This is a genomic window from Streptomyces sp. 63XJN7_1_ISO-PGPR-S23-121 (genome assembly GCF_056173025.1).
The window spans coordinates 1,353,950-1,468,452 of the sequence record NZ_CM149653.1; the positions used below are offsets into that span (position 1 = coordinate 1,353,950).

Consider the following 114,503-nt stretch of genomic DNA (forward strand, 5'->3'; position numbering starts at 1 on the left):
CCCGTCTGCTGGAGCGCTGCGCCAAGCTCTCCGACGCGGAGGGTGCCGGCTCGATGACCGGTCTGCCGATCGTCGAGACCAAGGCCAACGACGTCTCGGCGTTCATCCCGACCAACGTCATCTCCATCACCGACGGCCAGTGCTTCCTGGAGTCCGACCTGTTCAACGCCGGCCAGCGTCCGGCCCTGAACGTCGGTATCTCGGTCTCCCGCGTCGGTGGCTCCGCCCAGCACAAGGCCATGAAGCAGGTCTCCGGCCGACTGCGCGTGGACCTGGCCCAGTTCCGTGAGCTCGAGGCGTTCGCCGCCTTCGGCTCCGACCTGGACGCCGCGTCGAAGTCGCAGCTGGAGCGCGGTCAGCGCATGGTCGAGCTGCTGAAGCAGGACCAGTACCAGCCGATGTCCACCGAGGACCAGGTCGTCTCCGTCTGGGCCGGCACCACCGGCAAGATGGACGAGGTGCCCGTCGCCGACATCCGCCGCTTCGAGAAGGAGCTGCTGGAGTACCTGCACCGTCAGGAGCAGGGCCTCATGACCTCCATCCGCGAGGGCGGCAAGATGTCCGACGACACCCTGCAGGCCATCGCCGAGGCGATCGCGGCGTTCAAGAAGCAGTTCGAGACCTCGGACGGCAAGCTGCTCGGCGAGGACGCCCCGTCCACCGCCAAGTGACGTAAGGAAGGGACCTGACTCATGGGAGCCCAGCTCCGGGTCTACAAGCGTCGCATCCGATCCGTCACCGCGACCAAGAAGATCACCAAGGCGATGGAGATGATCGCCGCCTCGCGCGTCGTCAAGGCGCAGCGCAAGGTGGCGGCCTCCACGCCGTACGCGCAGGAACTGACCCGCGCGGTCACGGCGGTCGGTACCGGGTCGAACACGAAGCACCCGCTGACCACGGAGGCGGACAACCCGACCCGTGCCGCGGTCCTGCTCCTCACGAGCGACCGCGGTCTGGCCGGCGCCTTCAACTCCAACGCCATCAAGGCGGCGGAGCAGCTGACCGAGCGCCTCGAGCGCGACGGCAAGCAGGTCGACACGTACATCGTCGGCCGGCGCGGTCTCGCCCACTACAACTTCCGCGAGCGCAAGGTCGCGGAGTCGTTCACGGGCTTCACCGACGAGCCGACGTACGCGGACGCCAAGAAGGTCGCGGCGCCGCTGATCGAGGTTATCGAGACGGCGACGGCCGAGGGCGGCGTGGACGAGCTCCACATCGTCTACACCGAGTTCGTCTCGATGATGACGCAGACGGCGGTCGACTCCAGGCTGCTTCCGCTGCGCCTCGAAGAGGTCGCGCAGGAGTCGGCGGCGAAGGACGAGATCCTCCCGCTGTACGACTTCGAGCCGTCGGCGGAGGACGTCCTCGACGCCCTGCTGCCGCGCTACGTCGAGAGCCGCATCTACAACGCGCTGCTGCAGTCGGCCGCTTCCAAGCACGCCGCCACACGGCGCGCGATGAAGTCGGCCACCGACAACGCGGGCGAGCTGATCAACACGCTCTCCCGTCTTGCCAACGCGGCCCGCCAGGCCGAAATCACCCAGGAAATCAGCGAGATCGTCGGTGGCGCGAGCGCACTGGCCGACGCGACCGCGGGGAGTGACAACTAATGACCACCACTGTTGAGCCGACCGCTGCGTCGGGCGTGGCCACCGGCCGCGTCGCGCGGGTCATCGGCCCGGTCGTCGACGTGGAGTTCCCCGTCGACGCCATGCCGGAGATCTACAACGCGCTGCACGTCGAGGTCGCCGACCCGGCCAACGCCGGCGAGCTGAAGACGCTGACCCTGGAGGTCGCCCAGCACCTGGGTGACGGCCTGGTCCGCACCATCTCGATGCAGCCCACCGACGGTCTGGTCCGCCAGGCCCCGGTGACCGACACGGGCACGGCCATCTCCGTCCCCGTCGGCGACTTCACCAAGGGCAAGGTGTTCAACACCCTCGGCGAGGTGCTGAACGTCGACGAGACCTACACCGGTGAGCGGTGGCCGATCCACCGCAAGGCGCCCAACTTCGACGAGCTCGAGTCGAAGACCGAGATGTTCGAGACCGGCGTCAAGGTCATCGACCTGCTGACCCCGTACGTCAAGGGCGGCAAGATCGGTCTGTTCGGCGGCGCCGGCGTCGGCAAGACGGTGCTCATCCAGGAGATGATCTACCGCGTCGCCAACAACCACGACGGTGTCTCCGTGTTCGCCGGTGTCGGTGAGCGCACCCGTGAGGGCAACGACCTCATCGACGAGATGAGCGAGTCCGGCGTCATCGACAAGACCGCGCTGGTCTTCGGTCAGATGGACGAGCCGCCGGGCACCCGTCTGCGCGTCGCGCTGGCCGGCCTGACCATGGCCGAGTACTTCCGCGACGTCCAGAAGCAGGACGTGCTGTTCTTCATCGACAACATCTTCCGCTTCACCCAGGCGGGTTCCGAGGTGTCGACCCTGCTCGGCCGCATGCCCTCCGCGGTGGGCTACCAGCCGAACCTGGCCGACGAGATGGGTCTCCTCCAGGAGCGCATCACCTCGACCCGTGGTCACTCGATCACCTCGATGCAGGCGATCTACGTCCCCGCGGACGACCTGACCGACCCGGCCCCGGCCACCACCTTCGCCCACCTCGACGCGACGACGGTTCTCTCCCGTCCGATCTCCGAGAAGGGCATCTACCCGGCCGTGGACCCGCTGGACTCGACGTCCCGCATCCTCGACCCGCGGTACATCGCGGCGGACCACTACCAGGCCGCGATGCGCGTGAAGAACATCCTGCAGAAGTACAAGGACCTGCAGGACATCATCGCGATCCTCGGTATCGACGAGCTCGGCGAGGAGGACAAGCTCGTCGTCCACCGTGCCCGTCGCGTGGAGCGCTTCCTGTCCCAGAACACCCACGTCGCCAAGCAGTTCACCGGCGTCGACGGGTCGGACGTCCCGCTGGACGAGTCGATCGCGGCCTTCAACGCGATCTGCGACGGCGAGTACGACCACTTCCCGGAGCAGGCGTTCTTCATGTGCGGTGGCATCGAGGACCTGAAGAACAACGCCAAGGAGCTCGGCGTCTCCTGAGCCTCGCGCTCACCGTGAGCCGCAGGGCTCACACCGGAGGGAGCGGGCACGTCCCGCCCCCTCCGGCACGCCCCTTAGACTTGTAACCAACACCCGGCTCTCCGGCCGGGTGGTGACCCGAGGAGCCACCTTGGCTGCTGAGCTGCACGTCGCGCTGGTCGCGGCCGACCGAGAGGTCTGGTCCGGCGAGGCCACCCTGGTCGTCGCGCGCACCACGTCCGGCGACATCGGCGTCATGCCCGGTCACCAGCCGCTGCTCGGTGTGCTGGAGTCGGGCCCGGTGACCATCCGTACGAGTGATGGTGGGACGGTCGTCGCCGCGGTGCACGGCGGTTTCATCTCGTTCGCCGACAACAAGCTGTCGCTGCTGGCCGAGATCGCCGAGCTGTCGGACGAGATCGACGTCCAGCGCGCTGAGCGGGAACTCGGGCGCGCGAAGGCGGAGGGCGACGCCCACGCCGAGCGCCGCGCGGACGTCCGACTGCGCGCGGCGGCGGGGCGCTGACCCACGGCGCTGTGCTATGACGTGACTCAGCCGCGGCTGGGACCGGAGCGATCCGGACCCGGCCGCGGCTGAGGCAGATCAGGGTGATTTTTCCGTTCCGTTACCTAGGAGACGAGGAGGTCGGTGCCGATGGTCCTCGCTCTGACCGTGTGCGGAATGGTCGTCGCCCTGATGGTGGTGGGACTGTTCGTCTTCGGTCTGCGCCGCAGGCTGATCCAGCGTTCGGGCGGCACCTTCGACTGCTCCCTGCGCTGGGACGCGCCCGAGGAGGGCGACAGCGGCGGCAAGGGCTGGGCCTACGGTGTGGCCCGTTACAACGGCGACCGGGTCGAGTGGTACCGCGTCTTCTCGTACTCCCCCCGCCCGCGCCGGGTCCTGGAGCGTTCCGCGATCGAGGTGGCCGGCCGCCGTCTCCCGGACGGGGAGGAGGAGCTGGCGCTGCTCTCCGACGCCGTCGTCCTCGCCTGTCTGCACCGGGGCGCCCGGCTCGAACTCGCGATGAGCGAGGACGCCCTGACCGGATTCCTCGCGTGGCTCGAGGCGGCCCCACCGGGACAGCGGGTGAACGTGGCCTAGCCGCGTTCACCCGCTGTCGCACATGACGCTCCCCCCGGACCCGGTCCGGGGGGAGCGTCGTCGGTGTTCCGCGGTGGTTACTTCAGGCCGCTGTCGATGGCGCTGACCAGCTCGCCGTTGGCGGTGTCGCCGCTGAACTCCCAGAAGAAGGAGCCGCCCAGACCCTGGCTCTTGGCCCAGTCCATCTTGGACTTGACGGTCGCCGGGGTGTCGTAGGACCACCAGTTGGTGCCGCAGTGCGCGTACGCGGTGCCGGCGACGGTGCCGGTGGCGGGGCAGCTGTTCCGGAGGACCTTGTAGTCCTCGATGCCCACCTCGTACGTACCGGCCGCCGGGCCGGTCGCGGTGCCGCCGGGGGCCGCCTGCGTGACGCCGGTCCAGCCGCGGCCGTAGAAGCCGATGCCGAGCAGCAGCTTGGTGGCCGGCACGCCCGCCGCCTTGAACTTCGCGATCGCGTCGGCGGAGTTGAAGCCCTGCTGCGGGATGCCGGCGTACGAGGTCAGCGGCGAGTGGGGAGCGGTCGGACCGTTCTTCTCCCAGGCGCCGAAGAAGTCGTACGTCATCACGTTGTACCAGTTGATGTACTGCGCGGCCGGGCCGTAGTCGGCGGCCTCGATCTTGCCGCCGGACGAGGCGTCGGCGGTGACGGCCGCGGTGACCAGGTCGTTGCCGAACTCGGTGCGCATCGCCTTCATCATGGAGCTGAAGGCGTTCTTGGTGCTGGTCGTGTCGCAGCTGAGGCCGCAGGCGTTCGGGTACTCCCAGTCCAGGTCGATGCCGTCGAAGACGTCGGCCCAGCGCGGGTCCTCGACCAGGTCGTGGCAGGACTTCGCGAAGGCGGCCGGGTTCTTGACCGCGTCGGGGAAGCCGCCGGACCAGGTCCAGCCGCCGAAGGACCAGATGACCTTGATGTGCGGGTACTTGGCCTTCAGCTTGCGCAGCTGGTTGAAGTTGCCGCGCAGCGGCTGGTCCCAGGTGTCGGCGACGCCGTCGACGGACTGGTCGGCGGTGTACGCCTTGTCGTAGTCGGCGTAGGCGTCGCCGATGGTGCACTTGCCGCCCTGGACGTTGCCGAAGGCGTAGTTGATGTGCGTGATCTTCTCGGCGGAGCCGGAGGTAACCAGGTTCTTCACGTGGTAGTTGCGCCCGTAGACGCCCCAGTTGGTGAAGTAGCCGAGCTTGACCTTGTCGCCGCCGCCCGGGTTGCCGCCGTCGCCGCCGGTGGTGCGGACCTTGACGGCGCCGCTGGCCGGACCGGTCTGGTCGGCGGTGTCGCGGGCCTGGACGGTGTAGGAGTAGTCGGTGCCCTTGGTGAGGCCGGTGTCCGTGTACGTGGTGCCGGTCACGGTGGCGACCTTGGCGCCGTCCCGAAGGACGTCGTAGTTCTTGACGCCCTTGTCGTCGGTCGCCGCCGGCCAGGTCAGCTTCACCGAGGTGTCGGTGATGCCGGAGGCGGTCGGGGTGCCCGGCGCGGAGGGGGCCGCGTCACCGGGGACGGAGGTGCCGTCGCAGCTTCCGCCGTTGAGCTTGCAGCCGGACGGGGAGCCGGAGCCGGTGCCGTTGAAGCCGAACGAGACGGACGCCCCGGGGGCGAGGGTGCCGTTCCAGCCGACGTTCTTGGCGGTCCAGTGGTCGCCCGAGTTGGTGACGGTGGCGTCCCAGGCCGAGCCGACCTTGGTGCCCGAGGGGAAGTCCCACTCGACCGTCCAGGAGTTGATGGTGGTGGTGCCGGTGTTCTTCACCGTCCAGCTGCCGCCGAAGCCCGTGCCCCAGTCCGAGGTCTTGGCGAAGGTGGCCGTGGCACTCGTGGCCGCCTGGGCGGGGCTCGCGAGCCCGACCAGTCCGGCGAAGGGGAGGGCCAGGGTCGCGGCCAGGGCCGCGGCTCTGTGTCTGAAGCGCATGCTGCGCCTCCTTTGGTGGGGATGTTGTTGTGGGCATGACTGAGCCTCATGCCCGCAGTGCCGCGAGAATAGAAAGGTCTGGACCAGAGGTCAATAGGTCTGGACCACTGCTCGCGAAGCCGGCTAGATCCCCAACTCCTGAGCCAGCACGGCCGCTTGCACCCGGCTGCGCAGCTCCAGCTTCCCCAGCAGGCGGCTGACGTGCGTCTTCACCGTGGCCTCGGCCATGTCCAGGCGCCCGGCGATCGCGGCGTTGGACAGTCCCTCGCCGAGACACGACAGCACCTGGCGCTCCCGCCGGGTCAGGCTCTCGAGGACGGCCGGCTCGGCGGTGACCTCCCGGACCGGCCGCGCCGCGAACTCGGCGATCAGGCGCCGGGTGACGGCCGGCGCGACGATCCCCTCGCCGCCCGCCACCGTGCGCACGGCGGTGATCAGGTCCGTCGCCTCCGTGTTCTTCAGCAGGAACCCGGCGGCACCCGCCCTGAGCGCCCCGAACACGTACTCGTCGAGGTCGAACGTGGTCAGCACGAGCACGTCGGCCAGCTTCTCGCCGACCACCCGCCGGGTCGCCGACACCCCGTCCAGGCGCGGCATCTGCACGTCCATCAGGACCAGGTCGGGACGCAGCTCCCGGGCCAGCGCCACCGCCTGCTCGCCGTCCGCCGCCTCGCCGACCACCTCGATGTCCGGGGCACTGCCCAGGATCAGCACCAGCCCCGCGCGGACGGCGGACTGGTCCTCGGCGACGAGGACGCGGATCATGCGAGGTCTCCTTCGGTCAGGGGCAGGGTGGCGCGGACGGCCCAGACCGTCGCTCCGGGAGCCGGTTCGGGCCCGGCGTCGAACGTGCCGTGCAACAGGGCGGCCCGCTCCCGCATGCCGACCAGACCGGTGCCGGAGCCGGGGGCGCGGGGCGCGTCCCGGTCACCGTACGGGCTGGTGACCCGGACGTGCAGGCGGCCCCCGTCGCGCACGACGGCCACGGCGACCGGGCCCTCGGGGGCGTGCTTCAGCGCGTTCGTCAGCGACTCCTGCACGATGCGGTACGCGGCCAGCTCCACCGGCGCGGGGACTCCCTCGCCGGGCGCCGCCTCCAGGGTGACGTCGAGGCCGTTGGCGCGGGCGCCGTCGACCAGGGCGCCGAGGCCGTCGAGGGTGGGCGCGGCGGCCGGCCCGGTGTCCTGGCCGGTGTCCCGCAGGATGCCGATCAGCCGCCGCATCTCGGCCAGCCCCTCGACGCTGTTCTCCCGGATCACGCCCAGGGCCTTCCGGGTGGTCGCCGCGTCGTCCAGGGAGAGGGCGGCCGTGGAGTGGATGGCGATCGCGGAGAGGTGGTTGGCGACCATGTCGTGCAACTCGCGCGCCATGCGGGACCGTTCCGCGGTCACCGCCTGCACGCGGTCCATCTCGGCCAGCAGCGCGGTCTGCTCGGCGCGCAGCCGGGCCGCGTCGGCGGCCTCGCGGTGGTTGCGCACGATCAGGCCGGTGGACGCGGGCGCGAACGACACGATCCCGACGGCCACCCCGATCAGCAGCGCCTCGGGCACCCGCCACAGGGCGAACGGCACGACCGTGCCCGCCACCGTGAGCAGCCCGGTGATCCACGGAATGCGGCGGGCCGAGGCGGGCGGACCGTAGAGCACGGCGGCGTACATCAGGTCGGTGTACATGATCACCGTGACCAGGCTGCCCCGCGTCAGCGTGTCCGCGATCAGCGCGGCCGTGCCGATGAGCAGGCCGGTGCGCGGCGCGGCCCGGCGCAGCAGCTCGCAGCCCGCGGTGACGAAGAGCGGGACCAGCAGCGGCCAGCGGCCGTCGAACAGCACGATCGGCTCGTCGGCCGGCCGGACGCCCAGGCCGATGCCCCACAGCAGCAGGCCGCCGAGCAGACCGGACACCGCGGCGTACACGTCGAAGCGGCGCGGTCGGGGGAGTCGTACGGCCATCCCACCATCCAACACGGCCGGCGCCCCGCATGCCTGGTCCCCGGGAAGGGTCCGGTACTGCATCCTTCGATGTACCGCGGGTTCGTCACCGGCGACGACGAACGCGGCGGATTCCCACGGGAGCCTTGGAGGGTGAACGAAGGGAGTACGTCGTGGTCGTCGCGTTGATCATCGCCTGCGAGGTCGGCTTCTGGGTCCTGCTGGTCCTCGGACTGGCCGCCCGCTACCTGCTGAAGTGGCGTCGCACCGGTGTGGTCCTGCTGCTGTGCGAGCCGCTCCTGGAACTGGTGCTGTTCGCCGTGACGGCGATCGACCTGAGGAACGGCGCCGAACCGGGCTGGGAGCACGGCCTGGCGGCGCTGTACATCGGCTACACCGTCGCGTACGGCCACTACACGATCCGCTGGCTCGACGGTCACGCCGCCCACCGCCTGGGCGGGGGCCCGCCGCCGGTGAAGCCCCCGCGCCACGGCAGGGCCCGGGCCGTGCACGAGGGCCGGCTGTGGCTGCGCACCGTGCTGGGCGCGGCCGTGGCGTGGGCGCTCCTCCAGGGCGCGGTCTGGTACGTCGGCGACGAGGGCGACGTGTCGTCCCTGCGGGACTTCCAGTGGGTGGTGACCAGGATCGTCGGCATCCACGGCCTGATCGCGCTGACCTACGCGATCTGGCCGAAGAAGGCCCCGGCCGGGACGCCGGAGGGCGCGGCCGGGCGGCCGGGGGAGAGCGCGCGACGCTGACCCGTGCGCCGGGACCGGCGCCGGGCCGCGCCGGTCCCGCCTAGCGATCCCCGCCCGGCACCCACAGCACGTCGCCGACCTCCGTGTTGGCGGTGCGGGCCAGGATGAACAGCAGGTCCGACAGGCGGTTCAGGTAGGTGGCGGTGAGCGGGTTCATCGTCTCGCCGTGGACCTCCAGCGCCGCCCAGGTCGAGCGCTCGGCCCGCCGGACCACCGTGCACGCCTGGTGCAGCAGGGCCGCGCCGGGCGTGCCGCCGGGGAGGATGAAGGAGCGCAGCTTCTCCAGCTCGGCCAGGAACCGGTCGCAGTCCGCCTCCAGCTTGTCGACGTAGAACTGCTCGACCCGCAGCGGCGGGTACTCCGGGTTCTCCGTCACCGGCGTCGACAGGTCCGCGCCCACGTCGAACAGGTCGTTCTGGACGCGGACGAGGACCTTCACGACCTCCTCGGGCAGGCCGCCGAGGGCGATCGCCGTGCCGATCACCGCGTTCGCCTCGTTGCTGTCGGCGTACGCGGAGATCCGCAGGTCGGTCTTGGGGACCCGGCTCATGTCACCGAGGGCGGTGGTGCCCTGGTCGCCGGTCCGGGTGTAGATGCGCGTCAGGTTGACCATGGGGCCAGCGTAGTTAGGCTCCGGCGGTCCGGAAGACGCGTGTGCCCACCGTCACGGTCAGCGCGGTGAGGGCGACGGCGACGAGGACGCCGTACAGCATGTGCGCCGTCGTGTAGCTGCCGACGTAGGCGTCCCGTACCGCGTCCACCAGATAGCGGAACGGCATCAGGTGCGACAGCACGTCCAGCCACCCCGGCCCCAGCGTCATCGGCAGCATCAGGCCGGACAGCAGCATCGAGGGCATCGTCAGCGCGTTGACGGTGGGCCCGAACTCCTGCGGCGTACGCACCTTCATCGCCAGCGCGTACGACAGCGAGGCCAGCGAGACCGTGAGCAGGGCGACGAACGCGAAGCCGATCAGTATGCCGGGCAGGGGCGCGCGCAGGCCCATCGCCACCGCCGCCAGGACCAGCAGCACCGCCTGGAACGCGAACACCGTGGCGTCCCGCAGCACCCGGCCCAGCAGCAGCGCCAGGCGGCTGACGGGGGTGACGCGCATCCGCTCGACCACGCCCAGGCTGTTCTCGATGATGACCGAGAAGCCCGCGAAGGAGGCGCCGAACAGCCCGAGTTGCAGCAGCAGGCCGGGCACGAGCATCTGCCAGGAGCTGCCCCGCCCGCCGAGCGGCAGGCCGGTCAGCAGCGGGCCGAAGAAGAGCAGGTACAGCAGCGGCATCAGGACGCCGAAGAGCAGCGCGAAGCGGGAGCGCAGCGACTGGCGCAGATAGCGGCCGTAGACGAGGCCGGTGTCGTGGAGCAGCATTGGAGGAGGTCCTCGGGTCGTCGGAGGTCTAAACGGCAACGGGGGCGGCGTCCGCGGGTGAGGCGCCGCGGCCGGTGATGGCGAGGAAGGTGTCCTGGAGCGAGGCGTCGAGCGAGCCGCCGTGGCGCAGCTTCAGGGCCGCCGGGGTGCCCTCGGCGGCCACCACGCCCCGGTCGACGACGACCAGCCGGTCGGAGAGCGCGTCGGCCTCGTCGAGGTAGTGCGTGGTCAGGAAGACCGTGGTGCCGTGCTCGTCGCGCAGCCGGCGCACCAGGTCCCACAGGTCGGCGCGGCTGCCCGGATCCAGACCGGTGGTCGGCTCGTCGAGGAAGAGCACCCGGGGGCGGTGGGTGAGCGCCATCGCGATGTCCAGCCGGCGCCGCTGGCCCCCGGACAGCGCGCCGCACCTGCGGTCGAGCAGCCCGTCCAGGTCCAGGTCGCGGGCCAGCTCCTCGGCGCGCCCGGCCGCCCGTGCCCTCGGCAGGCGGTACAGGCGGCCCTGGGTGACCAGCTCCTCCCGCACGGTGATCTGCGGGTCCACGCCGCCCGACTGGGCGACGTACCCGCAGGCCCGGCGCACTCCGGCCGGGTCGGTCACCAGGTCGTGGCCCGCGACGGTGGCCGCGCCCCCGGTGGGGGCGAGCAGGGTCGTGAGCATCCGCAGCGTCGTGGTCTTGCCGGCGCCGTTGGGGCCCAGGAAGCCGAGGATCTCGCCCTCGCGGACGGTCAGGTCGATGCCGCGCACGGCCTCGACCGGGCCCTGTCTCGTCGCGAAGGTACGGGCCAGCCCGGCGGTACTGATGATTGCCATGCGCCCAGAAAAACAGAGCCGCTGCAATTTTGCAATGACCCCAAGTTTTGGGCGGCCCCAGCGAAGTTAGGATGCGGGCATGGCCGAGGGACTCAGGGAACGGAAGAAGCGGCAGACCCGGCAGTACATCTCGGATGTCGCCACGGGACTGTTCCTGGAACGCGGCTTCGAGGCCGTGACGGTGGCGGAGGTCGCGGCGGCCGCGGACGTCTCCGTCAACACCGTCTACAACTACTTCCCGGCCAAGGAGGACCTCTTCCTCGACCGCTCCAAGGGCGTGGTCGACCGGCTCTCCCGCTGGGTGCGCGGGCGGCACGACGGGGAGTCGGCGGCGCGGGCCGTGCTGCGGGAACTGCGCGAGGAGGTCGAGTCGGTCTCGCCGCGGGTCGGCCTCATGGACGGATACGCGCGCTTCATGGCGGTCATCGACGCCTCGCCCTCGCTGCGTTCCCGGCTCTGGGCGATCGCCCAGGAGGTGCAGGAGAACCTGGAGCGCACCCTGCGCGAGGAGACCGGCGCCCCGGACGACGACCCGGTCCCCGCGCTGATGTCGGGTCAGATCAGCTGGCTGCACGGCACCGTGATGACGACGATCGGCCGCCGGATGACGGCGGGCGGGAAACCGGCCGCGGTGTCCCGGGACGTCCTCGTGCTGCTGGACGAGATGGAGGAGCTGTTGAGCGACAGAGTGCTCAACTACGCCGTCCGGGGCGCGGAATGACACCCGAATGACAGCCCCCGGTGTGACGTCCGTCATTTGAGACGTGACGCGCGTTACTAACCGGTCACACAGCGGCCCCCGCCCGCTAATCTCCGGCCGAGAGGACACAAACGGCCTGTATCAGGGGAGTCGCACAGTGGCACGGAAGCTCGCCGTCATCGGAGCCGGACTCATGGGGTCCGGCATCGCCCAGGTCTCCGCGCAGGCGGGCTGGGACGTCGTCCTGCGCGACGTGACCGACGAGGCGCTCCGGCGGGGGACCGACGGCATCAAGGCCTCGTACGACAAGTTCGTCGCCAAGGGCAGGCTGGCCGCGGACGACGCCGCGGGCGCCCTCGCCCGCATCACCGCGACCACCGATCTGGACGCCGCCGCCGACGCGGACGTCGTCGTCGAGGCCGTCTTCGAGAAGCTGGAAGTCAAGCACGAGATCTTCCGCGCGCTCGACAAGCTGGTGAAGGAGGACGCGATCCTCGCGTCCAACACCTCCGCCATCCCGATCACCAAGATCGCGGCCGTGACGGAGCGGCCCGAACGGGTCGTCGGCACGCACTTCTTCTCGCCGGTCCCGATGATGCAGCTGTGCGAGCTGGTGCGCGGCTACAAGACCAGCGACGAAACGCTCGCCACCGCCCGGGAGTTCGCCGAGTCCACCGGCAAGACCTGCATCGTCGTCAACCGGGACGTCGCCGGCTTCGTCACCACCCGCCTCATCTCCGCCCTCGTCGTCGAGGCCGCGAAGCTGTACGAGTCGGGCGTCGCCACCGCCGAGGACATCGACCTCGCCTGCAAGCTGGGCTTCGGCCATGCCATGGGACCGCTGGCCACGGCCGACCTGACGGGCGTGGACATCCTGCTGCACGCCACGAGCAACATCTACACCGAGTCGCAGGACGAGAAGTTCGCCCCGCCGGAGCTGATGCGCCGGATGGTGGACGCCGGTGACATCGGGCGCAAGAGCGGGCAGGGCTTCTACAAGCACTGAGTCCGCACCGAGTCCGCCCCCGGCCCGGGCCACATCACACGCCGGGGTGAATTCGGTATCGGTTCGCTTACAGGTGGCAACCTCCGATCGTTTCGGCCAGTCAGAGGTTGCACGGCCTGACATCGCCGAGAGACCACCCCGCGGGCCGGGAGACCGCCCGCGGGCCACATCGCCGAGCACGAGACGCACGCCGGGGAGCGCATATGCACATCAGGGGCGACCACGTCGAGCTGGTCGTCGGGGGCCGCCTCGACGTCCGCAGCGCGGCGGACGCCCGTACGGTCCTGCACTCGGCCGTCGACGACGGAGTCGGCGACCTGGTCCTGGACCTGTCAGAGCTGGACTCCTGGGACGCCACCGGACTCGGGGTGATCATGGGGGCCCACCGGCGGGCCGGCCGCTGCGGCCGGCGCCTGGTGCTGCGCGGCGTACCGGCGCAGATGCAGCGCCTGCTGGTGGCCACCCGGCTGCACAGGATCCTGGCCATCGAGGGCGGCATCGGCGTGGAGTCCCTGCCCAGGGTGTGACACCCCGGCGGCCGCGGGAACCCGGGACACCCCCCGGCGAAACGCCCGACGCGCGCAATCCTCACGAGACCGTGACGTCTCGGACGGGGCGGTACCCCGGGCTGTCGGAGATACTGAGCGAAGGTTTAGGGTCTGGCTGCCCGCCGTATCGCAACCCACTGGCGGGCCCGGACCAGAAGCGACAGCGCGGTGTGCGGCAAGGCCGGGAGGGGTGGTCCCGACCGGGGACCGGCACACGACGCTTTTGGGGGGCTTGGACCTATGGAGCCGAACAACCGGGGACCCGAGGAGCACGGCCACGACGGCGAGACGCCGCGCCCGCGCCCGCCCAGGGACTCCCTCGCACCCGACTTCGGACAGCACACGCCCGCGCTCGCCCGCACCGTGCGGCTCGTCTCCGGCGACTTCCTGCTCACCGTCAACCCCGTCGACGGCAGCGAGATCGAGGTCTGCCCGCCTGGGGGCACCTCCCGCTCGAGTGGATTCGAGAGTGGGGGAGAGCGGCCCGCCCGGCCGGAACGGCTCACCGCGTCCGAACGCGCCGAGCTTGAGCGCGCCGCCCGGCCGCCCGTCCCCCCGGGACCGGCGCGGCCCGCACTCGGGCTGCTGGCCCGCCAGGACGAGCGGGAACGCCTGGCAAGGCTGCTCGCCCGCGGCCGGTCGGTGCGCCTGACCGGCCCCGCCGGCTCCGGCCGGACCAGCCTCCTCGACGTCGTCGCCGAGGACTGCGCGGACCTCGCGCCCGACGGCGTCGTCCGCCTCAACGGCTTCCGCCGCACCGCCGACGACCTGCTGTACGACCTCTTCCACGCCGTCCACCGCGCCCCCCTGCACCGGCCGGAACGGGACGAGCTGCTCGACCTGGTCCGCGACGTCGGCGCGGTCGTCGTCCTGGACGACGCGGAGTTCGGCGGCACCGCCCTCGACGAGTTGCTGGACGCCACCCCCGAGTGCGCCTTCCTCGTCGCCGCGACGCCGGACGTCCCCGCCCCCTCCGCCGGCTCCGCCGTCGAGGAGGTCTTCCTCACCGGCCTGGACCGCTCGGACGGCGTGGAGTTGCTGGAGCGCGCCACCGGACGGCCCCTCACCGACGAGGAGGCCAACTGGGCCGGCGACCTCTGGTTCGAGTCCGAGGGCCTGCCGCTGCGCTTCGTGCAGGCCGGTGCGCTGCTGCGCCGGCGCGACCGGCTGCGGGCCGGCGCCGACGCCGTCGACGAGTTCGGCGTCTTCGCCGACGCCCGCCCGGCCGACGAGACGCCCTACGGCGCCCCCGAGGACGAGGTGCCCCTGCCGTCCGTCGGCGAGGCCGCCGCGCCCGCGCCGCTGCTCGCCTCCCGGCTGAGCGCCTCCGCCCGCGCCACCCTGGAGCTCGCCGTCGCCCTCGGCGGCGAGGTGCCGCACCAGGCGCACCTGCCCGCGCTGGTCGGCGACACCCACGCGGACGCCGCCCTCGGCGAGCTGGCCGACTGCGGACTGGTCTCGCCGGTCGGCTCCCGCTACCGGCTCGCCGCCGGGGTGCTCGCCCAGCTCGAGAACGCCGGGTACGCCGACGACGCGGGGGAGCGGGCGCCGGCCGTCGCCCGGCACTACGCCTGGTGGGCCGGGCACCCCTCGGTGACCCCCGAGCGCGTCTGCGCCGAAGCCGACGCCGTCCTGGCCGCCCTCGCCGTGCTGGTGCCGACGACGACCCCGCCCGCGGACGACGAGGAGAGCCCCGCGGTCCGGCTGGCCCGCACCGCGGCCCCCGCGTTCGCCGCCGGGCTGCACTGGAGCGCCTGGGAACGGGCGCTGCGCTCCGGCGCCGAGGCCTCCCGGCTCGCCGGAGACGTCGCCGAACAGGCCTACTTCCACCACGAGCTCGGCGTCCTCGCGCTGTGCGAGGGGCAGCTCGACCGGGCCCGCGCCGAGCTGGAGGCGTCCATCGGGCTGCGCGGCGCACTCTCCGACAAGCGCGGCGCCGTCGCCGGACGCCGTGCCCTCGCCCTGGTGGCGGACCGTTCCGGGGACACCCCCGGCGCGGGCACCCGCCCGGGCGTGCCCGGTGCCGTCGGAGCCGGACTCGCCGCCGTCGGAGCCGGCCTCGGCCCGACCGTGGACGACGAGGGGCCCGGCACCCCCCACGAGGAGCAGGTGTCCTCGGCGGCCGGTGCGCCGGCACCCTTCCCGCCGCTCCAGCCGTCCCCGCAGGCCCCGACGCTCATCGCCCGCCGGGATCCCTCCCCGGGCCCGGCCCGCAAGGCCGGAGGCGGCATCAAGGGCCTCGCGCGGCGCAATCTGGTGGCCGCCGGAGCGGGCGCGCTGCTCGTCGCCGTGCTCGGCACGGTGGTGACGCTCGGCGCCACTTCCGAGAACGACGCGGGAACGCCGTCCGACCAGGTCGGCGTCAACCCGTCGGCCAGCCAGGGCGTCGACGACGGCAGCCTCGGCGCCGACCGGCCGGAGGACGACGGCGACGACTCCGCGGACACCGGCGAGGCGACCGCCCGGCCGTCCGACCCCGGCCCCGATGGCACCCCGGGCACCTCCGACGACCCGACACCGAGCGACACGGCCCGGCCGTCGGACAGCCCCAGCGGCAGCAGCGGGCCCGGAGACCCGACCGGCTCCGGCGAGCCGAGCGGCCCGACGAAGTCGCAGCCGCCGACGTCGCCGTCGACGAGGCCGTCGTCGCCGAAGCCGACGCAGAGCGAGCCGGACCCCGACCCGACGACTCCGACGGGGCAGCCCAGCACCCCCGAGCCGACGCCGACCGACCCCCAGCCGCCGACGACATCGCCGGAGACCTCCAACAGCGCGACCGGCCCCGTCACCCCGACCACCGCGAGCGCTCCCGGAAGCAGCCCCGCGACCGCGACCCGGAGCAGCGGCGCGACCGGCACGGAGTCCGCTCCGGCGACCACCGGGCAGATCATCTGAGACGCCGCGACGTGTGAGGGGCCGGGTCCGCACGGACCCGGCCCCTCACACGTCGCGGGCTCCGCGCCCGCACCGCTCAGAACAGCCGCAGCTTGTCGTCCTCGATGCCCCGCAGCGCGTTGTAGTCCAGCACCTGGCAGCCGATGCCGCGGTCGGTGGCCAGCACCCGGGCCTGCGGCTTGATCTCCTGGGCGGCGAAGACGCCGCGCACCGGGGCGAGATGCGGGTCGCGGTTCAGCAGCTCCAGGTAACGCGTGAGCTGCTCCACCCCGTCGATCTCGCCGCGCCGCTTGATCTCGACGGCGACGGTCCTCCCGTCGGCGTCCCGGCACAGGATGTCGACCGGCCCGATGGCGGTCGGGTACTCACGGCGGATCAGGGTGTAGCCGTCGCCGAGGGTCTCGATGCGGTCGGCGAGCAACTCCTGGAGGTGGGCCTCCACGCCGTCCTTGATCAGGCCGGGGTCCACGCCCAGTTCGTGCGAGGAGTCGTGGAGGATCTCCTCCATCGTGATGATGAGCTTCTCGCCCGCCTTGTTGACCACGGTCCACACGCCCGCCTCCTCACCGGAGCCCTCCTTGAGGGTGCAGGGCGGCGACATCCAGTTCAGGGGTTTGTAGGCCCGGTCGTCGGCATGGATCGAGACGCTGCCGTCCGCCTTGACCAGAATCAGCCGGGGGGCCGAGGGGAGGTGGGCGGTGAGCCGTCCGGCGTAGTCGACGGAGCAGCGGGCAATGACGAGACGCATGGTCGGCAACGCTACTCGACGCGCCCGTCCCGGCGCGATTCGCCTCCGCCCCCGGCGCCCGGCGGAACATCCCACTTCTCCCCTTGGGTCCCGTGTTGCGCACTGGCCGATTGTGGGCGTACCGGATGGTGCCCATCTAGGCATTCTCCTGGTGCGCTCACGATCGGTTGCTTACGGTATTGAACGGGAGGTCGCGAGGCGTGTACTCAGCGTGTCCGATATCGCGCCGTCCCTTTACTGTCCGGCAACCCCTGCTGGTCGGGGGTGCGAGAGGAGTACCCATGTCGCTCGACGTCTCACCGGCCCTACTCGAGAAGGCCGAGCGAGGCGAGGTCGACGAAGCAGAATTCGTCGACTGCGTCCGGACCTCCCTGCCCTACGCATGGGAGATGATCAGCTCCCTGGTGGCACAGCTGAAGGTAGACGGCGGAGCGTTCGCCGACAACCAGACGCCCCCGCCGGACGAGCAGGCGCGCGGTCAGCTGCTGCGTGCGCTCGCGAGTGACGCCATCCGCGGTGCGCTCCAGCGGCACTTCGGGGTGCGGCTGGCCTTCCAGAACTGCCACCGGGTGGCGGTGTTCCCGTTGGACTCCTCCGTCGACGAGACGCTGACCCGATTCACTTCGGTGCGCAGCCAGTTGCTGAACCAGTCGCCGGAATTCCGCGACTGCTGAGGCGATGGCCGTCCGCTTGCCGCTCCGTACGCGGGAGGTGCAGTTCGTACCGGAGCGGCAAGCCTTCCGCCCGGCCCCTCGCGGGCCCCGGGCGCCCGTCCCTGCCCGGCCCGCTCAACGGAGCTGGGGGAGCACCTCGGTCCCGAGCCGCCGTACGTTCTCCTCGGTCGCCGCGAGGTCGCCGGAGCCCTCGACGAGCAGGGCGAAACGGGAGATGCCGGTCCGCTCGCCGGTCGCCGCGAGCCGGTCCGCGCACAGTCGGGGCGGGCCCACCGGGTGCAGTCCGCAGAGCAGTTCGGTGTACGCCAGCGGGTCGCGCATCCGCCGGGCCCGGCCGTCCACCGTGACGTGGGCGCCCAGCCCCTGCCGCAGCCAGCCCGGCATCATCTTGAGCAGTGTCTCCGCCGCGTCGGCCCGCCGGTCCGCGATCTGGCAGACCCCGGCCGAGACGTGGGCCGCGTCGCGGACCTCCGGCTCCGGGCGCCCGACGGCGCGGGCCTGCCGCTGCCACAGGGCGACCATCTCGGCCTTCTCCTCGTCCCCGATGTGCATGCCGAGCAGCATCGGCAGCCCCCGCTCGGCCGCCGTGCGCACGCTCGCCGGGGAGGTGCAGGCCACCACGACCTCCGGCCCCGGGGCCTCGGACAGGACCTCCGAGGGGCGCGGGACGACGGGCACCTCGCGAAACCGGAAGCGGTCCCCTACGGCGCCGACGGCCGGCTCGCGCAGCCAGCGCACCAGCAGATCGAGTGACTCCGGGAACCCCTTCTCGTACGCCTCGAGTCCGGCGCCGAACACCTCGAGGTCGACCCAGGGGCCGCCGCGGCCCACGCCCAGCGAGAACCGGCCGCCGCTCGTGACGTGCAGCAGCGCGGCCTGCTCGCCGAGCGCCACGGGATGGACGGTGGGCAGCACACTGACCGCCGTGCCGACCCGGATGCGGCGGGTGCGGCCCAGCAGCAGCGCGGCCAGCGTCACGGCCGACGGGCACGTGCCGTACGGCACGAAGTGGTGCTCGGCCAGCCAGACCGTGTCGAGCCCCGCCTCCTCGGCGACCTCGGCCGAGCGGACCGCGCGGTGCAGCGCTTCCCCCTGGCCCTGGCCCGGGAACTGGGCGCCCACCACGAAACTTCCAACGCGCATTGCTCTTCCTGCTTCCTCGGCTCCGACACGGAGCTTCCCCGCAGGGCATAACCGCCGGACACGTGCCGAGGACACGGTCGGACCAAAGGATTTGCGGATTGTCTGCAGAATCGGGCCGTCACGGGAGGTCCGGGGGCGCTCCGCCCGTGCCGCGTAGGCTGGAGACGGTCCGTACTCCCTGTATAGCTCCGTGAGGTGTCCCGTGTCCCCGCGTCGCAACCGACCCAAGGAGACCGGCATGTCCGGCCGGAGCGCCGAGGACGACGGCTCCGGCCGCTACGGAGGCTGGCAGTCGTCGGAGAGCTGGCGGGGCGAGGACTGGAGCGTACGGCACGTCGCGGGCGCGAGCGCGCAGGGGAAGTCGTACCGCTGCCCGGGCTGCGACCAGCTCATCCCCGACGGCGTCCCGCACGTGGTGGCCTGGCAGGCGCACGCGGGCGTCGACGACCGCCGGCACTGGCACAGGTCGTGCTGGAACGCGAAGGACCGCCGCACCACGCGGGTGCAGCGGTCCCGTAACGCGCCGAGGTTCTGAACGCCGGTCAGACGTCCCGCCGGTGGAGCAGGGCGACGGCGCCGGCGAACACGACGGCCGTCACGACCAGCATGATCCACAGCGGGTCCCAGCCGGACGGGCCGGACTCGGTGAGCGAGTTGGTGTAGAAGATGCTCATCTGGTTCGGGATCGAGTACTCGAACAGCGCGGTGCGCACGTCCTCCAGGGACTCCGAGAACATGAACAGCGCGATCACCAGCGGCGCCAGCACGGCCCCGATCATGAGGGTGATGGCCCCCGCCGAGTGCCGGATGACGGAGCCGACGGCGAGCGAGAGCAGTCCGAGCAGCGCGACGTAGAGCGAGACGCCCACGGTGCCCTTCAGCCACTCCCCGCCGGTGGGCGACACCGCGCCGTGGTCCTCCAGCAGGGCCACGTGCAGCAGGGCGACGAGCGTCGCGGACACCAGCGTCACCACGAACGCGACCAGGAAGAAGACGATCGCCTTCGCGGCGAGCACCCGGCCGCGGCTGGGGCACGCGGTCATCGTCGTGCGGATCATGCCGGTGCCGTACTCCGAGGCGGTGGTCAGCACGCCGAGCGTGATGACGCACATGCTGCCGAGCAGCAGACCGAAGAAGCCGAGGCTGAGCGCGCTCTCGCCGGACGCGTCCGCGCCGGAGTTCGCCACCACCACGCCGGTCAGCAGGCCGATGCCGATGACCAGCAGGACGAGCACGCCCAGCGTCCACATCGTCGAGCGCACCGACCTGATCTTGGTCCACTCGGAGGCGACCGCGTGCCCGAGATGCGTGCGCACCACCGGGATCGGCGAGGTGTAGGTGGGGAACGGCGCACCGGTCGCCGCCTGCCACTGGGGCGCGGCCTGCGGCATCGGGGGCTGGGGCGTGCTCATCGGGCGTCCTCGGGCTTGGTCGGGTCGGTGACGGGCGCGGGGGCGGCGGCGGGAGCCGGGGCGGCGGGAGCGGGCGCGGGGGCGGCCTGGGGCGCCGCGGGGGCCGACGGGGACGGCTGTGCGTACGGGTTGCCCGAGGGCGCGCCCGCCGGCGGTGCGACAGGCACGGCCGGTGCGGCCGGGGCGCCGTAAGGGCCCGTGGGGGCCTGGCCCGGCGCGGGCTGTGCGCCCGGCTGGGGCGGCGGCGGGGCGTACCAGCCGGGCTGGCCCTGTCCGGGCAGCGGCATCGGAGGCTGCGCTCCGGGCGGCAGCGGCTGCTGGAGCCCGGCCTTCTGGTCGATCGTCGACCGGTAGTCGACGGCGCCCTGCGTCATCCGCATGTACGCCTCCTCCAGCGAGGCCTGGTGCGGCGACAGCTCCCACAGCCGTACGTCGGACTCGTGCGCGATGTCGCTGATGCGGGGCAGCGCCAGGCCGGTCACCCGCAGCGCCCCGTCCTGCTCGGGCATCACGTGGCCGCCCGCCTCGGTCAGCGCGGACGTCAGCTTCTCGCGCAGCTGCGGCTCGGTGTCCGGCGTGCGCACCCGCGCGAAGTCGGCGGAGTTCGCCGAGATGAACGCCGTCACGCTCATGTCGGCGAGCAGCTGGCCGCGCCCGATGACGATCAGGTGGTCGGCGGTCAGCGCCATCTCGCTCATCAGGTGCGAGGAGACGAAGACCGTACGGCCCTCGGCCGCGAGCGCCCTCATCAGGTTCCGCACCCAGAGGATGCCCTCGGGGTCCAGGCCGTTGACCGGCTCGTCGAAGAGCAGCACCTGCGGGTCGCCGAGCAGCGCGGCGGCGATGCCGAGCCGCTGGCCCATGCCGAGGGAGAAGCCCTTGGAACGCCGCTTGGCCACGTCCTGCAGGCCGACCACGCCGAGCACCTCGTCCACGCGCCGGGCGGGGATGCCCGACAGCTGGGCCAGGCTCAGTAGGTGATTGCGGGCCGACCGGCCGCCGTGCACCGCCTTGGCGTCCAGCAGGGCGCCGACCTGGCGCGGGGCGTTGGGCAGCCTGCGGTACGGGTGACCGCCGATCGTCACGTGTCCCGCGGTCGGGTTGTCCAGGCCGAGGATCATGCGCATCGTCGTCGACTTGCCGGAGCCGTTGGGGCCGAGGAAGCCGGTGACGGCACCGGGCCGCACCTGGAAGGACAGGTTGTACACAGCGGTCTTGTCGCCGTAGCGCTTGGTCAGGCCGACTGCCTCGATCATGCTCCGCACCCATCGAAAGGTTCAGGACAGCGGGGCACACGCCCCCGTAAGGGTTAGGAGGATATCGAGGCGCTGACGGTTCCCTTCAAGTCCGGGTAAAAAAACCGGGCGCCCCGCACCCCGTTGCTAGGCGTCCCGCCGCTTCAGCACGAGATATCCGCCGACGAGCGCCGCCACCACCCACAGCGCCATGATCCCGAGGCCGCCCCAGGGGCCGTAGGGGGTGTCGTCGTCGATGGGCGTCACCACCTGCATGATCTTGCTGCCGGCCTGGTCGGGCAGGAACTGGCCGACCTTCTTGGTCACGTCGACGTTGCCCAGGATGTTGGAGATCAGGAAGAAGAACGGCATCAGGATGCCGAGGGACAGCATCGGTGAGCGCAGCATCGCGGCGACCCCCATGGAGAACACCGCGATGAGGGTCATGTAGAGCCCGCCGCCGATGACCGCCCGCAGCACGCCCGGGTCGCCGATCGACGCCTTGAGGTCGCCGAGCATCGCCTGCCCGAGGAAGAAGGTGACGAAGCTGGTGATCATGGCGACGACCAGGGCGAGCCCGGTGGCCACCACGACCTTGCTGAACAGGAAGGTGGCGCGCTGCGGCACGGCCGCCAGTGAGGTGCGGATCATGCCGGTGCTGTACTCGTTCGCCACCACCAGCACCCCGAACACGATCATCGCCAGCTGACCGAGGCTCATCCCGGCGAAGCTGATGAAGGTCGGGTCGAAGGAGAGCCGGTCCCGCTCGCTCAAGTTGTCGAACTCGTTGTTCGACAGGGCCGAGATCAGCATGCCGAGGGCGACCGTGACGACCACGGCCAGGGACAGCGTCCACACCGTGGAGGACACCGACCGGATCTTGGTCCACTCGGACCGGACGACCTGTGTCGCGGCCGTGCTCATCGCTGCCTCCAGTCGCTGCCCCACTGCTGTGCCCGCTGCTGTCCGTCCTGACCCGCCCGCTGCGCGGGTGCCGCCGCGACCGGCTGCCCGTCGTGCGCGTGGTACTCCACCGACTCCGCCGTCAGCTGCATGAACGCCTCCTCCAGCGAGGCCCGCTGCGGGCTCAGCTCGTGCAGCACGATCCGCTCGCGCGCCGCCAGCTCGCCGATGGCCTCCGACTTGTCGCCGTCGACCTCCAGGACCTCGGCACCGCTCTCGGCGACCGTGATCCCGGCGTCGTGCAGTGCGTCGAGCAGCCGTTCGCGCTGCGGGGTGCGGATCCGGACGTAACTACGCGAGTTCTCCGCGATGAACTCGGCCATCGAGGTGTCCGCCAGGAGCCTGCCCTGGCCGATGACGACCAGGTGGTCGGCGGTCAGCGCCATCTCGCTCATCAGGTGGGAGGAGACGAAGACCGTACGGCCCTGGCCGGCCAGCGTCTTCATCAGATTGCGGATCCAGTGGATGCCCTCGGGGTCCAGGCCGTTGACCGGCTCGTCGAACATCAGGATCCGCGGGTCGCCGAGCAGCGCGCCCGCGATGCCGAGCCGCTGCCCCATGCCGAGGGAGAAGCCCTTGGCCTTCTTCTTCGCGACCGCCGTCAGGCCGACGGTGTCCAGCACCTCGTGCACCCGGCGGGCCGGGATCCCGTTGGCCTGCGCCAGGCACAGCAGGTGGTTGTAGGCACTGCGCCCGCCGTGCACCGCCTTGGCGTCCAGCAGGGCGCCGATGCGGGTGAGCGGGTCCTTGAGCCGGTCGTAGTGCAGGCCGTCGATGCGGACGTCTCCCGCCGTGGGCCGGTCCAGGCCCAGCACCATCCGCATGGTCGTCGACTTGCCCGCACCGTTCGGCCCGAGGAAGCCGGTGATGATGCCGGGTCTGACGGTGAACGTGAGGTTGTTGACCGCGACCTTCTCGCCGTACCGCTTCGTCAGCCCCTCGAGCTCGATCATGCGGCCCACGCTAGAACGGGACGAAGCCCTCTGCCACCCCAGTGACAGAAGGCTTCGCTCTTTGTCCGCCCTGCCCGGCCGGACCGTGTCCCGGCGTCAGCGGGACTGCTGGGCCGGCACCCCGCGGGAGGCCGACTCGTCCTCGGCCGGCGAGCCGGCCGCGGCCACCGCGGCGCCCGTGAGGGTCGCCAGCATCTCGCGCACGTTGGTCAGCTGCGCGTTGATGGAGTCGCGGCGGTTGGTCAGGGCGGCGAGCTCACGCTCCGACTCGGAACGGATGCGGTCGGCCTTGGCGTTGGCGTCGGCCACGATGTCCTCGGCCTGACGCTGCGCCGTCTCGACGGTCTGGCGGGCGCGGCGCTCGGCGTCCGTGCGCAGCTTCTCCGCCTCCAGGCGCAGCTGCTCGGCGCGGTGCTCGATCTCCGCGAGGCGCTTCTCGGCCTTGGCCTGACGGGAGGCCAGGTCGCGCTCCGACTGCTCCCGGCGCTTGGCGAGGTTCGTCTCGAAGTCGGCGGCGGCCTGCGCGGCCTTGGCGCGGGTCTCCTCGAAGAGGGCGTCGGCCTCCTCCCGCTTCGACTGCGCGTCCTTCTGCGCCTCCGAGCGCAGCTGCGAGGCGTCGCCCTTGGCCTTCTCGACGATCCGGACGCCCTCGTCCTCGGCCTTGGCCTTGCGCTCCGCGGCGTACGACTCGGCGTCGTTGCGCACCTGCTGGGCGGCCGATTCGGCCAGCTCGCGGTGCTGCTCGGCGGCGCGCCGGGCCTCGTCGCGCAGGTCCTTCGCCTCCTCCTCGGCGAGGCGCAGGATCTTCTCGACCCGAGCACCGAGGCCGGCGTACGACGGCTCGGCCTCATTCACCTGGGCCTGGGCGTTCTGGGTCTCGAGGTGGAGCTCCTCGATGCGCTTTTCCAGAGCGGTGATGCGGGAGAAAGCGCTGTCGCGATCAGAAATGATCTTGGAGATGTACTCGTCCACCTGAGCGCGGTCGTACCCACGCCGCACGTGCTCGAAGCCGTAGGGGGAAGTGTCGCTCATGGGGTTCCTGTCGAAAGAGACCGGGTGAGGTGATAGAGGGAATCCTAGGCGCCAATGCGGTGTGTCATCGAGCGGATGCGTGTTTGATCTGGAGAATGACACCTCTTTTGAGTGGCTAGCCCACGGACGGCTTGCCAAAGTTCAGATCAAAGGTCCAAGCGGAGGCTGAGTCAGAGCCCTCCAGGAGACACCGAAACCGCCTCGGATGCTAGCCGTCTGACGACTTGCCACCCGAACGGGGGGCGCCGACCGTGGCACCGGCCTTGACCCCGCCGTCCTTGCCGCCCGCCGGTGCCTCGAAGGACTCCAGCGCCTCCAGCACGTCCTGCACCCGGGAGATCTCGGTGTTGATGTCCTCGCGGCGCCGCACCAGGATCTCCAGCTCGCGCTTGCCCTCCTCGACCGTGCGCCGGGCCTCCCGGACCGCCTCGGCCTTGAGCTCCTCGGCCTCCCGGACCAGCGAGGCCTTCTTCTGCTCGGCCTCCTTCAGCAGGCCCTCGGCCTTCTTGACGGCGGCGATGCGCACCTTGCCGGCCTCGGAGTTGGCCTCCGACACCAGCTCCTTGGCCTTCGCCTCCGCCTTGGCGAGCTGCTCCTCGGCGGCCTTGATGAGCGCGTCGCAGCGGTCGCCGGCCGACTTCATCGTCTCGGCGGCCTCACGGCGGGCCCGCTCGTGCAGCTCCTCGATCTCGGACGTGAGGCGCTCGCGCAGCTCCTCCGCCCGCTCCCTTATGGCCGTCGCGTCCCGCCGGGCCCCGACGAGCAGCCCGTCCGCGTCCGTGCGGGCCTTCTCCACCCGGGTGTTGCCCTCGACCGTCGCCTCGGCGACGATCCGGTCGGCCTCCGTACGGGCCGCGCCGACCATCGTGTCGGCCTGCGACTCGGCGTCCGCGGTGGTCTTCTGGGCCTGCTGCCGGGCCTCGGTGAGCAGCTTGTCGGCCTCCGCCGTGGTCTCGGTGATCAGCGTGTCGACCTGCTCGGCCGCCTCGGAGCGCCGCTTGTTGGCGTCCTTGCGGGCCTCGTCAAGGGTGCGCTCGGCCTCCTCGCGGGCGGCCGTGGTCACCCGTTCGGCCTCCGCCGCCGCCTCCGCCTTGAGCCGCTCCGCCTCGGTGCGGATCCGCTCGGCGTGCTGCTGCGCGGAGCCGACCGCCTCGGCGGCCTCGGCCCGCAGCCGCTCCGCCTCCCCGCCGGCCTCCGACAGCAGCCGTTCCGCCTGGGCGCTCGCCTCGGACCGCACCCGGTCGGCCTCGGAGACCGACTCCGTGCGCAGCCGCTCGGCCTCCTCCAGGGCGGCCGTGGTGACCCGCTCGGCCTCCGCCGCCGCCTCGGTGCGGACCCGCTCCGCCTCGGCGACCGTCTCCGTACGGATCCGGTCGGTCTCCGCGGCCGTCTCCGTGGTCAGCCGCTCCGCCTCGGAACGCGCCTCGGTGATCAGCGTGTCCGCCTGCGTCGCCGCGTCGGACCGGATGCGGTTGGCGTCCTCGCGGGCGTCCGCCCGGGTGCGCGCCGCGCTCTGCTCCGCCTCGGCGATCGTGTCCGACGCCTCCGTGCGCACCCGCTGGGCGTGCTCGGACACGTCCGCGCGGATCCGGTCGGCCTCCGTGATCGCCTCGGACATCGTCCGCTCGGCGAGCGACTTGGCGGCCTCCGACTCCTCCCGCGCCTCGCGGCGCAGCCGGCCCGCGTCCTCGCCGGCCCGCTCCCGCTCCGCGTAGGCGTCGGCGCGGACCCGGTCCGCCTCCTCCTCGGCCTCGCGCCGGGTGCGCTCCGCCGCGTGCTCGGCGGCGCTGCGCAGCCCGGTGATCTCCTCCTGGGCCTGCTCGTGCAGCCCGGCGACCGACTCGCGCACCTGCTGCGCGTGCTGCTCGGCCGCCGACACCATCTCGGTCGCGCGCCGGTCGGCCTCCTCGACCAGCCGGGTCGCCTCGGCCTGCGCCTCCTCCACCCGGGTGCGCGCCGAGGCAAGCAGCTCCTCGCTCTGCTCGCGGGCCCGCTCGCGCTCCTGGTCCGCCTCCTGCCGGGCGGCGCCCAGCAGCTCCTCGGCCTCGCGGCGGCGCCGGGCGGCCTCCTCCTGCGCGGCGGCCAGCGTCTCGGACGCCTCGGCCGCGATGCGCTCGGCGGCGGCCTGCGCCTCCGCCCGGACCCGGTCCGCGCTCTCCTGCGCCTCCGACTTCAGCCGCTCCGCCTCGCCCGCGGCCTCCGACCGCAGCCGTACGGCGACGGCCTCGCCCTCCGCGCGGGACGCGGAGGCGTCGGCGGCGGCCTCGGTGCGCAGCCGCTCGGCCTCCGTCTCGGCCTGCTGCTGGAGCGCGCGGATCCGCTCCGCGGCCTCGGTGCGCAGCCGCTCGCTCTCCTCGGCGGCCTCGCGGCGGATCCGCGCGCCCTCCTCACGGGCCTCGGTCAGCGCCTGCTCCGCGGAGCTCCGGCGCTCCTCCGCCTCGGTGTGCAGCCGCGTCAGCTCCTCGGCGGCCTCCGCCTGCCGGGCCTCGACGGCGCGCTCGGTCTCCTCGCGCAGCTCACGGGCGGCGCGCTCGGCGTCGGCCTGGAGCTCCTCGGCGCGTTCGGCGGCCTCCGCGCGGTGCCGCTCGGCCTCGGCGCGGGTGCGTTCCAGCGTCTCCTCGGCCTGGCGGCGCAGGGTCGTCGCCCGCTCGATCGCCTCGGTGCGGACCTTCTCGCTGTCCGCGGTGGCCGTCCGCCGCAGCTCGTCGGCGTCCGCCTTGGCCTTGGCGAGCAGCTCCTCGGCGGTCTTCGCCGCCTCCTCGATCTGCGCCACGGCCTCCTTGCGGGCCCCGGCGCGGATCTTCTCGCCCTCGGCGGCCGCGTCGGCGCGCAGCTGCTCGGCCTCGCCGCGCAGCCGGCGCGCCTCCTCCTGGAGCTCGACCGTCTTGGCGCGGTACTCCTTGGTGTCGTCCTTCGCCGCGCCCTTGAGCCCCTCGGCGATGTCGTGCGCCTCGGCCCGCAGCCGGTCGGCCTCCGCCTCGGCCTCGGTGCGGATCCGCTCGGCCTCCTCGACGGCGGCCTTCGTGGTCCGGCTGGCCTCCTCGGACGCCTTGTTCAGCACGTCCTCGGCGGTCTTGGCGGCCTTGGACAGCTGGGTGGCCGACTCCTCGGCGGTGACCGTACGGGCCTTCTCGGCGGCCTCGGCGACGATCTTCTCGGCCTCGGCTCGGGCGTCCGCGACGAGCTGCTCGGCCTCGGCCCTGGTGGTCTCGGCGTCCTTGGTGGCCTCGCTGACCAGCCGGGCGACCTGCTCCTTGGCCGTGCGGGTGCGCTGCTCGTTGGCCGACTCGGCGCTCGAGAGGGTCTTGGCCGCGGACTCCTTGGCCTCGGCGACCAGCTTCTCGGCCTCGGTCTGCGCCTTGCGCAGCGCCTCCTCGGCCTCGCTCATGCGCTGCTCGGCGGTCCGGCTCAGCTCCTGGGCCCGCCGGCGCGCGGACTCCGACTCGCTCGCGGTGGAGCTGCGCAGCTGCTCGGCGTGGTCGGTGGCCTCCTGGGCCTGGGTGGAGGCGGCGTTCAGCAGCCGCTCGGCGTCCGCGCGGGCGCGGCGCAGGATCTGCTCGGCCTCGCCGCGCGCCGCCTCGGCGTCGTCGCGCAGCCGCTGCCGGGCCTCGGACGTCAGCCGTTCGGCCTCCGCGCGGGCCGTGGCCAGGGCCTGCTCGGCCTCGGTACGGGACTCGTCGAGCAGCCGGCGGGCCTGCTGCTCGGTGCGGGCGCGCAGCTGCTCCGCCCAGGCCACGTTCTCGTTGACGTGCGACTCGACGGTCTGCCGGCGCTCGGCCAGCTCCTGGTCGAGCTGCTGGCGCCGGGTCACGGCCTCCTGGTGCAGCTCGGCCTGGAGCCGGGCGGCCTGCTCGGCGTGCTCCTGCAGGATGCGCTGGGTCTGCGCGCGGGCCTGGCTCAGCTCCCGCTCGGCGTCCGCGCGCAGCTGGTCGGCCTGCACCTGCGCGTTGCGCAGCAACTGCTCGGCCTGGTACCCGATGTCGCCGCCGTCGAAGGCGGGCCGGGACATGATGGTGCGCCGCGCCTCGTGCAGCTTGGCGCGCAGCACCTCGACCTGGTAGCCGAGGTCCTCGGCGTGCTGGATCGCCTTTTCCCGCTCGGTCTTCAGCCGCTTCATCTCGGCCTCGAACCGAGAGAGGTGGTCGACGTCAGCCGCCGGCTCTCGCTCCTGGCTCTCGTAGCCCCGCACTGCGCGGTCCCATCCGTCCCCTGGTCGCAAATCCCTTAGAACGGGCTCCGTCCGTCCACCGAACGGTGCCCCCGGGGGAATGGTGTCAGATCAACGGCGGAGCATGGGCTGCTGCCCCGTCCCTCGCCCCCCGAAACACGGACCCCGGCGGTCCCGGCGCCGGCGACGACAGGACCGGGTCACCCTGGACTGAGCGGCGACCGCACCCAACCCTACCGGCCCTTATGTACGAGGGTCAGTGCTCAGGTGACTCAACGGCCGCCGAAGTGACGAGTTCTGTCAGGACGCCATGGCAGTCCTTGGGGTGCAGGAAGGTGATCCGGGACCCCATGGAACCGCGCCGGGGCTCGTCGTACAGCACGCGTACGCCCTTGCCGCGGATGTCCGCGGCGTCCGCGTCGACGTCCGCCGTCCCGAACGCGATGTGGTGGACGCCCTCGCCGTTCTTCGCCAGCCACTTCCCGACCGCGGAGTCCTCCCGGGTCGGCTCGAGCAGCTGGAGGTACGAGGCACCGCCGTCCGACGTATCGTTGATCTTGAGCATGGCCTCGCGCACGCCCTGTTCCTCGTTGACCTCGGTGTGGAACACCTCGAAGCCGTAGGTGGCACGGTAGAACTCGACGGTCGCGTCGAGGTCGTGGCAGGCGATTCCGATGTGGTCGATTCGCGTCAGCATGGAATCAGTGCAGCGCTCCGGAGGTGGTTGCGCAACGTGCGGGCGATCACACCGACAGCACGGTGACGGGCGGGATACCGCTCAGTACATTCGAGTAAACCCTCGTTCACTCCTCGGCCTGTGCGGGCCGGAAAAGGGGATCGCAGCTCATGTCTTCTGCAACGAACGGCACGACCTCCGTCATCGTCGCGGGTGCCCGCACCCCGATGGGGCGGCTGCTCGGCTCGTTGAAGTCCTTCTCCGGGGCCGACCTCGGAGGTTTCGCGATCAAGGCCGCCCTGGACCGCGCGGGGATCGCCGGCGACCAGGTCCAGTACGTGATCATGGGGCAGGTCCTCCAGGCCGGCGCCGGCCAGATCCCGGCCCGCCAGGCGGCCGTCAAGGCCGGCATCCCCATGAACGTCCCGGCGCTCACGATCAACAAGGTGTGCCTCTCCGGCCTCGACGCCATCGCGCTCGCCGACCAGCTGATTCGCGCGGGTGAATTCGACGTGGTCGTGGCCGGTGGCCAGGAGTCCATGACCAACGCCCCGCACCTGCTGCCCAAGTCCCGCGAGGGCTACAAGTACGGCGCGGTGCAGATGCTCGACGCCATGGCGCACGACGGCCTGACCGACGCCTTCGAGAACATCGCCATGGGCGAGTCGACGGAGAAGCACAACACCCGGCTCGGCATCGCCCGTCCGGAGCAGGACGAGATCGCCGCCCTGTCCCACCAGCGCGCCGCCGCCGCCCAGAAGAACGGCATCTTCGAGGCCGAGATCACCCCGGTCGAGATCCCGCAGCGCAAGGGCGACCCGGTGCTGTTCAGCAAGGACGAGGGCATCCGCGGCGACACCACCGCCGAGTCCCTCGGCAAGCTCCGCCCGGCCTTCTCGAAGGACGGCACGATCACCGCCGGCTCCTCCTCGCAGATCTCCGACGGCGCGGCGGCCGTGGTCGTCATGAGCAAGGCCAAGGCGCAGGAGCTCGGCCTGGAGTGGATCGCCGAGATCGGTGCCCACGGCAACGTGGCCGGCCCCGACAACTCTTTGCAGTCGCAGCCGTCCAACGCCATCCTGCACGCCCTGAAGAAGGAGGGCCTGGAGGTCGGCGACCTCGACCTGATCGAGATCAACGAGGCGTTCGCGGCCGTCGCCGTGCAGTCCATGAAGGACCTCGGCGTGTCCACCGAAAAGGTGAACGTCAACGGTGGCGCCATCGCCCTGGGTCACCCCATCGGCATGTCCGGCGCCCGGCTCGTCCTGCACCTGGCGCTGGAGCTGAAGCGGCGCGGCGGCGGCGTCGGCGCGGCGGCGCTGTGCGGCGGCGGCGGCCAGGGTGACGCCCTGATCGTCCGGGTATCCAGGGCCTGAGCCCCCTCTCCCTCACGTACGTGCACCTCGGAACGGAGCTGTGATGCAGGACGTCTCCTCGCTGGTCGCCCAGGCCCGGGAAGGCCGGCCGCGGGCCGTGGCCCGGCTGATCTCCCTGGTGGAGGGGGCGTCTCCGCAGCTCAGGGAGGTCATGGCGGCCCTCGCGCCGCTCACCGGGGGCGCGTACGTGGTGGGCCTGACGGGCTCGCCGGGCGTCGGCAAGTCGACGTCCACCTCGGCGCTGGTCACGGCGTACCGCAAGCAGGGCAGGCGGGTCGGGGTCCTCGCCGTCGACCCGTCCTCGCCGTTCTCCGGCGGTGCCCTGCTGGGCGACCGGGTCCGCATGTCGGAGCACGCCTCCGACCCCGGCGTCTACATCCGCTCCATGGCCACCCGCGGCCACCTCGGCGGCCTCGCCTGGGCCGCGCCGCAGGCCATCCGCGTGCTGGACGCGGCGGGCTGCGACGTGATCCTGGTCGAGACCGTCGGCGTCGGCCAGTCCGAGGTCGAGATCGCCTCGCAGGCCGACACCTCCGTCGTCCTCCTCGCCCCCGGCATGGGCGACGGCATCCAGGCCGCCAAGGCCGGAATCCTGGAGATCGGCGACGTCTACGTCGTCAACAAGGCCGACCGGGACGGCGCGGACGCCACCGCCCGCGAGCTGAACCACATGCTGGGCCTCGGCGAGGCCCGCGCCGCCGGAGACTGGCGCCCGCCCATCGTCAAGACGGTCGCCGCGCGCGGCGAAGGCGTCGACGAGGTCGTCGAGGCGCTGGAGAAGCACCGCGCCTGGATGGAGGAGCGGGACGTGCTGGCCGAGCGCCGCCGCGCCCGCGCAGCCCGCGAGGTCGAGACGATCGCCGTCACCACCCTGCGCGAACGCATCGGCGACCTCCACGGCGACCGGCGCCTGGGCGCGCTGGCCGACCGGATCGTGGCGGGCGAACTCGACCCGTACCGCGCCGCGGACGAACTGGTGGCCGGACTGACGCGGGGATGACGCGGGGCCGGCGCGCACCGGGAAAGGGATGGCGGGTGCGCGCCCCGCGCTGCTAGCTTGACGCGCGTGTTCCTCCTCTTGGCCTAGGACCCGCCCCGCACGCGACCGCCGCATCCGGCCGTCGCGCGCTTCGGCGTCCCCCAGTCGCCTCCCTCCCGAGGAACCCTTCGCGTGTCCACGCCCCTTCCGCGGCCCTCGTACGCCGCCGTCCTCCGCGTCCCCCATGCCCGCCGCACCTTCGCGGCCGCCCTCGTCGGCCGGCTGTCGTACGGCACGGTCAACCTCGCCCTGATGCTCTCCGTGACCCGGGCCACCGGGTCGTACGCCGTGGCCGGCTCGGTCATGGCGCTGTTCGGCGCGACGAGCGTCCTGCTCTCCCCCTACCGCGCGGGCCTGGTCGACCGGCACGGCCCGCGCCGGGCCCTGCTGCCCATGGCCCTCCTGTACGCCGCCCTGCTGTGCGCGCTGGCGGCGGCCTGCGTCCACCCGGGCACCCCTGCGGCCGTCCTCGCGGCGACCGCCGCCGTCACGGGCGCCTGCACGCCCCCGCTCGGCCCCACCATGCGCGCGGTGTGGGCCGGACTGCTGCCCGACCGGCGGATGCTCCAGCGCGCCTACAGCCTGGACGGGGTCGCCGAGGAGCTGCTCTTCGTCTCCGGTCCGCTGCTGGTCGGCGTGGTGGTCGGCGTCGCTCCGCCGGCCGCCGCCGTGGTGCTCAGCGCCCTGCTGGTGGCGGCGGGCACCCTCGCCTTCGCCGCGTCACCGGCGGCGGGCGCCTCGCCGGCCGCCGGCGGCGCGAAGGAGGACGCCGGCCGGGCGGGCAGGGGCCAGGCCCGCGCCCTGCTGCAACCCGTCGTGGTCACCGCGGCCGTCGGGGTCGCGGTGAGCGCCGTGGACCTGCTGGCCGTCGCCTTCGCCGGACAGCGCGGCCTCGGCGGCGCCACCGTGGCCTGGGTGCTCGCGGCGCTGTCGGTGGGCAGCGCGGTCGGCGGCCTGCTCAACGGCGCCGTCGCCTGGGGCTCGTCCGCCCGCGCCCGGCTGCCCTTCCTCGCGGCCGGCCTCGGCCTCTGCCTGACGGCCGCCGGACTCGCCCCCGGCGTCGGCACCCTGTTGGCGGCCGTCGCCTGCGCGGGGCTGTTCGTGGCACCGGCGCTCACCACGGCGTACCTGGTCGCCGACGAGAGCGTGGCGCCCGGGTACCGGAACCGGGCGGGCGCCTGGGTCAACGCGGCCGTGAACGCGGGCAGTTCCGCCGGTGCCGCGACGGTGGGCCTGCTGGTGGAACGGCTGCCGCTGCCGGTGTGCTTCGCGGTGTCCGGCGCGGTCGCCGCGGTGGCGGCACTGGTGCGCCGGGCCGGCGCGGCCGGCCGGGCGAGCGGACGGGGCCGCTCAGTCGTCGTCCGGGCCGGAGTCGTCCGGGTCGTCCGAGCCCGAGCCGGCCGGGCGATCGGCCGTGACCTCGCCGGTCCGCCCGTCCACCCGCCAGTCCTGCCCGGCCTGGCCGGCGGAGCGGGTCCCGACCTCCCAGACGGCCGTGCCGTCGCCGTGGCGGCCGTCGTCGTCCAGCTCCACCGAGGTCACGGTCCCGTGGCCGGCCCCGGCGGCCTTCGCGGCCTCGGCGGCGCCCACGGACGTGCCCTTCAGGGCGGTCCGCACCTCGGCGGTGTCGTCCTCGTCCTCCGTCCGTTCCCCGAGGACCTCGCCGGTGGCCGGGTCGATCCTGACGCCGTGCCAGGTGCCGTCGCCGGCAAGGACGTCGACCTCCCAGACGGCGCGCTCGCGGCCGCCGTCGTCGCCCTTGCCCCGGTCGTCCCGGTCGTCATCGTCGTCATCGTCGTCCTCGGAGTCGAGTTCCGCCGAGACGGCGGTGCCCGGCACCTCGCGCAGCGCGGCGGCGAGGGCGTCGCCGGCCGTCACCTCGACCGAGGCCGTACGGGCGCCGTCGTCCGACTGACGTGCCGTGCCGGTGGCCGGGGCGTCGTCGTCCGAGGCCGCCAGGGCCGTCGCCGTCACGCCTCCGGCCAGTGCGGCGGCGGTGACGGCGGCGATCACGATGGTGCGCTTCATACGTCTTCCTCCGAGTCGTCGGCTGTCGCTTCGTTCCGGCGTCCCACTCTGACCGGCCGACGCTGAGGGCAGCCTGAAACCACCTGAAGGGATCTTCAGCTTGCCTCTGGGACCCTTCTCGCATGCGCCTGTTGATCGTGGAGGACGAGAAGCGGCTGGCCCTGTCGCTCGCCAGGGGCCTGACCGCCGAGGGCTACGCCGTGGACGTCGTCCACGACGGGCGGGAGGGACTCCACCGGGCCGGTGCGGGCGCCTACGACCTGGTCGTCCTCGACATCATGCTGCCCGGCCTCAACGGGTACCGGGTCTGCGCGGCCCTGCGCGCCGCCGGACACGACGTGCCGATCCTCATGCTCACCGCCAAGGACGGCGAGTACGACGAGGCGGAGGGCCTGGACACGGGTGCCGACGACTACCTCACCAAGCCCTTCTCGTACGTCGTCCTCGTCGCCCGCGTGAAGGCGCTGCTGCGGCGGCGGACCCGGGGCGCCGGGGCCTCGCCCGTGCACGTCCACGGGGACCTGAAGGTCGACACCGCCGCCCGCCGGGTCTTCCTGGGCGAGAGCGAGGTCGCGCTCACCGCGAAGGAGTTCGCCGTCCTGGAGGAGCTCGTGGTGCGGGCCGGGCAGGTGGTGTCCAAGGCGGAGATCCTGGAGCACGTCTGGGACTTCGCCTACGACGGCGACCCCAACATCGTCGAGGTCTACGTCAGCGCGCTGCGTCGCAAGCTGCGCGCCGGGCTGATCCGGACCGTGCGGGGCGCCGGGTACCGGCTGGAGGGCGGGCGGTGAGCCGGCTCCTCGGGTCCGTCCGGGCCCGCGCGACCCTCGCCGCCACCCTCGTCGTGGCCGTCGCCCTCATGGCCGCCGGCACCGCGGTCCTGCTGTCCCTGCGCTCCAACCTGCTCGGCGAGGCCGGCACCCAGGCGGAGCGCTCCGCACGGGAGGTCGCCGCCGAGCTCTCCGTCGGTACGCCGTACGGCGAGCTGTCGCTGGACGTGGACGACCGGCCGGTGCAGGTCGTCGACGGCAACGGCGGGCTGGTCGCCGCCAGCGAGGACCTGGAGCGGATCAGCGGCACCGGCGTCGGCACGGAAAAGCCGCTGCCGGCCGCCACGGGGGAGCGGGGCGACGACGACGGGGACGACGACCGGGACGACGGTCACGGCTCCGGCGAGTCCCTCGAACCGGGCGAGATCGGCGAGCGGACCACCGTCGGCGACGGATCCGCGACGATCGACGGCGACACGGAGGACTACCGGTTCGCCGCCGTGTCCGTCGAGACCCGGGACCGCGGCCGGCTCACCGTCTACGCCGGTGCCCCGCTGTCCGCCGAGCACGGCGCCGTGGACACCGCGCTGACCGTCATGCTGATCGGCTTCCCGGCGCTGCTCGCGGTCGTGGCCTGGGTGACCTGGCTGGTCACCCGGCGCGCGCTGCGCCCGGTGGAGGGCATCCGGCGGGAGATGGCCGCGATCACCGCCAGCGAGGACCTCGCCCGGCGCGTCCCGGTGCCGGACACTCACGACGAGATCGCCCGGCTCGCCACCACGACCAACGAGACGCTGGCCGCGCTGGAGAGCTCGGTGGAACGGCAGCGGCGGTTCGTCGCCGACGCCTCGCACGAGCTGCGCAGCCCGATCGCCTCGCTGCGGACCCAGCTCGAGGTGGCCGCCGCCCATCCCGAGCTGCTCGACCTGGACGGTGCCGTCGAGGACACCGTGCGGCTCCAGCGGCTCGCCGCCGACCTGTTGCTGCTGGCCAGGCTGGACGCGGGGGAGCGGCCCGCCGACGCGCGGGTCGACCTCGCCGCGCTGGCGCGTGCGCAGGCGGCGGGCCGGGCCGGGGTGCGCGTGCGGGCCCGGGACGCGGTGGCGGTCGCCGGGTCCCGGGGCCAGCTGGAGAGGGTGCTGGGCAACCTGCTCGACAACGCGCAGCGGCACGCCCGCTCGGCGGTGGAGGTGTCCGTGCGCCGGGAGGGCGAGGTGGCGGTGGCCACGGTGGCCGACGACGGGGAGGGCGTCCCGGCGGCCGACCGGGAGCGGATCTTCGAACGGTTCGTACGGCTCGACGCGGCCCGCAGCCGTGACGACGGCGGTGCCGGTCTCGGGCTCGCCATCGCCCGTGACGTCGCCGTGCGGCACGGCGGCACGCTCACGGTCCGCGACGCCCCGGCAGGCGGTGCCCTGTTCGAGCTCCGCCTGCCGGTCGCCTAGGACCCGTCCCGCGGGACGTCCGGGGTCAGGGACGTCCCCGCTGGCCGCGCAGGTGCTCCGCGATGGGCCGGAGCGCCTTGTCGAGCTCCGTCAGGGCCTCGGGGGCCAGCAGGTCGATGAAGTGCCTGCGCACGGACGCCACATGGTGCGGGGCGACCTTCCGCATCGTCTCCAGGCCGTGCTCGGTGAGGACGGCGTAGAGCCCGCGGCGGTCGGACTCGCAGTTCTCCCGCCGGACCAGGTTCGCGTTCTCCATGCGGGTGATCTGGTGGGAGAGGCGGCTCTTGGACTGCAGGGTGGCGGCGGCGAGGTCGCTCATCCGCATCCTGTCGTCCTCCGACTCGGAGAGGTTCACCAGGATCTCGTAGTCGTTCATTGTCAGGCCGAAGGGCTGCAGATCCTTCTCCAGCTGGTGCGTCAACAGCCTGTTGACCTCCAGGTGGGTGCGCCAGGCACACTGCTCCGTATCGGTCAGCCAGCGGGTGGCCGTCTCGGTCTCCATGAATGAAGTCTACCTAAAATGTTGAAAGGCGAACTAGTGAGGGGTTTCCGGTGACGGTGACGGTGCGCACGCGTTCGATGTCACACTCCGCAGGTTACCGCTCACAGCCCGAAGCGGCGTTGGAGGTCCCCCAGCTGTCCGGGAAGCCCCGGTACCCCTGACCGGCCTCCCGGCGTGCCGGGCACCCCACCGCCGGGCACCCCCGCCTGCTGCGGAGCGACCCCCGTGGCCTGCTCCGTCATCAGCGCCTCGCTCGACTGCAACAGCACCGTCCCCGCTCCCGCGAACTCGAACTGGTGCTCCTCCCCGGAGGCCCCGCCCAGCCCCGTCATCGCACGTAGACCGCCCAGCAGGCCGGTCATGTACCCGTGGTCGTAGTGATGGCAGGGCGACGGGCAGTCGGCCCAGCCGACCAGGGCCTGCGGGTCCACCCGGATCGGAGGTTCCATGAACACCACCGGACCGTTCGACGCGGCCACGAACCTTCCGGTTCCGAGCAGGGTCAGAAAACCCGGCACGATCGACTGCTTGAGAGCGAGACTTGGCTGAAAAGCGAGCAGGTTGCCCGAGCGAATGGTCAGGTTGCCGTCCTGGAGGTCGTACGAATTCACGTCGAAGGCCCGGTCGGCGAGCAGCATCTTGCCCGACCCCTCGGCCACGACCCAGTCGCTCGCGTGCAGAGGCGAATGGAAGGACGTGCGCATCAGCCGGTCCAGCCGGCCGTGCCCGACGCCGTTGAAGTCGATCGTCCCGTAGTAGGCGATCATCTTCCCCTTCTGGAGGAACCACCGGCTTCCCCGGAGCTCCACGCAGAAGGTGTACGCGTCGACGTTGTCGTCGGCCGGCAGCGTCGCCGGGTCGTGGTGGACCGTGCTCACAGCTTCTCCTCCGAGGCCTGGACGAACACCGTGCCGCTGCCGCTCAGCTCCAGCTGGAACGCCTCCCCGGAGCCGCGGCCCACCATGTCCCGCCAGCCCAGCGCCGTGGACAGCCTGTTGCGCACGTCGCCGTGGTGGGCGACGTAGGCCTGCGGGTCGACGTGCACCGCCCGGTGCGGGGTGACCGGCACCTCGAAGACGCCCCCGTGGGCCATCACCGCCACCGCGCCGTGACCTCTCAGGGTGGTCGTGAACAGCCCCTGCCCGCTGACCTGGCCACGCACCATGCCCATGACCCCGCCCTGCGAGCCGAGGAACATCGTGCCCTGCTCCAGCGTCCCCTCGAAGGCGAGGAGCCGGTCCGCCTCCACGTACAGGGTGTCGCCCGAGAGAGTGATGACCTGCACATGGTGGCCGCCGTGCCCGAAGAACACCGTGCCGCTGCCCTCGACGGTCATCAGCGGGGTGTCCTCGTTCGCCACCCGGCGTCCGATCATCGACATGACGCCGCCCTGACCGCCGGTCGTGCTCGGGGTGAACGACACGTCCCCCTGATACGCGAGCATCGCGCCGCGCTGACTGAACAACCGCTGCCCGGGAGCCACGGTCGCCCGGACCATCTTGGAGTTGATCTCCTGGAAGGCCATGTCACACGTCCCCCGCGATCGTGTTGCGCTCGCTCGGCTGCACGTACACCAGTCCGTCGCCCTCGAAGCGGATCTGGAAGGCCTCGCCGCCGCCCTCGCCGAGCAGCGTGCGGAAGGTCACACCCGACTGGAAGGACTGCCGCAGGTTCCCCTGGTGCGCGACGTACGCCCCCGGGTCGACGGTCAGCGGGTACTGCGCGCTGACCCGCAGCACCACCGCCGGGCCGTCCGACATGATCGCCGCCTGCCCGTGCCCCTCGACCGTCGTGGTGAACAGCCCGTTGCCCTGGGCGGCGCCCCGGGTCCCGGTGAAGCTCGTGCCCGTGCGCAGCCCGGCGTCGGCCGCCAGGAAGTTGCTCGACTCGACGTACAGCGTGTCGCCCCGGAGCCCCACCAGCGTGATCTCCGAGGCCCGGTCCGCGAACCAGCAGGTCCCCTGCCCCCTCACCTCCATCACCGTCATCTGCTCGCCGGTGATCCGCCGGGTCACCATGCCCCGGAGGCCCTCACCGCCGCCGCTCAGCTTCTTGAAGGCCATCTCCCCGTCGTACGCGACCATCGAGCCGTTCTTCGCCTTCACGGCGTCCCCGGTCATGTCGACGGCGAGCACCTTGCTGCCTTGAAGTCGGAACATCGCCACAAATGAGAACGTAGCCGTCGAACGGGTCCGCCGACAGGCCCCGCGGGGGGACCCCGACCCCCTCACCCGGACGTGCCGCGGGTTTGCCACAATGGACCAGCGCTTGTGAGTGTGTTCACAAGGCATCGGCTCGCGATCGATCCCTCACCCACCCCTCTCCCACCGAAGGTGACCCGTGGACCTCAAGACCGCCACCGCCCTCCGCCGCCTCCGCCTGGTCTCGGGCCCCGAGGCGATCTCGTTCCTCCTGCTGCTCGTCTGCTCGGTCCTGAAGCGGACCACGGACTTCAACGCCGTACCGGTGATGGGCGCGGTCCACGGTGTCCTCTTCGTGCTGTACGTGCTCTTCTGGGCGGACGCCTGGAACCGCGCGAAGTGGCCCGTCGGCACGGCCGCCCTCTACTTCGTCCTGTCGGTCCTGCCGACCGGCGGCTTCTTCGCCGAGCGCCGGCTCAAGCGTGAGGCCGAGGACGCGGTCATCGCCTCGCGCGCCCGCCAGGAAGGGGTCGTCAACGCATGATCGTCGCCTTTTCCGTCACGCCGCTGGGCGTCGGCGAGGACGTCGGGGAGTACGTGGCCGACGCGGTCCGGGTGGTCCGCGAGTCGGGGCTGCCGAACCGCACCGACGCGATGTTCACGTCCGTCGAGGGCGAGTGGGACGAGGTCATGGACGTCGTCCGGCGGGCCGTGGCCGCCGTCGAGGCGCGGGCGCCGCGGGTGTCCCTGGTCCTCAAGGCGGACATCCGCCCCGGCGTCACGGACGGTCTGACGTCCAAGGTGGAGACGGTGGAGCGCCACCTCGCCGGCTGACACCGCCGACGGGCGGTGGTATCGAAAGGCGAGACGGGGCTGACCGGCATATGACCGGCCGGTAAGGTCTGGTGCCGTGCCGAAGCCCCTCAGCCTCTCCTTCGATCCCATCGCCCGCGCCGACGATCTCTGGAAGCAGCGCTGGGGCGGCGTGCCCTCGATGGCCGCGATCACCTCGATCATGCGCGCCCAGCAGATCCTGCTGGCCGAGGTCGACGCGGTGGTCAAGCCCTACGGCCTGACGTTCGCGCGCTACGAGGCGCTGGTGCTGCTCACCTTCTCCAAGTCGGGCGAGCTGCCGATGTCCAAGATCGGCGAACGGCTCATGGTGCACCCCACCTCCGTGACCAACACCGTCGACCGCCTGGTCAGGGCCGGTCTGGTCGACAAGCGCCCCAACCCCAACGACGGCCGCGGCACGCTCGCCAGCATCACCGACAAGGGCCGCGAGGTCGTCGAGTCGGCCACCCGCGACCTCATGGCCATGGACTTCGGCCTGAGCGCGTACGACGCCGAGGAGTGCGGCGAGATCTTCGCCATGCTCAGGCCGCTGCGGGTGGCGGCGGGGGACTTCAAGGCGGAGTGAGCCCGTCGGCGGGGCCGCCGGAAGATCGCCCGAAACGTGTGGTTACGCTCGTGGACATGAAAAAGAGCGTGCTGACCCGCTACCGCGTCATGGCGTACGTCACCGGTGTACTGCTGATCGCCCTGTGCCTGGGCATGATCGCCAAGTACGCCCTGGAGATGGACGGCGCCGCCGACTTCACCCGGGTCGTCAGCATCGCCCACGGCTGGCTGTACGTCATCTACCTCGTCTTCGCCTTCGACCTGGGCTCCAAGGCGAAGTGGCCGGTCAAGAAGCAGCTCTGGGTGCTGCTCGCGGGAACCGTCCCGACGGCCGCCTTCTTCGTGGAGCGCAGGATCAGCCGCGAGCTGGACGCCGAGGTGACCCGGCCCGCCCCGGCGCCCGCCGAGGCCTGACCCCCGCCGCACCGCCGTACGGACACCCGTACGGCGGTACCCCATCGACATTTACTTGGACGTCCTAGTAAATTCGAGGGTATGGACGCTGACGCCGTAGAGGAAGGCCGCCGCCGGTGGCAGGCCCGGTACGACGCCGCGCGCAAGCGTGACGCCGACTTCACCACGCTCTCCGGGGATCCCGTGGAGCCGGTGTACGGGCCCCGGGACGGGGACAGGTACGAGGGGTTCGAGCGGATCGGGTGGCCGGGGGAGTTCCCCTTCACCCGGGGGCTGTACCCCACCGGCTACCGCGGGCGGACGTGGACCATCCGGCAGTTCGCCGGGTTCGGGAACGCGGAGCAGACCAACGAGCGGTACAAGATGATCCTCCGCAACGGCGGAGGAGGGCTCTCCGTCGCCTTCGACATGCCGACGCTGATGGGCCGCGACTCCGACGACCCGCGCTCGCTGGGCGAGGTCGGGCACTGCGGGGTGGCCATCGACTCGGCCGCCGACATGGAGGTGCTGTTCAAGGACATCCCCCTGGGGGACGTCACCACCTCCATGACGATCAGCGGGCCCGCCGTGCCCGTGTTCTGCATGTACCTCGTGGCGGCCGAGCGGCAGGGCGTCGACGCCTCCGTGCTGAACGGCACGCTCCAGACGGACATCTTCAAGGAGTACATCGCCCAGAAGGAGTGGCTCTTCCAGCCCGAGCCGCACCTGCGCCTCATCGGCGACCTGATGGAGTACTGCGCGGCCGGCATCCCCGCCTACAAGCCGCTCTCCGTCTCCGGCTACCACATCCGCGAAGCCGGGGCGACCGCCGCCCAGGAGCTGGCGTACACGCTCGCGGACGGCTTCGGGTACGTCGAGCTGGGGCTCAGCCGGGGACTGGACGTCGACGTCTTCGCGCCCGGGCTGTCCTTCTTCTTCGACGCGCACGTCGACTTCTTCGAGGAGATCGCGAAGTTCCGCGCGGCCCGGCGCATCTGGGCGCGCTGGATGCGGGACGTGTACGGCGCGAACAGCGAGAAGGCGCAGTGGCTGCGGTTCCACACCCAGACCGCCGGTGTCTCGCTGACCGCCCAGCAGCCGTACAACAACGTCGTGCGCACCGCCGTGGAGGCGCTGGCCGCCGTGCTCGGCGGGACCAACTCCCTGCACACCAACGCCCTGGACGAGACCCTCGCGCTGCCCAGCGAGCAGGCCGCCGAGATCGCCCTGCGGACCCAGCAGGTGCTGATGGAGGAGACCGGCGTCGCCAACGTCGCCGACCCGCTGGGCGGTTCCTGGTTCGTCGAGCAGCTCACGGACCGGATCGAGGCGGACGCGGAGAAGATCTTCGAGCAGATCAGGGAGCGCGGGCTGCGCGCCCACCCGGACGGGCAGCACCCCATCGGCCCGATCACCTCCGGCATCCTGCGCGGCATCGAGGACGGCTGGTTCACCGGCGAGATCGCCGAGTCCGCCTTCCGCTACCAGCAGGCACTGGAGAAGGACGACAAGAAGGTCGTCGGCGTCAACGTGCACACCGGCTCCGTCACCGGCGACCTGGAGATCCTGCGGGTCAGCCACGAGGTCGAGCGCGAGCAGGTGCGGGTGCTCGGCGAGCGCAGGACGGCCCGGGACGACGCGGCCGTGCGCTTGGCGCTGGACGCCATGCTGGCCGCGGCCCGCTCCGGCGGCAACATGATCGAGCCGATGCTGGACGCGGTGCGCGCCGAGGCGACGCTCGGTGAGATCTGCGGGGTGCTGCGGGACGAGTGGGGGGTGTATACGGAGCCGGCGGGCTTCTAGGAGCCGGTGCCGGCGCGGCCGGGAGGGCTCCGCCTCCCGGCACCCGAACCTATGCCCGGCCGCCACCCGGGTCGGCGGGGCGGGAGGCCAGGCCCCACAGCAGTACCTGTGTGAAGCCCCGTACCCACTCCCCGTCCGCCGGTTCCGCGCTGACCAGGGTGCGGTGGACCACCGCACCCGCCACCACGTCGAAGATGAGGTCCGCGGTGCGGGCGGCCTCGGCCGGGTCGGGCTCGGCGGGCAGCTCGCCGCGCGCCTGGGCGCGGGACCTGCCCTCCAGCACCAGGCGCTTCTGCCGGTCGACGATGGAGGCGCGGATGCGTTCGCGCAGCGCGTCGTCCCGCGTGGACTCGGCCACCACCGCCATCAGCCCGCTCCTGGCCTCCGGCCGGGCCAGGATCGCCGCGAACTGAAGCACCACGCCCTCGATGTCGGCGGCCAGGCAGCCGCGGTCGGGCAGTTCGAGTTCGTCGAAGAGCTCCGCCACGGCGTCCACGACCAGTTCGTTCTTGCCGGCCCAGCGACGATAGAGGGTCGTCTTCGCAACCCCGGCCCGCGTCGCCACGTCTCCCAGGGTGAGCTTCGACCAGCCGAGGTCCACCAGGGCCGCCCGCGTGGCGGACAGGATCGCGGTGTCCGCCGCGGCGCTGCGCGGGCGCCCGGCACGGCCGGCGGGGGTGCTGCTCTGCATGTGCCGACCATAACCGCGTGTTTTCGCCGGCCCGCCGTGAGGGAGATCACCGGGGCGGGGTGTTCCGACGGCCCGTCATGGCATTACGCTACGACTCGTAGCGAAAGCGCGGGTGCGCCCGTGCCCGAGCGACGACCACGGGCGCAGGGTGGGGACCCGGCGCCGGACAACCCGTGCCAACGGCACACGTCAGGGCGGGCTTTCCCGACGCTTTTCACACACGCGCGCAGGACAGGGGAGGATAGACCCATGCAGCCACGGAACATGTCCATGAGCGGGGTCGTCGACCTCGCCGCGGTGAAGGCGGCCCAGGAGGCCAAGGCGAAGGCGGAGCAGGCTCGCGCCGAGGCCGCCCGGCACGGCGGAGCGGGGGGCGTCTCCCCGGCCGACCTCGTCATCGACGTCGACGAGGCACGCTTCGAGACCGACGTCCTGCAGCGGTCCACCGAGGTCCCGGTCGTCATCGACTTCTGGGCCGAGTGGTGCGAGCCCTGCAAGCAGTTGAGCCCCGTCCTGGAGCGGCTCGCCGTCGAGTACAACGGGCGCTTCCTCCTCGCCAAGATCGACGTCGACGCCAACCAGATGCTCATGCAGCAGTTCGGCGTCCAGGGCATCCCGGCCGTCTTCGCGGTCGTGGCCGGACAGGCGCTGCCGCTCTTCCAGGGCGCCGCGGGCGAGGCGCAGATCCGCCAGACCCTGGACCAGCTGGTGCAGGTCGCCGAGCAGCGCTTCGGCCTGACCGGTCTCGTCGTCGACCCGGAGGCGGAGCCCGGCGCGAACCCGGCCGACGCCCCCGAGCGTCCGGCCGGGCCGCACGACGCGGCGCTGGAGGCCGCGGTGCAGGCACTGGACGCCGGCGACCTGGCCGGTGCCGTCCGCGCGTACAAGAACGTGCTCAGCGACGACCCGGGCAACACGGAGGCCAAACTCGGCCTCGCCCAGGCGGAGTTGCTCCAGCGCGTGCAGGACGCCGACCCGCAGCGGGTCCGGCAGGACGCGGCCGACAAGCCGGACGACGCGCAGGCGCAGATCGCCGCCGCCGACCTGGACCTGGTGGGCGGTCACGTGGAGGACGCCTTCGGCCGGCTCATCGACACGGTGCGCCGCACGGCCGGTGACGACCGGGACGCCGTACGGGTGCGGCTGCTGGAGCTGTTCGAGGTGGTCGGCGCCGACGACCCGCGGGTGACGGCGGCACGCCGGGCGCTCGCCCGCGCCCTGTTCTAAGGGGGCGTTCCGGGGCCCGTCCGCCGGGCGGTCGCCGGCCGTCCGGCCGGGTGATGCCCGAGTGAGGGAACTGCCGACGAGACGTCATTGCGGCCGCGCTTTACCAAATCTTGGTAATCGCGGCCGCTGTTACTGCCAGTAAGGCAATGGCGTTGTTGTGTCGGATTCTGTCCAGCGATCAATAGTTTTGTCCCCCTCTCATGACACACCCAGCGTCGCCGTACGGGGCCGGCGTGTCGTCTCGCGGTTATCCGGCCGTTACTAGCCAGTAACGAACCCCCTTGTGTCGGCGGCGAGAATGCACCACGATCGGCGACGCTCGGTCCATTCCCGTAACCCGAAAGCCAGTCGGGTCGCGGGGGTTCCCTGGGTCCCCACCGAGCAGAGCCGGCGGCAGTGGCGCCGGCTCTTGGACAGGGGGGTCTTCACCCACCCGGTGAAGCCTGTCCAGCAGGGTTGTGCGTGATGCCTGTCAGGCGCGACCAGTGGTTGTCGCTCGGGGGTGATCGCCGGTGATTGGGGCGCGTTGTACGTGCCGCCGAGCGCAGGCGCTCTCCTTCCCGAGGACGTAGCACTTCTCCCATCCCTGCCAGGCCGAGCCACCGATCCCGGGGGCGGGCCGAGGCCAGGAGATGTACGTCCGAGAAGGAGGAAATATGGAGTCCCAGGTGCGTGGCGGGACCAGATGGAAGCGGTTCGCCGTCGTCATGGTGCCCAGCGTGGCCGCGACGGCCGCCATAGGCGTGGCGCTGGCGCAGGGTGCCCTGGCGGCGTCGTTCAGCGTCTCCGGCCAGTCGTTCAAGGTGACGGCCGACCAGCTCGACGGTACGGGCTTCGTCCAGTACGGGGCGATCGACTCGGGTTACACGCTCGACGGACAGAAGACGGCTCACCCCGTCGCCGTCTCGGCGTTCAAGTCCGCGTCGATCAAGGGCATGTGCCAGTCCGTGGTCACCCCGGACATCCCGCTCATCGGCTCGGTCAGCCTCATGCTGAAGGCCGGCGGCGGCAGCAAGGCGGTCGAGGCCGAGAACCTGTACATCGACGTCGAGCAGCTCGAGGCCGATGCCACGTTCCGCGGCATCGACATCGGCGTCGCGGCCAAGGACGCCGCCAAGGGTCCGGGCATCAAGAAGGGCGACACGGCGAACCCGTACGGGTTCTCGCAGCAGGCCGACTCGGTCACGCTGACCGGCGTGAAGCAGACGGCGTGGGCGACCACCGCCGGAACCTTCAAGCTCAGCGGTCTGAAGATGTCGCTGTCCAAGGGTGTCAAGGAGTGCTACTAAGCACTCGCTGACGGGCGGGGGAGCCGGTGGCGCCCCCGCCCGTCCACTCTCCGGCCGCGGCTTCACGCGCGGCCCACATCTCCACCACAGCAAAGCCGTACCAGGGAGCTGTTTTCCATGAGCGCCGAGACTCCTGCCGCAACCGGCCAGTTCAGCCGCCGGAGGCTGCAGTTCCGTGCCTGGCGAGGCGCGCGGCCGTTCTGGGCCGGTCTGTTCGTCGCCCTCGGCGGACTCCCCATCGCCTACTTCCCGTACGCGAACCTCCAGATCGGTCACCTGACGCTGGCGATGGCCACCACCGCGGGCGCCGGGTCCCTGATCATCGGCGTGCTGCTGGTCGTCCTGGGCGTCAGCCTGTGGTTCCAGAAGCACGTCCGGGTCTTCGCGGGCGTGGCGGCGATCCTGCTGGCCCTGGTGTCCATCCCCGTGTCCAACCTCGGCGGTTTCCTCATCGGCTTCCTGCTCGCGCTGGTCGGCGGAGCGATGGCCGTGTCGTGGGTACCGGGTCAGCCGCCGCAGGCCGAGCCGCCGGTGGACGGCAGGGGAACGGGCGACGCGCCCGAGGGCGTGGTCCCCGGCACCCCGGTGCCCGACGCGACGGTGCCGCAGCCGCGGGACGGCCTGGCCGACGGGGGCTCCCCCCAGGCCTACAAGTCCCTGGGGGAGAACGATCTGTCAGGAACGAGCCCGGCCAACGGGGCGAACGGGAGGCACAGTGCCGGCTGACGAGGTGACCCGCGGGACTGACGTGGAGTCGTTCCGTGTGAGAACCGGGCCGCGCCACGCGGCACCCAAGAAGCCGTTGTTCACCAGGTTCCACATGCCGGCCGGCAAGGCGATAGCCCTGGCCGCGATGCCCACGGCGGTCCTCATGGGGATGGGGTTCACGCCGACGCTGGCCCTCGCGGACGGCAACGACGCGGCGCCGCCGTCGAACAGCCTCACGGCCGACGAGTACAAGGACTGCGTGGCGGCCCTGGAGGACGCCGAGAAGGGCTCGTCGGAGTCCCCCGCACCGTCGCCCTCGGCGACCGACGGGGCCGACGGCGGCAAGGCCGACGACAAGGGTGACGCGACGGAGCCGGATCCCTCGGCCTCCGGCGACGCGGACCAGGACAGCGGCAAGGGCGCCGGACAGGGCGCCGATTCGTCCTCTTCGCCGGATTCAGGTTCCGACGACAAGGCCGAGCCCACACCCTCCGTGTCCCCCGAGGCGCAGAGCCAGGAGAAGGCACCCGCCGCCGAGACCCCGTCGCCCTCGCCGTCCGAGAGCGAGAAGGGCGGTGTGCTGAAGGACCTCGGCGACACCATCGAGGGCATCTTCACCGGCGGCAGGACCGAGGAGAGCCCCAGCCCCACGCCCACCCCGACGGCCTCCGCGAGCGCCGCCGAGGATCCCGCCGGCACCGTCGAGGACACCGTCGACAAGGCCACCGGGACGGCGAAGGACACCGTCCGGGACGCCACCGACGCGGCGTCCGAGGCGGCCGAGGACACCGGGAAGACGGCGGACGAGGCCGTGCAGGAGGCGACGGAGGCCGCCGAGGAGGCCACCGCCTCACCCAGCCCCGACGCGTCCGAGAGCGCCGGCACGGACGTGGACGACTGCCCGGTCGCCACCGACGCGGAGGGCGGCGTCGACAACCAGGTGCCGCTCCCGGACGACCCCTGGTACCTCAACGCCAGCTCGCTGCTGCTCAAGGGCGCCTCGTACAAGGGCATCGTCGAGGTCAGGACGGCCAACGGCACCACCAAGAAGGTGCTGAAGTACGTCATCTCGAACGGCACCGACATCGGCGACCTGCACCAGACGGTGAAGGACGAGCAGTCCGGCAAGACCTACCACGTGCAGGCGGCCAAGGGCTCGACGTCCACGATCCGCGACGGCGAGACGGTGATGTACACGGAGAGCATCTCGGGCAACCTGCTCGGGCTGATCCCGATCACCTTCGACCCGGAGAACCCGCCGCCGCTGGACATCCCGCTGATCTACTTCACCAAGGTGACGGTCGTCCAGGCCGGTCAGTTCGGCGGCACCCTGCACGTCCCCGGGCTGCACCAGTACACGAGCTGAGCACGCCCCCGCGCCCGTCCGGGAGCCGCGCAACACCGAGGGCGCCCCCTGAACCACAGGGGGCGCCCTCGTCGTGCGTCGCGGACGGCGTCAGGCGCGGCGCGTCTCGCCGAGGTGGTGCACGCGGACCATGTTGGTGGTGCCGGGCACGCCGGGGGGCGAGCCGGCGGTGATCACGACGACGTCGCCGTCGTTGAAGCGGCTCAGCTTCACCATCTCCTGGTCCACCAGCTCGACCATCTCGTCCGTGCTGGCGACGAACGGCACCACGTGCGGCTCCACGCCCCAGCTCAGCGCCAGCTGGTTGCGGGTGGACTCGTCGGTCGTGAAGGCGAGGATCGGCTGGGCGGCGCGGTAGCGGGACAGCCGGCGGGCGGTGTCGCCGGACTGGGTGAACGCCACCAGGCCCTTGCCGCCGAGGAAGTCGGCGATCTCGGCGGCGGCCCGGGCCACCGAACCGCCCTGCGTGCGCGGCTTCTTGCCCGGGACCAGCGGCTGGAGGCCCTTGGAGAGCAGCTCCTGCTCGGCCGCGGTGACGATCTTCGACATCGTCTTCACGGTCTCGATCGGGTACGCGCCCACGGACGACTCCGCCGACAGCATGACCGCGTCCGCGCCGTCCAGGATCGCGTTGGCCACGTCGGAGGCCTCGGCGCGGGTCGGCCGGGAGTTGGTGATCATCGACTCCATCATCTGGGTCGCCACGATCACCGGCTTGGCGTTGCGCCGGCACAGCTCGATCAGGCGCTTCTGCACCATGGGGACCTTCTCGAGCGGGTACTCGACGGCCAGGTCGCCACGGGCGACCATCACACCGTCGAACGCCATCACGACGGCCTCCATGTTGTCGACCGCCTGGGGCTTCTCCACCTTGGCGATCACCGGGACGCGGCGGCCCTCCTCGTCCATGACGCGGTGCACGTCGGCGACGTCCTTGGCGTCCCGGACGAAGGAGAGGGCGACCAGGTCGCAGCCCATGCGCAGCGCGAAGCGGAGGTCCTCGACGTCCTTCTCGGACAGCGCGGGCACGTTCACCGCGGCACCGGGCAGGTTGATGCCCTTGTGGTCGGAGATGACGCCGCCCTCGATGACGATCGTCCGCACCCGGTGGCCCTCGACCCCGGTGACCTTCAGCTCGACGTTGCCGTCGTTGATGAGCACCTGGTCGCCCTTGGTCACGTCGCCGGGCAGGCCCTTGTACGTCGTGCCGCAGATCGTCCGGTCGCCCGGCACGTCCTCGGTGGTGATGGTGAACTCGTCACCGCGCACCAGCTCGACGGGGCCCTCGGCGAAGGTCTCCAGGCGGATCTTGGGGCCCTGCAGGTCGGCGAGGACGCCGATGGCCCTGCCGGTCTCCTTGGCGGCGGCCCGGACACGGTCGTAACGCCCCTGGTGCTCGGCGTGGGTGCCGTGGCTGAAGTTGAAGCGGGCCACGTTCATGCCGGCTTCGATCAGGGCGACGAGCTGCTCGTGGGAGTCGACCGCGGGGCCGAGAGTACAGACGATTTTCGAACGGCGCATGGGGGCGATCCTATCGGTTTGTTTCGCTGCGGAATATTCCGTCTGGCGGAAAATACAAAAGGGCGGGATGCCGCTCAGGTGAGATTCCCCGAACCATTTACCAGCGCGTAGGTTTGTGTCGCGATCTCCATTTCCTCGTCGGTCGGCACCACGGCCACCGCCACCCGTGCGGACGGCGGAGAGATCAGCCGCGCCCCGTCGCCGCGCACGGCGTTCAGGTCCGCGTCGACCGCCAGGCCCATTCCCTCCAGGCCCGCCACGGCGGCTTCCCGCACCGGTGCCGCGTTCTCGCCGACCCCGGCCGTGAAGACGACCGCGTCCACGCGTCCGAGAACGGCGTAATAGGCACCGATGTACTTCTTCAGCCGGTGAATGTAGATGTCGAAGGCCAGTCGCGCCCGTTCGTCACCGTCGTCCATCCGGCGGCGGATCTCCCGCATGTCGTTGTCACCGCACAGACCGATCAGACCGCTCCTCTTGTTGAGGAGATCGTCGATCTCGTCGGCGGACATTCCGCCGACCCGCATCAAATGGAAGATGACGGCCGGGTCCATGTCTCCCGAGCGCGTACCCATCACGAGCCCCTCCAAAGGCGTCAGCCCCATGGAGGTGTCCACGCAGCGACCGCCGCGCACGGCCGAGGCGGACGCCCCGTTGCCCAGGTGCAGCACGATGACGTTCACCTCCTCCGGCGTCCGGCCCAGCAGCTTCGCCGTCTCCCGCGAGACGTACGCGTGCGAGGTGCCGTGGAAGCCGTAGCGCCGGACGCGGTGGGCGTCGGCGGTCTCCACGTCGATGGCGTACCGGGCGGCGGACTCCGGCATCGTCGTGTGGAAGGCGGTGTCGAAGACGGCGACCTGCGGCAGGTCCGGGCGCAGTGCCCGCGCGGTGCGGATGCCGGTGAGATTCGCCGGGTTGTGCAGCGGGGCGACCGGGATCAGGCGCTCGATCTCGGCCAGCACGGCGTCGTCGACCACGGTCGGCTCGGTGAAACGCTTTCCGCCGTGCACCACCCGGTGCCCGACCGCGGCCAGCTCCGGCGAGTCCAGGCCGAGCCCGTCCTTGGCCAGCTCCGCCGCCATGCACTTCAGCGCGGCCTCGTGGTCGGCGACGGGCCCGTCCCACTCGCGGGCCGCGCCGTCCGCCGGGGTGTGAATGAGCCGCGAGGTCTCCTCGCCGATCCGCTCGACGAGGCCCACCGCCAGCCGGCTGTGATCGCGCATGTCGAGCAGCTGGTACTTCACCGACGAGGAGCCGGAGTTGAGGACGAGGACACGGGTGGGGCTCACAGGTCGGACGCCTTCTCGCTCGGGGACTGCTGGGCCTGGATCGCCGTGATGGCGACGGTGTTGACGATGTCCTGGACGAGCGCGCCCCGGGACAGGTCGTTGACGGGCTTGCGCAGGCCCTGGAGGACCGGGCCGACGGCGACGGCGCCGGCCGAGCGCTGCACGGCCTTGTACGTGTTGTTGCCGGTGTTCAGGTCGGGGAAGATCAGCACGCTGGCCTGCCCGGCGACCTCGGAGCCGGGCAGCTTGGTCGCGGCGACCGACGGCTCGACGGCGGCGTCGTACTGGATCGGTCCCTCGACCCGCAGGTCGGGGCGGCGCGAGCGGACCAGCCCGGTCGCCTCGCGCACCTTGTCGACGTCCGCGCCGGTGCCGGACGTGCCGGTCGAGTACGACAGCATCGCGATCCGCGGATCCACGCCGAACTGCGCCGCCGTGGCCGCCGACTGCGTCGCGATGTCGGCGAGCTGCTCGGCGTCCGGGTCCGGGTTCACCGCGCAGTCGCCGTAGACGAGGACCTTGTCGGCCAGGCACATGAAGAAGACGGAGGAGACGATCGACGCCTCCGGCCTGGTCTTGATGATCTCGAAGGCCGGGCGGATGGTCGCCGCCGTCGAGTGCACGGACCCCGACACCATGCCGTCGGCCAGCCCCTCCTGCACCATGAGCGTGCCGAAGTAGTTGACGTCGGAGACCACGTCGTAGGCCAGCTCCACGGTGACGCCCTTGTGGGCGCGCAGGGCCGCGTACTTCTCGGCGAAGGAGTCGCGCAGCTCGGACACCGCCGGGTCGATCAGCTCGGCGGCGCCCAGGTCGATGCCCAGGTCGGCGGCCTTCTTGCGGATCTGCTCGGCCGGACCGAGCAGCGTCAGCTCGCACACGCCCCGGCGCAGCAGCACCTCCGCCGCGTGCAGCACCCGCTCCTCGGTGCCCTCGGGCAGGACGACCCTGCGCGGATCGGAGCGGGCCTGCTCCAGCAGCTGGTGCTCGAACATCATCGGGGTGACCCGGTCGCTGCTCGGCGCCGAGACCCGCTTGCTGAGGTCGGCGGTGTCGACGTACCGCTCGAAGAGGCCGAGGGCGGTCTCCGCCTTGCGCGGGGTGGCCGCGTTCAGCTTGCCCTCCAGGGAGAACAGCTGCTCGGCGGTGGGGAAGCTGTTGCCGGTCACCGACAGCACCGGCGTGCCCGGGGCGAGCCGGGCGGCGAGGGTGAGGATGCCCTCGCCCGGCACCTCGTCCAGGGTCAGCAGCAGCCCGGCGATCGGCGGGGTGCCGGCGCTGTGCGCGGCCAGCGTGCCGATCACCAGGTCGGCACGGTCGCCGGGGGTGATCACCAGGCAGCCGGGGGTCAGCGCGGCCAGCAGGTTGGGCAGCATGGCCCCGCCGAAGACGAAGTCCAGCGCGTCGCGGGCGAGCCCCGAGTCGTCCCCGAGGACCACCTCGGCGCCGAGGGTGTGCGCGATCTGGGAGACGGTCGGCGCCGACAGCGCGGGCTCGTCGGGCACCACCCAGCAGGGCACCGGCAGCCGGTTCGCGACCCGCTCGGCGATCTCGTCCCGGTCCTCGCGGGCGACCCGGTTGGTCACCATGGCCAGGACGTCGCAGCCCAGCCCGTCGTAGGCGCGGAAGGCGTTGACGGTCTCGGCGAGCACGGACTCCGCGGTCTGCTTGCGGCCGCCCACGACCGGGAGCACCGAGGCGCCGAACTCGTTGGCGAGCCGGGCGTTCAGCGACAGCTCGTCCGGGAGCTGGGTGTCGGCGAAGTCGGTGCCGAGGACCAGGACGACGTCGTAGTCCCGGGCGACCAGGTGGAACCGGTCGACCAGCGCGGACACCAGCTCGTCCGTGCCCTGTTCGGCCTGGAGCGCGGACGCCTCCTGGTAGTCGAGGCCGTAGACGGTCGCCGGGTCCTGCGAGAGCCGGTAGCGGGCGCGCAGCAGCTCGAAGAGGCGGTCCGGCCCGTCGTGGACCAGGGGCCGGAAGACGCCCACCCGGTCGACCTGCCGGGTCAGGAGCTCCATGACCCCCAGCTCGACGACCTGGCGGCCGTCGCCGCGGTCGATACCGGTCAGGTACACGCTGCGCGTCACGCGTGCTCTCCGTTTCGTCTGAGGGCGATCGTCCGGCGGCCGGCTCCGTACACAAAAATCGCCCACCGGGGTGAGCGGAACCATCTTGACAATACCTCTCCCAATAGATAAGGCGCCCGTCAGTGAGCCGTGCTCGAGGGCGGCTAGGGTGCCGACCGTACGGAAGCGGCATCCCCTTGGGCGACGTGAAAGAATCGGACGTGGCTCACCGGTGTCCACAGCGAGCAGGAGACACAGCACGATGCGTATCGGAGTTCTCACCGCAGGCGGCGACTGCCCCGGCCTGAACGCAGTGATCCGGTCGGTCGTGCACCGAGCGGTCGACAACTACGGCGACGAGGTCATCGGCTTCGAGGACGGCTACGCGGGCCTCCTGGACGGCCGTTACCGCGCCCTCGACCTGAACGCGGTCAGCGGCATCCTGGCGCGCGGCGGCACCATCCTCGGCTCCTCCCGGCTGGAGCGCGACCGGCTCCGCGAGGCCTGCGAGAACGCCGGCGACATGATCCAGAACTTCGGCATCGACGCGCTGATCCCCATCGGCGGCGAGGGCACGCTGACGGCGGCCCGGATGCTGTCCGACGCGGGGCTGCCGGTGGTGGGCGTGCCCAAGACGATCGACAACGACATCTCCTCCACCGACCGCACCTTCGGCTTCGACACGGCCGTCGGCGTGGCGACGGAGGCGATGGACCGCCTCAAGACCACCGCCGAGTCCCACCAGCGCGTGATGGTCGTCGAGGTCATGGGCCGGCACGCCGGCTGGATCGCCCTCGAGTCCGGCATGGCCGCCGGCGCCCACGGCATCTGCCTGCCCGAGCGGCCCTTCGACCCCGCGGACCTGGTCAAGATGGTCGAGGAGCGGTTCGCCCGCGGCAAGAAGTTCGCCGTCGTCTGCGTCGCCGAGGGCGCCCACCCCGTCGAGGGCTCCATGGACTACGGCAAGGGCGCGATCGACAAGTTCGGCCACGAGCGCTTCCAGGGCATCGGCACGGCACTGGCGTACGAGTTGGAGCGCAGGCTCGGCAAGGAGGCCAAGCCGGTCATCCTCGGCCACGTGCAGCGGGGCGGCACCCCGACCGCCTACGACCGGGTGCTCGCCACCCGCTTCGGCTGGCACGCGGTGGAGGCCGCGCACCGGGGCGAGTTCGGCCGGATGACCGCGCTGCGCGGCACGGACGTCGTCATGGTGCCGCTGGCCGAGGCCGTGACCGAGCTGAAGACGGTGCCGAAGGACCGCATGGACGAGGCCGAGTCGGTCTTCTGAGCCGGGGAGGGGCCCGCCCGGGCCCCGCGTCCCGTCAGGCCGGGTCCCGCACCACCGCGGCGGTGAGGCGCGCCGCCAGCGCCGCGACCGCGCCACGCAGTTCCTCCCCGCCCTCGACGCGGAAGGCGAACGGCAGCCGCGCCAGCCACTCCTGCGCGTACATGCCCGGGTTGCGGGTGCTGCCGGTCAGCACGCACCCGTCCCCCGAGGGTTCGAGCCGTCCCATGGGCGGCCGGATCCAGGGCGCCACCTCGCCCGGCGGGGCGTCGAACACCACGCGGGTGGCGAACTCCCAGCCGAGTCCCAGGTGCTCCTCCAGCACCGCCACCGGGTCCAGGTCCGCGGGCGGTGCGAAGGCGTGCCCGGTGGGCCGGACCGTGCGTATCCGGTCGACCCGGTAGGTGCGGATCGCGTCGGCGCGCAGGGAGTGGCACAGCAGGTACCAGCGGCCGTGGCGGACGACGAGGGACCACGGCTCCACCTCGGTCTCCCACGCGTCGCCGGTCTCGGGGCGGTACCCGACCAGCACGCGGTGCCGGGCCGCGACGGCGTCGACGAGGTCGCTGGTGACGGCCGGATCCGGGCGGACCGCGTACGGGTCGGGCGCGGCCGACGCGTACTCCCGCAGCAGGGCCGCCTGCCGGCCGACGCTCTCCGGCAGCGCCTTGACGACCTTGCCGAGGGCGCTGCCGACCAGGTCGTCGGCGTCGGCGTCGGCCGCGGCCGGCTGGTCGCCGAGCACCGCCATCACCAGGCCGAGCGCCTCGGCCTGCGTGAAGTGCACGGGCGGCAGCCGCGTCCCGCGCCCCAGCCGGTACCCGCCGTGCGGCCCCCGGACCGACTGCACGGGGATGCCGGCCTCCCTGAGGATCCCGACGTACCGGCGCGCGGCCCGCTCCGTGACCCCCAGCCGCTCGGCGAGGTCGCCGGCCGTCGTTCCCGGGCGGGCCCGGAGTATCTCCAGGGTGCGCAGCGCTCGCGCGGTGGGGCTGAGATCGTTCGGCACGGCAGCAGGCTAGGGCCTGCCGTCATGCCGACGTCGCGGGCCGGGACGCACCGTCCGTCCCAGCAGGCCCGATCCGAACGACAGACCCCAGGGCCTGCCGGTCACGGTCGCGGGGGAAGCGGCAGCGGATTGTCCGGAACTCCTCCTACGGTGAAGCCCTCGCGGGGGACACCCCGTGTTCGCGCGGTCTCCGCGGCAGGGGACCGCCGTACCCGAAGAAGGAGAACCGACCATGGACATCCTGCTCGTCGGCGGCCTGTGGCTGGACGGGTCCGTGTGGCACCGCGTCGCGTCCGCGCTGGAGCCGCTCGGCCACCGCCCCGTGCACGTCACCCTGCCCGGCCAGGGCGACGGCGCCCGGTCCGCGACGCTCGACGACCAGGTGGCCGCGGTGCTCGCCGCGGTGGACGCGGCGCCCGGCAGGCCCATGGTGGTGGGGCACTCCGCCGCCTCCACCCTGGCCTGGCTCGCCGCCGACCGGCGCCCGGAGCGGCTGGCCAAGGTCGCCCTCGTCGGCGGCTTCCCGACCGGCGACGGGCAGCCCTACGCCGACTTCTTCGAGGTCCGCGACGGTGCGATGCCCTTCCCCGGCTGGGAGCCGTTCGAGGGGCCGGACGCCGCCGACCTCGACCCGGACGCCAGACGGAAGCTGGCGGACGCGGCGATTCCCGTGCCCGAGGGCGTGGCCCGGGGCGTGGTGCGGCTCGCGGACGAACGGCGGTTCGAGGTCCCGGTCGTGGTCGTGTGCCCGGAGTTCACCGCCGCGCAGGCGCGGAAGTGGATCGACGCCGGCGACGCCCCGGAACTCGCCCGGGCCGGGCACGTCGACTTCGCCGACATCGACTCGGGCCACTGGCCCATGATCACCAGGCCCGCCGAGCTCGCCCGGATCCTGGCCGCCGCCGCCGACGCGGCCTGACCGGCCGCGCCTCACTCGGTGTGCGTGCGCACCACCGCCCAGAAGTGCTCCACGATCCGGTCGAGGTAGTCGCGGCCGGCCGCGCTGGAGTCGCCGCTCCCGCCGCCCCAGCGGAGGGTGGCGACCATGTGCCCCTGGTAGTCCTGGTGCAGCTCCTGGAGCACGTCCTCCAGGAGCCGCCGGTCCAGGGGGGCGATCTTCGAGACCGGCCGCACGTACCCCTGCCAGCGGGTGTTCACCGCGCTGCGCAGCAGGTCGGCGAGTTTCCCGTCGCGCCCCGTGACGCTGACGAAGTCGGGCAGCCCGAGGCCGAGCACGTCGGCGAGCGCGGACGACTGGCGGTCGGTGCCGCGCCAGTCGTCCTTCTCCTCCATCCGCAGGTAGACGTCCGGGCCGAGCCCGACGGCACGCGCCACGTCCTCGGGTGCGAGCCCGCGGGCCAGGCGGTGCTCGCGCAGGGTCTGCGGGCGGCCGATGAGTTCACCGGGCGAGCACCACAGCACGCCCGCGAGGGCCGTGAGTTCGGGGCTGCCGGGGGAGACGAGCCCCCGTTCCCAGGCGACGACGAGGTCCGGGGTCACGTACGGCAGCCCGTACGACACCCGCATGCCGTGGGCGACGTGCTCGGGGGCCATGCCGAGGGCGGCACGCAGGCGGCGGGCGGCGAGGGCGTTGAACGGGGGACCCGACTGGTTCGGGTGGGGTGAGGGTCGGCGCACGGGCCACACCGTAGGGGCCCGTGCGCGGCTTGACTACGGTCTGTTCACCCAGCGATACGGATGGTGCGAACCTACGGGCGGGCACGGCCGCCGTCCCGCTCACCCCTTCACCGCCCCGCCCAGCGCGAAGCCGCCGCCGAGCCGCCGGGAGATCAGCACGTACAGCAGGATCACCGGCGTCGAGTAGACGATCGAGAACGCCGCCAGCTGCCCGTACGCCACCATGCCCCGGTTGCCGAAGAAGTCGTTGACGCTCACCGACGCCGGCATTCGGTCCGGGGAGAGCAGCAGCATGAAGGGGACGAAGAAGTTGCCCCACATCATCACGAACGAGAAGACCGTCACCACCGCCACGCCCGGCCCCATCAGAGGCAGCACGATCCGCAGCAGCGACTGGAACGAGGAGGCGCCGTCCGTCCACGCCGCCTCCTCCAGCTCCTTGGGCACGCCGTCCATGAAGTTCTTCATCAGCCAGATGGCGAACGGCAGTTGGGACGCGGCGAAGAAGAAGACCGTGCCCTGGAGGGTGTCGATCAGGTTGACCCGCACGAACAGCGCGTAGACCGGCACCATGATCGCGGTGATCGGCAGGCTGGTCGCGAACAGGACGGTCAGCAGGAACGGCCGGTTCAGCCGGGACCGGAAACGGGACAGCGGGTACGCCGCGAGCGCCGCGCACACCACCGTCAGCAGGGTCGCGCCGCCGCACAGCACCAGGCTGTTGAGCAGCGGGGTGAAGGTGATGTCGTCGGTGAGGATCGCGTCGAAGTTGTCCAGGGTCAGGCCGTCGGGAGCCTTCACCCGCAGGTTCGCGTGCGGGTCGAGGGCGGACAGCACCACCCACGCCAGCGGCAGCACGAAGGCGGCGGCGGCCACCAGCAGTCCGGCGTCGGCGGCCAGCCGCCGCCTCGTGCGACGGGAGGCGGGTGTGCGCGTCGTGCGGGCCATGGGCGGTCAGACCTCCGTCCGCAGCAGGCGCAGGTACACGACCGAGAACAGCGAGCCGATCAGCAACAGCAGCAGCGCCACCGCCGTGCCGTAGCCGATCAGGCTGTTCTGGAAGGCCTGTTCGTACATGAAGAGCGGCAGCGTCTGGCTCCTGCCGCTGGGGCCGCCGCGCGTCATCACCCAGATCAGGCCGAACACCGAGAGCGTCTGGAGGGTGTTGAGCATGAGGTTGGTGCCGATGGAACGGCGGATCATCGGCAGCGTGATGTGCCACATGCGACGCCAGCCGCTCGCCCCGTCCACCTCGGCGGCCTCGGTGATCTCCTTCGGGATGTCGTTCAGGGCGGCCGAGTACACCAGCATCGAGAACGCCGTGCCCCGCCAGACGTTGGCGAAGGACACCGCCAGGATCGGCAGCGTGAACAGCCAGTTCTGGGTGGGCAGATGGAGCTGGTCGAGGATGGCGTTGAGGGTGCCCTCGCGGCGGAAGAAGGCGTAGAGCAGGAAGCCCGCCACCACCTCCGGCAGCACCCACGCAGTGACGACGATGCCGCCGGTGAGCGTACGGACCGGCTTCGAGGCCCGCCGCATCAGCGAGGCCAGCGCGAGCCCCAGGGTGTTCTGCCCGATCAGCGACGACAGCACCGTGAAGACCAGCGTCAGCCACACGGCGTTGAGGAACGCCTCGTCCCGGAAGGCCCGCCGGAAGTTGTCGAACCCGACGAAGGACTCCTCGGCCTGTCCGGTCAGCTGGAGGTCGGTGAAGGCGATGACGACGCAGTAGACGATGGGGCCGGCGAGGAAGAGCAGCAGCAGGACGACGGCGGGGGAGACGGGGAGGACTCGGAGCAGGGAGCGGCGCACGGAGCCCGGCCCCGGGCGGGCCGGGGCGGCGGCGGGCGGGCCCGGCGGGACCTCGCGGACCTCCGGGCCCGTGTGCCGCGGCGCGGCCGCGGTCACCCGCCGACCACCTGGTCGTCCGTGGCCTCCCTCAGCGCCTCGTCGTAGCCGCGCGCCGCCTCCTCGACCGACAGGTCACCGGTCGTCACGCCCTCCATCGCCTCCTGGACGGCGACGGAGACCTTCGGGTAGGCCGGGTAGGCGGGCCGGTAGTGGGTGCTGGCGACCAGGTCGGTGAAGAACTCGATGCCGGGCTGGGCGCGGATGTACGCGGGGTCGCTCGCGACGTCCTCGCGGACCGCGATGCCGGAGTTGGCGATGTACCACTTCTGCGCGTTCGCCCTGGTCTGCATGGTCTTGACGAACTCGAAGGCCAGGTCCGGGTTGGCCGCCTTGGCGGGGATCGCCCAGGTCCAGCCGCCGGACATGCTCACCTTGCCGGGCGCCTGGCCCTTCTGGGTCGGCATGGCGGCCAGACCCAGCTCCTTCGACCACTCGGGCCACTCGTGGCCGCTGCCCTCCAGCCAGTCCTGGGGCAGCCAGGAACCGTCCAGGGCGATGCCGAGCCTGCCCTGCGGGAGGAGTTCGCCGCGGACCGTGGTGGAGAAGTTGGGGTCGAGCGCGTCGGACACCTCCGGGCCGAGCTTCTCCTTGTAGACCGTCTCGACGAAGGCGAGGGAGTCCCTGAAACCCTGCCCCGCCGTGATCCACTTCCTGCTGTCCTTGTCGTACAGCGGGTCGGTGGTCCCGTCGTTCGTGCCGTACAGCAGCATCTCGAAGCCCTGCATGGTGGCGGCCTCGCCGGCGGGCTTGCCCGTGTACACGTTGAGGGGCGTGACGCCGGGGACCCTCTCCTTGATGGTGCGGGCCGCCGAGAGCACGTCGTCCCAGGTCCGCGGCTGCCAGTCGGCGGGCAGACCGGCCTTGGCGAAGACGTCCCTGCTGAACCACAGCCCGCGGGTGTCCGTGCCGTCCGGGACGCCGTACGTCCTCCCGTCCTCGCCCCTGGCCGCCGCCTTCGCGGTGTCGACGAACCGGTCCCAGTCCTGCCACCGGGCGAGGTAGGCGTCGAGCGGCTTCAGGTACCCGCTGGTGATGTCGGAGTTGATGAGGAAGGTGTCCTCGTAGACCAGGTCCGGCGCGGTCTTGGGGGAGCGCAGCATCTGCTGCACCTTGGTGTAGTACTCGGAGTCCGGGGCCTTGATCGGGACGAGCTCGACCTTCTTGCCCGGATGGGCCTTCTCGAACTGCTTCTTGATGTCGGCGAGGTAGGTGTCCATCACCTTGACGGAGTTGTCCGTCGACTGCTTGTAGGAGACCTTCACCGTGTCCGGATCGCTGCCGGAACCGCCCGAACAGGCGGCGAGTGCGGTGGAGGCGAGCGCGGTCAGGGTGACGAGAGAGGTGAACCGGACGATGGAACGCACGGGCAACGACCTCCTGCGGGCGCACTACGTTGTGGCCGGGACGGCTGCCCGGCGAACGTAAGAGGGGCGCTCCGGCCGGGTCAATGCGTGTGCCGTGGATTACCTGTGTTCATCTGCCCCGCTCCGTCCCCCGGACCCACCGGTACACCAGCTCCGGGCGCCCCACCTGTCCGTAGAGCGGACGCCGCCGCGCCCGGCCGGTGTCCACCAGGTGTTCCAGGTAACGGCGGGCGGTGATCCGCGAGATGCCCACGGCCTCGGCCGCCCCGGCCGCCGTGAGGCCCTCCTCCGTGTCCCGCACGGCGACCGTCACCCGTTCCAGCGTGGGCGCGCTGAGCCCCTTCGGCAGCGCCGCCGGGCCGGGGGCCCGCAGCGTGGCCAGCGCCCGGTCCACCTCCTCCTGGCCGCTCGCCTCCCCGGCGGTGCCCCGGAACTCGGCGTACCGCACCAGCCGGTCCCGGAGCGTGGCGAAGGTGAAGGGCTTCAGCACGTACTGGACGACGCCCAGCGACACGCCCTCCCGCACGACCGTCAGGTCCCGGGCCGACGTCACCGCTATCACGTCGGTGTGGTGCCCGGCCGCCCGCAGGGAACGGGCGAGCTGGAGCCCGTGCACGTCCGGCAGGTGCAGGTCGAGCAGCAGCAGGTCGACCTGCGTGCGGTCCAGCACCCGCCGCGCCTCCGCACCGGTGTGCGCGGTGCCGACGGCCGTGAACCCCGGCACCCGCCCGACGTACATGACGTGCGCGTCGGCGGCGACGGGGTCGTCCTCGACGACGAGCACCCGGATGGGCTGCTGCTCGCTCATGGCCGGCCTCCGCACCCCGGTCCGCGCGCCCCGGCGACGGCCACGCCACCGGACGTCCGGCGGACGGCCGGGATACGGGCGGAGCCGTCGGTGACCGGGGCCCACCGGCGCCGCTCGCCCGCAGAGGCGGGGCGGGGTGGCCGGGTGCGGCGGTCGGTGGCCGGGACGTGGAGGGTGGTCATGCGGTGGCTCCCGGGGTCGGTGCGGCCGTCCGGAGAGCCGGTGCGGCCGTCCGGGGGGCCGGTGCGGCCGTCCGGGGGGCCGGTGCGGCCGTGCCGGTGCCGGCCAGCGGCAGCCGGGCCTCGAAGCGGGCGCCGCCCTCCTCGGCCTCCGCCACCGTCAGCGTGCCCCCGTGCCGGTGCACCGCCTGACGGACCAGCGCGAGCCCCAGGCCCCGCCCGCCGGGTCCGGCCGGCTTGGTCGAGAAGCCCCGCTGGAAGAGCAGCTCCGCGTGGGCCGGGTCGACGCCCGCGCCGGTGTCCGACACCCGCAGCACCAGCTCCGGGCCGCCCCCGTCCGCACCCGTGCCCGTGTACGCCGCCACCGTCACCCGCGAGGGCACCCGTCCCTGGGCCGCGTCCACCGCGTTGTCGATCAGGTTGCCCAGGATGGTCACCAGGTCCCGGGAGGGCAGGGACGGCGGCAGCAGCCCGTCGTCCAGCCGGCTGTCCTGCGACACCACCAGTTCCACCCCCCGCTCGTTCGCCTGCGCCGTCTTGCCCAGCAGCAGCGCGGCCAGCACCGGCTCGCCCACCGCCGCCACCACCTGGTCGGTGAGCGCCTGCGCCAGCTCCAGCTCGGCCGTCGCGAAGTCCACCGCCTCCTCGGCGCGCCCCAGCTCGATCAGCGAGACGACCGTGTGCAGCCGGTTGGCGGCCTCGTGCGCCTGCGAGCGCAGCGCCTGCGTGAAGCCGCGCTCCGAGTCCAGTTCGCCCATCAGCGACTGGAGCTCGGTGACGTCCCGCAGGGTCACCACCGTGCCCCGGCGCTCACCGCCCGAGACCGGCGAGGTGTTCACCACCAGCACCCGCTCGGCCGTCAGGTGCACCTCGTCCACCCGCGGCTCCGACGACAGCAGCGCCCCCGTCAGCGGCGCCGGCAGTCCCAGTCCGGCGACCGGGGCGCCGACCACGTCGCCGCCCACGCCGAGCAGCTCCCGTCCGCCGTCGTTGATCAGCGCGACACGGTACTGCCCGTCCAGCATCAGCAGCCCCTCCCGTACCGCGTGCAGCGCCGCCTGATGGTAGTCGTGCATGCGGCTGAGCTGGTCCGCGTTCATGCCGTGGGTGTGCCGGCGCAGCCGCGCGTTGATCACGTACGTGCCGACCGCGCCGAGTGCGAGGGCACCGGCCGCGACGCCGAGCAGGGCCGTCAGCTGGTCCTGCACCCGCCTGCTGATCTCCTCGACCTTGATCCCGGCGCTGACCAGGCCGACGATCCGTCCGTCGTCCCGCACGGGCGTGACCGCCCGGACCGACGGGCCCAGCGTCCCGGTGTAGGTCTCGGTGAAGGTCTCGCCGCGCTGCGCACGCCCGATGTGGCCCTGGAAGGGATGGCCGATCTGCAGCGGGTCGGGGTGGGTCCAGCGGATCCCCTCGGGCGTCATGATCGTGACGAAGTCGACGTCGGTGTCCCGCATGACGCGCACCGCGTACGGCTGGAGCCGCGCCGTCGGGTCGGCGGTGCCGACGGCCTCCAGCACGGACGGCGAGTCGGCGATCGACAGCGCCACCGACCTGGCCTGACGTCGCGCCGAGTGCTCGGCCTCCTCCCGGTCGCTGAGGTAGCTGAACAGCGCGTAGCCGGCGACGACGACCGCTATCAGCACGGCCTGCATCGCGAAGAGCTGGCCGGCCAGGCTGCGGGGACGGGGGACGCTGAGGCGCATGCCGCAAGTGTCTCTCCTGGCTGATTGCGAACTAAATGAACGCAAGGGTGACCGCGCTCACAGGGCGCGAGATAGTCACCGCATCCCCAACCCAACCGCCCGGACGTGAGCCGCACGCCGGTGATGCCGACGACGTCGTCAAGGAGGGCCGCCGTGACCAGCGCTGCCGATACGGCACCTGCCGCACCCAAAGCCAAGCGGGACCGCACGCACTATCTCTACATCGCGGTGATCGTCGCGGTCGCCCTCGGCATCGCCGTCGGCCTGATCGCGCCCGACTTCGCGGTCGAGCTGAAGCCGATCGGCACCGGCTTCGTGAACCTGATCAAGATGATGATCTCGCCGATCATCTTCTGCACGATCGTGCTGGGCATCGGCTCGGTCCGCAAGGCCGCGAAGGTCGGCGCGGTGGGCGGCATCGCCCTCGCCTACTTCATGGTGATGTCGATGGTAGCCCTGGCGATCGGCCTGATCGTCGGCAACATCCTGGACCCGGGCACCGGCCTCGCGGTCACCGACGCCGTCAAGGAGACCGGTCACGCGCAGGTCGACGCCGAGGCCAAGGACACCACCGAGTTCCTGCTCGGCATCATCCCGACCACGATCGTCTCGGCGTTCACCGAGGGCGAGGTCCTGCAGACCCTGCTGATCGCGCTGCTCTGCGGCTTCGCGCTCCAGGCGATGGGCAAGGCCGGCCAGCCCGTGCTGCGCGGCGTCGAGCACATCCAGCGCCTGGTCTTCCGCGTCCTCGCCATGATCATGTGGGCGGCACCGGTCGGCGCGTTCGGCGCGATGGCGGCGGTGACCGGTTCGGCCGGTGTGGACGCCCTGAAGAGCCTGGCCGTGCTGATGCTCGGGTTCTACGTCACCTGCATCCTGTTCGTCGTCGTGGTGCTGGGCGCCCTGCTGAAGATCTGCACCGGCGTCAACGCGCTCTCGCTCTTCAAGTACCTGGGCCGCGAGTTCCTGCTGATCCTGTCCACGTCCTCCTCCGAGTCGGCGCTGCCCCGTCTCATCGCCAAGATGGAGCACCTGGGCGTCAGCAAGCCGGTGGTCGGCATCACCGTCCCGACCGGCTACTCCTTCAACCTCGACGGCACCATGATCTACATGACCATGGCCTCGCTGTTCATCGCCGACGCCATGGGCACGCCGATGTCGATCGGTGAGCAGATCCCGCTGCTGCTGTTCCTGTTCGTCGCCTCCAAGGGCGCCGCCGGTGTCACCGGCGCGGGCCTCGCGACGCTGGCCGGAGGTCTCCAGTCGCACAAGCCCGCCCTGGTCGACGGCATCGGCCTGATCGTCGGCATCGACCGCTTCATGAGCGAGGCCCGCGCCCTGACCAACTTCGCGGGCAACGCGGTGGCCACCGTCCTGATCGGCACCTGGACCAAGGAGATCGACAAGGACCGGGTCGCCGAGGTGCTGGCCGGGCGGGTCCCGTTCGACGAGCGGACGCTCCTCGACGACGGGCACGACGACGGCGGCACCCTTGACGGGATGCCCGAGCAGGGCGGCGAGAAGGAGCTGGCGAAGGCCTGACGCCCGCCCCGTGAAGACCCCGGGCGGCTGAGGGCTCCCCTGTTGCTCAGCCGCCCGGCCCTTTTCCCCTCCCCCCTCCTCCTTGCCTTGACGTCCGCGTCAAGGCTTACGTTCGTCCGCATGCGAATCGGTGAGCTGGCCGCACGCGCCGGGACCACGACGCGGACGCTGCGGTACTACGAGTCGCGCGGGCTGCTGCCCGCGCGCCGGGACGATCAGGGGTACCGGACCTACGACGAGCGCGACGTGAAGCTGCTGGAGCAGATCAGGACGCTGCGCGACTTCGGGTTCGACCTGGAGGAGACCCGGCCCTTCGTGGAGTGTCTGCGGGCCGGTCACCCGGAGGGCGACTCGTGCCCGGCGTCGCTCGCCGTCTACCGCCGCAAGCTGGCGGAGCTGGACGCGCTGATCGGCGAGCTGCGGGGCGTGCGCGCGACGGTCGCGGACCAGCTGGCGCGCGCGGAGACGGCGCGGGACGGGCTGGCCACCGAGGCGCTGGTTCCGGGGGGCCCGGAGCCCGAGTGCGAACTGGGAGGGCGAGGACTGTGAGCGTAGCGAGTGGTGTGGCCGAGGTGACCGACGCGACCTTCGCGGAGGAGGTCATCGGGGCGGGGCTGCCGGTGCTGGTGGAGTTCACCGCGGACTGGTGCCCGCCGTGCCGGCAGATGGCCCCGGTGCTCGGCGCCCTGGCCGCGGAGGAGGCGGACCGGCTCCGGGTGGTCCAGCTGAACGTCGACGCGAACCCGGAGACGACCAACGCCTACAAGGTGCTGTCGATGCCGACCTTCATGGTGTTCCGGGACGGCGAGCCGGTGAAGGCGATGGTGGGCGCCCGGCCCAAGCGGCGGCTGCTGGAGGAGCTGTCCGACGTGCTGTGACCTCCCGGCCGTGACACCTCGGCAAAAGAAATCCCCCGAGCACAATTGCGCTCGGGGGATTTCTTTGCGTATATTCGTTTATTCGTGACTTCAGGAAAAGGGCGTCACGAAGAAGTTCACTGAGCACAGTGTATGCGGGCGGGAGTGGCATTGTCAAACACCGAATTTCCGGACGATGAATTGCGGCAGGAACAGGAATTCATCGACGGACTGTACGCGCGCGTGGACGCGCTGCGCGGCGACACCGAGGTCTCGGTCACGGACGCCCTCGCGCAGGGCAACACCCCCATGCAGGCCAGGCTGGAGCGGGACATCCTGGTCGCCGAGCGCTCCGGGCTGCTCGCCGCGCTCAACGCGGTGGACGGCTCCCTGTGCTTCGGCCGGATCGACCTGGCCTCCGGCGCGGGCCACCACATCGGCCGCATCGGCCTGCGGGCCGACGACGCCGAACGCACCCCGGTCCTGATCGACTGGCGGGCCGACGTCGCCCGTCCCTTCTACCTGGCGACCGGCCACACCCCGATGGGCCTGCGCCGCCGCCGGCACATCGCGAGCGAGGGGCGCCGGGTCACCGCCCTGCACGACGAGATCCTCGCCCTCGGCGACGAGACCCGCACCGGCCACGAGGACCCGTCGGGCGACGCCGTGCTGCTCGCCGCGCTGAACTCCGCGCGCACCGGCCGCATGGGCGACATCGTGCAGACCATCCAGGCCGACCAGGACCGCATCATCCGCGCCCCGCACCGCGGCGTGCTGGTCGTCGAGGGCGGCCCCGGCACCGGCAAGACCGCCGTCGCCCTGCACCGCGCCGCCTACCTGCTCTACGAGCACCGCGAGCTGCTCGCCAAGCGCGCCGTCCTGATCGTCGGCCCCAACCCGGCCTTCCTCGGTTACATCGGCGAGGTGCTGCCCTCCCTGGGCGAGACCGGGGTGCTCCTGGCGACCGTCGGCGAGCTGTTCCCCGGTGTGCGGGCCACCGCCACGGACACCCCCGAGGCGGCGGCCGTGAAGGGCCGGGCCGGCATGGCCGACGTCCTCGCCGAGGCGGTCCGCGCCCGGCAGGCGCTGCCCGATCCGGTCATCGCCATCGAGCACGACCGCGACGTCCTCATGCTCGACGACGACCTGGTCAACGTCGCCCGCGAGCGCACCCGCGCCACGGGGCTGCCCCACAACGCGGCCCGCGAGCACTTCGAGGGGCACATCCTCAACACCCTCACCGACATGGTCGCCGAACGCATCGGCACCGACCCCTACGACGGCTCCAACCTGCTCGACCCCAGCGACATCACCCAGATCCGCGACGAGCTCGCCGAGAACCCCGAGGTCTGGGCGGCCGTCGACCGGTTGTGGCCCCGGCTGACCCCGCAGCGCCTCGTCGCCGGCCTCCTCGCCGAGCCCGACGCCTTCCTGTCCGCCGAGGACGCCGCCGCCGTCCGCCGCCCGGTGACCCGGCGCTGGACCGTGGCGGACGTGCCCCTGCTGGACGAGGCGGCCGAGCTGCTGGGCGTGGACGACCGGATCGCCCGCTCCCGCGCCGAGCGCGAGCGGGAGGAGCAGATCGCCTACGCGCAGGGCGTGCTCGACGTGTCGTACGCGTCCCGGACGTACGAGTTCGAGGACAAGGACGAGGACGACGCCGAGGTCCTGCTCGCGCACGACATCATCGACGCCGAGCGGTTCGCCGAACGCCAGGAGGAGGGGGACCACCGCAGTGCCGCCGAGCGCGCGGCGGCCGACCGCACCTGGGCGTTCGGGCACATCATCGTCGACGAGGCGCAGGAGCTGTCCCCGATGGCGTGGCGGCTGCTGATGCGCCGCTGCCCGACCCGGTCCATGACCCTGGTCGGCGACCCGGCGCAGACCGCGGAGGCGGCCGGCGTCGGCTCCTGGTCGAAGATCCTCGCCCCCTATGTCGAGGACCGCTGGGAGCACACCCGCCTCGGCGTCAACTACCGCACCCCGGCCGAGATCATGGACCTCGCGGCTGCGGTCGTCCGCGCCGAGGACCCGGAGTTCGCCCCGCCGAGCTCGGTGCGCTCCACGGGCGTGCGGCCCTGGATCCGCGCCACCGGCGACCTCCCGGCCGCCGTCGCCGAGGCCGCCCGGGAACTGACCCCGGACGAGGGCCGCCTCGCCGTCATCGCCCCGCGCGAGCTGCACCGGGCCCTCGCGGCCCGGCTGGACGGCGTCACGGAGGGCGCCGAGCCGGACCTGACGCGGTCCGTCGTGCTGCTCGACCCGCGCCAGTCCAAGGGCCTGGAGTTCGACTCCGTCCTGGTCGTCGAGCCCGGCCGCTACGGCACGAGCGACCTGTACGTGGCCCTCACCCGGGTCACCCAGCGGCTCGGCGTCCTGCACACCGAGCCGCTGCCGAAGGGACTGGTGGACGCGTAACCCGTAAGGCGCCTACGCCGGGCGCAGCCACACCGTCGCCAGGGGCGGCAGGGTCAGCCGGATGCTCGCCGGACGGCCGTGCCACCCCTGCGGCTCCGGCTTCACCGGGCCGGGGTTGCCCACGTCGCCGCCGCCGTACCGGGCGGCGTCGGTGTTGAGCACCTCGTGCCAGGCGGGGACCTCGTCGGGGACGCCGAGCCGGTAGTCGGGGCGGACGACCGGCGCGAAGTTCGACACCGCCAGCAGCGGGACGCCGTCCGCGTCGCACCGCAGGAACGCGAGGACGTTGTCCTCGGAGGCGTCCCCGACCACCCACGAGAACCCGGCCGGGTGGGTGTCCCGCTGCCACAGCGCGGGCGTGTCCCGGTACACGGTATTGAGATCGCGGACCAGGTCCAGCACGCCCCGGTGGTCGGGGGCCGCCCCGTACTGCGGGTCGAGCAGCCACCAGTCGGGGCCGCGCTCCTCGGACCACTCGGCGCCCTGCGCGAACTCCTGCCCCATGAACAGCAGTTGCTTGCCGGGGTGGGCCCACATGAAGCCCAGGTACGCCCGTTCGTTCGCACGCTGCTGCCACCAGTCGCCCGGCATCTTCGACACCAGCGACTTCTTGCCGTGCACCACCTCGTCGTGCGATATCGGCAGCACGTAGTTCTCGCTGTACGCGTACACCATGGAGAAGGTCATCTCGCCGTGGTGGTACTTGCGGTGCACCGGCTCGTGGCTCATGTACTCCAGCGAGTCGTGCATCCAGCCCATGTTCCACTTCAGCCCGAACCCGAGCCCGCCGAAGCCGCTCGGTCCCTTGTGGTGCGTGGCTCGCGTGACCCCGTCCCAGGCCGTGGACTCCTCGGCGACGGTCACGACGCCCGGCACCCGCCGGTACACCGTCGCGTTCATCTCCTGGAGGAACGCCACCGCGTCCAGGTTCTCCCGGCCGCCGTGCTCGTTGGGCGTCCACTGGCCCGGCTCGCGCGAGTAGTCCAGGTACAGCATCGAGGCGACCGCGTCCACGCGCAGCCCGTCGATGTGGAACTCCTCGCACCAGTACACGGCGTTGGCGACCAGGAAGTTGCGCACCTCGCGGCGCCCGAAGTCGAACTCCAGGGTCCCCCAGTCCGGGTGGGCGGCCCTGAGCGGATCGGAGTGCTCGTACAGCGGACGCCCGTCGAACTCGGCCAGTGCCCAGTCGTCGCGCGGGAAGTGCGCCGGGACCCAGTCCATCAGCACGCCGATGCCGGCCTGGTGCAGCCGGTCGACCAGGTACTTGAAGTCGTCGGGCTCCCCGAGCCGGGCCGTGGGCGCGTAGAACCCGGTGACCTGGTAGCCCCACGAGCCGCCGAAGGGGTGCTCGGCCACCGGCATCAGCTCGACGTGCGTGAAGCCCAGGTCCCCGACATAGGCGGGCAGTTGCTCGGCGAGGTCGCGGTAGGTCAGCCCCGGCCGCCAGGACGGCAGGTGCACCTCGTACACCGACATGGGCGCCTCGTGCGCGGGTGCGTCGGTACGGCGCGCCAGCCACTCGTCGTCGCCCCAGGTGTAGTCCGAGGCGTGCACGACGGAGGACGTGGCGGGCGGGACCTCCGTGCGGCGGGCCAGCGGGTCGGCGCGGAAGGTGCGGGAGCCGTCAGGCCGGGTGATCTCGAACTTGTACGGCTCGCCCGCGCCGACGCCGGGCAGGAACACCTCCCACACGCCGGTCCCGCCGAGCGACCGCATGGGGTGGCCGGTGCCGTCCCAGAAGTTGAAGCCGCCGGCGACCCGCACCCCGCGCGCGTTCGGTGCCCACACCGCGAAACGGGTGCCGGTCACCCCCTGGTGGGTCGTGGGGTGCGCGCCGAGCGCCTGCCAGAGCTGCTCGTGCCGGCCCTCGCCGATCAGGTGCAGGTCCAGGTCGCCCAGCGTGGGCAGGAAGCGGTAGGGGTCCTCGGTCTCCTGGACCGTCTCCCCGTAGGCGACGAGGAGGCGGTAGGCGGGGACCTCGCCGAGCGGCAGCAGGCCGGAGAAGAAGCCGTCCCCGTCGTGGCGCAGTTCGGCGCGCAGCTCCCCGGCCAGTACGGTCACGGCCGTGGCGTACGGCCGGAACGCCCGGACGGCGATCCCGCCGGGCACCGGGTGGGCGCCGAGCACTGAGTGCGGGTCGTGGTGCGTGCCGGCCAGCAGCCGCTCCCGGTCACCGGCGTCGACCGCGAGGGATGCGGGAGCCCTGCCGGTGACGGCCTTCTTGGCGGCGACCCGCTTCGACGCCGGGGCCCTCCCCGCGGCGCCCTTCTCTACGACGGCCTTCTTCGCGACGGCCCTCTTGGTGACGGCGGCGGTCTGCTTCGCCGCGGTCTTCCCCGTAGCGGGCTTCTCGACGACGGCCTTTTCGGCGACCGTCTTCTTCGTGACGGCCTTCTTCGCGACGGTGGCGGTCTGCTTCGCCGCGGGGATCCTCCCCGTAGGGGCCTTCTTGGCGACCGCCTTCCTGGTGGTGGCCTTCTCGGGCGGGGTCTTCCCGGCGGCCGCCTTCTTCGCCACTGCGGACTTCGCCGGCGCCTTCTTCGCGACCGCGGACTTCGCCGGCGCCTTCTTCGCGGTCGTCGCCTTGGCGCCCGTCTTCTCGGCGGGCGCCTTCTTCGCGCTCTTCTCCTCGGCCGTCTTCTTCGGATCCGGACCGCTGGACGGGGGACGGGGGGTCACGGGAGGAGCCTCCTAGGCGACGAGCGAGCGGGAGAAGGGGGTCAGGAGATGACGCCGGTCCGGTCGGGCGCGGCCAGGCGGCGCACCGCGGACAGGGGCACGTGGAGCCAGTCGGGGCGGTGCCGGGCCTCGTACACGACCTCGTAGACGGCCTTGTCGGTCTCGTAGGCGCGCAGCAGCACCGGGTCGGTGCGCGGGTCGAAGCCGGCGGCCTCCGCGTACCCGGTGCAGTACGCGGCCCGGCAGGTCTCGGCCCAGCCGGGTACCGGGGTCTCCGCCGAGTGCGCCGCGTAGTCGAAGGACCGCAGCATCCCCGCGACGTCCCGCACCGCCGGCTGCGGCATCCGCCGCTCGGCCAGCGGTTTCGCTGGCTCGCCCTCGAAGTCGATCAGGGACCACTGCCCGGAGGCCGACCGCAGGCACTGCCCGAGGTGCAGATCGCCGTGGACGCGCTGACCGGTCCAGGTGCGGCCCTCGCCGGCCAGCTCGGCCAGCGCCGTGAAGGCCGTGCGCAGCCCGGGCGCGTACGGCAGCAGGGCGGGCACGGCGTGGACGGCCTCCTCCAGCCGCGCGAGCATGCCGTCGACCAGCGGCCCCAGCTGGCTGTGGCCGAGCGTGACCGTCGGCAGCGCGCGGGCCAGCGCGGTGTGGACCTCGGCCGTGGCCCGGCCGAGCGCCCGCGCCTCGGCCGCGAAGTCCTCGCCCTTGGCCAGTTCCCGCAGGGCCAGCTCCCAGCCGTCGGTCGCCCCCTGCACGAACGGCTGGAGCACGCCCAGCACCCAGGCCTCCCCGGCCAGGTCCGCCACCATCCAGCCCGTGGGCGCGGGCACCCTGGGGCAGCCCTCGCGGGCCAGCGCCAGCGGCAGCTCCAGATCGGGGTTGACCCCGGGCACGATCCGGCGCAGCAGCTTGAGAATGAACGTATCTCCATACACGACCGACGAGTTCGACTGCTCGGCGGTCATCAGGCGCGGCACCAGTCCGGTGCGGATCTCCTGGTCCGGGTCGCGGTCGAAGCGGAGGCCGCCCACGCGGGCCCGGGAGCGGAGCGCCTCGAGGAGCACCTCGGCGGGGCGGGTGTCGTACAGGGCGTCGTAGACGGTGCGCCCGGCCAGCGGGCCCTCGGTGACGTGTCCGATCAGGGCGGGCGCCAGCCGGGGCGGCAGCGCCTCGCGCACCCCTATCAGGAGCTGGTAGCAGTCGCCCGGCTGCTCGGGGGAACCGAGGGCCGGCACGAGCGGCTGGTGGGCGCGCACCAGCACGTGGAAGAGGCCGAGACGGGCGTCCGCAGGCAGCAGCTCGGTGGCCGCGACCAGCGAGAACCCGGTGACCGGTCGCCCCTTGCCGGCGAACCAGCGCTGCCGCGGCAGCCACTCCCGCAGCAGCGGCTCCAGGGACGCAAGGAGTCCGGGCGGGCTCGGGACGGTGCGTATGACGGCTTCCGACATGGCGTCGCGTCCTTTCCCCGGGTCGTCGGGGTGTTACTGATGCGTGCCCCGGGCGGGGCGACGGAAACCGCCCCGCCCGGGGTCCGGGCCTAAGCGGCGTCCTTGCGGAGCCGGAACCAGTAGAAGCCGTGCCCCGCGAGCGTCAGCAGGTACGGCAGCTCCCCGACCGCCGGGAAGCGGACCCCGCCGAACAGCTCCACGGGGTGGCGGCCCTCGAAGGCGCTCAGATCGAGTTCGGTGGGCTGCGCGAACCGGGAGAAGTTGTGGACGCACAGCACCAGGTCGTCCCCCTCTTCCCCATTCGGGGGGGCCTCGCGCAGGAAGGCCAGCACGGCGGGGTTGGACGAGGGCAGTTCGGTGTACGAGCCCAGGCCGAACGCCACGTTCTGCTTGCGGATCTCGATCATGCGGCGGGTCCAGTGCAGCAGCGACGAGGGCGAGGCCATCGACGCCTCGACGTTGGTCACCTGGTAGCCGTAGACCGGGTCCATGATCGTCGGCAGGTACAGCCGGCCCGGGTCCGACGACGAGAAACCGGCGTTGCGGTCCGGGGTCCACTGCATGGGCGTGCGCACCGCGTCGCGGTCGCCGAGCCAGATGTTGTCGCCCATGCCGATCTCGTCGCCGTAGTAGAGGATCGGCGAGCCGGGCAGGGACAGCAGCAGTGCCGTGAACAGCTCGATCTGGTTGCGGTCGTTGTCGAGGAGCGGGGCCAGGCGCCGCCGGATGCCGATGTTGGCGCGCATCCGCGGGTCCTTGGCGTACTCGGCCCACATGTAGTCGCGCTCCTCGTCGGTGACCATCTCGAGGGTCAGCTCGTCGTGGTTGCGCAGGAAGATGCCCCACTGGCAGCCCGACGGGATCGCCGGGGTCTTGGCCAGGATCTCCGAGACCGGGTAGCGCGACTCCCGCCTGACCGCCATGAAGATGCGCGGCATCACCGGGAAGTGGAACGCCATGTGGCACTCGTCGCCGCCGCTCGGATAGTCGCCGAAGTAGTCGACGACGTCCTCCGGCCACTGGTTGGCCTCCGCCAGCAGCACCGTGTCCGGATACTGGGCGTCGATCTCCTTGCGCACCCGTTTCAGGAAGGAGTGCGTGGCCGGGAGGTTCTCGCAGTTGGTGCCCTCCTGCTGGTACAGGTACGGCACGGCGTCCAGCCGGAACCCGTCGATCCCCAGGTCCAGCCAGAACTTGAGGGCCGAGATCATCTCCTCCTGCACGGCCGGGTTCTCGTAGTTCAGGTCCGGCTGGTGGGAGAAGAAGCGGTGCCAGTAGTACTGCTTGCGGACCGGGTCGTACGTCCAGTTCGACGCCTCCGTGTCCACGAAGATGATCCGCGCGTCCTGGAACTGCTTGTCGTCGTCGGCCCAGACGTAGTAGTCGCCGTACGGGCCCTCGGGGTTCTTCCGGGACTCCTGGAACCACGGGTGCTGGTCGCTGGTGTGGTTCATGACGAAGTCGATGATCACGCGCATGCCCCGCTGGTGGGCGGCGTCGACGAACTCGACGAAGTCGGCCAGGTCGCCGAACTCGGGCAGCACGGCGGTGTAGTCGGAGACGTCGTAACCGCCGTCCTTGAGCGGAGACTTGAAGAACGGCGGCAGCCAGAGGCAGTCCACGCCGAGCCACTGCAGGTAGTCCAGTTTGGCGGTGAGGCCCTTGAGGTCGCCGACGCCGTCGCCGTTGCTGTCCTGGAAGGAGCGGACGAGGACCTCGTAGAAGACGGCGCGCTTGAACCAGTCCGGGTCCAGGAGCTTGGCCGGTGTGTCCTCGAAGGTGTCCGGTACGGGCTCGTTGACGCTCATGTTGTGGGGGACCCTCCGATCTGCGGGGTGGACGGTCGCAGAACCGTGCAGACATGCGCGGGCGTCCGGCCCGGCTCGAGGCGCACATAGTTGGTCCTGCCCCAGTGATAGGTCTCACCGGTGAGCTCGTCGCGCACCGGCACCGACTCGTGCCAGTCCAGGCCGAGTTGCGGCATGTCCAACGAGACCGTGGCCTCCTGGGTGTGGTGGGGGTCGAGGTTGGCGACCACCAGAACCGTGTTCGAACCCTGCCGCTTCGAGTACACGATCACCTCCTCCTTGTCCGAGTGGTGGAAGTGCAGATCACGCAGTTGCCGCAGGGCCGGGTTCTCGCGGCGGATGGTGTTGAGGCGGGTGATGAGGGGGGCGATGGTGCGGCCCTCGCGCTGGGCGGTGTCCCAGTCGCGGGGTTTGAGCTGGTACTTCTCGCTGTCGAGGTATTCCTCGCTGCCTTCGCGCAGGGGGGTGTTCTCGCACAGTTCGTAGCCGCTGTAGATGCCCCAGGCGGGGGAGAGGGTGGCGGCGAGGACGGCGCGGGTCTCGAAGGCGGGGCGGCCTCCGTGCTGGAGGTAGGCGTGCAGGATGTCGGGGGTGTTGGCGAAGAAGTTGGGCCGCATGTAGGAGGCGGCGTCCCCCGTGAGTTCGGTGAGGTACTCCGTCAGTTCCTGTTTGGTGTTGCGCCAGGTGAAGTAGGTGTAGGACTGCTGGAAGCCGATCTGGGCGAGGGTGTGCATCATCGCGGGGCGGGTGAAGGCCTCGGCGAGGAAGACGACGTCGGGGTCGGCGCGGTTGATCTCGCCGATGACGCGTTCCCAGAACACCACGGGTTTGGTGTGGGGGTTGTCGACGCGGAAGATGCGCACGCCGTGGTCCATCCAGAACCGGAGGACGCGGACGGTCTCGGTGACCAGGCCGTCCAGGTCGGCGTCGAAGGCGATGGGGTAGATGTCCTGGTACTTCTTGGGCGGGTTCTCGGCGTGGGCGATGGTGCCGTCGGGCCGGTGGTGGAACCACTCGGGGTGTTTGCCGACCCAGGGGTGGTCGGGGGAGCACTGGAGGGCGAAGTCGAGGGCGATCTCCAGGCCGAGTTCGCCGGCGCGGGTGACGAAGGCGTCGAAGTCGTCGAGGGTGCCCAGGTCGGGGTGGACGGCGTCGTGGCCGCCCTCGGGGGAGCCGATGGCCCAGGGGACGCCGACGTCGTCGGGGCCGGCGGAGAGGGTGTTGTTGCGGCCCTTGCGGTGGGTGGTGCCGATGGGGTGGATCGGGGGGAGGTAGACGACGTCGAAGCCCATCGCGGCGATCGCGTCCAGCCGGCGGGCGGCGGTGCGGAAGGTGCCGTGGGGCTGTTCGGCGGTGCCCTCGGAGCGGGGGAAGAACTCGTACCAGGCGCCGTACAGGGCGCGTTCCCGCTCGACCAGCAGGGGCAGCGGGTCGGAGGTGGTGACCAGCTCCCGCAGCGGATGCCGGGCCAGCACCGCGTCCACCTCCGGCGTCAACGCCGCCGCCAGCCGTGACGAGGCCGGACGCGTCTCGTCCCGCAGCGCGTCGACGGCGGCGAGCAGCAGGGCGCGCCCCCCGCTCTCCGGCACGCCCGCGGCGGCGCGTTCGTACAGCCGCGCGCCCTCCTCCAGGACGAGCTCCGTGTCGAGGCCGGCCGGGATCTTGATCCGTGCGTGGTGCCGCCAGGTGGTGACCGGATCGTCCCACGCCTCGACGGTGTACGACCACGTGCCGGGCTCCCCGGCGGTCACGGTGGCCCCCCAGCGGTCGGTGCCCGGGGCCAGCTCCCGCATCGGCGTCCACGGGCCCGGCCGGCCGAGCGGATCCCTGAGGACGACGTTGGCCGCCACCGCGTCGTGCCCCTCCCGGAACACGGTGGCCGATATCTCGAAGGACTCGCCGGTCACGGCCTTGGCGGGCCGGCGGCCCTGCCGGACGACGGGGCGCACGTCGAGGACGGGGATGCGCCCGACGACGGTGGACTCCCCGGCCGGGACAGGTTCCGGTCCCGGCGGGCCGGCGTCGGCCGGGCGGCCGGGGACCGCGCCGGCGCCGGGTGCGGTGGGGGATGACGAGTGGTGCGTGGCGGGCATGACCGCTCCTGTCCGCGTCAACGAGGGTGGGCGGATGACTCTGGGGAGGTGGTCCTGCGGGGTGTACTCGTGGGGTGTACCGCAGGAGCCTTCCCACACTGTTCGGGTGGGCAATCCGGCACTTTGTTAACTACTCGCGCGTATGTCGACACATGCGGCGGGTCCCGTTCGAACGCCTTCCCGCACTCCGCTTCCGCAATCAGTGCCTCCGCGACATGTGCAGCCTTTCGTGCGGGACGACATGCCACAAGAAGGCCCACGGGGAAAGATCCGGCCATATCGACACGCCGGTACGGATCGGCCCGTACGGCGTCCGAGGACGGGGCCGTTCAGGCCGATTGAGGGTTCCGGGGGCGAAGCTCCCGGCGAGGGACACACCGGCGCCGGTAACGTCATATGGAGACGAGGTAACACACACCCCGTCCAATCGAGCGAACGCGCAGAGGTGGAGTGTGAAGGCGATCCGTCGACTGACCGTCCGTCCCGTTCTCCCCGACCCCCTCCGGCCACTCAGCGATCTGGCCCGCAATCTGCGCTGGTCCTGGCACGCGGAGACCCGCGACCTGTTCCAGTCCGTCGACCCCGGACGCTGGGCCGCCTCCGGCCGCGACCCGGTGCGGCTGCTCGGCACCGTTCCGCCCGCACGGCTGGCGGAGCTGGCCGAGGACCGCCGGTTCCTGCGCCGGCTGGCCGCGGCCACCGACGACCTCGACCACTACATGACCGGCGACCGCTGGTACCAGGTCCAGCCGGGCCGACTGCCCGCCGCCGTCGCCTACTTCTCACCCGAGTTCGGCATCACCGCCGCCCTGCCCCAGTACTCCGGCGGCCTCGGCATCCTGGCCGGCGACCACCTGAAGGCGGCCAGCGACCTCGGCGTGCCGCTCGTCGGGGTCGGCCTGCTCTACCGGCACGGCTACTTCCGCCAGTCCCTGTCCCGGGACGGCTGGCAGCAGGAGCACTACCCCGTCCTCGACCCCCACGAGTTGCCGCTGACCCTCCTCAAGGAGCCCGACGGCACCCCCGCCCGCGTCGCCCTCGCCCTGCCCGGCGGCCGGGAGCTGCGCGCCCGCGTCTGGCTGGCCCAGGTCGGCCGGGTGCCCCTGCTGCTCCTGGACTCGGACGTCGAGGAGAACGACCTCGGCGAACGCGGCGTCACCGACCGGCTCTACGGCGGCGGCAGCGAGCACCGGCTCCTCCAGGAGATGCTGCTGGGCATAGGAGGTGTCCGGGCGGTACGGACGTACTGCCGGCTCACCGGCCACGCGGAACCGGAGGTGTTCCACACCAACGAGGGTCACGCCGGCTTCCTCGGCCTGGAACGCATCGCCGAACTGTGCGACCGGGGGATGGAGTTCGACTCCGCGCTGGAGGCGGTCCGGGCGGGCACCGTCTTCACCACCCACACGCCCGTCCCGGCCGGCATCGACCGCTTCGACCGCGAACTGGTCGCCCGCCACTTCGGCCCCGGCTCCGAACTCCCGCGCATCGACGTCGAGCGCGTCCTGCGCCTCGGCATGGAGACCTACCCCGGCGGCGAGCCCGGCCTGTTCAACATGGCCGTGATGGGCCTGCGCCTCGCCCAGCGGGCCAACGGCGTCTCCCTGCTGCACGGCGGCGTCAGCCGGGAGATGTTCTCCGGACTGTGGCCCGGCTTCGACGCCGAGGAGGTGCCGATCACCTCCGTCACCAACGGCGTGCACGCCCCGACCTGGGTCGCCCCCGAGGTGTTCCGGCTCGGCGCCCGGCAGATCGGCGTGCAGCGCGCCGAGGACGCCCTGACCGTGGGCGGCTCGGACCGCTGGGACTCGGTCGCCGACATCCCCGACCAGGACGTCTGGGAGCTCCGCCGCACCCTGCGCGAGCAACTGGTGACCGAGGTGCGCGAGCGGCTGCGCGCCTCCTGGCGGCAGCGCGGCGCGGGCACGGCGGAGCTGGGCTGGATCGACGACGTCCTCGACCCGGACGTGCTGACCATCGGCTTCGCGCGGCGCGTCCCGTCGTACAAGCGGCTGACGCTGATGCTGCGCGACCGGGAGCGGCTGACGGAGCTGCTGCTGCATCCCGAGCGGCCGGTCCAGATCGTCGTCGCCGGCAAGGCGCACCCGGCGGACGACGGCGGCAAGCGGCTGGTGCAGGAGCTGGTGCGGTTCGCGGACGACCCGCGGGTGCGGCACCGCATCGTGTTCCTGCCGGACTACGGCATGGCGATGGCGCAGAAGCTCTACCCGGGCTGCGACATCTGGCTGAACAACCCGCTGCGGCCCCTGGAGGCGTGCGGGACCAGCGGGATGAAGGCGGCGCTCAACGGCTGCCTCAACCTGTCGGTGCTGGACGGCTGGTGGGACGAGTGGTTCCAGCCGGACTTCGGCTGGGCGATCCCCACGGCGGACGGCGCCGGCACGGACGCCGACCGGCGCGACGCCATAGAGGCCGCCGCCCTCTACGACCTGCTGGAGCAGCGGATCACCCCCCGCTTCTACGAGCGGGGCGCGAGCGGGCTGCCCGACCGGTGGATCGAGATGGTGCGCCGGACCCTGAGCCTGCTCGGGCCGAAGGTGCTGGCCGGCCGCATGGTCCGGGAGTACGTCGAGCGGCTGTACGCTCCGGCGGCCGAGGCGCACCGCGCCATGGACCCGGACTCCGCCAGGGCGCTGGCCGAGTGGAAGACGCGGGTGCGGGCGGCCTGGCCCGGAGTGAGCGTCGACCACGTCGAGACCTCCGCGCCCGCCGCCACGGCGGAGCTCGGCACCACGCTCGGCCTGCGGGTACGGGTGCGGCTCGGTGGCCTCGCCCCGGACGACGTGGAGGTACAGGCGGTCTCCGGACGGGTGGACTCCGAGGACCGCATCACGGCCGCGACGACCGTGCCGCTCAAACCGGTGGGCGGGCCCGACCTGGAGGGCCGCTGGGTGTACGAGGGCCCGCTCGGCCTGGACCGCACCGGGCCCTTCGGCTACACGGTCCGCATCCTCCCCGCGCACCGGCTGCTGGCGTCCGCCGCGGAGGCGGGGCTGGTCGCGGTGCCGTCGGACGAGCTGGGGGAGGCGGCGGGACTGCTGATGAGGTGAGCGCCGGGGCGCCCGGGGCGGCGGGGGCGGGGCTCAGTCCTCCTCCTCGCCGCCGCTCAGCCGCCGCAGGACGGTGCCGCAGCGGCGGGCGTAGGCGTGCTGGAAACCCCGGGTCGCCGGTCCGCCGGCCTTCGCGTACCACTTGGCCGGGCGGCTGAAGGCGGTCACCGTCAGCCAGACCGTGCCGTCGCCGGTGCGGTCCACGACGAAGGCCTCCTCGCCGGACTCGGGATGGCCGGGCAGCGTGCCGTACGCCCAGCCGGCCCGGCGGTGCTCCTCCAGCGTCCACACCACCCGGCAGGGCGCCTTGATCATCCCGGCGAGGGTGACGGTGACGTCGACACCGGGCGCGGCACGGTCCGCGCTCGCGTCGATCCCGACGCCCATCGCCCGGTGCATCTCCCAGGTGAGCACGGCCTCGGCCGCCCGCCGGAACACCGGCTCGCCCTCACCGAGGCGCGTGCGTACGTGCATGGGGCGGAAGCCGGGCGGGCAGTGGTCCCGCTCGCGGGTGGCGCCGACGTCGTCGTACGTGAAGGACATGGGCACCAAGAGTAGGGCGGCCCCCGGGAACCGGTGGTCCCCGGGGGCCGCCCCCAGTGTGTCGCCGCTCGTGCGGTCAGCTCACGTTGATCGCGGTCCAGGCCGCGGCCACCGCCTTGTACTCGGTGCTGGTCGAGCCGTACAGGGCCGACGCCGCGTTCAGGGTCGCCGTGCGGGCGCCCTTGTAGTTGGTCGTCGACGTCATGTAGGTGGTCAGCGCCTTGTACCAGATCTGCAGCGCCTTGGCGCGGCCGATGCCGGTGACGGTGGAGCCGTTGTACGTCGGGGAGTTGTAGCTGACCCCGTCGACCGTCTTCGCCCCGCTGCCCTCGGCGAGCAGGAAGAAGAAGTGGTTGGCCGGGCCCGACGAGTAGTGCACGTCGACGCTGCCGAGGCTGGAGGACCAGTAGTCCTTGGACGCCCCGTCCTTGCTGGGCTTGTCCATGTAGCGCAGCGGGGTGCCGTCGCCGTTGATGTCGATCTTCTCGCCGATGAGGTAGTCGCCCTTGTCGGCGGAGTTGGCGGCGTAGTACTCCACGCCGGTGCCGAAGATGTCGCTGGTCGCCTCGTTGAGGCCACCGGACTCACCGCTGTAGTTGAGGCCGGCGGTGTTGGAGGTGACGCCGTGGCTCATCTCGTGCCCCGCCACGTCCAGCGAGGTCAGCGGGTTGGTGTTGCCGTAGCCGTCGCCGTAGGTCATGCAGAAGCAGCTGTCGGACCAGAAGGCGTTGACGTACGCGTTGCCGTAGTGGACCCGGGAGTAGGCGGCCTTGCCGTCGTTCTTGATGCCGCTGCGGCCGAAGGTGTTCTTGTAGAAGTCCCACGTCACCTGCGCGCCGTAGGCGGCGTCCACGGCCGCCGTCTGGTCGGTGGAGGAGCTGGAGGCGGTGCCGGTGCCCCACACGTCGTCGGCGTCGGTGAACAGGGTGCCGGTGCCGCTGGTCCTGCGGGCCAGGTTGTACGTCTTGTGGCCACCGCGCCCCGTGTCGTACAGCTGGTAGGTGGAGCCCGACTTGTAGGTGCCGAGCGTCACCGTGCCCGAGTACAGGCCCTTGCCGGAGCCCGTCTCGATGCCCTGGTACTCGTGCAGCTTGGCGCCGGTGGCGGCGTCGGTGATGACGTGGAGCTCGTTGGGGGTGCCGTCGTCCTGGAGGCCGCCGACGACGGTCTCGTAGGCGAGGACCGGCTTGCCGTCGGCCGCCCAGATCACCTTGCGGGGCGCGGAGTCGGCCGCGGCCTGCGAGGACCCGGCGTCCTTCGCGGCGCTCAGCGCCTGCTGCTCGGCCTTGGCCGCGGCGACCTTCGGCGTCACGGTGGCGACCTTGATGGTGGCGTTGGTCGCTCTGGTCACGCCCTGGGCCGCGCCGGACTTCGCCTGGTGCACCACGAGGTCGCCGCCAAGGACGGGCAGTCCCTGGTAGGTGCGCTCGTAGCGGGTGTGGACGGCGCCGTCGACGTCCCGGACGACGTCCTTGACGACGAGCTTCTCCTGGGCGCCGAGGCCTATCTGCCGGGCCGTCGCGGCCGCGGACTGCTGCTGCTCCTGGATGAGCGCGGTGCGGGCGGAGTCCGACAGCAGTACCGGGGCGCCGGGCAGGACACGCGGCGCGGAGGTGTCGGCGGCGGCGCCGCCGGCGGTCAGGCCGGTGGTGAGCAGGGCGCCGGCCGCGACGGCGGTGGCGACGGCCAGGGTGCTGCGCTTGTGGCGCGCGAAGAGGGAGGACACACAAGCTCCTTCGGTGGGGGAGTCCGGTCGGCGTGGGGTGGCCGGCCGGCGTTGCTGCGAGGTTGTGCGGCGGGTGAGGGAAGAGTGGCACCCACGCCGCGTACATGTCAGGAGGGTCGAATGATGTTGGCCGAAAATCGACGGGCGGGTGAATGTTGCGGGAACGTGAACCCGTGTGACCTCGGCAAAGCCGCAACCCTGCCCGTGTATGGGCTTGGCAAAAAGAGGCCGGTCGTGGGGAGGGCGCCGGCCCCGGGAGTCGAACCTCCGGGGACGGCGCCCTGATCGTGGGGGCCTGGGCTCTCAAGGCCCGTGGGGTTTACGGGAAGGTGAGCCGCCAGGCGTCGATGTAGCCGGTGTCCAGCCGGCCCAGGTCCTGGACGCGCAGCTTCCAGGTGCCGTTGGCCGCTTCGGACGAGGCGTTGACCGTGTAGGTCTCGTGCACGTCGTCGGCCGAGTCGTAGCCGCTGTTCTTCAGGCGGTACGTCGACCCGTCCGGGGCGACCAGGTCGATCTGGAGGTCACCGCGCCAGGTGTGCACGATGTCCACGCCCACCTGGAGGTTGCTCGGCGCGTTGCCGGTGCGGCCGGAAACCGTGATCGAGGAGGTCACCGCGGCCCCGTAGTCGGGGATGTTCACGTTGGCGGTGTTCTCGACGGTCGTGCCGCCCCCGCCGCCGCCCGAACGCGAGCCGACGTTGATGCCCGCCCAGGCGTCCTGCACCGCCTTGTACTCGGCGCTGTCGGTGCCGTACAGCTCGCCGGTCGCCGCCAGGGTGCCGGTGCGGGCGCCCGCGTAGTTGGTGGTCGACGTGAACTTCGTGGTCAGCGCGCGGAACCAGATCTTCTCCGCCTTCGCGCGGCCGATGCCGGTGACCGGGAGGCCGTCCGAGGTGGGCGAGTTGTAGGTGACACCGTTGATGGTCTTGGTGCCGCTGCCCTCGCTCAGCAGGTAGAAGAAGTGGTTCGCCGGTCCCGACGAGTAGTGGACGTCGATCCCGCCGAGGCCGGAGTACCAGGCGTCCTTGGACGCGCCGTCCTTGCTCGGCTTGTCCATGTAGCGCAGCGGGCTGCCGTCCCCGTTGATGTCGATCTCCTCGCCGATGAGGTAGTCACCGACGTCCGAGGAGTTGTTCGCGTAGAACTCGACCGAGGAGCCGAAGATGTCCGAAGTGGCCTCGTTGAGGCCGCCGGACTCGCCGCTGTAGTTGAGGCCCGCGGTGTTGGACGTGACGCCGTGGGTCATCTCGTGCGCGGCCACGTCGATGGACGTCAGCGGGTGGGTGTTGCCCGACCCGTCGCCGTACGTCATGCAGAAGCAGCTGTCCGACCAGAAGGCGTTGACGTAGTTGTTGCCGTAGTGGACCCGGGAGTAGGCGCCCACGCCGTCGCCGCGGATGCCGGAGCGGCCCTGGACGTTCTTGTAGTAGTCCCAGGTCAGCGCGGCCCCGTAGTGGGCGTCGGCGGCGGCGGTCTCCGTGTTGGTCGCGCTGCCGTTGCCCCAGGTGTCGTCGGAGCCGGAGTACAGCGTGCCGGTGCCGGAGGTGCCCCGGTTGAGGTTGTACGTCTTGTGGTTGCCGCGCGCCGTGTCGGTCAGCGTGTACGACGACCCGGACTGCGCGGTGCCCAGCGTCACCGTGCCGCTGTACATCGTGTTGCCGGTGCCCTCGTGGATCGCCTGGTACTCGTACAGCTTGGCGCCGGTGGCCGCGTCGGTGACGACGTGCAGCTCGTTCGGCGTGCCGTCCTCCTGGAGGCCGCCCACGACCGTCTCGTACGCCAGGACCGGCGTGCCGTTGCCCGCCCAGATCACCTTGCGCGGGGCGCGGTCGGCGTCCGGCTGTGCGGCGCCGGCGGCCTTCGCGGCGGAGACCGCCTGCTGCTCGGCCTTCGCGGCGGTGATCTTCGGCGTCACGGTGGCCGGCTTGATGGCCTTGGCCGTGGCCTTCACGACCTGCTCGGTCCGCCCCGACTCGGCGGTGGTGACGACCAGGTCGCCGCCGAGGACGGGCAGTCCGTCGTAGGTGCGCTCGTAGCGGGTGTGCAGGGTGCCGTCGCGGTCCTTGACCACGTCCCGGACGACCAGCTTCTCCTTGGCTCCCAGACCGAGGCCGTCGGCCGTCTCGGCCTTGGTGGCGTCGGCTTCCCGGATCAGCTCCGCGCGCTGGGCCGGGGTGAGTTTGACGGACTCGGCGCCGGGCGCCGGGGCCGGCCGCGGGGCGGCGGTGGCGCCGCCGGCCTGGAAGGCCGTGGCGATCAGCGCGGCGACACCGGCGAGGGCGACGCCCGCCGCGCGGCGGTGCGTGGTGTGGGAGGTGCGTCTGTGCGGAGTGTTGCTGCTCAACACTGACTCCTTCTGCGTGGCCGCGGGTTGCGCGGCCAGGGGAGACCGGACGGCGGGTGAGCCGGCCGGGCAGAGCTAGGCGGTACGCAGAAACCACGTGCAAGAAGCCGGCCGCGGCACAGCGCTGACGTGAACGCTGTGGGGACGCTGTGGAGCGGCCGTGGGAAGAGTGACAGGGGATCTCCCCTCTTGTCAGGACCGCGTCAGCAAGTTGGCCGGAAATCGTTCGTTGTCCGGGCGTTCATGTTCGATATACGGATTGGTTGCCGTGGGCGCCCCTACTGACTCCCCGCTCAGTCAGCCGGCCGCCGCCGTGCCGTCCGGCGAGGGGGACTCCCCGTGCCACGACCCCCACAGCGCCGCGTAGGCGCCGCCCGCCGCCACCAGCTCGTCGTGCGTGCCGAGTTCGGTCAGCCGGCCGTCCTCCATCACGGCCACGCGGTCGGCGTCGTGCGCGGTGTGCAGCCGGTGCGCGATGGCGATGACCGTACGGCCCTCCAGCACGGCGGCGAGCGCCCGCTCGGTGTGCCGGGCCGTCGTCGGATCCAGCAGGGCGGTGGCCTCGTCCAGGATCAGCGTGTGCGGATCGGCCAGTACCACCCGGGCGAGGGCGAGTTGCTGCGCCCGGGGACCCTCGGCACGGCTGCCGTCACCGCCCAGCTCGGTGTCCAGGCCGTCCGGCAGCTCCCGCACCCACTCCTCGGCGCCGACCGCGGCGAGGGCCGCCCACAGCGCGTCGTCGGCCGCCCCGGGCTCGGCGATGAGCAGGTTGTCGCGGACCGTGCCCAGGAAGACGTGGTGCTCCTGGGTGACCAGCACGACCTGACGGCGCAGCCGCTCCGGAGCGAGCGCCACCACGGGCACCCCGCCCACCGTCACCGAACCCTCGTCCGGCGCGTCGACCCCCGCCAGCAGCCGGCTCAGCGTGGTCTTGCCCGCCCCGGACGGCCCCACGACGGCCAGCCGCTCACCCGGCCGCACGGTCAGGTCCACGCCCCGCAGCACCTCGCCGCCCCGGCCGTACGAGTAGCGCACCCCGGAGACGTCGATGCGGTCGTCCGCGGGAACCGCCGAGTCGTCCGCCGCGGCCCGCGGAGCCAGCGCGAGCCCCTCCACCCGGGCGAAGGAGGCACCGCTGCGCTGGAGTTCCTCGAACCTCATCAGCACCTCGTCGAGCGGCACGGTCAGCTGCTGGAGGTACAGCGCACAGGACACCACCGCCCCCACGCTCACCATCCCGTGCGCGTGCAGGAACCCGCCCGCCAGCAGCACGCCCGCCACCGGCACGACGTACGACACCTCGATCACCGGGAAGAGCACGCTGCGCAGGTACAGCGTGTGGAACCGGGCGCGCCGCGACACCTCCAGCGCCCGGCGGCTCGCCTCGACACGCCGCCCGGCCAGCCGGAAGGCCTCGATCGTGCGGGCGCCCGCCACCGTCGAGGCGACGATCTCGGCGACGTCCGAGTTGGCCGCCCCCTCGGCGAGGTAGCCGTCCCGGGCGTGGCGCAGATACCAGCGCAACGCCCACCGGATCGGCAGCAGCAGCACCACCGCGACGACGCCGAGCGGCGGGGAGATCACGAACAGCGCGGCCGTGAGAAACAGCGTCTGCACGGCGTTGACCAGCAGATCCGGCCCGGCGTCGCGCAGCGTCGTGCCGACGGTGGTCACGTCGGCCGTGCCCCGCGTGGTCAGGTCCCCGGTGCCCGCCCGTTCCACCACGGACGCGGGCAGCGCCAGTGCCCGGTCCACGAACCGCTCCCGCACCCGGGCCAGCGTGCGCTCACCGAAGCGGTGCCCCACGTACCGGGCCCAGCGGGCCAGCAGCAACTGGGCCGCCGAACAGGCCAGGATGGCGAGCGCCATCCGGTCCACGGCCCCCGCCCCGCCCCCGGCGCGCACCTCGTCGACGATCCGGCCCAGCAGCCACGGACCGGCGAGCCCGGCCAGCGCCGCCAGCGTGTTCAGCCAGAGGAGCGCGGCGAACGCCCGCCCGTCGGCCCGCACCAGGCCCGTCATCGCCCGTCGCACGGCGGCACGCTCGGCGACGGGGAGCCGCCCCGGCGCCTCCTTCTCCGGCGAGGTCATCGCACGGCCTCCGCTTCCTCGGCGTCCCGCGCCACCAGCTCCCGGTAACCCGGCTCGGCCTCGAGCAGCTCCCGGTGGCTCCCGCGGGCCGCGACCTTGCCGTCGATGAGGTAGTGCACGACGTCCGCCCGGTCGAGCACCAGCGGCGACGTGCAGGCAAGCACGGTCGTACGGCCCCGGCGCGCCACCCGCAGCCGGTCCGCCACCGCGGCCTCGGTGTGGGCGTCCAGCGCCGACGTCGGCTCCACGGCCAGCAGCACCTCCGGATCCGCCGCCAGCGCCCGCGCCAGCCGCACCCGCTGCCGCTGACCGCCCGACAGGTCGCGGCCCTGCGCTGCGACGACCGTGTCCAGCCCCTCGGGCAGCCCCCGGACGATGTCGTCGGCGGCGGCCGCGCCGATGGCCCGGGACAGGTGCGCCTCCGCGGACGCCCCGGCACGCGCATCCGCGGCCGCGCCGGCGCCGCCCGCGCCCCCCGGGTGCGGTCCGACGGCGCCGATCACGTCGCGGAGGGTGCCCGCGAACAGGTCGGCCTCCGCCTCGGCGACCAGGACGCGCTCCCGGACCTGCGCGAGCGGCACGTCGGCCAGCCGCACCCCGCCCCAGGTCACGTCGGAGGGGGCGTACCGGCCGAGGCGGTCGATCACGTCGGCCGCGTCGGCCGGCCGGGCCCCGGCCAGCACGGTCAGCCGCCCCGGCGGCACCCGCACCCCGGACGCCGGGTCGTACAGCACCGACGGCTCCGCCGGGGCGTCGCACGTGCCCTCGTCCGGCTCGGGCTCCAGCCGCAGGAACGCGACCACGCGGCGGGCGGCCACCACGCCCCGGCTGAGCTGGTGGCTCATCTCGATCAGGAACGCCACCGGCCAGCCCAGCGCCACGACATAGCCGTACACCGACACCAGTTCGCCCACGCTGATCTCCCCGCGCGCGGCCAGCCGGGCGCCCAGCCAGGTCACCAGCCCGAGGAACAGCATCGGCAGCCCCACCCCGATGGCCTGGATCCAGCTGGTCACCGACCCGACCCGGTAGCCCTGCTCACGCAGCCGCGCCGAGTCCCGGCGGAAGGCGTCCGCGACCAGGCCCTTGCCGCCCAGCCCGTTCAGCACCCGCAGCCCGCCCGCCAGGTCGCCGATCCGCGCCGTCAGCACGCCCTGCCGCTCCCGGTACTCGGTCTCCCGGCCCTGCAACCGGCCCATCAGCGGGCCCAGCAGCACGCCCAGCACCGGCACCCCGAGCAGCACCACCAGGGCGAGCCGCGCCGACACCGACAGCATCAGGCCGCCGACCGCCGCGTACGCCACGACCGCGCCGACACCGGGCCCGACGGCCGTCAGCGACTGGCTGATCGTCTGCACGTCGCCCACCCCGATGGTGACGACCTCGCCGGTGGCCACCTGCCGCCGCAGCGCCGCGCCGAGCCGCGCCGCGTGCCCGACGACGATCTTGACCGTGCGGAAGTTGGCGTCCATCCGGACCCGTGTCATCGTGCGGTGCCGCAGGATGCCCAGCCAGGCGTTGACCACCCCCGCCGCGGCCAGCGCAGCCGTCCAGCCCGCCAGCGCGCCCAGGTCACCGGGCTCCAGCCCGTGGTCCACCGCTCGGGCCATCAGGTACGGCGTCGCCGCCAGCAGCACCATCCACACGCTGGCCAGCACGGCCCCCGCCGCGCAGCGCCGCCACTGCCGTCCGACCAGCCACCACAGATACCGCCAGCCGCCCCGGTGGCCGGGCGTGCCGGGGTCCTGGAAGGCGTCGATCGAGGTGCCGCCCGTCCGCCACGCCGCGCTCACGCGAGACTCTCCCGCCACGCCCGGTGCAGGTCCGCGAACCGGCCCGTGCCCGCGATCAGCCCGGCCGGGTCGCCGTCCTCCACGATGCGGCCGTGCTCCATCACCAGCACCCGGTCGGCGATCTCCACGGTCGACAGCCGGTGCGCGATCACCACCGCCGTACGTCCCTTCAGCACCGTCGCCATGGCCCGCTGCACCGCCCGCTCCCCGGGGACGTCCAGCGAGCTGGTCGCCTCGTCCAGGATCAGCACCGCCGGGTCCGCGAGCAACGCCCGCGCGAAGGACACCAGTTGCCGCTGGCCGGCGGAGATCCGGCCGCCGCGCTTGCGGACGTCGGTGTCGTAGCCGTCGGGCAGCGCGGCGATGAAGTCGTGGGCGCCGATGGCCTTCGCGGCCCGCTCGATCTCCTCCCGCGTCGCCTCCGGACGGCCGATGGCGATGTTCTCGGCCACCGTGCCGGAGAACAGGAACGCCTCCTGCGTCACCATCACCACCCCCCGCCGCAGTTCGGGCACGGCGAGGTCGCGCAGGTCGGTGCCGTCCAGCAGGACCCGCCCCTCGGAGGGGTCGTAGAACCGGGCGAGCAGCTTGGCCAGGGTCGACTTGCCCGCGCCCGTGGAGCCGACCACGGCGACGGTCTGCCCGGCCGGGACCGTCAGGTCGAAGGGCGGCAGCACCTCCCCGCCGGTGCGGTAGCCGAAGCGGACCCCGTCGAAGACGACCTCGCGCCCCGGGTGCTCCGTCACCGGCGGCGGCAGCTCCTTCGGCGCGGCCGGCTCGGGCACGGACGGCGTCTGGGCCAGCAGCCCGGCGATCTTCTCCAGCGAGGCCGCCGCCGACTGGTAGGAGTTCAGGAACATGCCGAGCCGGTCGATCGGGTCGTACAGCCGGCGCAGGTACAGCACGGCCGCCGCCAGCACGCCGAGCGCCAGCGTGCCGTCCGCGACCCGGTAGGCGCCCCACAGCACGATCCCCGCGACGGCCGTGTTGGCGACCAGGCGGGAGCCGACGACGTAGCGGGCCATCTCCAGCAGCGCGTCGCCGTTGGCCCGCTCGTGGCGCCGGTTCAGCCCGGCGAAGTCGGCGTCGTTGGCGGCCTCGCGGCGGAAGGCCCGCACCGGCCGGATGCCGTTCATCGTCTCCACGAACTTCACGATCACCGCCGCGATCGCCGTGGACCGCTGCCGGTACACGCGCCCCGCGCGCCGCTGGTACGACCGCACCAGCGCGTACAACGGCACGAACGAGGCCACCGCGACCGCGCCGAGGCCGAGATCCAGCCACAGCAGCATCGCCGAGATGTAGACGAAGGACAGGACGACCGTGACCAGTTCCTGGAGCCCCTCGCCGAGCAGCTCCCGCAGCGACTCGACGTCCGTGGTGGAGCGGGAGATGAGCCGCCCCGACGTGTAGCGCTCGTGGAAGTCGACGCTGAGCGCCTGCGCGTGCCGGAAGATCCGGCCCCTGAGGTCCAGCAGCACGTCCTGGTTGACGCGCGCGGACGCGGCGATGAACGCGTACTGCAGGGCGCCGGCGGTCAGTGAGCACAGCAGGTATCCGGCGCCGACCGCGATCAGCGGGCCGTGGTCCTGGTCGCGGAAGGCCGGCACGGCACGGTCGATGGCGTACGCCACCAGCAGCGGGCCGGCCTGCACGGCCGCCTGCTGGAGCAGCAGGAGCAGGACCGTCACCGCGACGCGGGCGCGCATGGGCGCCAGAAGCGAGCGCAGCAGGGCCGCCGTGGCGCCCGGCGGGCTGGGCAGCACGTCGCGGTCGAAGTCGTCGCCGGTGTGCTCCGCGGCCCCGGGCCGGGGCGGATCCTCCGCCTCGCCGGGAGCGGGCGGGGACGTGATGGGGGCCGTCATCGCCGGTCTTCCTCCTGTTCCCCCGCGCCGGACATCAGATGGGCGTACTCGGCGTTCGTGCGCAGCAGTTCCTGGTGGGTGCCGACCGCCGCGATCCGGCCCCCGGACAGCAGGGCCACCCGGTCGGCGAGCAGGACCGTGGAGGGGCGGTGCGCCACGATCAGCGCGGTGGTGTCCGCGAGCACCCGGCGCAGGGCTGCCTCCACGGCGGCCTCCGTGTGGACGTCCAGCGCGGACAGCGGGTCGTCGAGGACGAGGAACCGCGGTTCGCCGACCACGGCCCGGGCGAGCGCGAGGCGCTGCCGCTGCCCGCCGGACAGGCTCAGGCCCTGCTCGCCGACCTGGGTGCCGGTGCCCTGCGGGAGGGCGTGCGCGAAGTCGGCCTGCGCGACGGCGAGCGCCCGCCCCAGCGCGTCGGCGCCGGCGCCCTCGCCGGCGCCCATCAGCACGTTCTCGCCGACGCTCGCCGAGAAGAGCGTGGGCTCCTCGAAGGCCACGGCGACCCTGGCGCGCAGCTCCTCGCGGGGCAGGGCGGCGATGTCCTCGCCGTCCAGCGTGATCCGGCCCTCGGTCACCTCGTGCAGCCGGGGGATCAGCGCGGTCAGCGTCGTCTTGCCGCTGCCGGTCGCGCCGACCAGGGCCATGGACTCTCCGGGGCGGACGTGCAGGTCGATGCGGTCGAGGAGGGGCGGGGAACCGGGGGGAGCGTCGGGGTAGCGGAAGCGGACGTTCTCGAACCGCAGGCCGCCCGCCGCCGCGGGCAGTCGTGCCTCCCCCAGTGCCCGAACGGCCTGGGAGGCACCCCGTGGAGCCGGGCCGCGGTCCTTGCCTCCCGGCACCGACGCAGGGCCACCGACAACCCCCGGCGACTCGACCTCCGCGTCCATCACCTCGAAGTACCGGTCCGTGGCCGTCGCCGCCTCCTGACTCATCGCCAGCAGGAAGCCGATCGACTCCACCGGCCACCGCAGCGCCAGCGCCGTCGACAGGAACGCCACCAGCGTCCCCGCCGACAACGCCCCGTCCGCCACCCGCACCGCCCCGACCACCAGCGCCGCGCCGATCGCCAGCTCCGGCAGGGTCACGATGACGGCCCAGATCGCCGCCAGCAGCCGCGCCTTGCGCAGTTCCGTCCCCCGCAGCGTGTGCGACAGCTCGTGGAAGGCGCGGGCCTGGCTGCGGTGCCGCCCGAAGCCCTTGACGACGCGGATACCGAGCACGCTCTCCTCGACCACGGTCGTCAGGTCCCCGACCTGGTCCTGCGCGCGCCGCGCCACCTCGGAGTACTTCTTCTCGAAGAACGCGCAGGTGATCATCACGGGCACGGCCGGACCGAGGACGACCAGCCCCAGCGTCCAGTCCTGCACCAGCATGATGCCCACGCCGATCAGGATGGTGACGCCGTTGACCAGCAGGAACGTCAGCGGGAAGGCGAGGAACATGCGCAGCAGCATCAGGTCCGTCGTGCCGCGCGACAGCAGCTGGCCCGAGGCCCACCGGTCGTGGAAGGCCACCGGCAGCCGTTGCAGGTGCCGGTACAGGTCCGCCCGCATCCCCGCCTCGACGCCGGCCAGCGGCCGGGCCACCAGCCGGCGTCGCAGTCCGAACAGCAGTGCCTCCGCCAGCCCCAGGAGCAGCAGGTACAGGGCGCCGAGCCACACGCCCGCCGGGTCCCGGTCGGCGACGGGCCCGTCCACCATCCACTTCAGGACGAGCGGGATCACCAGCCCCACGCAGGAGGCGAGGACCGCCACGAACGCGGCGACGGACAGCCGCGCCCGCACGGGGCGGACGTACGGCCACAGCCGCAGCAGGGAACGCACGGCGGAACGCTTGCCGTTGGGGTCCGGGGCGGGGGCGGGTGTCGTGGGCATCAGCAGCGAGCCTACGGTTCACCACTGACACTGCCCACCGAGTTTTCCGCGCGCACGGAGTCGTACGGGGGCACGCCACACCGGCCGTCGCACCCACCGGCGCACCGGCCGGATAGGGCGTGCCCCCCCCTGCGTCAGCCGGCCGGGTACGGCAGCAGGGTGCCGTCCACCCTCTCCCAGGCCGCCTTCAGCTCCGCGAGCAACGCCGGGCGGTCGGCGGCGAGGTCGGCCTGCTCGCGGGCGTCGGCGGCCAGGTCGAACAGGTGGTCCCGGCCGTCCGCGTCGCGGTAGTACTTCCAGTCGCCGCGCGGCACGGGCGTTCCGCGGGGGCGGCCGAGGCGGTGGCGGACGTACCGGCCACGGCCGTCACCGCCCCGCCGCCGACGAGGCCACCGAAGACACGACGGGAGATCTCGGGCATGGGGGATCCAGGGGAAGAGGGGGAGGGAGAGCCAGGGAAGGAGACGTGCGAGGGCGCGGGTCAGCGACAGACGGCGCCGGACTGGCGGCACAGATCGACGTGGCGGCGCGCGACGAGCGCGGCGCCCACGGACCGGAAAACGGCGACGGGCCTCATGACCTGGGACGCTGTCAGCCGGGCCCGGCCCGGTCAAGAAGATCGCCGACGCGTTCACGAAGCCGGCAAGGAGCCGCAACACGCCGGGACGCGACGCCGTCCGCGCCGGGATCCGCGCGGCCATTACCCGGGAGGGAATGGCCCGTCCGGGCCGGCCCGCGGAGACTGGGGCCCTGTTCGAGACCACCACCGAGGGGGAGTTCATGTTCTTCGAGACCTACGACGGCACCCGGCTGGCCTACGAGGAGCACGGGGAGGGCGAGCCCCTGCTGTTCGTCGCCAGCTGGGCGCTGAACGGCGACATGTGGGAGTACCAGATCCCGTACTTCGTCGAGCGGGGCTACCGCTGCGTCACCCTGGACCGGCGCGGCCACGGTCGGTCCGAACGCCCCTCCAAGGGCTACGACCTGGACGCCTCCGCCGACGACATCGCGGCGCTGCTCGACCACCTCGGCCTGCGCGACGTGACGATGATCGGCCACTCGGTCGGCGGCGCCGAGGTGGCGCGGTACCTCGCCCGGCACGGGCGGGAGCGGGTGTCCCGGGTGGCGTTCGTCTCCGCCGTGCTGCCGTTCCTGCTGCTCACCGACGACAACCCCGAGGGTGCGCCGGAGGCCGCGCTGGAGGCGACGCTGCACGCCTTCCGCACCGACCGGTCCAAGTGGTTCGCCGACCGGGCCCAGCCCTGGTTCGCCACCCACCTCGGCAACGACGTCTCGCCCGCGCTGATCGACTGGACCATGAGGCAGTGCCTGTCCACCGCGCCCTGGGCGCTGGCGCAGCTGTTCGAGGCGGCGTTCCGGTTCGACCACCGCGCCGCGCTGGCCGCCGTCGACGTGCCCACCCTCGTCGTGCACGGCGCCGCCGACGCGTCGGCCCAGATCGAGCGCACCGGCCGGCGCACCGCCCGGATCGTGCCGGGCGCGGAGCTGATCGAGTACCCGAACGCCGGGCACGGCCTGTTCATCACCCACCGGGACCGTTTCAACGCCGACCTGCTGGAGTTCCTCAAGCGGTGACCCGGACGCCGCCCCGCCCCCGGGCGGACCGGCTCAGCCCGCCCTGAGCAGCAGCACCGTCCGGGCCGGCACGGTGACCGGGCCCCCGGCCGCGTACTCCTCGTCCGGCGCCCGCGACTGCTCCTCCCTGCCGGTGTCCACGACCACCTCGTACCGCTCCGCCCACGGCGCCCCCGGCAGCACGAAGTCCACCGGCCGGTCACCGGCGTGCAGCACGGCCAGGAAGCTGTCGTCGGTGACCGGAGCCCCGCGCTCGTCGCGGCCGGGTATGTCCCGCCCGGACAGGTACATGCCCAGGGTGGCGGCGGGGGCGTACCAGTCGGCCTCCGTCATCTCCGTGCCCCGGGCGGTGAACCAGGCCAGGTCGCGCAGGCCGTCCGCGGAGTGCGCCCGGCCGGAGAAGAAGGCCCGGCGGCGCAGCACCGGGTGCCGGTGGCGCAGCGCGATCAGCCGGGAGGTCAGTTCGAACAGGGGCCGCCAGTCCGGATCGTCCAGCAGGCTCCAGTCCACCCAGCCGATCTCGTTGTCCTGGCAGTAGGCGTTGTTGCTGCCGCGCTGGGTGCGTCCCATCTCGTCGCCCGCGACCAACATGGGCACGCCGGTCGACAGCAGCAGTGTGGTCAGCAGGTTGCGCAGCTGGCGCCGCCTGAGCGCGCGGACGTCCTCGTCGTCCGTCTCGCCCTCCGCGCCGCAGTTCCAGGACCGGTTGTCGTCCGCGCCGTCCCGGTTGCCCTCGCCGTTGGCCTCGTTGTGCTTGCGCTCGTACGAGACCAGGTCGCGGAGCGTGAACCCGTCGTGCGCGGTGACGAAGTTGACCGACGCGTACGGCCGCCGCCCGCCCCAGGCGTACAGGTCGCTGGAGCCGGACAGGCGGTAGCCCATCTCCCGCACGTCCGGCAGGGCGTGCCGCCAGAAGTCCCGCACGGCACCCCGGTAGCGGTCGTTCCACTCCGTCCACAGCGGCGGGAACGCGCCCACCTGGTAGCCGCCCGAGCCGACGTCCCACGGCTCGGCGATCAGCTTCACCCGGCGCAGCACCGGGTCCTGCGCGATCACCGCGAGGAACGGGGAGAGCATGTCGACGTCGTGCATCGAGCGGGCCAGCGCCGCCGCCAGGTCGAAGCGGAAGCCGTCCACCCCCATCTCCGTCACCCAGTACCGCAGCGAGTCGGTGATCAGCCGCAGCACGTGCGGCTGCACGACGTGCAGGGTGTTGCCGCAGCCGGTGTAGTCGGCGTACCGGCGCGCGTCCGGCTGGAGGCGGTAGTAGCCGCGGTTGTCGATGCCCTTCAGGGACAGCGTCGGACCCAGCTCGCCCGCCTCCGCCGTGTGGTTGTAGACCACGTCGAGGATCACCTCGATGCCCGCCGCGTGCAGGGCCCGCACCATCCGCTTGAACTCGCCGACCTGCTGCCCCCTCGTCCCCGACGCCGCGTAACCCGCGTGCGGGGCGAAGTAGCCGATCGAGTTGTAGCCCCAGTAGTTCCGCAGGCCCCGCCTCAGCAGGTGGTCCTCGTGCGCGAACTGGTGCACCGGCAGCAGCTCGACCGCGGTCACGCCCAGCTTCACCAGGTGTTCCGTCGCCGCCGGGTGCGCCAGGCCCGCGTACGTGCCGCGCAGCTCCTCGGGAACGCCGGGGTGCAGTCTGGTGAAACCGCGCACGTGCAGCTCGTAGATCACCGAGTCGGCCCACGGCGTCTTGGGCCGGTGGTCGTCCGACCAGTCGTCGTCGTCGTGGACGACGACGCCCTTGGGGACGTACGGCGCCGAGTCCCGGTCGTCGCGCACGGTGTCCGCCACGTGCTGCTCGGGCCAGTCGCGGACGTGCCCGTACACCTCGGGCGGCAGCCCGAACTCGCCGTCCACCGCCCGGGCGTACGGGTCCAGCAGCAGCTTCGCCGGGTTCCAGCGGGCGCCGGTCCACGGGTCCCAGCGGCCGTGCACCCGGTAGCCGTACCGCTGCCCGGGCAGCACGCCCGGCACGAAGCCGTGCCAGACCTCGTGCGTCAGCTCGGTCAGCCGCACCCGCCGCTCCGCCCCGCCCCGCTCGTCGAACAGGCACAGCTCCACCGCCTCCGCGCCGCCCGCCCACAGCGCGAAGTTCGTCCCCGGCACCCCGTCCGGCCCCGTCCGGAACCGGGCGCCCAGTGGCACCGGCGTGCCCGGCCAGGCCGGCACGGCGGGCGGCGGCGCGGCACGCCGCGCGCCGTTCACCACGACGGCGGGGCGCCCGTCCTCGGCGGCCCGCTTGCCGGCCACCGCCTCCTGCTCGGCTGCGCTGGACACCTGTCAGCCTCCTGCGGCTCGTGGAACGACGTCGCAGAGACGGGAAAAAGGGCGCACGGTGTCCCGACCGCTGCTCCCCGTCGCGTCGTCCTCCCCACTGTTCTGCCCACCCGGTGGCTCGCACTCACGTTTCCCCAGGGCCGGCCGGTCGTTACGGGTGGATGTGAGGCACGTACATGGGCGCGCACGGCGCGCGGGGGCCGCGCTGGCCGCCGGAATGACATGGGCAGGACTGCTGGCCGGGGCCGCCGGATGCACCTCGGGCACCAGCGGCGGCGGCTCCGGCTTCGGGGGCGTGTTCGGCAAGCCGCCCGCGCCCGGAGAGATCATCCGCGTCACCCCGGACGACGCGCGCGAGGGCGTCCGGCCGGAGACGGGACTGTCGGTGCGGGTGCCCGACGGGCGGCTGGAATCGGTGCGGGTCGTCAGGTCGCAGGACGCGCGGGAGACCCCGGTGCCCGGCCGGATCTCCGCCGACGGCCTGAGCTGGAGGCCCACCGGTGACCGGCTCGCGCTGGCCGCGAAGTACACCGTCGACGCCGTGGCCCTCGACGGCCACGGGCGCCGCTCGGCCCGGCACACCACCTTCACCACCTACGTCCCCGAGGAACGCTTCATCGCGTACGTCGCCCCCGAGAACCGCTCGGTCGTCGGCACCGGAATGATCGTCTCGCTGGAGTTCAACCGGGAGGTCACCGACCGCGCCGCCGTGGAACGCGCCGTCTCCGTGACCGCGAAGCCCGCCGTCGAGGTCCGCCCCCACTGGTTCGGCAAGGACCGCCTCGACTTCCGGCCCGAGGCCTACTGGAAGCCCGGCACCCAGGTCACCGTCGCCCTGAGGCTGCGGGACGTCGAGGGCGCGCCGGGGGTGTACGGGCTCCAGCACCGCACGTTCTCCTTCACCGTCGGCCGCAGCCAGGTCTCGCTCGTCGACGCGGTCGAGCGGACCATGGAGGTGCGCCGGGACGGCACCCTGCTGGCCACCGTGCCGATCACCGCGGGAGCACCGACCACGCCCACCTACAACGGCAAGATGGTGGTGACCGAGCTGCTCGACGTCACCCGGATGAACAGCCGCACGGTCGGCTTCGGCGGCGAGTACGACATCCCCGACGTCCCGCACGCCATCCGCCTGACCAGCTCCGGCACCTTCCTGCACGGCAACTACTGGGCGCCCGCCGACACCTTCGGCCGGGCCAACGTCAGCCACGGCTGCGTCGGCCTGCGCGACGTCAGGGGCGGCGGGACCGGCACCCCGGCGGGCTGGTTCTTCGACCGCAGCCTGATCGGCGACGTCGTCGAGGTCGTCCACAGCAAGGACCGGACGGTCGCCCCCGACAACGGACTCGGCGGGTGGAACATGGGCTGGAAGGCGTGGAAGGCGGGCGGCTCGGTGCGGTGACGCGGGGCCCCACGGCGCCAACTCGGTACGGAACAGTGACAATTCCCTTGGCCGCAACGTCCCTGGCCTGCGGTTACGATGCGCCGGTGCGCGAAGGTGCGCACTGGGGCGCGGGCCGGACCAGGCTCGGCGAGGGGAGACAAGGTGAACGTGCGTCCGATATCGGGGACGTCGTCGGCCGGCATCCGGGGGCGGAGCGGCAGGAGAGCGCGCAGGGGACTGCCGGCGCTGATGCTCGGCGTGCTGCTGACGGCCGGCGCGTGCGGCGGGGGCGGAGCGGACCCGGGGTCCGGGGACGGCAAGGGGGACCGCGCCAAGGACGCCACCGCGGCGCAGAGCAAGCAGTCCGAGGCGGTCGTCACCATCGCCCCGGCCGACGGCGCCAAGGCCGTCGACACCAGCGGCGCCCTCAAGGTCGGTGCCGCCAAGGGCAAACTGACCGAGGTCGTGGTCAGGAACGCCGGGGGCGACCCGGTCGAGGGCCGGATATCCGGGGACGGCGCCACCTGGACGCCGTCCACCCACCTGGCCGCCTCCACCGCGTACACGGTGCACGCGGTCGCCCGGGACTCCGAGGGCCGCACCGCGGCCGCGGACTCCCGTTTCACCACCCTGACGCCGGAGAAGACCTTCATCGGCACCTTCACTCCCGAGGACGGCTCGAAGGTCGGCGTCGGGATGCCGTTCTCGATCCGCTTCACCCGGGGCATCACCAACCCCGCGGACGTCGAGAAGGCCATCCGCATCAGGACCGAGCCGGCCGTCGAGGTCGAGGGCCACTGGTTCGGCAACGACCGGCTGGACTTCCGCCCGGAGAAGTACTGGCAGGCCGGCACCAAGGTCACCGTCGACCTCGCCCTCGACGGCGTCGAGGGCCGCGAGGGCGTCTACGGCGAGCAGACCAAGACCGTCTCCTTCACCGTCGGCCGCAAGCAGGTCTCCGTCGTGGACGCCAAGAAGCACACGATGCAGGTCGTGCGGGACGACAAGGTCCTCAGGACCGTCCCGGTCACCACGGGCGCTCCCGGGTACGAGACCTGGAACGGCCAGATGGTCATCACCGAGAAGCTCACCGTGACCCGCATGAACGGCGACACGGTCGGCTACGGCGGCGAGTACGACATCAAGGACGTCCCGCACGCCATGCGCCTGTCCACCTCCGGCACCTTCATCCACGGCAACTACTGGGGCGGTGACGCCTTCGGCAACCGCAACGCCAGCCACGGCTGCGTCGGCCTGCGCGACGTGCGGGGCGGCTGGGACGGCAAGGCGCCGGCCGCCTGGTTCTTCGACAACTCGCTCATCGGCGACGTGGTGGTCGTCAAGAACTCCGACGACGCCACCATCGCCCCCGACAACGGCCTCAACGGCTGGAACATGTCCTGGGAGCAGTGGAAGGCGTAACAGGGGACAGCTTGCCCCGCGCCCCCAGGGGGCGCGGGGAACCGCGCGAGCAACCCACCACTGCCCTGGCCCGGCGACGCACCCGCGAGTGCCGCGGCGAGTGAACGCCCACTAACCTGCGGAGCATGACCGTACATCTCGAAGTCGCGGACGGCGTCGGCACGCTGCGCCTGGACCGCCCGCCCATGAACGCGCTGGACGTCGCCACGCAGGACCGGCTCAAGGAGCTCGCCGAGGAGGCCACGCGGCGCGAGGACGTGCGCGCCGTGGTGATCTACGGCGGCGAGAAGGTGTTCGCGGCCGGCGCGGACATCAAGGAGATGCAGGTGATGGACCACGCGGCGATGATCCTGCGCGCCCGTGCCCTGCAGGACTCCTTCACCGCGGTGGCCCGCATCCCCAAGCCGGTCGTCGCCGCGGTGACGGGCTACGCGCTGGGCGGCGGATGCGAACTCGCCCTCTGCGCCGACTTCCGCATCGCCGCCGACAACGCCAAGTTCGGCCAGCCCGAGATCCTGCTCGGCCTGATCCCGGGCGCGGGCGGCACCCAGCGCCTGTCCCGGCTGGTCGGCCCCTCCAAGGCCAAGGACCTGATCTTCACCGGCCGCCAGGTGAGGGCCGGCGAGGCGCTGACGATCGGCCTGGCGGACCGCGTGGTGCCCGCCGCCGAGGTCTACGAGCAGGCGCACGCCTGGGCCGCCCGCCTCGCGAAGGGCCCCGCGATCGCGCTCCGCGCGGCGAAGGAGGCGATCGACACCGGACTGGAGACGGACATCGAGACCGGCCTCGCCGTCGAACGGAACTGGTTCGCCGGCCTGTTCGCCACCGAGGACCGCGAGCGCGGCATGCGCAGCTTCGTGGAGGAGGGCCCCGGCAGGGCGAAGTTCGTCTGACTCCGGTCCCACCCCTTGCAATTGACGTGATGTCTCATCCGGGCCCCTCGGCGGGGCGCTCTGTGGCAGCCTTGACGCACCACTGAGCGCGCCTTGCCGAGGGGAGTCCGCCGCTTGTCTCCGGCCGAGCAGTCCGCGCAGGTCGGCGACGCCGTTTGCGGTCCCGAACTGCCCCTGGCACATGCCCCGCACCCCTCGCGGCGCCCCGGCTTTGCGCCGGCGCATTCACCGGGAACCGCCCCGGAGCCCGTCGGCGGCGGCCATGATGGGGGCATGGCGGGGCTGGAGGACACTCAGCGGCCGCTGGGATCCGGACGTGCGACCGCGGCGCGCTGGTCGCCGGCGGCCGAGGACGAACACGCGCTCAGGGCGCTGGAGCTGTATGGCGATCCCACGGACCGCGAAGTGGCGTTGCCGTCCCGCCCCGAGTCCGCCGCCACCGCCCGCCGGCTGGCCCAGGTCGTGACCCTGCGCCACTGGAAGGTGCCCCCGAGGATCACCGAGGACACCGTCCTGCTCGTCTCCGAACTGGTGGGCAACGCCGTACGCCACACCGGCGCCCGCGTCTTCGGCCTCCACATGCGCCGCCGCCCCGGCTGGATCCGCGTCGAGGTACGCGACCCCTCCCGGGGGCTGCCGTGTCTCATGCCGGTCCAGGAGACGGACATCAGCGGACGCGGACTCTTCCTGGTCGACAAGCTGTCCGACCGCTGGGGGGTGGACCTGCTGCCGCGCGGGAAGACCACCTGGTTCGAGCTGCGGGTGACGGAACGCTGACCCCGCCCCGCGCCGCCCGCCGCCGGATCGCCCACCGGGGGACCGGCCACCTCGGGACCGGCCACCTCAGGACCGGCCACCGTTCGGGCGAATCACCAGATTTCGGGCGCGGCGCCCCTTAAATGGTGCGGTGACCACGACCGACCGCCGAACCGCACTGGCCGCGGGCGCCGGACTCGTCGCCGCGGCAGCGCTGACCGGATGCGGCACCAAGGGCGCCGCCGCCCGCCCCGCCGCGCACCCCTCCGGCTCCACGCCCGCCCCGCCCCGCACACCCGGCGCCCCTGCAGCGCCCGCGCCCCGCCGCTTCCCCGGCCGCCCCGTCCAGGTCGCCCACGGCCCCCGCGACCGGCCCCGCGTCGCCCTCACCTTCCACGGCCAGGGCGACCCCGCCACCGCCCGCGCCATCCTGACCGAGGCCGAACGGCACGGTGCCCGCGTCACCGTCCTCGCCGTCGGCACCTGGCTGGACGCCCACCCGGACCTGGCCCGCCGCGTCCTCGACGGCGGACACGACCTCGGCAACCACACCCAGCGCCACCTGGACGTCAACGCCATGACCGAGACGGAGGCATACGCCGAGATCACCGGCTGCGCCCGGCGCCTGGAACGCCTCACCGGCTCCATCGGCACCTGGTTCCGGCCCTCCCGCGCCGCCCGCGCCTCCCCGCTCGTCGAACGGCTGGCCGTCCGCGCCGGCTACCCGCACGTCCTCTCCTACGACGTCGACTCCCTCGACTTCACCTCGCCCGGCGCCCCCGCCGTCACCCGCACCGTGCTCGGCGCGGTCCGCGGCGGGTCCGTGGTGAGCCTGCACTTCGGCTACGCGGACACGGTCGCCGCGCTCCCCGCCCTGCTGGAAGAACTCGACCGCCGCGGACTCGACGCGGTGACCACCACGGAGCTGATCGGCTGATGCACGCCAGAACCCTCACCCGCACCCTGCTCGCGGGCCTCGCCCTCACCGCCCTCGCCGCCTGCGGCGCCGAAGATCAGTCCGGCGGGACACACCCGAGCGCCCGTGCCGCCCGGGCCACCCCCGCCCAGAAGAAACCCGCCGTCGACGGCCTCCCCGGCATGCCGCCCGTCCTCGACCCGAAGGACGTCTACGCCGCCGACCGCCCGAACAAGCTCTCCCCGGTGGTCAAGGACTTCCCCTCCCGCGTCTACGTCCCCAACACCGAGTCCGACACCGTCACGGTCATCGACCCGAAGACCTACGAGGTCGTCGACACCATCCCCGTCGGCCGGCAACCCCAGCACGTGGTGCCCTCCTGGGACCTGAAGACCCTGTGGGTCAACAACGACCGGGGCAACACCCTCACCCCCATCGACCCGAGGACGGGCCGGGCGGGCGAACCGGTCGACGTCCACGACCCCTACAACCTCTACTTCACGCCCGACGGCAAGTACGCGGTCGTGATGGCCTCCCTCGACCGCGAACTGGTCTTCCGCGACCCGCACACCATGAAGGTCGAGAAGACCGTCCCCGTCACCTGCTACGGCGTCAACCACGCCGACTTCTCCCTCGACGGGCGCTACTTCATCGTCTCCTGCGAGTTCAGCGGCGAACTGCTCAAGGTCGACACCCGCAGGATGGAGGTCGTCGCACAGCAGAGACTCCCCCTCGACGGCGCGATGCCGCAGGACGTCAAGGTCTCGCCAGACGGGAAGCGGTTCTACATCGCCGACATGAAGGCCGACGGCATGTGGGTCCTCGACGGCGACACGTTCGCCACGCCCACCCTCCTGCCCACCGGCAAGGGCGCCCACGGCCTCTACGTCGGCCGCGACTCCCGCACGATGTACGTCTCCAACCGCGGCGAGGGCACCGTCTCCGTCTTCGACTTCACCCGGAACAAGCTCACCGGCAAGTGGCGCCTGCCCGGCGGCGGCAGCCCCGACATGGGCGGCGTCTCCGCCGACGGCAAGGTCCTGTGGCTCTCCGGCCGCTACGACGCCGAGGTGTACGCCATCGACACCCGCACCGGCGACCAGCTCGCCCGCGTCAAGGTCGGCAACGGCCCCCACGGCCTCGCCGTCTACCCCCAGCCCGGCCGCTACTCCCTCGGCCACACCGGCATCTTCCGCTGACCGCGGGGGAATTCGCCCAACACGCCACCATCGAGTGACGATCCGCGGCCCGCTCCCGCGCAGCCGCGATCGTACGCCCATGACCACCACTCGCCCCCGGCGCCGGGCCGCCGCCGTCGTCCTCGCCCTCTCCGCCGTCCTCGCCACCTCCGCCGCCGCCCAACCCGGCGCGGCGGTCCCGGCGACGGCACCCGCGAAGGCCGCCCCCGCCTGCCCCCTGTCCCACGACAGGACCGAGGCCGCCGCCGACCCGGACGTCGACGTCACCCGCGTCACGCCCCGACCGGTCTGGCGCACCACCTGCGGCACCCTCTACCGCAGCGACAGCCGGGGCCCGCAGGTCGTCTTCGAGGAGGGCTTCCACGCCAGGGACGTGCGCGACGGCCAGTACGACCTCGAGCAGTACGTCCTGGTCAACCAGCCCTCGCCGTACGTGTCGACGACCTACGACCACGACCTGTACAAGACCTGGTACAAGTCCGGCTACAACTACTACATCGACGCGCCCGGCGGCATCGACGTCAACAGGACCATCGGCGACACCCACAAATGGGCCGACCAGGTCGAGGTCGCGTTCCCGGGCGGCATCAAGCGCCAGTACGTCATCGGCGTCTGCCCGGTCGACAAGCGGACCAGGACCGAGATCATGAACGAGTGCGAGAGCAACCCGCACTACAAGCCCTGGCACTGACCCCCCGCCCCCCGGCCGGCAGGAACAGCGCCTCCGAGCCCACCGGCCGGTAACCCGCCGCCTGGAACGCCCGCAGACTGCGGGCGTTCCCCGGCGACACCTGGGCCCACACCGGCTCGCCCCCGGCCAGCTGCCGCGCCGCCGTCACCAGCCGCCGCCCCAGCCCCCGGTGCCGCGCCTCCTCCGCCACCTCCACGGCCACCTCCAGCCGCCCGGCCACCCCGCGCCCCAGCACCAGCACCCCGCCGTCCGCCGCCCACACCCGCACCCCGTCGCGCCGCCGCCGCGCCGAGACCACCCGCGGATGCCCGGGATCGGCGACCTCCGTCAGCGCGACCCCGGGACGCCCCGCGAGCGGCGCACCGGTCAGCAGCACGTCGACCGTGTCGGTCGTCCGTCCGGTCCGCTCCATGAGGGCCGTCAGGAACCGGGCGTGCATCGTCGCGGCGAACGCGTCGCACTCCAGGGAGGCCAGCGTCCCGCGCACCCACCCCTCGTCCTCGTCCGTGAAGACGACCGAGTGCGCCGTGAAGGCGATGACACCGGCGACCCGGGGACCGGGCTGCGCGACCACCGTCGTCCCGCCGTCCGGCGGGGGGAAGACACCCCGCGCCGCAGCGTCCAGAATCCCGCGCAGGCTCTCCGTCACCGTGCCCCCTTGAGTCTCCACCCACTGGAAGGTCCAGACTCCCAGACATGATCGACGACGGCACCGGTCTGATGACCATCGGCGAGCTGGCGCGGACCACCGGACTGTCCGTACGCACCATCCGGTACTGGTCCGACGAGGGCGCGCTGCCCCCGGTCGCCCGCTCCGCGGGCGGCTACCGGCTCTACGACGCCGCGTCCGCCGCCCGCCTGGAGCTGATCCGCACCCTGCGCGAACTGGGCCTCGGCCTCGACGACGTACGCCGGATCCTGTCCGGCGAGGCGACGGTCGCACAGGTCGCGGCGGCGCACGTCAGCGCGCTGGACGCACAGATCGACTCCCTGAAGGTGACCCGCGCGGTGCTGTCGACCGTGGCGCGACGCGGCTCGACCGCGGAGGAGATGACCCTGATGAACAGACTGGCGCGGCTGTCCGCGGCGGAGCGCAAGCGGATCGTCGACGACTTCATGGCGGAACTCTTCGACGGCATCGACACGGCGGACCCCGACGTCCGCACCCGGCTGCGCTTCACCGCGGCCACCCTGCCCGACGACCCGACACCGGAACAGGTGGACGCCTGGGTGGAGCTGGCCGAGCTGATCCAGGATCCCGGCTTCCGGACGCTGATGCGCAGGATGGTGGAGTTCAACGCGGCCGACCGGGGGCCGGACGTCCCCGGAGGCACGTCCCTGTGGTTCGTCAGCCGTCTCGTGCGGCTCGCGGGTGACGCACTGCGCCGGGGCATCGCGCCCGGGGCGCCCGAGGCCGGCGACGTCCTGCGCCCGCTGCTCGGTGACGCCGACCCCGCCGCCGTGCTGGAACGCCTGACCGCGATGACGAACAGCCGGGTCGGCCGTTTCCGCGAACTGTCGGCCGTCGTCAACGGCCTCGGGCCCCAGCCGATGTACGAGCAGGAGTTCGGGTGGGTGGTCGCCGCACTGGAGGCCCGGGCGGGAAGCTAATCTGACCTGCGTCAGTGGTGTGCGAGAGCACGACCGGAGCACGGAAAGAGGGGCGGATCGGTGGCGGACATCGAGGAAGCGCGCAAGCAGTTCGAGCGGATCGACACGGACGGCGACGGATTCATCACCGCCGCGGAGTTCAAGGCCGCTCTGGCCCAGGGCGGCGACTGGAACGTCACCGAGTCGGTGGCGGAGGCCGTCATCGCCAGCCGCGACCTCAATGGCGACAAGGTCCTGTCGTTCGACGAGTTCTGGGCCCACCTGAACAAGTAGGCGATGCCCCCCCGGGGCGCCCGTCCGGTACTCGGCGCGGGCGCTCACCGGCTCGTCCGGAGGAGTGAAGGCCGGACGGCGGCGGAATAGCCCGCTTCGCCGGGAGGTTGCTGATGCGCACCGGCGCGGTCGACGCGCCGGCCCCGCAGGACACGACCTCCGAAAGGCCAGGCGAGTCAGGACCATGAAGATCGGCATCATCGGCGCGGGCAACATCGGCGGCAACCTCACCCGGCGGCTGACCGCCCTCGGGCACGACGTCTCCGTCGCCAACTCCCGCGGCCCCCACACGCTCACCGCGCTGGCCGAGGAGACCGGGGCGACCCCCGTGCCGGTCGGGGAGGCGGCGCGCGACGCCGGGATCGTGGTCGTCACGATCCCGCTCAAGGCGATTCCCGACCTGCCCTCCGGGGTCCTGGACGGGGCCGCCGACGACGTCGCGGTCATCGACACCGGCAACTACTACCCGCAGCAGCGCGACGGCCGGATCGCCGGCATCGAGGACGACGGCCTCACCGAGAGCCGCTGGACCGAACGCCATCTCGGCCACCCGGTGATCAAGGCCTTCAACGGCACCTACGCCCAGGACATCCTGGACCGCCCGCGCCCGGCCGGCGACCCCGGGCGCACGGCCCTCCCGGTGGCCGGCGACGACGGGGCGGCCAAGGCGAAGGTCCGGGCCCTGATCGACGAGCTCGGCTTCGACACCGTGGACGCCGGCGGCATCGACGACTCCTGGCGCCAGCAGCCCGGCACCCCGGTGTACGGCCTGCGCGCGGGTGTGGACGCCGTCACCAAGGCCCTGGCGGAGGCGTCCCCGGAGCGCACCGCGGACTTCCGGGGCTGACCGGCGCTCAGGCGCCCTGCGCCCACTTCTGCAGCGTGGCCTTGCTCTCGAAGTCCGCGACGTTCGTGTCGACCGGGTCGTCGGTGTACTGGTGGAAGCGCCACTTCGCCTGGATGCGCGGCTTGCCCGCCGAGACGTAGTCGGCGATCCACAGGCCATCACCCGCATACGACGTGGTGTCCACGGTCAACCAGTAACTTCGATTCGTATAGAGGATCACCCGGTTGTCCGGTCGCAGTTCCTTCAGCTTGCGGATGAAGCGGTCCTTCTCGGCGTTGCTCGCGTGGGTGCCCTCGCCGGTCGACTCCCAGTCGACGGCGAGGATGTCGCCCTTCCTCTCCGGTGCCTTGGACAGGAAGTACTCGGCCTGGGCGGTGATGTTGCCCGGCCACAGGAAGTGGTAGAAGCCGACGACGAGCCCCGCGTCGCGTGCCCGGTCCGTCTGGGCCGCGAGTCTGGGACTCACGTACGAACGGCCTTCCGTCGCCTTGACGAAGACGAAGGACAGGCCGTCCGTGTCGTAGCTGGACGACTGGTACGCGCTCACGTCGATCCCGCGCAGCATGAGGACTCCCTCGGATGCCGTTGGGGCTGTGGTGCCCCGGTGGCGGAGGTTGTTGTTATGCCCGGGATCGGCGGCCGTACGCCGGGCGTGCGGATGCTCGGCGTACGGTGCCGGTGCGCGCCGGTCGGATCAGGAGGCGGAGGAGGCGGCCGGGACCGCCGGGGCGGTGTCGTCGGCGGCGGCGGTCTCGCCGTCCTCCAGGGAGACGTCCTTGGTCTCCTTGCCGATGAGCAGTGCGGTCAGCGTCAGCACCGCCATCGCGGACAGGTAGACGCCGACCAGCCACGGCGAGCCGTCGCCGGTCTCCCACAGCGCGACCGCGATGAACGGCGCGACGGCCGCGCCGAGGATCGAACTGACGTTGTAGGAGATGCCGGAGCCGGTGTAGCGCACGCTCGTCGGGAACAGCTCGGGCAGCAGCGCGCCCATCGGGCCGAACGTCATGCCCATCAGCGTGAAGCCGAGCACGAGCCACAGGACCACGCCGAGCGTGCCGAGGCCGATCAGGGGCACCCAGACCAGGCCGAAGACCACGATCGCGGCGGTGATCCAGATCAGGGTGGTGCGCCGCCCGTACTTGTCGGCGAGCGGGCCGGAGACCAGGGTGAACACGGCGAAGAACAGCACGCCGAAGATCATCATCAGGACGAACGTGGTGTAGCTGTACCCCAGGCCGGGGACGGCGGCGTCCTTGGCGGTGCGGCCGTAGCTCAGTGAGAACGTGGTCATCAGGTAGAAGAGCACGTACGTCGCCAGCATGATGAAGGTGCCCAGGACGAGCTGCCTCCAGTGGCCCTGGACCACGGTGGCCAGCGGCAGTTTGCGCACCTTGCCGGCCTCGCGCGTCTTGGCGAACACCGCCGACTCCACCAGCCGCGACCGCACCCAGAGCCCGATCGCGACCATGACGGCGGAGAACAGGAACGGGATGCGCCAGCCCCAGCTCGCGAAGGCCTCGGAGGGCTGGGTGGGGTCGGCGCCGGCCGTGGACGGCAGCAGTGCTCCGATGATCAGGAACAGGCCGTTGCCGATGATGAAGCCGAGCGGGGCGCCGAGCTGCGGGAAGGTGCCGTACAGGGCGCGCTTGCCGCGGGGGGCGTTCTCGGTCGCGACCAGGGCGGCGCCGCTCCACTCGCCGCCGAGCGCGAAGCCCTGCGCGAGCCGCATCAGCACGAGCAGCGCGGTGGCGACCCAGCCGGCCTGCGCGTAGGTGGGCAGCGCGCCGATGAGGAAGGTGGCGATGCCCATGGTGAGGAGCGAGACCACCAGGGTCTTCTTGCGGCCGAGCCGGTCACCGAGGTGCCCGAAGAAGACGGCTCCGATGGGGCGGGCGACCATCGCGGCGCCGAAGACGGCGAAGGAGGACAGCAGCGCGGTGGTCGGGTCGCTGTTCGGGAAGAAGAGCGACGGGAAGACCAGAACGGCGGCGGTCGCGTAGATGTAGAAGTCGTAGAACTCGATCGTCGTGCCGATGAGGCTGGCGATGAGGACACGTGACCGCGGATTGACGGGTGCCTCGGCTGCGGTGGTGGCTGGTGCGGGCATGGCTCGGTCTTTCACGCGTGGAACATGTGTGTGCGTTGCAACCATTCCAGGTGTCTTGCCTGACGGAAAGACCGGGCCACTATGTGAGACGGGTGCCGGTCAGCCGGCGGGCAGCCGCGTGGGGACCGAGGGCTTGTTCCGGCAGTCGAACTCCTTCACGACCACGCGCGCGGAGTGCAGCAGGTGGGTCAGGTGCGTGCCGACGTCGGTGTCACCGGTGAGGGTGTCGGTCATGGTCCCCTCGATCGGCATCCCCGTCTCCTGTTCCGCGGGCGCGCCGGAGACGCGGCACTTGACGTAGACGGAGTAGTCGACCGACTTGTCGTTCTTGCGGGTCACCAGCTCGACGTCCGAGTTGACCGGCACCACGGACACCGAGTCGTAGACGCTCCTGTCCTCGGCGAACGGGAAGTCGAACGGGAAGATGGAGGGGCCGTAGCCGAGAGTGAGGTACTTCCTCGGTGATTCCTTCTCGGTCGCGAGGACCTTGCACACCTCGGTACGGCTGTAGGCGGGGACCTTCTCGTCGCCCGATTCCCACTCGCCGGCCTTCTCGTAGAAGTATGCGTCCCCATGACCGTCTCACCGGCCTTGCCCAGCGTGTCGAAACCGAGCGCGACGCCATGTGCGGGTGCGACGGAAGTGGCGCGAGCGAATCGTGCTCCGTCCCTTCACAGATGTGCGGGAGCCGGGGGGAGACGGTGGGGTGGCCGGGGGCCTCAGCACTCGATGATGTTGACCGCGAGTCCGCCCCGCGCCGTCTCCTTGTACTTGACCGACATGTCGGCGCCCGTCTCCTTCATGGTCTTGATGACCTTGTCGAGGGACACCTTGTGCGAGCCGTCGCCGCGCATCGCCATCCGGGCCGCCGTGACCGCCTTCACCGCGGCCATGCCGTTGCGCTCGATGCAGGGGATCTGGACGAGGCCGCCGACGGGGTCGCAGGTGAGGCCCAGGTTGTGCTCCATGCCGATCTCGGCGGCGTTCTCGACCTGCTCCGGGGAGCCGCCCAGCACCTCGGCGAGCGCGCCCGCCGCCATCGAGCAGGCGGAGCCGACCTCGCCCTGGCAGCCGACCTCGGCGCCGGAGATGGAGGCGTTCTCCTTGAAGAGCATGCCGATCGCGCCGGCCGCCAGGAGGAAGCGGACCACGCCCTCCTCGTCGGCGCCGGGGACGAAGTTCATGTAGTAGTGCAGGACCGCCGGGATGATGCCCGCCGCCCCGTTCGTCGGTGCGGTGACGACCCGGCCGCCGGCGGCGTTCTCCTCGTTCACGGCCATCGCGTAGAGCGTGATCCACTCCATGGCCAGGGCCTGCGGGTCGCCCTCCGAGCGCAGCTTGCGCGCCGTGTTCGCGGCGCGGCGGCGGACCTTCAGGCCGCCGGGCAGGATGCCCTCGCGGGACATGCCGCGCGCCACGCAGGCCTGCATCACGCGCCATATCTCCAGCAGACCCTCGCGGATCTCGTCCTCGTCGCGCCAGGCCCGCTCGTTCTCCAGCATCAGCGCGGAGATCGACAGGCCCGTCTCCTCGGTCAGGCGCAGCAGCTCGTCACCGGTGCGGAAGGGGTACTTCAGCACGGTGTCGTCGAGCTTGATGCGGTCCGCGCCCACCGCGTCCTCGTCCACGACGAAGCCGCCGCCGACCGAGTAGTACGTCTTCGAGAGCACCTCGGCGCCCGCCGCGTCGTACGCCCACAGCGTCATGCCGTTGGCGTGGTAGGGGAGGGCCTTGCGGCGGTGCAGGACCATGTCGTCGTCGTAGGAGAAGGCGATCTCGTGGTCGCCGAGGAGGCGGATGCGGCCCGAGGTCCTGATCGTCTCGACGCGGTCGTCCGCGGTCTCCACGTCCACCGTGCGCGGGGACTCGCCCTCCAGGCCGAGCAGCACCGCCTTGGGCGTGCCGTGGCCGTGGCCGGTGGCGCCGAGCGAGCCGTACAGCTCGGCCCGGACCGAGGACACGGAGCCCAGCAGTTCCTCGTTGCGCAGGCGCAGGGCGAACATGCGCGCCGCGCGCATCGGGCCGACCGTGTGCGAGCTCGACGGGCCGATGCCGACCGAGAACAGGTCGAAGACCGAGATGGCCACGGGGACTCCTCATAACGGGGGTGGTGCGGAGGGGGTGGGGCGCCGTGCCCGCTCGTGGCGGACGCGGCGCCCCCGGGTGATGCCGTCGGTTACTTGTTCAGACCCGGGTACAGCGGGTGCTTGTCCGCCAGGGCCTTCACCCGGGCCTTCAGCGCCTCCGCGTCGTACGACGGCTTGAGCGCCTCGGCGATCACGTCCGCCACCTCGGCGAAGTCCCCGGCCGTGAAGCCGCGGGTCGCCAGGGCCGGCGTACCGATGCGCAGACCGGACGTCACCATCGGCGGGCGCGGGTCGTTCGGGACGGCGTTGCGGTTGACCGTGATGCCGACCTCGTGCAGACGGTCCTCGGCCTGCTGGCCGTCCAGCTCGGAGTCGCGCAGGTCGACCAGGACCAGGTGGACGTCCGTGCCGCCGGTCAGGACGGAGACGCCCGCCGCCTTGGCGTCGTCCTTCACCAGGCGCTCGGCCAGGATCCGGGCGCCTTCCAGCGTACGACGCTGGCGCTCCTTGAAGTCGTCGCTCGCCGCGACCTTGAAGGCGACGGCCTTGGCGGCCACCACGTGCTCCAGCGGGCCACCCTGCTGACCGGGGAAGACGGCGGAGTTGATCTTCTTGGCGAGTTCGGCCGTGGAGAGGATCACACCGCCGCGCGGGCCGCCCAGCGTCTTGTGGGTCGTGGTGGTCACCACGTGGGCGTGCGGCACCGGGTTCGGGTGCAGGCCCGCCGCGACCAGACCGGCGAAGTGCGCCATGTCGACCATCAGGTACGCGCCGACCTCGTCGGCGACCTCGCGGAACGCGGCGAAGTCGAGCTGCCGCGGGTAGGCCGACCAGCCGGCCACGATCAGCTTCGGCCGGTTCTCCTTGGCGAGGCGCTCCACCTCGGCCATGTCGACCTGGCCGTCGTCGCCGACGTGGTAGGCGACGACGTTGTAGAGCTTGCCGGAGAAGTTGATCTTCATGCCGTGGGTCAGGTGCCCGCCGTGGGCGAGGTTCAGACCCATGATCGTGTCGCCCGGCTTGAGCAGCGCGAACATCGCCGCCGCGTTGGCCTGGGCGCCCGAGTGCGGCTGCACGTTGGCGTGCTCGGCACCGAACAGTGCCTTGACCCGGTCGATGGCGATCTGCTCGACCACGTCGACGTGCTCGCAGCCGCCGTAGTAGCGGCGGCCCGGGTAGCCCTCGGCGTACTTGTTGGTGAGGACCGAGCCCTGTGCCTCCATGACCGCGACCGGCGCGAAGTTCTCGGAGGCGATCATCTCGAGGGTGGACTGCTGGCGGTCCAGCTCGGCGTCGACGGCGGCGGCGACGTCGGGGTCGAGCTCGTGCAGGGGGGTGTTCAGAAGCGACATGCGTCCGTGTCTCCTCAGGCGCCGGCGAACTCGGTGTACTCGTCGGCGGAGAGCAGGTCGCCCGGCTCCTCGCTGACGCGCACCTTGAACAGCCAGCCGCCCTCGAAGGGGGCCGAGTTCACCAGCGACGGGTCGCCGACGACGTCGTCGTTGACCTCGGTGACCTCGCCGGAGACGGGGGAGTACAGATCGGAGACCGACTTGGTCGACTCCAGTTCGCCGCAGGTCTCGCCCGCGGCCACGGTGGCGCCGACCTCGGGGAGCTGGACGAAGACGACGTCACCGAGCGCGTTGGCCGCGTGCTCCGTGATGCCGACCGTCGAGACGCCGTCGTCGGCGGCCGACAGCCACTCGTGCTCCTTGCTGTAACGCAGCTGCTGGGGGTTGCTCATGGCCTGAATTCTCCTGTACGCGGGGGAGTGGTGTGACGGGGGACTGCGGAACCTGCTGATGGGAGGCGCCGGACACGCACGGGGGCGGCGAAGCGCCCCGCCCGCCCGGTGTCTACTTCTGGCGCTTGTAGAACGGCAGCGCCACGACCTCGTACGGCTCGTGGGTGCCCCGGATGTCCACGCCGACGCCGGCGGTGCCCGGAGCGGCGTGCGCCGCGTCGACGTACGCCATGGCGATCGGCCTGCCCAGCGTGGGGGAGGGAGCGCCGGAGGTGACCTCGCCGACCACCTCGCCGCCGGCGACGACCGCGTACCCGGCGCGCGGGACCCGGCGGCCCTCGGCGACCAGGCCGACCAGGACGCGGGGCGGGTTCGTCTCGGCCCGCGAGGCGGCCTCCCGGAGCGCGGCCCGGCCCACGAAGTCGCCCTCCTTCTCGAACTTCACCACCCGGCCGAGGCCGGCGTCGAAGGGCGTCAGCGCGGTCGTCAGCTCGTGCCCGTACAGCGGCATGCCCGCCTCCAGGCGGAGCGTGTCCCGGCAGGACAGGCCGCACGGGGCCAGCCCGGCGCCCTCGCCCGCCTTGGTCAGCGCCTGCCACAGTTCCACGGCGTGCTCCGGCTTCACGAACAGCTCGAAGCCGTCCTCGCCGGTGTAACCGGTGCGCGCGATGAGCGCCGGCACGCCGGCGACCGTGCCCGGCAGGCCCGCGTAGTACTTCAGGCCGTCCAGGTCGGCGTCGGTGAGCGAGGCCAGGATGCCCGGGGACTCGGGCCCCTGCACGGCCAGCAGCGCGTAGGCGTCGCGGTCGTCGCGGACCTCGGCGTCGAAGCCGGCCGCCCGCTCGGTGAGCGCGTCCAGCACCACCTGGGCGTTGGAGGCGTTGGCGACGACCAGGTACTCGCGGGGCGCGGCCTCGGACTCGCCCAGGCGGTAGACGATCAGGTCGTCCAGGATGCCGCCGTCCTCGCGGCAGATCATGGTGTAGCGGGCCCGGCCCGGCTTCACGGTGCCGATGTTCCCGACCAGCGCGTGGTTCAGCAGGTCGGCGGCCTGCGGGCCGGTGACCGTGATCTCACCCATGTGGGAGAGGTCGAAGAGCCCGGCCCGGGTGCGCACCGCCACGTGCTCGTCGCGCTCGGAGCCGTAGCGCAGGGGCATGTCCCAGCCGGCGAAGTCGGTCATCGTCGCGCCCAGCGCGCGATGCGTGGCATCGAGCGCGGTACGGCGCAGTTCGGTACTGCTCATCGGTCGTTCGTCTCCCAGGACAGGACTGGACGGGCGAGGGCGGTCCTCCCCATCTGTCATCGGAACCTGAGAGGTTCGCCATGACCACCGGAGTGCGGCGATCAGGACTTGCACCTTGGGTGGGGCAGCCGTCGGTCGGCGGCCCGCTTTTCAGATGTGCCTCGCCCGCGCGGTAACGGGGCCTGAGAGATTCAAGGGAGGGACTTGCTCCTTCGGCGCCCCGGCGAAGGCCGGGGACTCTCCCGCGCGGATTCAAACGGCCGGTATGCAGTTGGCGCCGCCATCATTGCACGCCGGGCCCGTTCGTGGCAGACCGTGATCTGTAACCGGCTTGTGGCAGTAAGCGCACGAAAACGCGAGACCGCCGCATTACCTTCTCTTTACACTCGACGGGGACGGGAACTCGTGAACCGCCCCAGGGGAGGACGATCACGGTGAACAGGACCACGGCGTACGCAACGACCTCGGGCATCGCGCTGCCGAAGCGGCCCACCCCGGCCGGGGCGGCATGCGCCGCACCCGCCGCACCCGCCGCACCCGCCGCACCCGTCGTCCGCGATCTGCGCGACCGCGACGGCCGCAGCCCGCACGCCCTGCTCTTCGGGCCCCGGGACGTGGTGGTGATCACCGGCCTGCCCGGCAGCGGCAAGTCCACCCTCATGCGGCGCACGGTGCGCGGCCTGCGCATCGACTCGCAGGACACCCGGGACCACTGGGACCGCCGCATGCCGCGCCTCCTCCCGTACGCCCTCTACCGGCCCCTCGTCCGCCTCGCCCACTACGCCGGGCTGCGCCGCGCCCTGCGCTCCGGCGAGGGCGTCGTCGTGCACGACTGCGGCACGCAGGCCTGGGTGCGCGGCTGGCTGGCCCGCGAGGCGCGCCGTCGCGGCGGCACCCTGCACCTGCTGGTCCTCGACGTCGGCGCCGACGACGCCCTGGCCGGCCAGCGCGAGCGGGGCCGGGGCGTGTCGCGGTACGCGTTCCTGCGGCACCGCGCGGCCACCCGGCGCCTGCTGGCCGCCGTGACCGGGGCCACCCTGCCCGCCGGGTGCGCCTCGGCGGTCCTCCTCGACCGGGCGGCGGCGGACACGCTGCACCGGATCGCCTTCACCGGCTGAGGTGACGCACCGTGGGCCGGTGGGGCCGAACGGGTTAGCCTTTTCAGCCACAGCAGCGGTACCCAGGCAGGCGGTAGGCAGATGGACTTCCCAGCGGACTTCCCGGCGGACCTCTCACCGGAGTTCCCGGCGCGGCCGCATCCCCACCCGCACGGCGGATGGCCCGGCAACGAGCTGGAGGAGGTGCTGTCGGCCTCCCTCGGCGTGCCGGGCGCCGGCGGCCGGATCACGGAGGTGCTCGGCCGCAGCTTCGTCTGGGTCCCGCTGCCGAACGGCGGCGGCCCGGACAGCGGTCCCCTCGACCTGCCCACGGTGGAGATCGAAGGCCAGGCCCATGTGCCGGTGTTCAGCTCCGAGGAGCAGCTCCGCCTGGTCGCAGGCCCCCACATGGCGTACACCGTCGCCCCCGCCGTCGAGTTCGCCCGCGGCCTGCCCCCGCAGGTCGGTATCGCCGTGAACCCGGACGGCGTCGTCGGCGTCCCGCTGCCGCCGGCCGCCGTGGCCGAGCTGTGCCGGGCCGGACGCACCCCGCTGGACGGGCCCGCGTCCGGCGGCCGGGTCCGCCTCTTCGAACCCGACTGGCAGGACGACCCGGTGGACTTCCTGGCCGCGGCCTCCGCCGAGTTCGCCGCCACCGGCGTCGTCCGGACCGCCCGCCGCTGCCTGGCCGCCGTCGAGACCGCCGACCCGGTGATGTTCGTCGGCGTGGAACTCTCCCACTGGGAGGGCGACGCCCAGGCGCTCCCCCTCGACGCCCTCGGCCGCGCCCTCGGCGCGGTCCCGGTCGCGTGGCCGGTCAACCTGGTCCTCCTGGAGGCGGCCCAGGACCCGGTCTGCGACTGGATGCGGGCGCACGTACGCCCCTTCTACGACCAGGCCTTGTGAACGCCCGCGGGGGGAGCGCCCCGTCGGGGCGCGGGGCCGTGACCCGGGCGGCGCCGCCGTGGGAGCGCGACAGGCCGGGACGCACCCGCACCCGCCGGCGGACGGCGAGCCCCGCGCTCCGAACCGCCGCCGCCGGCGGAGCCCTAAGCTGGTGTCACAACAGGGGACGATTCTCGAAGGGTCGGTAAAAGGTGAGCGCGAGCGGTACCGCCGCGACCGGGCAGGTCGAGCACATGCTGCGCCAGGTGACGCCCGGACGCTACGACGCCTACGAGGCCCTGCTCCGCGCGCTCGCCGCCCCCGCCTCCGGCCAGGTCTGGATGCTGCTGTGGCACGGTCAGGCCGGCTCCCCGGACGCCCAGTACGGGAGCATGGAGGTCGACGGGTTCGGCTACGCGCCCTGCGTCACCTCCGCCCAGGAGCTCTCCGCCAGCGGCTGGAACCGGTCGTACGAGGTGGTCGACGGTCTGGAGGTGGCCCGCGCCCTCTACCCGGACCACTTCGGCCTCTGGCTCAACCCGCACGCCCCCGGCGGCGGGGTCGGCATCCCCTGGCTCGATCTGCGCCGCATCGCCTCCGGTCTCGACCGCCAGCCCGCCGGGCCGCTGCGCCTGTCCGAACCGGCCATCGAGATCCCGCAGTTCTACGCCCTGCTCGCGCAGAACGCCCACCGCACCCCGGCGGTGCGCGCGCTGCGCCGCGCCTGGGTGCAGCCGTCGCTGGGCGCCCCCTATCTCGCCATCGGCCTCGACGTCTACGACACGTCGCCGCCGGCCGTGGACGCCGTGCGCGCGATGATGCGGCAGTCCGTCGCCGCGGTACCGGAGGGACTGCCGGTGTCGACGGTCGCGATGACCGACGCGCACGACCCGGTCGCCATGTGGCTGCGCGTCAACGCCCGCCCCTTCTACGACCGCGAGGCCCACGCGGCCCCCGCCCAGGCGCCCGGCGCCGGGTACGGCTACCCTCCCGCTCGCGGGACCTTCTGACGGAGCATCGGGTCGCGCCCGCCGGTGCCGGCGACGCTCCGTGCTCTTCACGTCACGAACACATATCTTCGCGCGTAGACGACGACGGAAGGTCGCGAAGGTCGGCGATTTCGCCGTTCTGTCCCAACTGTCCTTCGTCCGAAGGCCGTTACCCACTGTTCGGATAACGGAATCCCTAGCAGTGCATCACGGTTGCGCATACTTTCCCGGTCAGGCCTGGCGGGTGATCGTGACGACGCTGAAGACTCCCGAGACAGGCACCGGATCG

General features: G+C 72.3%; 98 protein-coding genes, 2 pseudogenes and 2 riboswitches (1 of these 102 cut by a window edge). Of the genes and pseudogenes, 47 read left to right on the forward strand and 53 right to left on the reverse strand.

The window, feature by feature from the left end; all coding sequences use genetic code 11:
* The 5 genes from atpA to AC0VYN_RS06355 all read left to right on the forward strand — a co-directional run.
* On the forward strand, positions 1-671 hold the 3' portion of the coding sequence (gene atpA / locus AC0VYN_RS06335; RefSeq protein WP_475535129.1) for a F0F1 ATP synthase subunit alpha. The gene continues 919 nt to the left of window position 1, outside the view; the window shows 671 of its 1,590 coding nt (coding positions 920-1,590); its start codon lies off the left edge, out of view; the stop codon is at positions 669-671.
* 21 nt (positions 672-692) lie between these two features.
* Positions 693-1,610, forward strand: coding sequence for a F0F1 ATP synthase subunit gamma (locus AC0VYN_RS06340; RefSeq protein WP_475535130.1), 918 nt, complete (start codon positions 693-695; stop codon positions 1,608-1,610).
* Positions 1,610-3,058, forward strand: a complete 1,449-nt coding sequence (atpD, locus tag AC0VYN_RS06345) for a F0F1 ATP synthase subunit beta (RefSeq protein ID WP_475535131.1) — start codon at positions 1,610-1,612, stop codon at positions 3,056-3,058. Before AC0VYN_RS06340 ends, atpD begins: the two co-directional genes overlap by 1 nt.
* Before the next feature lie 130 nt (positions 3,059-3,188).
* Positions 3,189-3,563 (forward strand): F0F1 ATP synthase subunit epsilon, encoded by a 375-nt coding sequence (locus tag AC0VYN_RS06350; protein ID WP_475535132.1) that lies wholly within the window; start codon positions 3,189-3,191, stop codon positions 3,561-3,563.
* A 129-nt stretch (positions 3,564-3,692) separates the two neighbouring features.
* Positions 3,693-4,139, forward strand: a complete 447-nt coding sequence (locus AC0VYN_RS06355) for a DUF2550 domain-containing protein (RefSeq protein ID WP_475535133.1) — start codon at positions 3,693-3,695, stop codon at positions 4,137-4,139.
* Positions 4,140-4,216: 77 nt separating this feature from the next.
* Here the strand turns inward: AC0VYN_RS06355 and AC0VYN_RS06360 are convergent, their stop codons facing one another.
* The 3 genes from AC0VYN_RS06360 to AC0VYN_RS06370 form a co-directional block, all read right to left on the reverse strand.
* Positions 4,217-6,040 carry a glycosyl hydrolase family 18 protein gene (locus tag AC0VYN_RS06360; protein ID WP_475535134.1) on the reverse strand — a complete coding sequence of 608 codons (1,824 nt, stop codon included), beginning with the start codon at positions 6,038-6,040 and terminating at the stop codon, positions 4,217-4,219.
* A gap of 123 nt (positions 6,041-6,163) precedes the next feature.
* On the reverse strand, positions 6,164-6,805 hold the full coding sequence (locus AC0VYN_RS06365) for a response regulator (RefSeq protein WP_475535135.1): 642 nt from the start codon (positions 6,803-6,805) through the stop codon (positions 6,164-6,166).
* Positions 6,802-7,989: a sensor histidine kinase gene (locus AC0VYN_RS06370; RefSeq protein WP_475535136.1), complete on the reverse strand. Its 1,188-nt coding sequence runs from the start codon at positions 7,987-7,989 to the stop codon at positions 6,802-6,804. Before AC0VYN_RS06370 ends, AC0VYN_RS06365 begins: the two co-directional genes overlap by 4 nt.
* 152 nt (positions 7,990-8,141) lie before the next feature.
* On the opposite strand from AC0VYN_RS06370, the gene AC0VYN_RS06375 reads away from it, so the two are divergent.
* On the forward strand, positions 8,142-8,726 hold the full coding sequence (locus tag AC0VYN_RS06375; protein WP_385458264.1) for a hypothetical protein: 585 nt from the start codon (positions 8,142-8,144) through the stop codon (positions 8,724-8,726).
* A gap of 40 nt (positions 8,727-8,766) precedes the next feature.
* On the opposite strand, the gene AC0VYN_RS06380 is transcribed toward AC0VYN_RS06375, so the two are convergent.
* Genes AC0VYN_RS06380 through AC0VYN_RS06390 form a run of 3 tightly spaced genes read right to left on the reverse strand, consistent with a single transcriptional unit; the run spans position 8,767 to position 10,913 of the window.
* Positions 8,767-9,339 carry a cob(I)yrinic acid a,c-diamide adenosyltransferase gene (locus AC0VYN_RS06380; RefSeq protein ID WP_475535137.1) on the reverse strand — a complete coding sequence of 191 codons (573 nt, stop codon included), beginning with the start codon at positions 9,337-9,339 and terminating at the stop codon, positions 8,767-8,769.
* Between the two features lie 13 nt (positions 9,340-9,352).
* Positions 9,353-10,102 (reverse strand): ABC transporter permease, encoded by a 750-nt coding sequence (locus AC0VYN_RS06385; RefSeq protein ID WP_475535138.1) that lies wholly within the window; start codon positions 10,100-10,102, stop codon positions 9,353-9,355.
* A 28-nt stretch (positions 10,103-10,130) separates the two neighbouring features.
* Positions 10,131-10,913: an ABC transporter ATP-binding protein gene (locus AC0VYN_RS06390; RefSeq protein ID WP_475535139.1), complete on the reverse strand. Its 783-nt coding sequence runs from the start codon at positions 10,911-10,913 to the stop codon at positions 10,131-10,133.
* 79 nt (positions 10,914-10,992) lie between these two features.
* Between AC0VYN_RS06390 and AC0VYN_RS06395 the strand changes: the two genes are divergently transcribed.
* From AC0VYN_RS06395 to AC0VYN_RS06410, 4 genes are all read left to right on the forward strand, one after another.
* Positions 10,993-11,634: a TetR/AcrR family transcriptional regulator gene (locus tag AC0VYN_RS06395; RefSeq protein WP_475535140.1), complete on the forward strand. Its 642-nt coding sequence runs from the start codon at positions 10,993-10,995 to the stop codon at positions 11,632-11,634.
* Between the two features lie 136 nt (positions 11,635-11,770).
* Positions 11,771-12,619: a 3-hydroxyacyl-CoA dehydrogenase family protein gene (locus tag AC0VYN_RS06400; RefSeq protein ID WP_475535141.1), complete on the forward strand. Its 849-nt coding sequence runs from the start codon at positions 11,771-11,773 to the stop codon at positions 12,617-12,619.
* A gap of 203 nt (positions 12,620-12,822) precedes the next feature.
* A complete protein-coding gene (locus AC0VYN_RS06405) occupies positions 12,823-13,146 on the forward strand; it encodes an STAS domain-containing protein (RefSeq protein WP_385458258.1) in 324 nt (107 codons plus the stop codon).
* Between the two features lie 261 nt (positions 13,147-13,407).
* A complete protein-coding gene (locus tag AC0VYN_RS06410; RefSeq protein ID WP_475535142.1) occupies positions 13,408-16,062 on the forward strand; it encodes an ATP-binding protein in 2,655 nt (884 codons plus the stop codon).
* Between the two features lie 76 nt (positions 16,063-16,138).
* On the opposite strand, the gene nucS is transcribed toward AC0VYN_RS06410, so the two are convergent.
* On the reverse strand, positions 16,139-16,810 hold the full coding sequence (nucS, locus tag AC0VYN_RS06415; protein ID WP_385458256.1) for an endonuclease NucS: 672 nt from the start codon (positions 16,808-16,810) through the stop codon (positions 16,139-16,141).
* Positions 16,811-17,091: 281 nt separating this feature from the next.
* Between nucS and AC0VYN_RS06420 the strand changes: the two genes are divergently transcribed.
* On the forward strand, positions 17,092-17,484 hold the full coding sequence (locus AC0VYN_RS06420) for an SCO5389 family protein (protein WP_356201639.1): 393 nt from the start codon (positions 17,092-17,094) through the stop codon (positions 17,482-17,484).
* 114 nt (positions 17,485-17,598) lie between these two features.
* On the opposite strand, the gene AC0VYN_RS06425 is transcribed toward AC0VYN_RS06420, so the two are convergent.
* Positions 17,599-18,627 carry an LLM class flavin-dependent oxidoreductase gene (locus tag AC0VYN_RS06425; protein WP_475535143.1) on the reverse strand — a complete coding sequence of 343 codons (1,029 nt, stop codon included), beginning with the start codon at positions 18,625-18,627 and terminating at the stop codon, positions 17,599-17,601.
* Positions 18,628-18,829: 202 nt separating this feature from the next.
* Between AC0VYN_RS06425 and AC0VYN_RS06430 the strand changes: the two genes are divergently transcribed.
* On the forward strand, positions 18,830-19,162 hold the full coding sequence (locus AC0VYN_RS06430; RefSeq protein ID WP_475535144.1) for an ATP/GTP-binding protein: 333 nt from the start codon (positions 18,830-18,832) through the stop codon (positions 19,160-19,162).
* Between the two features lie 7 nt (positions 19,163-19,169).
* Here AC0VYN_RS06430 and AC0VYN_RS06435 read toward each other — a convergent pair whose 3' ends face one another.
* From AC0VYN_RS06435 to mce, 7 genes are all read right to left on the reverse strand, one after another.
* The gene (locus AC0VYN_RS06435) at positions 19,170-20,039 is read right to left on the reverse strand and encodes an ABC transporter permease (RefSeq protein ID WP_475535145.1); all 870 of its coding nucleotides are present in this window, start codon (positions 20,037-20,039) and stop codon (positions 19,170-19,172) included.
* A complete protein-coding gene (locus AC0VYN_RS06440) occupies positions 20,036-21,295 on the reverse strand; it encodes an ABC transporter ATP-binding protein (RefSeq protein ID WP_475535146.1) in 1,260 nt (419 codons plus the stop codon). Before AC0VYN_RS06440 ends, AC0VYN_RS06435 begins: the two co-directional genes overlap by 4 nt.
* Before the next feature lie 126 nt (positions 21,296-21,421).
* Positions 21,422-22,198, reverse strand: coding sequence for an ABC transporter permease (locus tag AC0VYN_RS06445; protein WP_475535147.1), 777 nt, complete (start codon positions 22,196-22,198; stop codon positions 21,422-21,424).
* On the reverse strand, positions 22,195-23,190 hold the full coding sequence (locus AC0VYN_RS06450; protein ID WP_475535148.1) for an ABC transporter ATP-binding protein: 996 nt from the start codon (positions 23,188-23,190) through the stop codon (positions 22,195-22,197). The genes AC0VYN_RS06445 and AC0VYN_RS06450 overlap by 4 nt, the downstream gene beginning before the upstream one ends.
* Before the next feature lie 96 nt (positions 23,191-23,286).
* On the reverse strand, positions 23,287-24,222 hold the full coding sequence (locus AC0VYN_RS06455; protein ID WP_475535149.1) for a cellulose-binding protein: 936 nt from the start codon (positions 24,220-24,222) through the stop codon (positions 23,287-23,289).
* Positions 24,223-24,430: 208 nt separating this feature from the next.
* Positions 24,431-28,411, reverse strand: a complete 3,981-nt coding sequence (gene scy, locus AC0VYN_RS06460; RefSeq protein ID WP_475535150.1) for a polarized growth protein Scy — start codon at positions 28,409-28,411, stop codon at positions 24,431-24,433.
* Positions 28,412-28,646: 235 nt separating this feature from the next.
* Positions 28,647-29,087, reverse strand: a complete 441-nt coding sequence (mce, locus tag AC0VYN_RS06465) for a methylmalonyl-CoA epimerase (RefSeq protein WP_059301486.1) — start codon at positions 29,085-29,087, stop codon at positions 28,647-28,649.
* 149 nt (positions 29,088-29,236) lie between these two features.
* On the opposite strand from mce, the gene AC0VYN_RS06470 reads away from it, so the two are divergent.
* The 3 genes and pseudogenes from AC0VYN_RS06470 to AC0VYN_RS06480 all read left to right on the forward strand — a co-directional run.
* A complete protein-coding gene (locus AC0VYN_RS06470; protein WP_475535151.1) occupies positions 29,237-30,442 on the forward strand; it encodes an acetyl-CoA C-acetyltransferase in 1,206 nt (401 codons plus the stop codon).
* A gap of 43 nt (positions 30,443-30,485) precedes the next feature.
* Entirely contained in the window at positions 30,486-31,442 is a 957-nt protein-coding gene (meaB, locus tag AC0VYN_RS06475; RefSeq protein WP_385458246.1) for a methylmalonyl Co-A mutase-associated GTPase MeaB, read from the forward strand.
* Positions 31,443-31,733: 291 nt separating this feature from the next.
* Positions 31,734-32,396 (forward strand): annotated as a pseudogene (locus AC0VYN_RS06480) (MFS transporter); the annotation flags it as partial.
* A gap of 435 nt (positions 32,397-32,831) precedes the next feature.
* Here AC0VYN_RS06480 and AC0VYN_RS06485 read toward each other — a convergent pair.
* Complete coding sequence (locus AC0VYN_RS06485; RefSeq protein ID WP_475536822.1) at positions 32,832-33,509, reverse strand: PepSY domain-containing protein; 678 nt, start codon at positions 33,507-33,509, stop codon at positions 32,832-32,834.
* A gap of 122 nt (positions 33,510-33,631) precedes the next feature.
* On the opposite strand from AC0VYN_RS06485, the gene AC0VYN_RS06490 reads away from it, so the two are divergent.
* Together AC0VYN_RS06490 and AC0VYN_RS06495 are read left to right on the forward strand one after the other, a co-directional pair.
* Positions 33,632-34,300, forward strand: a complete 669-nt coding sequence (locus AC0VYN_RS06490; RefSeq protein WP_451692914.1) for a response regulator transcription factor — start codon at positions 33,632-33,634, stop codon at positions 34,298-34,300.
* On the forward strand, positions 34,297-35,724 hold the full coding sequence (locus AC0VYN_RS06495; RefSeq protein WP_475535152.1) for a sensor histidine kinase: 1,428 nt from the start codon (positions 34,297-34,299) through the stop codon (positions 35,722-35,724). The genes AC0VYN_RS06490 and AC0VYN_RS06495 overlap by 4 nt, the downstream gene beginning before the upstream one ends.
* 25 nt (positions 35,725-35,749) lie before the next feature.
* Here AC0VYN_RS06495 and AC0VYN_RS06500 read toward each other — a convergent pair whose 3' ends face one another.
* The 4 genes from AC0VYN_RS06500 to AC0VYN_RS06515 all read right to left on the reverse strand — a co-directional run bounded on the left by AC0VYN_RS06500 (position 35,750) and on the right by AC0VYN_RS06515 (position 38,385).
* Entirely contained in the window at positions 35,750-36,226 is a 477-nt protein-coding gene (locus tag AC0VYN_RS06500; protein ID WP_385458241.1) for a MarR family winged helix-turn-helix transcriptional regulator, read from the reverse strand.
* 101 nt (positions 36,227-36,327) lie between these two features.
* Positions 36,328-37,104, reverse strand: a complete 777-nt coding sequence (locus AC0VYN_RS06505) for an AIM24 family protein (RefSeq protein ID WP_475535153.1) — start codon at positions 37,102-37,104, stop codon at positions 36,328-36,330.
* Complete coding sequence (locus AC0VYN_RS06510; RefSeq protein WP_386922678.1) at positions 37,101-37,751, reverse strand: AIM24 family protein; 651 nt, start codon at positions 37,749-37,751, stop codon at positions 37,101-37,103. The genes AC0VYN_RS06505 and AC0VYN_RS06510 overlap by 4 nt, the downstream gene beginning before the upstream one ends.
* A 1-nt stretch (position 37,752) precedes the next feature.
* On the reverse strand, positions 37,753-38,385 hold the full coding sequence (locus AC0VYN_RS06515; protein WP_385458238.1) for an AIM24 family protein: 633 nt from the start codon (positions 38,383-38,385) through the stop codon (positions 37,753-37,755).
* Positions 38,386-38,566: 181 nt separating this feature from the next.
* On the opposite strand from AC0VYN_RS06515, the gene AC0VYN_RS06520 reads away from it, so the two are divergent.
* The 5 genes from AC0VYN_RS06520 to AC0VYN_RS06540 all read left to right on the forward strand — a co-directional run bounded on the left by AC0VYN_RS06520 (position 38,567) and on the right by AC0VYN_RS06540 (position 41,964).
* Positions 38,567-38,911, forward strand: a complete 345-nt coding sequence (locus tag AC0VYN_RS06520; protein WP_385458237.1) for a DUF3817 domain-containing protein — start codon at positions 38,567-38,569, stop codon at positions 38,909-38,911.
* The gene (locus tag AC0VYN_RS06525; RefSeq protein ID WP_030187368.1) at positions 38,908-39,201 is read left to right on the forward strand and encodes an MTH1187 family thiamine-binding protein; all 294 of its coding nucleotides are present in this window, start codon (positions 38,908-38,910) and stop codon (positions 39,199-39,201) included. The genes AC0VYN_RS06520 and AC0VYN_RS06525 overlap by 4 nt, the downstream gene beginning before the upstream one ends.
* A gap of 76 nt (positions 39,202-39,277) precedes the next feature.
* The gene (locus AC0VYN_RS06530) at positions 39,278-39,787 is read left to right on the forward strand and encodes a MarR family winged helix-turn-helix transcriptional regulator (RefSeq protein WP_475535154.1); all 510 of its coding nucleotides are present in this window, start codon (positions 39,278-39,280) and stop codon (positions 39,785-39,787) included.
* Between the two features lie 56 nt (positions 39,788-39,843).
* A complete protein-coding gene (locus tag AC0VYN_RS06535; protein WP_475535155.1) occupies positions 39,844-40,182 on the forward strand; it encodes a DUF3817 domain-containing protein in 339 nt (112 codons plus the stop codon).
* 81 nt (positions 40,183-40,263) lie between these two features.
* Positions 40,264-41,964 carry an acyl-CoA mutase large subunit family protein gene (locus AC0VYN_RS06540; protein WP_475535156.1) on the forward strand — a complete coding sequence of 567 codons (1,701 nt, stop codon included), beginning with the start codon at positions 40,264-40,266 and terminating at the stop codon, positions 41,962-41,964.
* A gap of 49 nt (positions 41,965-42,013) precedes the next feature.
* Here AC0VYN_RS06540 and AC0VYN_RS06545 read toward each other — a convergent pair whose 3' ends face one another.
* Entirely contained in the window at positions 42,014-42,655 is a 642-nt protein-coding gene (locus tag AC0VYN_RS06545) for a TetR/AcrR family transcriptional regulator (protein WP_475535157.1), read from the reverse strand.
* A 249-nt stretch (positions 42,656-42,904) separates the two neighbouring features.
* Between AC0VYN_RS06545 and AC0VYN_RS06550 the strand changes: the two genes are divergently transcribed.
* The 4 genes from AC0VYN_RS06550 to AC0VYN_RS06565 all read left to right on the forward strand — a co-directional run bounded on the left by AC0VYN_RS06550 (position 42,905) and on the right by AC0VYN_RS06565 (position 47,245).
* A complete protein-coding gene (locus AC0VYN_RS06550) occupies positions 42,905-43,882 on the forward strand; it encodes a tetratricopeptide repeat protein (RefSeq protein WP_475535158.1) in 978 nt (325 codons plus the stop codon).
* Positions 43,883-44,538: 656 nt separating this feature from the next.
* Positions 44,539-45,171, forward strand: a complete 633-nt coding sequence (locus AC0VYN_RS06555) for a DUF6230 family protein (RefSeq protein WP_362496871.1) — start codon at positions 44,539-44,541, stop codon at positions 45,169-45,171.
* Positions 45,172-45,288: 117 nt separating this feature from the next.
* Entirely contained in the window at positions 45,289-45,897 is a 609-nt protein-coding gene (locus AC0VYN_RS06560; RefSeq protein WP_475535159.1) for a DUF6114 domain-containing protein, read from the forward strand.
* Positions 45,887-47,245 carry a hypothetical protein gene (locus AC0VYN_RS06565; RefSeq protein ID WP_475535160.1) on the forward strand — a complete coding sequence of 453 codons (1,359 nt, stop codon included), beginning with the start codon at positions 45,887-45,889 and terminating at the stop codon, positions 47,243-47,245. Before AC0VYN_RS06560 ends, AC0VYN_RS06565 begins: the two co-directional genes overlap by 11 nt.
* Positions 47,246-47,335: 90 nt before the next feature.
* Here the strand turns inward: AC0VYN_RS06565 and pyk are convergent, their stop codons facing one another.
* From pyk to pta, 3 genes are all read right to left on the reverse strand, one after another.
* Positions 47,336-48,766: a pyruvate kinase gene (gene pyk / locus AC0VYN_RS06570; protein ID WP_475535161.1), complete on the reverse strand. Its 1,431-nt coding sequence runs from the start codon at positions 48,764-48,766 to the stop codon at positions 47,336-47,338.
* Positions 48,767-48,840: 74 nt separating this feature from the next.
* Entirely contained in the window at positions 48,841-50,055 is a 1,215-nt protein-coding gene (locus tag AC0VYN_RS06575; protein WP_475535162.1) for an acetate kinase, read from the reverse strand.
* Entirely contained in the window at positions 50,052-52,145 is a 2,094-nt protein-coding gene (gene pta, locus AC0VYN_RS06580; RefSeq protein ID WP_475535163.1) for a phosphate acetyltransferase, read from the reverse strand. The genes AC0VYN_RS06575 and pta overlap by 4 nt, the downstream gene beginning before the upstream one ends.
* 241 nt (positions 52,146-52,386) lie before the next feature.
* Here pta and AC0VYN_RS06585 point away from each other — a divergent pair, with 241 nt between their 5' ends.
* Complete coding sequence (locus AC0VYN_RS06585; protein WP_385458225.1) at positions 52,387-53,412, forward strand: ATP-dependent 6-phosphofructokinase; 1,026 nt, start codon at positions 52,387-52,389, stop codon at positions 53,410-53,412.
* Positions 53,413-53,446: 34 nt separating this feature from the next.
* Here AC0VYN_RS06585 and AC0VYN_RS06590 read toward each other — a convergent pair whose 3' ends face one another.
* Positions 53,447-54,418, reverse strand: a complete 972-nt coding sequence (locus AC0VYN_RS06590; RefSeq protein WP_475535164.1) for a helix-turn-helix transcriptional regulator — start codon at positions 54,416-54,418, stop codon at positions 53,447-53,449.
* A gap of 232 nt (positions 54,419-54,650) precedes the next feature.
* Here AC0VYN_RS06590 and AC0VYN_RS06595 point away from each other — a divergent pair, with 232 nt between their 5' ends.
* Positions 54,651-55,337 carry an alpha/beta fold hydrolase gene (locus AC0VYN_RS06595; protein ID WP_475535165.1) on the forward strand — a complete coding sequence of 229 codons (687 nt, stop codon included), beginning with the start codon at positions 54,651-54,653 and terminating at the stop codon, positions 55,335-55,337.
* A gap of 11 nt (positions 55,338-55,348) precedes the next feature.
* Here the strand turns inward: AC0VYN_RS06595 and AC0VYN_RS06600 are convergent, their stop codons facing one another.
* The 6 genes from AC0VYN_RS06600 to AC0VYN_RS06625 form a co-directional block, all read right to left on the reverse strand.
* Complete coding sequence (locus AC0VYN_RS06600; RefSeq protein WP_475535166.1) at positions 55,349-56,065, reverse strand: helix-turn-helix domain-containing protein; 717 nt, start codon at positions 56,063-56,065, stop codon at positions 55,349-55,351.
* A gap of 90 nt (positions 56,066-56,155) precedes the next feature.
* Complete coding sequence (locus AC0VYN_RS06605; RefSeq protein ID WP_385458223.1) at positions 56,156-57,004, reverse strand: carbohydrate ABC transporter permease; 849 nt, start codon at positions 57,002-57,004, stop codon at positions 56,156-56,158.
* A gap of 6 nt (positions 57,005-57,010) precedes the next feature.
* Positions 57,011-57,964: a carbohydrate ABC transporter permease gene (locus tag AC0VYN_RS06610; protein WP_475535167.1), complete on the reverse strand. Its 954-nt coding sequence runs from the start codon at positions 57,962-57,964 to the stop codon at positions 57,011-57,013.
* Complete coding sequence (locus AC0VYN_RS06615; protein WP_475535168.1) at positions 57,961-59,331, reverse strand: extracellular solute-binding protein; 1,371 nt, start codon at positions 59,329-59,331, stop codon at positions 57,961-57,963. The genes AC0VYN_RS06610 and AC0VYN_RS06615 overlap by 4 nt, the downstream gene beginning before the upstream one ends.
* A 109-nt stretch (positions 59,332-59,440) precedes the next feature.
* On the reverse strand, positions 59,441-60,139 hold the full coding sequence (locus tag AC0VYN_RS06620; RefSeq protein ID WP_475535169.1) for a response regulator: 699 nt from the start codon (positions 60,137-60,139) through the stop codon (positions 59,441-59,443).
* A 178-nt stretch (positions 60,140-60,317) separates the two neighbouring features.
* Positions 60,318-62,027: a sensor histidine kinase gene (locus tag AC0VYN_RS06625; protein WP_475535170.1), complete on the reverse strand. Its 1,710-nt coding sequence runs from the start codon at positions 62,025-62,027 to the stop codon at positions 60,318-60,320.
* Positions 62,028-62,180: 153 nt separating this feature from the next.
* Between AC0VYN_RS06625 and AC0VYN_RS06630 the strand changes: the two genes are divergently transcribed.
* The 4 genes from AC0VYN_RS06630 to AC0VYN_RS06645 all read left to right on the forward strand — a co-directional run bounded on the left by AC0VYN_RS06630 (position 62,181) and on the right by AC0VYN_RS06645 (position 66,844).
* Positions 62,181-63,569, forward strand: a complete 1,389-nt coding sequence (locus tag AC0VYN_RS06630) for a cation:dicarboxylate symporter family transporter (RefSeq protein WP_475535171.1) — start codon at positions 62,181-62,183, stop codon at positions 63,567-63,569.
* A 120-nt stretch (positions 63,570-63,689) separates the two neighbouring features.
* Positions 63,690-64,118, forward strand: coding sequence for a MerR family transcriptional regulator (locus AC0VYN_RS06635; RefSeq protein WP_386922645.1), 429 nt, complete (start codon positions 63,690-63,692; stop codon positions 64,116-64,118).
* Between the two features lie 14 nt (positions 64,119-64,132).
* Positions 64,133-64,447, forward strand: a complete 315-nt coding sequence (locus tag AC0VYN_RS06640; protein ID WP_475536823.1) for a thioredoxin family protein — start codon at positions 64,133-64,135, stop codon at positions 64,445-64,447.
* Positions 64,448-64,579: 132 nt separating this feature from the next.
* Complete coding sequence (locus AC0VYN_RS06645) at positions 64,580-66,844, forward strand: HelD family protein (protein ID WP_475535172.1); 2,265 nt, start codon at positions 64,580-64,582, stop codon at positions 66,842-66,844.
* 12 nt (positions 66,845-66,856) lie between these two features.
* Here AC0VYN_RS06645 and glgB read toward each other — a convergent pair whose 3' ends face one another.
* From glgB to AC0VYN_RS06665, 4 genes are all read right to left on the reverse strand, one after another.
* A complete protein-coding gene (glgB, locus tag AC0VYN_RS06650) occupies positions 66,857-69,526 on the reverse strand; it encodes a 1,4-alpha-glucan branching enzyme (protein WP_475535173.1) in 2,670 nt (889 codons plus the stop codon).
* A gap of 41 nt (positions 69,527-69,567) precedes the next feature.
* The gene (locus AC0VYN_RS06655) at positions 69,568-70,974 is read right to left on the reverse strand and encodes a maltokinase N-terminal cap-like domain-containing protein (protein WP_475535174.1); all 1,407 of its coding nucleotides are present in this window, start codon (positions 70,972-70,974) and stop codon (positions 69,568-69,570) included.
* Between the two features lie 89 nt (positions 70,975-71,063).
* Positions 71,064-72,782: a maltose alpha-D-glucosyltransferase gene (gene treS, locus AC0VYN_RS06660; RefSeq protein WP_475535175.1), complete on the reverse strand. Its 1,719-nt coding sequence runs from the start codon at positions 72,780-72,782 to the stop codon at positions 71,064-71,066.
* Complete coding sequence (locus tag AC0VYN_RS06665) at positions 72,779-74,875, reverse strand: alpha-1,4-glucan--maltose-1-phosphate maltosyltransferase (protein WP_475535176.1); 2,097 nt, start codon at positions 74,873-74,875, stop codon at positions 72,779-72,781. The genes treS and AC0VYN_RS06665 overlap by 4 nt, the downstream gene beginning before the upstream one ends.
* 452 nt (positions 74,876-75,327) lie before the next feature.
* Between AC0VYN_RS06665 and AC0VYN_RS06670 the strand changes: the two genes are divergently transcribed.
* Complete coding sequence (locus AC0VYN_RS06670) at positions 75,328-77,946, forward strand: glycosyltransferase family 1 protein (RefSeq protein ID WP_475535177.1); 2,619 nt, start codon at positions 75,328-75,330, stop codon at positions 77,944-77,946.
* Positions 77,947-77,979: 33 nt separating this feature from the next.
* Here AC0VYN_RS06670 and AC0VYN_RS06675 read toward each other — a convergent pair whose 3' ends face one another.
* The 9 genes and pseudogenes from AC0VYN_RS06675 to AC0VYN_RS06715 all read right to left on the reverse strand — a co-directional run bounded on the left by AC0VYN_RS06675 (position 77,980) and on the right by AC0VYN_RS06715 (position 90,759).
* Positions 77,980-78,489, reverse strand: coding sequence for a DUF1990 family protein (locus AC0VYN_RS06675; RefSeq protein WP_385458208.1), 510 nt, complete (start codon positions 78,487-78,489; stop codon positions 77,980-77,982).
* Positions 78,490-78,565: 76 nt separating this feature from the next.
* Positions 78,566-80,215 (reverse strand): M4 family metallopeptidase, encoded by a 1,650-nt coding sequence (locus tag AC0VYN_RS06680; RefSeq protein ID WP_475535178.1) that lies wholly within the window; start codon positions 80,213-80,215, stop codon positions 78,566-78,568.
* 319 nt (positions 80,216-80,534) lie between these two features.
* Positions 80,535-82,559: a M4 family metallopeptidase gene (locus tag AC0VYN_RS06685; RefSeq protein WP_475535179.1), complete on the reverse strand. Its 2,025-nt coding sequence runs from the start codon at positions 82,557-82,559 to the stop codon at positions 80,535-80,537.
* A 297-nt stretch (positions 82,560-82,856) separates the two neighbouring features.
* On the reverse strand, positions 82,857-84,650 hold the full coding sequence (locus AC0VYN_RS06690; protein ID WP_475535180.1) for an ABC transporter ATP-binding protein: 1,794 nt from the start codon (positions 84,648-84,650) through the stop codon (positions 82,857-82,859).
* Positions 84,647-86,443, reverse strand: coding sequence for an ABC transporter transmembrane domain-containing protein (locus tag AC0VYN_RS06695; protein ID WP_475535181.1), 1,797 nt, complete (start codon positions 86,441-86,443; stop codon positions 84,647-84,649). The genes AC0VYN_RS06690 and AC0VYN_RS06695 overlap by 4 nt, the downstream gene beginning before the upstream one ends.
* Entirely contained in the window at positions 86,440-88,308 is a 1,869-nt protein-coding gene (locus tag AC0VYN_RS06700; RefSeq protein WP_475535182.1) for an ABC transporter ATP-binding protein, read from the reverse strand. Before AC0VYN_RS06700 ends, AC0VYN_RS06695 begins: the two co-directional genes overlap by 4 nt.
* Positions 88,305-90,182: an ABC transporter ATP-binding protein gene (locus AC0VYN_RS06705; RefSeq protein WP_475535183.1), complete on the reverse strand. Its 1,878-nt coding sequence runs from the start codon at positions 90,180-90,182 to the stop codon at positions 88,305-88,307. The genes AC0VYN_RS06700 and AC0VYN_RS06705 overlap by 4 nt, the downstream gene beginning before the upstream one ends.
* A gap of 134 nt (positions 90,183-90,316) precedes the next feature.
* Positions 90,317-90,490 (reverse strand): annotated as a pseudogene (locus AC0VYN_RS06710) (twin-arginine translocation pathway signal protein); the annotation flags it as partial.
* Between the two features lie 173 nt (positions 90,491-90,663).
* Complete coding sequence (locus AC0VYN_RS06715; RefSeq protein ID WP_475535184.1) at positions 90,664-90,759, reverse strand: putative leader peptide; 96 nt, start codon at positions 90,757-90,759, stop codon at positions 90,664-90,666.
* A gap of 137 nt (positions 90,760-90,896) precedes the next feature.
* Between AC0VYN_RS06715 and AC0VYN_RS06720 the strand changes: the two genes are divergently transcribed.
* A complete protein-coding gene (locus AC0VYN_RS06720; RefSeq protein ID WP_475535185.1) occupies positions 90,897-91,778 on the forward strand; it encodes an alpha/beta fold hydrolase in 882 nt (293 codons plus the stop codon).
* Positions 91,779-91,811: 33 nt separating this feature from the next.
* Here AC0VYN_RS06720 and glgX read toward each other — a convergent pair whose 3' ends face one another.
* Positions 91,812-94,064: a glycogen debranching protein GlgX gene (glgX, locus tag AC0VYN_RS06725; protein ID WP_475535186.1), complete on the reverse strand. Its 2,253-nt coding sequence runs from the start codon at positions 94,062-94,064 to the stop codon at positions 91,812-91,814.
* A 163-nt stretch (positions 94,065-94,227) separates the two neighbouring features.
* Between glgX and AC0VYN_RS06730 the strand changes: the two genes are divergently transcribed.
* The 7 genes from AC0VYN_RS06730 (at position 94,228) to AC0VYN_RS06760 (ending at position 101,325) form a co-directional block, all read left to right on the forward strand.
* The gene (locus AC0VYN_RS06730; RefSeq protein ID WP_475535187.1) at positions 94,228-95,466 is read left to right on the forward strand and encodes a L,D-transpeptidase; all 1,239 of its coding nucleotides are present in this window, start codon (positions 94,228-94,230) and stop codon (positions 95,464-95,466) included.
* A 144-nt stretch (positions 95,467-95,610) separates the two neighbouring features.
* Positions 95,611-96,870 (forward strand): L,D-transpeptidase, encoded by a 1,260-nt coding sequence (locus AC0VYN_RS06735; protein WP_475535188.1) that lies wholly within the window; start codon positions 95,611-95,613, stop codon positions 96,868-96,870.
* 125 nt (positions 96,871-96,995) lie between these two features.
* Positions 96,996-97,763, forward strand: coding sequence for an enoyl-CoA hydratase/isomerase family protein (locus tag AC0VYN_RS06740; protein WP_475535189.1), 768 nt, complete (start codon positions 96,996-96,998; stop codon positions 97,761-97,763).
* Between the two features lie 273 nt (positions 97,764-98,036).
* Positions 98,037-98,540 (forward strand): ATP-binding protein, encoded by a 504-nt coding sequence (locus AC0VYN_RS06745; RefSeq protein ID WP_475535190.1) that lies wholly within the window; start codon positions 98,037-98,039, stop codon positions 98,538-98,540.
* Positions 98,541-98,670: 130 nt separating this feature from the next.
* Complete coding sequence (locus tag AC0VYN_RS06750; RefSeq protein WP_475535191.1) at positions 98,671-99,456, forward strand: polysaccharide deacetylase family protein; 786 nt, start codon at positions 98,671-98,673, stop codon at positions 99,454-99,456.
* Positions 99,456-100,634 (forward strand): YncE family protein, encoded by a 1,179-nt coding sequence (locus AC0VYN_RS06755; RefSeq protein WP_475535192.1) that lies wholly within the window; start codon positions 99,456-99,458, stop codon positions 100,632-100,634. Before AC0VYN_RS06750 ends, AC0VYN_RS06755 begins: the two co-directional genes overlap by 1 nt.
* Before the next feature lie 79 nt (positions 100,635-100,713).
* Entirely contained in the window at positions 100,714-101,325 is a 612-nt protein-coding gene (locus tag AC0VYN_RS06760) for an ADP-ribosyltransferase (protein ID WP_475535193.1), read from the forward strand.
* Here the strand turns inward: AC0VYN_RS06760 and AC0VYN_RS06765 are convergent.
* On the reverse strand, positions 101,279-101,974 hold the full coding sequence (locus tag AC0VYN_RS06765; protein ID WP_475536824.1) for a GNAT family N-acetyltransferase: 696 nt from the start codon (positions 101,972-101,974) through the stop codon (positions 101,279-101,281). The two genes, AC0VYN_RS06760 and AC0VYN_RS06765, sit on opposite strands and share 47 nt — an antisense overlap.
* A gap of 47 nt (positions 101,975-102,021) precedes the next feature.
* On the opposite strand from AC0VYN_RS06765, the gene AC0VYN_RS06770 reads away from it, so the two are divergent.
* The 3 genes from AC0VYN_RS06770 (at position 102,022) to AC0VYN_RS06780 (ending at position 104,056) form a co-directional block, all read left to right on the forward strand.
* Positions 102,022-102,936, forward strand: a complete 915-nt coding sequence (locus AC0VYN_RS06770; protein ID WP_385463322.1) for a helix-turn-helix domain-containing protein — start codon at positions 102,022-102,024, stop codon at positions 102,934-102,936.
* 60 nt (positions 102,937-102,996) lie between these two features.
* A complete protein-coding gene (locus tag AC0VYN_RS06775; RefSeq protein WP_328671521.1) occupies positions 102,997-103,209 on the forward strand; it encodes an EF-hand domain-containing protein in 213 nt (70 codons plus the stop codon).
* 64 nt (positions 103,210-103,273) lie between these two features.
* Positions 103,274-104,056, forward strand: coding sequence for an NADPH-dependent F420 reductase (locus tag AC0VYN_RS06780; protein WP_475535194.1), 783 nt, complete (start codon positions 103,274-103,276; stop codon positions 104,054-104,056).
* Between the two features lie 7 nt (positions 104,057-104,063).
* Here the strand turns inward: AC0VYN_RS06780 and AC0VYN_RS06785 are convergent, their stop codons facing one another.
* From AC0VYN_RS06785 to gcvT, 7 genes are all read right to left on the reverse strand, one after another.
* Complete coding sequence (locus AC0VYN_RS06785) at positions 104,064-104,621, reverse strand: glycoside hydrolase family 25 protein (protein ID WP_475535195.1); 558 nt, start codon at positions 104,619-104,621, stop codon at positions 104,064-104,066.
* A 129-nt stretch (positions 104,622-104,750) separates the two neighbouring features.
* Positions 104,751-106,166, reverse strand: coding sequence for an MFS transporter (locus tag AC0VYN_RS06790; protein WP_475535196.1), 1,416 nt, complete (start codon positions 106,164-106,166; stop codon positions 104,751-104,753).
* 99 nt (positions 106,167-106,265) lie between these two features.
* Positions 106,266-106,661, reverse strand: a complete 396-nt coding sequence (locus AC0VYN_RS06795) for a hypothetical protein (protein ID WP_475535197.1) — start codon at positions 106,659-106,661, stop codon at positions 106,266-106,268.
* Between the two features lie 224 nt (positions 106,662-106,885).
* Entirely contained in the window at positions 106,886-108,253 is a 1,368-nt protein-coding gene (locus AC0VYN_RS06800; protein WP_475535198.1) for an L-serine ammonia-lyase, read from the reverse strand.
* Positions 108,254-108,342: 89 nt separating this feature from the next.
* The gene (gene glyA / locus AC0VYN_RS06805) at positions 108,343-109,605 is read right to left on the reverse strand and encodes a serine hydroxymethyltransferase (protein WP_475535199.1); all 1,263 of its coding nucleotides are present in this window, start codon (positions 109,603-109,605) and stop codon (positions 108,343-108,345) included.
* 14 nt (positions 109,606-109,619) lie between these two features.
* Positions 109,620-109,997 (reverse strand): glycine cleavage system protein GcvH, encoded by a 378-nt coding sequence (gene gcvH / locus AC0VYN_RS06810; RefSeq protein ID WP_475535200.1) that lies wholly within the window; start codon positions 109,995-109,997, stop codon positions 109,620-109,622.
* A gap of 112 nt (positions 109,998-110,109) precedes the next feature.
* Entirely contained in the window at positions 110,110-111,243 is a 1,134-nt protein-coding gene (gene gcvT, locus AC0VYN_RS06815) for a glycine cleavage system aminomethyltransferase GcvT (protein WP_475535201.1), read from the reverse strand.
* A gap of 43 nt (positions 111,244-111,286) precedes the next feature.
* Positions 111,287-111,403: riboswitch (glycine riboswitch) on the reverse strand.
* A riboswitch (glycine riboswitch) is annotated at positions 111,404-111,498 on the reverse strand.
* Between the two features lie 179 nt (positions 111,499-111,677).
* Here gcvT and AC0VYN_RS06820 point away from each other — a divergent pair.
* The 3 genes from AC0VYN_RS06820 to AC0VYN_RS06830 all read left to right on the forward strand — a co-directional run bounded on the left by AC0VYN_RS06820 (position 111,678) and on the right by AC0VYN_RS06830 (position 114,235).
* On the forward strand, positions 111,678-112,361 hold the full coding sequence (locus AC0VYN_RS06820) for an AAA family ATPase (RefSeq protein WP_475535202.1): 684 nt from the start codon (positions 111,678-111,680) through the stop codon (positions 112,359-112,361).
* Between the two features lie 81 nt (positions 112,362-112,442).
* The gene (locus AC0VYN_RS06825) at positions 112,443-113,246 is read left to right on the forward strand and encodes an enhanced serine sensitivity protein SseB (RefSeq protein ID WP_475535203.1); all 804 of its coding nucleotides are present in this window, start codon (positions 112,443-112,445) and stop codon (positions 113,244-113,246) included.
* 191 nt (positions 113,247-113,437) lie between these two features.
* Positions 113,438-114,235 carry an enhanced serine sensitivity protein SseB C-terminal domain-containing protein gene (locus AC0VYN_RS06830; RefSeq protein WP_475535204.1) on the forward strand — a complete coding sequence of 266 codons (798 nt, stop codon included), beginning with the start codon at positions 113,438-113,440 and terminating at the stop codon, positions 114,233-114,235.
* Positions 114,236-114,503: the final 268 nt, after the last annotated feature.

Coding starts and splice junctions, on each gene's coding strand:
- AC0VYN_RS06560 (WP_475535159.1), top strand. CDS start 45,289: ATGAGCGCCGAGACTCCTGCCGCAACCGGCCAGTTCAGCCGCCGGAGG.
- AC0VYN_RS06385 (WP_475535138.1), bottom strand. CDS start 10,102: ATGCTGCTCCACGACACCGGCCTCGTCTACGGCCGCTATCTGCGCCAG.
- AC0VYN_RS06470 (WP_475535151.1), top strand. CDS start 29,237: ATGTCTTCTGCAACGAACGGCACGACCTCCGTCATCGTCGCGGGTGCC.
- AC0VYN_RS06450 (WP_475535148.1), bottom strand. CDS start 23,190: ATGATCGAGCTCGAGGGGCTGACGAAGCGGTACGGCGAGAAGGTCGCG.
- AC0VYN_RS06420 (WP_356201639.1), top strand. CDS start 17,092: ATGTCGCTCGACGTCTCACCGGCCCTACTCGAGAAGGCCGAGCGAGGC.
- AC0VYN_RS06675 (WP_385458208.1), bottom strand. CDS start 78,489: ATGTCCTTCACGTACGACGACGTCGGCGCCACCCGCGAGCGGGACCAC.
- AC0VYN_RS06620 (WP_475535169.1), bottom strand. CDS start 60,139: ATGAGCGAGCAGCAGCCCATCCGGGTGCTCGTCGTCGAGGACGACCCC.
- AC0VYN_RS06485 (WP_475536822.1), bottom strand. CDS start 33,509: ATGAAGCGCACCATCGTGATCGCCGCCGTCACCGCCGCCGCACTGGCC.
- AC0VYN_RS06490 (WP_451692914.1), top strand. CDS start 33,632: ATGCGCCTGTTGATCGTGGAGGACGAGAAGCGGCTGGCCCTGTCGCTC.
- AC0VYN_RS06550 (WP_475535158.1), top strand. CDS start 42,905: ATGCAGCCACGGAACATGTCCATGAGCGGGGTCGTCGACCTCGCCGCG.
- treS (WP_475535175.1), bottom strand. CDS start 72,782: ATGAGCGTCAACGAGCCCGTACCGGACACCTTCGAGGACACACCGGCC.
- AC0VYN_RS06535 (WP_475535155.1), top strand. CDS start 39,844: ATGAAAAAGAGCGTGCTGACCCGCTACCGCGTCATGGCGTACGTCACC.
- AC0VYN_RS06435 (WP_475535145.1), bottom strand. CDS start 20,039: ATGAGCACGCCCCAGCCCCCGATGCCGCAGGCCGCGCCCCAGTGGCAG.
- AC0VYN_RS06380 (WP_475535137.1), bottom strand. CDS start 9,339: ATGGTCAACCTGACGCGCATCTACACCCGGACCGGCGACCAGGGCACC.
- AC0VYN_RS06740 (WP_475535189.1), top strand. CDS start 96,996: ATGACCGTACATCTCGAAGTCGCGGACGGCGTCGGCACGCTGCGCCTG.
- AC0VYN_RS06745 (WP_475535190.1), top strand. CDS start 98,037: ATGGCGGGGCTGGAGGACACTCAGCGGCCGCTGGGATCCGGACGTGCG.
- AC0VYN_RS06785 (WP_475535195.1), bottom strand. CDS start 104,621: ATGCTGCGCGGGATCGACGTGAGCGCGTACCAGTCGTCCAGCTACGAC.
- AC0VYN_RS06510 (WP_386922678.1), bottom strand. CDS start 37,751: ATGGCCTTCCAGGAGATCAACTCCAAGATGGTCCGGGCGACCGTGGCT.
- AC0VYN_RS06760 (WP_475535193.1), top strand. CDS start 100,714: ATGACCACCACTCGCCCCCGGCGCCGGGCCGCCGCCGTCGTCCTCGCC.
- AC0VYN_RS06440 (WP_475535146.1), bottom strand. CDS start 21,295: ATGATCGAGGCAGTCGGCCTGACCAAGCGCTACGGCGACAAGACCGCT.
- AC0VYN_RS06395 (WP_475535140.1), top strand. CDS start 10,993: ATGGCCGAGGGACTCAGGGAACGGAAGAAGCGGCAGACCCGGCAGTAC.
- AC0VYN_RS06555 (WP_362496871.1), top strand. CDS start 44,539: ATGGAGTCCCAGGTGCGTGGCGGGACCAGATGGAAGCGGTTCGCCGTC.
- AC0VYN_RS06455 (WP_475535149.1), bottom strand. CDS start 24,222: ATGAGCGACACTTCCCCCTACGGCTTCGAGCACGTGCGGCGTGGGTAC.
- AC0VYN_RS06585 (WP_385458225.1), top strand. CDS start 52,387: ATGCGTATCGGAGTTCTCACCGCAGGCGGCGACTGCCCCGGCCTGAAC.
- AC0VYN_RS06770 (WP_385463322.1), top strand. CDS start 102,022: ATGATCGACGACGGCACCGGTCTGATGACCATCGGCGAGCTGGCGCGG.
- AC0VYN_RS06410 (WP_475535142.1), top strand. CDS start 13,408: ATGGAGCCGAACAACCGGGGACCCGAGGAGCACGGCCACGACGGCGAG.
- AC0VYN_RS06700 (WP_475535182.1), bottom strand. CDS start 88,308: ATGACGGCCCCCATCACGTCCCCGCCCGCTCCCGGCGAGGCGGAGGAT.
- AC0VYN_RS06705 (WP_475535183.1), bottom strand. CDS start 90,182: ATGCCCACGACACCCGCCCCCGCCCCGGACCCCAACGGCAAGCGTTCC.
- gcvH (WP_475535200.1), bottom strand. CDS start 109,997: ATGAGCAACCCCCAGCAGCTGCGTTACAGCAAGGAGCACGAGTGGCTG.
- AC0VYN_RS06755 (WP_475535192.1), top strand. CDS start 99,456: ATGCACGCCAGAACCCTCACCCGCACCCTGCTCGCGGGCCTCGCCCTC.
- pyk (WP_475535161.1), bottom strand. CDS start 48,766: ATGCGCCGTTCGAAAATCGTCTGTACTCTCGGCCCCGCGGTCGACTCC.
- AC0VYN_RS06665 (WP_475535176.1), bottom strand. CDS start 74,875: ATGCCCGCCACGCACCACTCGTCATCCCCCACCGCACCCGGCGCCGGC.
- AC0VYN_RS06625 (WP_475535170.1), bottom strand. CDS start 62,027: ATGCGCCTCAGCGTCCCCCGTCCCCGCAGCCTGGCCGGCCAGCTCTTC.
- AC0VYN_RS06370 (WP_475535136.1), bottom strand. CDS start 7,989: ATGGCCGTACGACTCCCCCGACCGCGCCGCTTCGACGTGTACGCCGCG.
- AC0VYN_RS06540 (WP_475535156.1), top strand. CDS start 40,264: ATGGACGCTGACGCCGTAGAGGAAGGCCGCCGCCGGTGGCAGGCCCGG.
- AC0VYN_RS06715 (WP_475535184.1), bottom strand. CDS start 90,759: ATGAGGCCCGTCGCCGTTTTCCGGTCCGTGGGCGCCGCGCTCGTCGCG.
- AC0VYN_RS06360 (WP_475535134.1), bottom strand. CDS start 6,040: ATGCGCTTCAGACACAGAGCCGCGGCCCTGGCCGCGACCCTGGCCCTC.
- AC0VYN_RS06515 (WP_385458238.1), bottom strand. CDS start 38,385: ATGTTCCGACTTCAAGGCAGCAAGGTGCTCGCCGTCGACATGACCGGG.
- glyA (WP_475535199.1), bottom strand. CDS start 109,605: ATGTCGCTTCTGAACACCCCCCTGCACGAGCTCGACCCCGACGTCGCC.
- AC0VYN_RS06405 (WP_385458258.1), top strand. CDS start 12,823: ATGCACATCAGGGGCGACCACGTCGAGCTGGTCGTCGGGGGCCGCCTC.
- AC0VYN_RS06720 (WP_475535185.1), top strand. CDS start 90,897: ATGGCCCGTCCGGGCCGGCCCGCGGAGACTGGGGCCCTGTTCGAGACC.
- AC0VYN_RS06545 (WP_475535157.1), bottom strand. CDS start 42,655: ATGCAGAGCAGCACCCCCGCCGGCCGTGCCGGGCGCCCGCGCAGCGCC.
- mce (WP_059301486.1), bottom strand. CDS start 29,087: ATGCTGACGCGAATCGACCACATCGGAATCGCCTGCCACGACCTCGAC.
- AC0VYN_RS06525 (WP_030187368.1), top strand. CDS start 38,908: ATGATCGTCGCCTTTTCCGTCACGCCGCTGGGCGTCGGCGAGGACGTC.
- AC0VYN_RS06645 (WP_475535172.1), top strand. CDS start 64,580: ATGCGGGCGGGAGTGGCATTGTCAAACACCGAATTTCCGGACGATGAA.
- AC0VYN_RS06655 (WP_475535174.1), bottom strand. CDS start 70,974: ATGTCGGAAGCCGTCATACGCACCGTCCCGAGCCCGCCCGGACTCCTT.
- meaB (WP_385458246.1), top strand. CDS start 30,486: ATGCAGGACGTCTCCTCGCTGGTCGCCCAGGCCCGGGAAGGCCGGCCG.
- AC0VYN_RS06595 (WP_475535165.1), top strand. CDS start 54,651: ATGGACATCCTGCTCGTCGGCGGCCTGTGGCTGGACGGGTCCGTGTGG.
- AC0VYN_RS06355 (WP_475535133.1), top strand. CDS start 3,693: ATGGTCCTCGCTCTGACCGTGTGCGGAATGGTCGTCGCCCTGATGGTG.
- AC0VYN_RS06500 (WP_385458241.1), bottom strand. CDS start 36,226: ATGGAGACCGAGACGGCCACCCGCTGGCTGACCGATACGGAGCAGTGT.
- AC0VYN_RS06390 (WP_475535139.1), bottom strand. CDS start 10,913: ATGGCAATCATCAGTACCGCCGGGCTGGCCCGTACCTTCGCGACGAGA.
- atpD (WP_475535131.1), top strand. CDS start 1,610: ATGACCACCACTGTTGAGCCGACCGCTGCGTCGGGCGTGGCCACCGGC.
- AC0VYN_RS06425 (WP_475535143.1), bottom strand. CDS start 18,627: ATGCGCGTTGGAAGTTTCGTGGTGGGCGCCCAGTTCCCGGGCCAGGGC.
- nucS (WP_385458256.1), bottom strand. CDS start 16,810: ATGCGTCTCGTCATTGCCCGCTGCTCCGTCGACTACGCCGGACGGCTC.
- gcvT (WP_475535201.1), bottom strand. CDS start 111,243: ATGAGCAGTACCGAACTGCGCCGTACCGCGCTCGATGCCACGCATCGC.
- AC0VYN_RS06825 (WP_475535203.1), top strand. CDS start 112,443: ATGGACTTCCCAGCGGACTTCCCGGCGGACCTCTCACCGGAGTTCCCG.
- AC0VYN_RS06635 (WP_386922645.1), top strand. CDS start 63,690: ATGCGAATCGGTGAGCTGGCCGCACGCGCCGGGACCACGACGCGGACG.
- AC0VYN_RS06605 (WP_385458223.1), bottom strand. CDS start 57,004: ATGGCCCGCACGACGCGCACACCCGCCTCCCGTCGCACGAGGCGGCGG.
- AC0VYN_RS06690 (WP_475535180.1), bottom strand. CDS start 84,650: ATGACCTCGCCGGAGAAGGAGGCGCCGGGGCGGCTCCCCGTCGCCGAG.
- AC0VYN_RS06445 (WP_475535147.1), bottom strand. CDS start 22,198: ATGAGCACGGCCGCGACACAGGTCGTCCGGTCCGAGTGGACCAAGATC.
- AC0VYN_RS06365 (WP_475535135.1), bottom strand. CDS start 6,805: ATGATCCGCGTCCTCGTCGCCGAGGACCAGTCCGCCGTCCGCGCGGGG.
- AC0VYN_RS06340 (WP_475535130.1), top strand. CDS start 693: ATGGGAGCCCAGCTCCGGGTCTACAAGCGTCGCATCCGATCCGTCACC.
- AC0VYN_RS06790 (WP_475535196.1), bottom strand. CDS start 106,166: ATGCCCGCACCAGCCACCACCGCAGCCGAGGCACCCGTCAATCCGCGG.